General features: G+C 41.6%; 117 protein-coding genes, 1 tRNA gene, 1 pseudogene and 1 other annotated feature (1 of these 120 cut by a window edge). Of the genes and pseudogenes, 32 read left to right on the top strand and 87 right to left on the bottom strand.

Annotation, left to right across the window (positions count from 1 at the left end; genetic code table 11):
* Positions 1–127: 127 nt before the first annotated feature.
* Positions 128–1,702, bottom strand: coding sequence for a peptide chain release factor 3 (locus tag M3593_RS07395; RefSeq protein WP_186326635.1), 1,575 nt, complete (start codon positions 1,700–1,702; stop codon positions 128–130).
* A 150-nt stretch (positions 1,703–1,852) separates the two neighbouring features.
* Between M3593_RS07395 and M3593_RS07390 the strand changes: the two genes are divergently transcribed.
* Positions 1,853–2,728, top strand: coding sequence for a metal-dependent hydrolase (locus M3593_RS07390; RefSeq protein WP_251544030.1), 876 nt, complete (start codon positions 1,853–1,855; stop codon positions 2,726–2,728).
* Positions 2,729–2,755: 27 nt separating this feature from the next.
* Here M3593_RS07390 and M3593_RS07385 read toward each other — a convergent pair whose 3' ends face one another.
* From M3593_RS07385 to treP, 5 genes are all read right to left on the bottom strand, one after another.
* Positions 2,756–2,971, bottom strand: a complete 216-nt coding sequence (locus M3593_RS07385) for a hypothetical protein (protein ID WP_144474649.1) — start codon at positions 2,969–2,971, stop codon at positions 2,756–2,758.
* Between the two features lie 235 nt (positions 2,972–3,206).
* Positions 3,207–4,388: an alanyl-tRNA editing protein gene (locus M3593_RS07380; protein ID WP_251544032.1), complete on the bottom strand. Its 1,182-nt coding sequence runs from the start codon at positions 4,386–4,388 to the stop codon at positions 3,207–3,209.
* Positions 4,389–4,492: 104 nt separating this feature from the next.
* Complete coding sequence (locus M3593_RS07375; RefSeq protein WP_251544033.1) at positions 4,493–4,903, bottom strand: YugN family protein; 411 nt, start codon at positions 4,901–4,903, stop codon at positions 4,493–4,495.
* A gap of 323 nt (positions 4,904–5,226) precedes the next feature.
* Positions 5,227–6,912 (bottom strand): alpha,alpha-phosphotrehalase, encoded by a 1,686-nt coding sequence (gene treC, locus M3593_RS07370; RefSeq protein ID WP_251544036.1) that lies wholly within the window; start codon positions 6,910–6,912, stop codon positions 5,227–5,229.
* Between the two features lie 38 nt (positions 6,913–6,950).
* Positions 6,951–8,357 (bottom strand): PTS system trehalose-specific EIIBC component, encoded by a 1,407-nt coding sequence (gene treP, locus M3593_RS07365; RefSeq protein ID WP_251544037.1) that lies wholly within the window; start codon positions 8,355–8,357, stop codon positions 6,951–6,953.
* 284 nt (positions 8,358–8,641) lie between these two features.
* On the opposite strand from treP, the gene M3593_RS07360 reads away from it, so the two are divergent.
* A complete protein-coding gene (locus tag M3593_RS07360) occupies positions 8,642–9,094 on the top strand; it encodes a YkvA family protein (protein WP_144474644.1) in 453 nt (150 codons plus the stop codon).
* Positions 9,095–9,265: 171 nt separating this feature from the next.
* Positions 9,266–9,502, top strand: coding sequence for a hypothetical protein (locus M3593_RS07355; RefSeq protein ID WP_144474643.1), 237 nt, complete (start codon positions 9,266–9,268; stop codon positions 9,500–9,502).
* Positions 9,503–9,542: 40 nt separating this feature from the next.
* On the opposite strand, the gene M3593_RS07350 is transcribed toward M3593_RS07355, so the two are convergent.
* From M3593_RS07350 to M3593_RS07300, 11 genes are all read right to left on the bottom strand, one after another.
* The gene (locus tag M3593_RS07350; RefSeq protein WP_144474642.1) at positions 9,543–10,412 is read right to left on the bottom strand and encodes a carbohydrate ABC transporter permease; all 870 of its coding nucleotides are present in this window, start codon (positions 10,410–10,412) and stop codon (positions 9,543–9,545) included.
* Positions 10,409–11,401 carry a carbohydrate ABC transporter permease gene (locus tag M3593_RS07345; RefSeq protein ID WP_144474641.1) on the bottom strand — a complete coding sequence of 331 codons (993 nt, stop codon included), beginning with the start codon at positions 11,399–11,401 and terminating at the stop codon, positions 10,409–10,411. The genes M3593_RS07350 and M3593_RS07345 overlap by 4 nt, the downstream gene beginning before the upstream one ends.
* A gap of 136 nt (positions 11,402–11,537) precedes the next feature.
* On the bottom strand, positions 11,538–12,830 hold the full coding sequence (locus tag M3593_RS07340; protein ID WP_144474640.1) for an ABC transporter substrate-binding protein: 1,293 nt from the start codon (positions 12,828–12,830) through the stop codon (positions 11,538–11,540).
* A 135-nt stretch (positions 12,831–12,965) separates the two neighbouring features.
* Entirely contained in the window at positions 12,966–13,583 is a 618-nt protein-coding gene (locus tag M3593_RS07335) for a YhfM domain-containing protein (RefSeq protein WP_144474639.1), read from the bottom strand.
* A complete protein-coding gene (locus M3593_RS07330; RefSeq protein ID WP_144474638.1) occupies positions 13,567–14,094 on the bottom strand; it encodes an RNA polymerase sigma factor in 528 nt (175 codons plus the stop codon). The genes M3593_RS07335 and M3593_RS07330 overlap by 17 nt, the downstream gene beginning before the upstream one ends.
* Positions 14,095–14,343: 249 nt before the next feature.
* Positions 14,344–14,478, bottom strand: a complete 135-nt coding sequence (locus M3593_RS07325) for a YjcZ family sporulation protein (protein ID WP_144474637.1) — start codon at positions 14,476–14,478, stop codon at positions 14,344–14,346.
* 26 nt (positions 14,479–14,504) lie between these two features.
* A complete protein-coding gene (locus tag M3593_RS07320; RefSeq protein ID WP_079508178.1) occupies positions 14,505–14,603 on the bottom strand; it encodes a YjcZ family sporulation protein in 99 nt (32 codons plus the stop codon).
* 148 nt (positions 14,604–14,751) lie between these two features.
* Positions 14,752–15,117, bottom strand: a complete 366-nt coding sequence (locus M3593_RS07315; RefSeq protein ID WP_186326634.1) for a hypothetical protein — start codon at positions 15,115–15,117, stop codon at positions 14,752–14,754.
* A gap of 154 nt (positions 15,118–15,271) precedes the next feature.
* Positions 15,272–15,571: a metal-sulfur cluster assembly factor gene (locus tag M3593_RS07310; protein WP_186326633.1), complete on the bottom strand. Its 300-nt coding sequence runs from the start codon at positions 15,569–15,571 to the stop codon at positions 15,272–15,274.
* Between the two features lie 200 nt (positions 15,572–15,771).
* Positions 15,772–17,244 carry a UDP-N-acetylmuramoyl-L-alanyl-D-glutamate--2,6-diaminopimelate ligase gene (locus M3593_RS07305; protein ID WP_144474635.1) on the bottom strand — a complete coding sequence of 491 codons (1,473 nt, stop codon included), beginning with the start codon at positions 17,242–17,244 and terminating at the stop codon, positions 15,772–15,774.
* A 199-nt stretch (positions 17,245–17,443) separates the two neighbouring features.
* Entirely contained in the window at positions 17,444–18,175 is a 732-nt protein-coding gene (locus M3593_RS07300) for a protein-glutamine gamma-glutamyltransferase (protein WP_144474634.1), read from the bottom strand.
* 456 nt (positions 18,176–18,631) lie between these two features.
* On the opposite strand from M3593_RS07300, the gene M3593_RS07295 reads away from it, so the two are divergent.
* The 3 genes from M3593_RS07295 (at position 18,632) to M3593_RS07285 (ending at position 20,866) form a co-directional block, all read left to right on the top strand.
* The gene (locus tag M3593_RS07295; RefSeq protein ID WP_144474632.1) at positions 18,632–18,871 is read left to right on the top strand and encodes a hypothetical protein; all 240 of its coding nucleotides are present in this window, start codon (positions 18,632–18,634) and stop codon (positions 18,869–18,871) included.
* Between the two features lie 86 nt (positions 18,872–18,957).
* Positions 18,958–19,377: a pyridoxamine 5'-phosphate oxidase family protein gene (locus tag M3593_RS07290; RefSeq protein ID WP_144474631.1), complete on the top strand. Its 420-nt coding sequence runs from the start codon at positions 18,958–18,960 to the stop codon at positions 19,375–19,377.
* Between the two features lie 256 nt (positions 19,378–19,633).
* Positions 19,634–20,866 (top strand): NAD(P)/FAD-dependent oxidoreductase, encoded by a 1,233-nt coding sequence (locus M3593_RS07285; RefSeq protein ID WP_144474630.1) that lies wholly within the window; start codon positions 19,634–19,636, stop codon positions 20,864–20,866.
* 50 nt (positions 20,867–20,916) lie between these two features.
* Here M3593_RS07285 and M3593_RS07280 read toward each other — a convergent pair whose 3' ends face one another.
* The 5 genes from M3593_RS07280 to M3593_RS07260 form a co-directional block, all read right to left on the bottom strand.
* On the bottom strand, positions 20,917–21,483 hold the full coding sequence (locus M3593_RS07280; RefSeq protein ID WP_144474629.1) for a M15 family metallopeptidase: 567 nt from the start codon (positions 21,481–21,483) through the stop codon (positions 20,917–20,919).
* Between the two features lie 117 nt (positions 21,484–21,600).
* Positions 21,601–22,311, bottom strand: coding sequence for a GDSL-type esterase/lipase family protein (locus M3593_RS07275; RefSeq protein ID WP_144474628.1), 711 nt, complete (start codon positions 22,309–22,311; stop codon positions 21,601–21,603).
* A gap of 248 nt (positions 22,312–22,559) precedes the next feature.
* Entirely contained in the window at positions 22,560–23,507 is a 948-nt protein-coding gene (locus tag M3593_RS07270) for a YsnF/AvaK domain-containing protein (protein WP_251544040.1), read from the bottom strand.
* A gap of 247 nt (positions 23,508–23,754) precedes the next feature.
* On the bottom strand, positions 23,755–25,059 hold the full coding sequence (locus M3593_RS07265) for a hemolysin family protein (RefSeq protein ID WP_144474626.1): 1,305 nt from the start codon (positions 25,057–25,059) through the stop codon (positions 23,755–23,757).
* Positions 25,060–25,284: 225 nt separating this feature from the next.
* Positions 25,285–26,067 carry a TerC family protein gene (locus M3593_RS07260; protein ID WP_144474625.1) on the bottom strand — a complete coding sequence of 261 codons (783 nt, stop codon included), beginning with the start codon at positions 26,065–26,067 and terminating at the stop codon, positions 25,285–25,287.
* Positions 26,068–26,521: 454 nt separating this feature from the next.
* Here M3593_RS07260 and M3593_RS07255 point away from each other — a divergent pair, with 454 nt between their 5' ends.
* On the top strand, positions 26,522–28,315 hold the full coding sequence (locus tag M3593_RS07255; protein ID WP_144474624.1) for a methyl-accepting chemotaxis protein: 1,794 nt from the start codon (positions 26,522–26,524) through the stop codon (positions 28,313–28,315).
* A 60-nt stretch (positions 28,316–28,375) separates the two neighbouring features.
* Here the strand turns inward: M3593_RS07255 and M3593_RS07250 are convergent, their stop codons facing one another.
* Entirely contained in the window at positions 28,376–28,846 is a 471-nt protein-coding gene (locus M3593_RS07250) for a hypothetical protein (protein ID WP_251544042.1), read from the bottom strand.
* A gap of 145 nt (positions 28,847–28,991) precedes the next feature.
* Between M3593_RS07250 and M3593_RS07245 the strand changes: the two genes are divergently transcribed.
* Together M3593_RS07245 and M3593_RS07240 are read left to right on the top strand one after the other, a co-directional pair.
* A complete protein-coding gene (locus M3593_RS07245) occupies positions 28,992–29,546 on the top strand; it encodes a tyrosine-type recombinase/integrase (RefSeq protein WP_144474622.1) in 555 nt (184 codons plus the stop codon).
* Between the two features lie 12 nt (positions 29,547–29,558).
* A complete protein-coding gene (locus tag M3593_RS07240) occupies positions 29,559–31,049 on the top strand; it encodes a potassium/proton antiporter (RefSeq protein WP_144474621.1) in 1,491 nt (496 codons plus the stop codon).
* A 43-nt stretch (positions 31,050–31,092) separates the two neighbouring features.
* Here the strand turns inward: M3593_RS07240 and M3593_RS07235 are convergent, their stop codons facing one another.
* The 13 genes from M3593_RS07235 to fdhD all read right to left on the bottom strand — a co-directional run bounded on the left by M3593_RS07235 (position 31,093) and on the right by fdhD (position 45,458).
* On the bottom strand, positions 31,093–31,707 hold the full coding sequence (locus tag M3593_RS07235) for a TetR/AcrR family transcriptional regulator (protein ID WP_144474620.1): 615 nt from the start codon (positions 31,705–31,707) through the stop codon (positions 31,093–31,095).
* Positions 31,708–31,734: 27 nt separating this feature from the next.
* The gene (locus tag M3593_RS07230; RefSeq protein WP_251544043.1) at positions 31,735–33,267 is read right to left on the bottom strand and encodes a carboxypeptidase M32; all 1,533 of its coding nucleotides are present in this window, start codon (positions 33,265–33,267) and stop codon (positions 31,735–31,737) included.
* A 926-nt stretch (positions 33,268–34,193) separates the two neighbouring features.
* The gene (locus M3593_RS07225) at positions 34,194–35,102 is read right to left on the bottom strand and encodes a nuclease-related domain-containing protein (protein WP_251544045.1); all 909 of its coding nucleotides are present in this window, start codon (positions 35,100–35,102) and stop codon (positions 34,194–34,196) included.
* Between the two features lie 194 nt (positions 35,103–35,296).
* Positions 35,297–36,844 (bottom strand): flotillin lipid rafts scaffold protein FloT, encoded by a 1,548-nt coding sequence (locus M3593_RS07220; RefSeq protein WP_144474618.1) that lies wholly within the window; start codon positions 36,842–36,844, stop codon positions 35,297–35,299.
* 11 nt (positions 36,845–36,855) lie between these two features.
* Positions 36,856–37,392: an NfeD family protein gene (locus M3593_RS07215; RefSeq protein ID WP_251544047.1), complete on the bottom strand. Its 537-nt coding sequence runs from the start codon at positions 37,390–37,392 to the stop codon at positions 36,856–36,858.
* 188 nt (positions 37,393–37,580) lie between these two features.
* The gene (locus M3593_RS07210; RefSeq protein ID WP_251544049.1) at positions 37,581–38,195 is read right to left on the bottom strand and encodes a sterol desaturase family protein; all 615 of its coding nucleotides are present in this window, start codon (positions 38,193–38,195) and stop codon (positions 37,581–37,583) included.
* A 97-nt stretch (positions 38,196–38,292) separates the two neighbouring features.
* Entirely contained in the window at positions 38,293–38,823 is a 531-nt protein-coding gene (locus M3593_RS07205) for a DinB family protein (protein WP_251544215.1), read from the bottom strand.
* A gap of 287 nt (positions 38,824–39,110) precedes the next feature.
* Positions 39,111–39,800 carry a DUF975 family protein gene (locus tag M3593_RS07200; RefSeq protein WP_251544051.1) on the bottom strand — a complete coding sequence of 230 codons (690 nt, stop codon included), beginning with the start codon at positions 39,798–39,800 and terminating at the stop codon, positions 39,111–39,113.
* A 307-nt stretch (positions 39,801–40,107) separates the two neighbouring features.
* A complete protein-coding gene (locus M3593_RS07195) occupies positions 40,108–41,664 on the bottom strand; it encodes a BCCT family transporter (protein ID WP_251544053.1) in 1,557 nt (518 codons plus the stop codon).
* A 198-nt stretch (positions 41,665–41,862) separates the two neighbouring features.
* A complete protein-coding gene (locus M3593_RS07190) occupies positions 41,863–42,585 on the bottom strand; it encodes an amino acid ABC transporter ATP-binding protein (RefSeq protein WP_251544217.1) in 723 nt (240 codons plus the stop codon).
* 28 nt (positions 42,586–42,613) lie between these two features.
* Positions 42,614–43,273 carry an amino acid ABC transporter permease gene (locus M3593_RS07185; protein ID WP_144474613.1) on the bottom strand — a complete coding sequence of 220 codons (660 nt, stop codon included), beginning with the start codon at positions 43,271–43,273 and terminating at the stop codon, positions 42,614–42,616.
* 127 nt (positions 43,274–43,400) lie between these two features.
* Positions 43,401–44,189: a transporter substrate-binding domain-containing protein gene (locus tag M3593_RS07180; RefSeq protein ID WP_251544055.1), complete on the bottom strand. Its 789-nt coding sequence runs from the start codon at positions 44,187–44,189 to the stop codon at positions 43,401–43,403.
* A gap of 480 nt (positions 44,190–44,669) precedes the next feature.
* Entirely contained in the window at positions 44,670–45,458 is a 789-nt protein-coding gene (fdhD, locus tag M3593_RS07175) for a formate dehydrogenase accessory sulfurtransferase FdhD (protein WP_144474612.1), read from the bottom strand.
* A 477-nt stretch (positions 45,459–45,935) separates the two neighbouring features.
* On the opposite strand from fdhD, the gene M3593_RS07170 reads away from it, so the two are divergent.
* The 4 genes from M3593_RS07170 (at position 45,936) to M3593_RS07155 (ending at position 50,256) form a co-directional block, all read left to right on the top strand.
* A complete protein-coding gene (locus M3593_RS07170; RefSeq protein ID WP_144474611.1) occupies positions 45,936–47,198 on the top strand; it encodes an L-lactate MFS transporter in 1,263 nt (420 codons plus the stop codon).
* A 30-nt stretch (positions 47,199–47,228) separates the two neighbouring features.
* A complete protein-coding gene (locus M3593_RS07165) occupies positions 47,229–47,405 on the top strand; it encodes a hypothetical protein (RefSeq protein WP_186326632.1) in 177 nt (58 codons plus the stop codon).
* 12 nt (positions 47,406–47,417) lie between these two features.
* A complete protein-coding gene (locus tag M3593_RS07160) occupies positions 47,418–47,777 on the top strand; it encodes a Na-translocating system protein MpsC family protein (protein WP_144474610.1) in 360 nt (119 codons plus the stop codon).
* Positions 47,778–47,895: 118 nt separating this feature from the next.
* On the top strand, positions 47,896–50,256 hold the full coding sequence (locus tag M3593_RS07155) for an FdhF/YdeP family oxidoreductase (RefSeq protein ID WP_251544057.1): 2,361 nt from the start codon (positions 47,896–47,898) through the stop codon (positions 50,254–50,256).
* Positions 50,257–50,405: 149 nt separating this feature from the next.
* Here M3593_RS07155 and M3593_RS07150 read toward each other — a convergent pair whose 3' ends face one another.
* Positions 50,406–50,645, bottom strand: a complete 240-nt coding sequence (locus tag M3593_RS07150) for a hypothetical protein (RefSeq protein WP_144474608.1) — start codon at positions 50,643–50,645, stop codon at positions 50,406–50,408.
* Positions 50,646–50,854: 209 nt separating this feature from the next.
* Here M3593_RS07150 and M3593_RS07145 point away from each other — a divergent pair, with 209 nt between their 5' ends.
* Positions 50,855–51,334: a hypothetical protein gene (locus tag M3593_RS07145; protein ID WP_251544059.1), complete on the top strand. Its 480-nt coding sequence runs from the start codon at positions 50,855–50,857 to the stop codon at positions 51,332–51,334.
* A gap of 117 nt (positions 51,335–51,451) precedes the next feature.
* Here M3593_RS07145 and M3593_RS07140 read toward each other — a convergent pair whose 3' ends face one another.
* Positions 51,452–51,610 carry a YfhE family protein gene (locus tag M3593_RS07140; protein ID WP_144474606.1) on the bottom strand — a complete coding sequence of 53 codons (159 nt, stop codon included), beginning with the start codon at positions 51,608–51,610 and terminating at the stop codon, positions 51,452–51,454.
* 183 nt (positions 51,611–51,793) lie between these two features.
* Here M3593_RS07140 and M3593_RS07135 point away from each other — a divergent pair, with 183 nt between their 5' ends.
* Both M3593_RS07135 and M3593_RS07130 read left to right on the top strand, forming a co-directional pair.
* Positions 51,794–52,369: a hypothetical protein gene (locus tag M3593_RS07135; protein WP_251544061.1), complete on the top strand. Its 576-nt coding sequence runs from the start codon at positions 51,794–51,796 to the stop codon at positions 52,367–52,369.
* A 4-nt stretch (positions 52,370–52,373) separates the two neighbouring features.
* Positions 52,374–52,709 (top strand): annotated as a pseudogene (locus tag M3593_RS07130) (manganese catalase family protein); the annotation flags it as partial.
* 306 nt (positions 52,710–53,015) lie between these two features.
* On the opposite strand, the gene M3593_RS07125 reads toward M3593_RS07130, so the two are convergent.
* Positions 53,016–54,611, bottom strand: a complete 1,596-nt coding sequence (locus tag M3593_RS07125) for an acetolactate synthase large subunit (protein ID WP_251544063.1) — start codon at positions 54,609–54,611, stop codon at positions 53,016–53,018.
* A 396-nt stretch (positions 54,612–55,007) separates the two neighbouring features.
* Between M3593_RS07125 and M3593_RS07120 the strand changes: the two genes are divergently transcribed.
* Positions 55,008–56,411, top strand: a complete 1,404-nt coding sequence (locus M3593_RS07120; protein WP_251544065.1) for a PQQ-dependent sugar dehydrogenase — start codon at positions 55,008–55,010, stop codon at positions 56,409–56,411.
* A 66-nt stretch (positions 56,412–56,477) separates the two neighbouring features.
* Here M3593_RS07120 and M3593_RS07115 read toward each other — a convergent pair whose 3' ends face one another.
* The 4 genes from M3593_RS07115 to M3593_RS07100 all read right to left on the bottom strand — a co-directional run bounded on the left by M3593_RS07115 (position 56,478) and on the right by M3593_RS07100 (position 58,670).
* Complete coding sequence (locus M3593_RS07115; protein WP_251544067.1) at positions 56,478–57,038, bottom strand: YybS family protein; 561 nt, start codon at positions 57,036–57,038, stop codon at positions 56,478–56,480.
* A 177-nt stretch (positions 57,039–57,215) separates the two neighbouring features.
* Entirely contained in the window at positions 57,216–57,605 is a 390-nt protein-coding gene (locus tag M3593_RS07110) for a cupredoxin domain-containing protein (protein WP_144474601.1), read from the bottom strand.
* Positions 57,606–57,887: 282 nt separating this feature from the next.
* Positions 57,888–57,960, bottom strand: a tRNA-Val gene (locus tag M3593_RS07105).
* 92 nt (positions 57,961–58,052) lie between these two features.
* Positions 58,053–58,670: an NUDIX hydrolase gene (locus tag M3593_RS07100; RefSeq protein ID WP_251544069.1), complete on the bottom strand. Its 618-nt coding sequence runs from the start codon at positions 58,668–58,670 to the stop codon at positions 58,053–58,055.
* A 130-nt stretch (positions 58,671–58,800) separates the two neighbouring features.
* Here M3593_RS07100 and M3593_RS07095 point away from each other — a divergent pair, with 130 nt between their 5' ends.
* Complete coding sequence (locus tag M3593_RS07095) at positions 58,801–59,022, top strand: WYL domain-containing protein (protein ID WP_251544071.1); 222 nt, start codon at positions 58,801–58,803, stop codon at positions 59,020–59,022.
* A gap of 33 nt (positions 59,023–59,055) precedes the next feature.
* On the opposite strand, the gene M3593_RS07090 is transcribed toward M3593_RS07095, so the two are convergent.
* The 3 genes from M3593_RS07090 to M3593_RS07080 form a co-directional block, all read right to left on the bottom strand.
* Entirely contained in the window at positions 59,056–61,008 is a 1,953-nt protein-coding gene (locus M3593_RS07090) for a TRAP transporter permease (protein ID WP_251544219.1), read from the bottom strand.
* The gene (locus tag M3593_RS07085; RefSeq protein ID WP_251544073.1) at positions 60,998–61,534 is read right to left on the bottom strand and encodes a DUF1850 domain-containing protein; all 537 of its coding nucleotides are present in this window, start codon (positions 61,532–61,534) and stop codon (positions 60,998–61,000) included. The genes M3593_RS07090 and M3593_RS07085 overlap by 11 nt, the downstream gene beginning before the upstream one ends.
* A gap of 180 nt (positions 61,535–61,714) precedes the next feature.
* Complete coding sequence (locus tag M3593_RS07080; RefSeq protein WP_144474596.1) at positions 61,715–62,707, bottom strand: TAXI family TRAP transporter solute-binding subunit; 993 nt, start codon at positions 62,705–62,707, stop codon at positions 61,715–61,717.
* A 200-nt stretch (positions 62,708–62,907) separates the two neighbouring features.
* Between M3593_RS07080 and M3593_RS07075 the strand changes: the two genes are divergently transcribed.
* From M3593_RS07075 to M3593_RS07065, 3 genes are all read left to right on the top strand, one after another.
* Positions 62,908–63,633: an alpha/beta hydrolase gene (locus M3593_RS07075; RefSeq protein WP_251544075.1), complete on the top strand. Its 726-nt coding sequence runs from the start codon at positions 62,908–62,910 to the stop codon at positions 63,631–63,633.
* Positions 63,634–63,749: 116 nt separating this feature from the next.
* Positions 63,750–64,259, top strand: a complete 510-nt coding sequence (locus M3593_RS07070) for a YjcG family protein (protein ID WP_251544077.1) — start codon at positions 63,750–63,752, stop codon at positions 64,257–64,259.
* A 6-nt stretch (positions 64,260–64,265) separates the two neighbouring features.
* A complete protein-coding gene (locus tag M3593_RS07065) occupies positions 64,266–64,691 on the top strand; it encodes a GNAT family N-acetyltransferase (RefSeq protein ID WP_251544079.1) in 426 nt (141 codons plus the stop codon).
* A 171-nt stretch (positions 64,692–64,862) separates the two neighbouring features.
* On the opposite strand, the gene M3593_RS07060 is transcribed toward M3593_RS07065, so the two are convergent.
* Positions 64,863–65,195: a hypothetical protein gene (locus M3593_RS07060; RefSeq protein ID WP_144474592.1), complete on the bottom strand. Its 333-nt coding sequence runs from the start codon at positions 65,193–65,195 to the stop codon at positions 64,863–64,865.
* 231 nt (positions 65,196–65,426) lie between these two features.
* On the opposite strand from M3593_RS07060, the gene M3593_RS07055 reads away from it, so the two are divergent.
* Complete coding sequence (locus M3593_RS07055) at positions 65,427–67,712, top strand: ATP-dependent helicase (RefSeq protein WP_251544081.1); 2,286 nt, start codon at positions 65,427–65,429, stop codon at positions 67,710–67,712.
* A gap of 129 nt (positions 67,713–67,841) precedes the next feature.
* Here M3593_RS07055 and spoVIF read toward each other — a convergent pair whose 3' ends face one another.
* The 9 genes from spoVIF to M3593_RS07015 all read right to left on the bottom strand — a co-directional run bounded on the left by spoVIF (position 67,842) and on the right by M3593_RS07015 (position 72,320).
* Entirely contained in the window at positions 67,842–68,096 is a 255-nt protein-coding gene (gene spoVIF, locus M3593_RS07050) for a sporulation-specific transcription regulator SpoVIF (RefSeq protein ID WP_144474590.1), read from the bottom strand.
* Between the two features lie 143 nt (positions 68,097–68,239).
* Positions 68,240–68,377, bottom strand: a complete 138-nt coding sequence (locus tag M3593_RS07045; protein ID WP_144474589.1) for a YjcZ family sporulation protein — start codon at positions 68,375–68,377, stop codon at positions 68,240–68,242.
* Positions 68,378–68,472: 95 nt separating this feature from the next.
* The gene (locus M3593_RS07040; RefSeq protein WP_251544083.1) at positions 68,473–69,189 is read right to left on the bottom strand and encodes a DUF421 domain-containing protein; all 717 of its coding nucleotides are present in this window, start codon (positions 69,187–69,189) and stop codon (positions 68,473–68,475) included.
* A gap of 19 nt (positions 69,190–69,208) precedes the next feature.
* Entirely contained in the window at positions 69,209–69,565 is a 357-nt protein-coding gene (spoVAE, locus tag M3593_RS07035) for a stage V sporulation protein AE (RefSeq protein WP_144474587.1), read from the bottom strand.
* A 16-nt stretch (positions 69,566–69,581) separates the two neighbouring features.
* Positions 69,582–70,595: a stage V sporulation protein AD gene (spoVAD, locus tag M3593_RS07030; protein ID WP_251544084.1), complete on the bottom strand. Its 1,014-nt coding sequence runs from the start codon at positions 70,593–70,595 to the stop codon at positions 69,582–69,584.
* Positions 70,596–71,075 (bottom strand): stage V sporulation protein AC, encoded by a 480-nt coding sequence (gene spoVAC / locus M3593_RS07025; protein ID WP_144474585.1) that lies wholly within the window; start codon positions 71,073–71,075, stop codon positions 70,596–70,598.
* Positions 71,076–71,090: 15 nt separating this feature from the next.
* Positions 71,091–71,576, bottom strand: a complete 486-nt coding sequence (locus M3593_RS07020) for a YhcN/YlaJ family sporulation lipoprotein (RefSeq protein WP_186326630.1) — start codon at positions 71,574–71,576, stop codon at positions 71,091–71,093.
* Positions 71,577–71,758: 182 nt separating this feature from the next.
* Positions 71,759–71,887 (bottom strand): hypothetical protein, encoded by a 129-nt coding sequence (locus tag M3593_RS24000; RefSeq protein WP_260983502.1) that lies wholly within the window; start codon positions 71,885–71,887, stop codon positions 71,759–71,761.
* Between the two features lie 88 nt (positions 71,888–71,975).
* Entirely contained in the window at positions 71,976–72,320 is a 345-nt protein-coding gene (locus M3593_RS07015; protein WP_144474584.1) for a DUF1360 domain-containing protein, read from the bottom strand.
* A gap of 204 nt (positions 72,321–72,524) precedes the next feature.
* Here M3593_RS07015 and M3593_RS07010 point away from each other — a divergent pair, with 204 nt between their 5' ends.
* Positions 72,525–73,049 carry a CotY/CotZ family spore coat protein gene (locus M3593_RS07010; protein WP_144474583.1) on the top strand — a complete coding sequence of 175 codons (525 nt, stop codon included), beginning with the start codon at positions 72,525–72,527 and terminating at the stop codon, positions 73,047–73,049.
* Between the two features lie 42 nt (positions 73,050–73,091).
* Here M3593_RS07010 and M3593_RS07005 read toward each other — a convergent pair whose 3' ends face one another.
* The 4 genes from M3593_RS07005 to mgtE all read right to left on the bottom strand — a co-directional run bounded on the left by M3593_RS07005 (position 73,092) and on the right by mgtE (position 77,906).
* Positions 73,092–73,580: a CotO family spore coat protein gene (locus M3593_RS07005; protein ID WP_144474582.1), complete on the bottom strand. Its 489-nt coding sequence runs from the start codon at positions 73,578–73,580 to the stop codon at positions 73,092–73,094.
* A 142-nt stretch (positions 73,581–73,722) separates the two neighbouring features.
* On the bottom strand, positions 73,723–74,490 hold the full coding sequence (gene fabI / locus M3593_RS07000; protein ID WP_144474581.1) for an enoyl-ACP reductase FabI: 768 nt from the start codon (positions 74,488–74,490) through the stop codon (positions 73,723–73,725).
* A gap of 111 nt (positions 74,491–74,601) precedes the next feature.
* Complete coding sequence (locus tag M3593_RS06995; protein WP_251544085.1) at positions 74,602–76,461, bottom strand: monovalent cation:proton antiporter family protein; 1,860 nt, start codon at positions 76,459–76,461, stop codon at positions 74,602–74,604.
* A gap of 65 nt (positions 76,462–76,526) precedes the next feature.
* Positions 76,527–77,906, bottom strand: a complete 1,380-nt coding sequence (gene mgtE, locus M3593_RS06990; RefSeq protein WP_251544087.1) for a magnesium transporter — start codon at positions 77,904–77,906, stop codon at positions 76,527–76,529.
* A 220-nt stretch (positions 77,907–78,126) separates the two neighbouring features.
* Between mgtE and prpE the strand changes: the two genes are divergently transcribed.
* Positions 78,127–78,864: a bis(5'-nucleosyl)-tetraphosphatase PrpE gene (gene prpE, locus M3593_RS06985; protein ID WP_251544089.1), complete on the top strand. Its 738-nt coding sequence runs from the start codon at positions 78,127–78,129 to the stop codon at positions 78,862–78,864.
* Between the two features lie 57 nt (positions 78,865–78,921).
* Here the strand turns inward: prpE and M3593_RS24225 are convergent, their stop codons facing one another.
* From M3593_RS24225 to M3593_RS06960, 5 genes are all read right to left on the bottom strand, one after another.
* Positions 78,922–80,007: a CAP domain-containing protein gene (locus tag M3593_RS24225; protein ID WP_353056079.1), complete on the bottom strand. Its 1,086-nt coding sequence runs from the start codon at positions 80,005–80,007 to the stop codon at positions 78,922–78,924.
* A 109-nt stretch (positions 80,008–80,116) separates the two neighbouring features.
* Positions 80,117–81,022, bottom strand: coding sequence for an RluA family pseudouridine synthase (locus M3593_RS06975; protein WP_144474577.1), 906 nt, complete (start codon positions 81,020–81,022; stop codon positions 80,117–80,119).
* A gap of 400 nt (positions 81,023–81,422) precedes the next feature.
* Positions 81,423–82,223 (bottom strand): NAD kinase, encoded by an 801-nt coding sequence (locus M3593_RS06970; RefSeq protein WP_144474576.1) that lies wholly within the window; start codon positions 82,221–82,223, stop codon positions 81,423–81,425.
* 31 nt (positions 82,224–82,254) lie between these two features.
* Positions 82,255–82,893, bottom strand: coding sequence for a GTP diphosphokinase (gene yjbM, locus M3593_RS06965; RefSeq protein ID WP_251544091.1), 639 nt, complete (start codon positions 82,891–82,893; stop codon positions 82,255–82,257).
* Positions 82,894–82,927: 34 nt separating this feature from the next.
* Positions 82,928–83,308, bottom strand: coding sequence for a UPF0738 family protein (locus tag M3593_RS06960; RefSeq protein WP_251544093.1), 381 nt, complete (start codon positions 83,306–83,308; stop codon positions 82,928–82,930).
* A 118-nt stretch (positions 83,309–83,426) separates the two neighbouring features.
* Here M3593_RS06960 and M3593_RS06955 point away from each other — a divergent pair, with 118 nt between their 5' ends.
* From M3593_RS06955 to M3593_RS06940, 4 genes are all read left to right on the top strand, one after another.
* Positions 83,427–84,014, top strand: a complete 588-nt coding sequence (locus M3593_RS06955; RefSeq protein WP_251544095.1) for a CYTH domain-containing protein — start codon at positions 83,427–83,429, stop codon at positions 84,012–84,014.
* 19 nt (positions 84,015–84,033) lie between these two features.
* Positions 84,034–84,678, top strand: coding sequence for a lytic transglycosylase domain-containing protein (locus M3593_RS06950; protein ID WP_251544221.1), 645 nt, complete (start codon positions 84,034–84,036; stop codon positions 84,676–84,678).
* A gap of 220 nt (positions 84,679–84,898) precedes the next feature.
* Positions 84,899–85,300: a globin domain-containing protein gene (locus M3593_RS06945; protein ID WP_251544097.1), complete on the top strand. Its 402-nt coding sequence runs from the start codon at positions 84,899–84,901 to the stop codon at positions 85,298–85,300.
* A complete protein-coding gene (locus tag M3593_RS06940) occupies positions 85,297–86,178 on the top strand; it encodes a ClpXP adapter SpxH family protein (RefSeq protein WP_251544098.1) in 882 nt (293 codons plus the stop codon). Before M3593_RS06945 ends, M3593_RS06940 begins: the two co-directional genes overlap by 4 nt.
* A gap of 861 nt (positions 86,179–87,039) precedes the next feature.
* Here M3593_RS06940 and pepF read toward each other — a convergent pair.
* The 6 genes from pepF to M3593_RS06910 form a co-directional block, all read right to left on the bottom strand.
* Positions 87,040–88,857 (bottom strand): oligoendopeptidase F, encoded by a 1,818-nt coding sequence (gene pepF / locus M3593_RS06935; protein ID WP_251544100.1) that lies wholly within the window; start codon positions 88,855–88,857, stop codon positions 87,040–87,042.
* A 151-nt stretch (positions 88,858–89,008) separates the two neighbouring features.
* A complete protein-coding gene (locus tag M3593_RS06930) occupies positions 89,009–90,211 on the bottom strand; it encodes a competence protein CoiA (protein WP_251544102.1) in 1,203 nt (400 codons plus the stop codon).
* Positions 90,212–90,328: 117 nt separating this feature from the next.
* On the bottom strand, positions 90,329–91,840 hold the full coding sequence (gene cls, locus M3593_RS06925) for a cardiolipin synthase (protein WP_144474567.1): 1,512 nt from the start codon (positions 91,838–91,840) through the stop codon (positions 90,329–90,331).
* 245 nt (positions 91,841–92,085) lie between these two features.
* A complete protein-coding gene (mecA, locus tag M3593_RS06920; RefSeq protein WP_144474566.1) occupies positions 92,086–92,757 on the bottom strand; it encodes an adaptor protein MecA in 672 nt (223 codons plus the stop codon).
* 911 nt (positions 92,758–93,668) lie between these two features.
* A complete protein-coding gene (gene spxA / locus M3593_RS06915; RefSeq protein WP_079508109.1) occupies positions 93,669–94,064 on the bottom strand; it encodes a transcriptional regulator SpxA in 396 nt (131 codons plus the stop codon).
* A 435-nt stretch (positions 94,065–94,499) separates the two neighbouring features.
* Positions 94,500–95,069, bottom strand: a complete 570-nt coding sequence (locus M3593_RS06910) for a GNAT family N-acetyltransferase (RefSeq protein WP_144474565.1) — start codon at positions 95,067–95,069, stop codon at positions 94,500–94,502.
* 200 nt (positions 95,070–95,269) lie between these two features.
* Here M3593_RS06910 and M3593_RS06905 point away from each other — a divergent pair, with 200 nt between their 5' ends.
* Positions 95,270–95,455, top strand: a complete 186-nt coding sequence (locus M3593_RS06905) for a hypothetical protein (protein WP_144474564.1) — start codon at positions 95,270–95,272, stop codon at positions 95,453–95,455.
* 98 nt (positions 95,456–95,553) lie between these two features.
* Here M3593_RS06905 and M3593_RS06900 read toward each other — a convergent pair whose 3' ends face one another.
* The 6 genes from M3593_RS06900 to M3593_RS06875 form a co-directional block, all read right to left on the bottom strand.
* The gene (locus tag M3593_RS06900; protein ID WP_395883491.1) at positions 95,554–96,759 is read right to left on the bottom strand and encodes a putative glycoside hydrolase; all 1,206 of its coding nucleotides are present in this window, start codon (positions 96,757–96,759) and stop codon (positions 95,554–95,556) included.
* 170 nt (positions 96,760–96,929) lie between these two features.
* On the bottom strand, positions 96,930–97,871 hold the full coding sequence (locus tag M3593_RS06895) for an ABC transporter ATP-binding protein (protein ID WP_144474562.1): 942 nt from the start codon (positions 97,869–97,871) through the stop codon (positions 96,930–96,932).
* A 22-nt stretch (positions 97,872–97,893) separates the two neighbouring features.
* Positions 97,894–98,928 (bottom strand): ABC transporter ATP-binding protein, encoded by a 1,035-nt coding sequence (locus tag M3593_RS06890; RefSeq protein WP_144474561.1) that lies wholly within the window; start codon positions 98,926–98,928, stop codon positions 97,894–97,896.
* Between the two features lie 17 nt (positions 98,929–98,945).
* Positions 98,946–99,974 carry an oligopeptide ABC transporter permease gene (opp3C, locus tag M3593_RS06885; RefSeq protein WP_144474560.1) on the bottom strand — a complete coding sequence of 343 codons (1,029 nt, stop codon included), beginning with the start codon at positions 99,972–99,974 and terminating at the stop codon, positions 98,946–98,948.
* Complete coding sequence (gene opp3b, locus M3593_RS06880; RefSeq protein WP_144474559.1) at positions 99,974–100,903, bottom strand: oligopeptide ABC transporter permease; 930 nt, start codon at positions 100,901–100,903, stop codon at positions 99,974–99,976. The genes opp3C and opp3b overlap by 1 nt, the downstream gene beginning before the upstream one ends.
* A gap of 138 nt (positions 100,904–101,041) precedes the next feature.
* Positions 101,042–102,745, bottom strand: coding sequence for a peptide ABC transporter substrate-binding protein (locus tag M3593_RS06875; RefSeq protein ID WP_144474558.1), 1,704 nt, complete (start codon positions 102,743–102,745; stop codon positions 101,042–101,044).
* 273 nt (positions 102,746–103,018) lie between these two features.
* Here M3593_RS06875 and M3593_RS24220 point away from each other — a divergent pair, with 273 nt between their 5' ends.
* Both M3593_RS24220 and trpS read left to right on the top strand, forming a co-directional pair.
* Complete coding sequence (locus tag M3593_RS24220) at positions 103,019–103,384, top strand: DUF3899 domain-containing protein (protein WP_353056077.1); 366 nt, start codon at positions 103,019–103,021, stop codon at positions 103,382–103,384.
* Positions 103,385–103,445: 61 nt separating this feature from the next.
* Positions 103,446–103,681 (top strand) — a binding site (T-box leader).
* An 80-nt stretch (positions 103,682–103,761) separates the two neighbouring features.
* Entirely contained in the window at positions 103,762–104,751 is a 990-nt protein-coding gene (gene trpS / locus M3593_RS06870) for a tryptophan--tRNA ligase (RefSeq protein ID WP_251544106.1), read from the top strand.
* An 86-nt stretch (positions 104,752–104,837) separates the two neighbouring features.
* Here the strand turns inward: trpS and M3593_RS06865 are convergent, their stop codons facing one another.
* Positions 104,838–105,584 (bottom strand): YjbA family protein, encoded by a 747-nt coding sequence (locus tag M3593_RS06865; RefSeq protein ID WP_251544108.1) that lies wholly within the window; start codon positions 105,582–105,584, stop codon positions 104,838–104,840.
* 81 nt (positions 105,585–105,665) lie between these two features.
* Positions 105,666–105,881 carry a YuzI family membrane protein gene (locus M3593_RS24360; RefSeq protein ID WP_251544223.1) on the bottom strand — a complete coding sequence of 72 codons (216 nt, stop codon included), beginning with the start codon at positions 105,879–105,881 and terminating at the stop codon, positions 105,666–105,668.
* Between the two features lie 331 nt (positions 105,882–106,212).
* On the opposite strand from M3593_RS24360, the gene M3593_RS06855 reads away from it, so the two are divergent.
* The gene (locus M3593_RS06855) at positions 106,213–107,190 is read left to right on the top strand and encodes a nuclease-related domain-containing protein (RefSeq protein ID WP_251544110.1); all 978 of its coding nucleotides are present in this window, start codon (positions 106,213–106,215) and stop codon (positions 107,188–107,190) included.
* 36 nt (positions 107,191–107,226) lie between these two features.
* Here M3593_RS06855 and opp4C (M3593_RS06850) read toward each other — a convergent pair whose 3' ends face one another.
* The 8 genes from opp4C (M3593_RS06850) to M3593_RS06815 form a co-directional block, all read right to left on the bottom strand.
* A complete protein-coding gene (gene opp4C, locus M3593_RS06850) occupies positions 107,227–108,135 on the bottom strand; it encodes an oligopeptide ABC transporter permease (RefSeq protein WP_144474554.1) in 909 nt (302 codons plus the stop codon).
* A gap of 11 nt (positions 108,136–108,146) precedes the next feature.
* The gene (gene opp4B / locus M3593_RS06845) at positions 108,147–109,112 is read right to left on the bottom strand and encodes an oligopeptide ABC transporter permease (protein ID WP_144474553.1); all 966 of its coding nucleotides are present in this window, start codon (positions 109,110–109,112) and stop codon (positions 108,147–108,149) included.
* 37 nt (positions 109,113–109,149) lie between these two features.
* Positions 109,150–110,868 (bottom strand): oligopeptide ABC transporter substrate-binding protein, encoded by a 1,719-nt coding sequence (opp4A, locus tag M3593_RS06840; RefSeq protein WP_251544112.1) that lies wholly within the window; start codon positions 110,866–110,868, stop codon positions 109,150–109,152.
* Between the two features lie 44 nt (positions 110,869–110,912).
* Positions 110,913–111,899 (bottom strand): ABC transporter ATP-binding protein, encoded by a 987-nt coding sequence (locus tag M3593_RS06835; RefSeq protein ID WP_251544114.1) that lies wholly within the window; start codon positions 111,897–111,899, stop codon positions 110,913–110,915.
* Positions 111,899–112,921, bottom strand: coding sequence for an ABC transporter ATP-binding protein (locus M3593_RS06830; protein ID WP_251544115.1), 1,023 nt, complete (start codon positions 112,919–112,921; stop codon positions 111,899–111,901). The genes M3593_RS06835 and M3593_RS06830 overlap by 1 nt, the downstream gene beginning before the upstream one ends.
* A 178-nt stretch (positions 112,922–113,099) precedes the next feature.
* Positions 113,100–113,858, bottom strand: coding sequence for a DUF2268 domain-containing putative Zn-dependent protease (locus M3593_RS06825; protein ID WP_251544117.1), 759 nt, complete (start codon positions 113,856–113,858; stop codon positions 113,100–113,102).
* A gap of 193 nt (positions 113,859–114,051) precedes the next feature.
* Positions 114,052–114,921 (bottom strand): oligopeptide ABC transporter permease, encoded by an 870-nt coding sequence (gene opp4C / locus M3593_RS06820; protein WP_144474980.1) that lies wholly within the window; start codon positions 114,919–114,921, stop codon positions 114,052–114,054.
* A gap of 57 nt (positions 114,922–114,978) precedes the next feature.
* Positions 114,979–115,343, bottom strand: partial view of an ABC transporter permease gene (locus tag M3593_RS06815; RefSeq protein WP_144474548.1) — the final stretch only. Its footprint extends 586 nt past the window's final position; 365 of the gene's 951 nt are visible here — the last part of the coding sequence; its start codon lies off the right edge, out of view; it ends in the stop codon at positions 114,979–114,981.

Here is a 115,343-nt window from a genome sequence, read left to right as displayed (position 1 = left end):
TCCTCACATCCGCTGATCCCCATCGCATGGCTTTTTATCTTTTCTGGTCCAAAACAGACCCACAAAGAAGCCGGTTGATTGCCAATCCCACAAAAAAGAGCCGGCAAATTATGCCGACTCAAATTGTTTAGGATACATCCATAGGGTTATAAAGTTTTACTTCCGGATTTTTATCCTGGAACCATCGTAGGGCAAATTCATTTTCGAACAGGAATACTTTTTTGTCAAAGCGGTCCGCCACAAGCAGGCTTCGGGAGCTGGACAGATTCTCGTTCACATCGTCGCCTTCGATCCAGCGGGCAATTTTGGAGCCTTGTCTTTCCATGATGACTTCAACATTATATTCATTCCGCATCCTGGCTTCGAATACTTCGAATTGAAGCTGTCCGACAGCACCGAGAAGGTATTCTTCCGTCTTCAATGTCTTGAACAGCTGGATGGCTCCTTCCTGGACAAGCTGCTGGATTCCTTTATGGAAATGCTTTTGCTTCATGACATTCTTGGCCGAAACCCTAACGAAAAGCTCGGGTGTGAACTGCGGAAGTTTTTCATATAGGAACCCTTCCTTGCCAGATACGATGGTATCGCCAATCTGGTATGTGCCCGGGTCGTAAAGTCCGATGATATCACCGGCAACGGCTTCCTCAACGGTACTGCGGTCATCAGCCATGAACTGGGTGGACTGCGCCAGCTTCATTGTTTTTCCTGTCCGGCTAAGCTGGACGGTCATTCCCCGTTCGAACTTTCCTGAGCAAATGCGCAGAAAAGCAATTCTGTCACGATGGGCCGGGTTCATATTGGCCTGGATTTTGAAAATAAATCCTGAGAATTCCTCAGATTTAGGATCAATTTCTCCTGCCGTAGAGTTCCTTGGCTGTGGCGCAGGTGCGAATTGTAAATATGAATCAAGGAATGTCTGGACTCCGAAAGTCGTCAAGGCACTGCCAAAGAATACCGGCGTTAATGTACCATCGACAATCTTTTCCTTGGAAAATTCATTTCCCGCCTCATCCAAAAGCATGATTTCCTCTAATGTCTGTTCATACAGTGAAGACTCTTTTATAGAATGGTCTCCATCAATTTCGCCTTCCTCATTTAACGAAATAAACCTTTTGTCTTCATCAACCCGGAATTGCTCGATCCGGTTATTGAAACGGTCATAGATTCCGAGGAATTCTTTACCCATTCCGATTGGCCAGTTCATCGGATAAGATTCGATGCCAAGCACTTCTTCAAGTTCAGCTAATAATTCAAGAGGCGCTTTCCCCTGGCGATCCAGCTTATTGATAAAAGTGAAGATTGGAATCCCTCTCATGCGGCAAACCTTGAAGAGCTTGAGCGTCTGGTCCTCAATCCCTTTTGCTGAGTCGATGATCATCACAGCGCTGTCAACAGCTGTCAATGTTCTGTAGGTGTCTTCGGAGAAATCCTGGTGTCCAGGTGTGTCGAGAATGTTCACCTTGAAACCGTCATAATCGAATTGCATGACACTGGAGGTTACGGAAATTCCGCGCTGCTTTTCGATTTCCATCCAGTCACTGGTTGCAAACTTCCCTGTTTTCTTCGCTTTTACAGTACCCGCATCACGGATGGCGCCGCCGAATAACAACAATTTCTCCGTAAGCGTCGTTTTCCCGGCATCCGGGTGGGATATAATCGCAAACGTTCTGCGTGATAATACTTCATCTTGTAATTTTTTCATGATTTGATGTTTCCTTTCTGTTTAAAGGCAAAATTCCTCATAAAATTAATCTTATCTTTCTGGCGGAAAGTTTGCAATCCTGCAAATGCATATCAGAACTTTTAATTATTTTCCTGGAAGCATTATAATAATATTTCAGGAGGTGCGAAAGTGGATTCAGTTACCCATACATTATTCGGCTTAGCCTTATATGGAGCCGTTGATAAAAAACATATGGAGAAAACTCAAAAGCGTGCCTATTTGCTGACCGCGGTTGGCGCAAGCCAAATTCCTGACATAGACGTCATTTCTCAATTTTGGGATAATGATGGACTTTATCAGATGTGGCACAGAGGCATCACCCATTCTGTGTTTCTGACGCCAATTTGGGCATTGTTATTTGTATTGCTGTCTTTTCTCCTTTTTAAAGTGAAGGATCTCAAATTATTTTTCCTAGGCTGGCTGGCCGTCTTTATCCATAATACGAGTGATTTGTTCAATGCCTGGGGAACAGGCTATCTAGAACCGTATTCAAACATCAGGATCACCTTCGGCACAATACCGATAATTGATTTTGTATTCTGGGTCATTCTTGGGACAGCCTTTATTGCTTCCAGGAAAAATAAAGCGAAAAGCCCCTATTATTTTAAATTAGCATGGGTTTTCATTGCGCTGCACATTGTTGTCCAGAGTGTCCAGGGCTGGTTAATCTATAATCAGTACGAAAATGATTATAAGCAGATTGCTCTTTCAGCAGGCTTTATTCCTTGGACATATACAGTAATTGCGAAAAACGACAGCAATGTTAAAATCTTTCAGGACAATCTGTTCACTGACAGAAAGCTGCAATATGAGCTCGCTTCTTCTGAGGAAACAGACCTGAATGGGCTTTTTGCGCAGAAACCGGAAGCGAAGACACTGTACGAATGGTCGCCATTTGTGGTCATCGTCAATGATAGCAAGAAGCTCGGAGTCTATGATCCGCGCTTTTACCGAAATGGACAGTCGTTCCTCTTTGAATATATCGATAAAACCCAGACCAAATAAAAGAGCAGCCCACTGGCTGCTCTTCTGTTATTCCATTCTCGCTTCAATATCGTCCATAAGTTCATCTATTGTGACAGTGATATCATTCGTTTTCCTGGCTACTGCAATCGTGAATTCCAATAACTCTTTATATTTATCTACTGGAATCATTGAATTCGTCTTCTCGTATTCATTCACTTTAAGACCGAGATTTTGCAGGATCATGATTGCCTCTTCTACAGATCCTCTCTCAACTTCATACATTCTGATTCCCCCTATTTCTCTGGTTGAATTCCATTATGAGGGAGTCAAACCTATTTTTAAATGGTAAAACTTTCATCTATAACCAGTTCCACTGTAAAAAATAGGTTATTAGTTGGTGTTTTTGAGATTTTTTAAAAAATATCGGTTTGAAAACTATCTTTACTGCCAAAATCACTCCTTATGAACCGGGTCATTACTCCTGAATTCATGCTGGATTTTTCATTAGGCGTTCATATTATTGGATAATCCTAGTAATTTCTCTGATGAATTCCTCACCTGGCATCAACCTGCCTCCGCCCTGAACAAGCTGATCGCTGCCTCCGCCTTTGCCGTCAATTAATGATAGAGCATGTTTTGACCAATCTTTCAAATTTCCCCGGGCGTTCTTACCCCGGGCAAAAACAAATTGAAGTTTGTCTTCGTTTTCAGCCACTAACAGGAATACCTTGTCATCTGCCTGTATAGCGAGCAACCTGGAAAGCTTTTGAAGTTCCTGGATACCCCTGTTTTGATAAACACGGCTGATAATTTCTCCCGTATTGGCTTCTGCGAGATCAGCTGCTTCATATTTAAGTAATTGGTCTCTCATTTCCTCGATTGACTTTTCAGTTGTCTTTTTCTGGCCAAGCAGTCTATTAACTGCCGATACCATATCCTGTTCAGATGCATTCAGCAGGACCGACAGCTCTTTTAGGATTTCATGCTTTTGCCCGAGCTTCCTCAAAACTCTTTGCCCACATACAAACTCAACCCGGATGATTTTCTTTTGCCTTTCCCATCCAAGGATTTTCAAGTGGCCTACTTCCGCTGTACTGTTTGGATGTGTTCCTCCGCAGCCGTTATAATCAAATTCAGGTATGATGACGAGCCTGATGTTGTTCGATACTGACAGTGCTTTCCTGAGTTTGTATTGCTTTAATTCGTCAACATCGACCCATTTAGTAATGACTGGACGATTTTCAAGTATTACCTGGTTAGCCAGCTCCTCAACCATGTCAGCTTCCTCCGCTGACAGACTTTCTGTATCTAAATCAATTGTGAGCGTATCTTTCCCTAAATGGAAACTGACTGTTTTATAGCCAAACAGTTCCTCGAAAGCAGCCGAAAGAATATGCTGTCCTGCATGCTGCTGCATGTGGTCATGCCGGCGGCCCCAATCAATTTCCCCTTCTATCGGCATTCCTTCTTCCAGCAGCTCATTTATGTAATGGCGTATCTCTCCGTCAATTTCCTCGACATCCACAACTTCTACACCATTCAGAATGCCAGTATCGAATGGCTGTCCGCCGCCTGTCGGGTAAAAAGCTGTCTGAGTTAATACTGCATAATTCCTGCCTGACTCATCGGCTCCCTGCCTGATCAGTTCAGCTGTAAAGCTTTTTATGTAAGCATCTTGATAATATAACTTATTCTCCATGGTCAAACTCACGCTCCAGATTACAACTTATGCTTTCAAGTATATCATTTTTTCCTTATATCTATAGAAAAGACAGCTCCCTAATCGGAAGCTGTCTTCTTCGTTTATAAAGTCCCCAAAGCCTGTTCAGCTTTGTTGACCAATACTTTTCCACGTTCCACAAGTTCCTCCGGAAATGGAGCGTCCTTGTCAGCAGGTGATTTGAACTGGTCGAAAGAACCAGTCAGGGCACCAATATTCCCTTCATCATCGACATCTGTTTCAAATTGGTGATCCAGGAGGAACGGTGTCCCAATCTGGACGAATGTTCCTTCATTATCAAGCGGGCCGCCCGTAGACTTGAAAGGAATCCTGACATACTGCTGGTCACCATGATCATCATTCATTTTATAATCGATGAAGGCATGGTCATATTCCCAGTTGCCGTTCAGCGTGAAGCCAAGCGGCTCCAGGTTTTTCTTCAGATCACCCACTGTGATCTCTTTTCCATCTATATTTGATTGAATCGGTACCATTTTGCAAACCTCATTTCGTATTGGATTCGTATATTCACTTTTTCCACCGCGATTAGGTTATCAAACATGCAAGAGCACACTGGTAAAATATTTGGACGAGCCACTTTTGTTGATATCCATAAGCACCGTAAAAATGATCTTTTTTAAAACCAGTCCAATCTCTACGTTTTAGCCGCTAATCTCTACAGTTTTGCAGTTTATCTCTACGGTTACGTCCATATTCTCTACGAACTCCAGGATAATCTCTACGAAAATGACCTTATTCTCTACATTTTCCAATAAACAGAAAAAGTGGAGGCCCCATTCAGGCCTCCACAAATGATTTATTTCGTTAAATGATACACTACAGATTCGTACGGACGAAGCTTGACCCGTGACACATCTTTACTCGAATCGGCATAGTTAGAGAGCAGGATTTCTACCTTAAAGCCCTCAGCTTCCACTGTATCCGGCAATTCAAACACCGTATCTACACCATAAAAATTGTTCACAACAAGCAGCTTTTCATCCTGTCCGTTCCTGACATATGCAAAAAGTTCTGGATGTTCTTCAAGAATCAGCTGGTAATCACCATATGTGATGATGTCGTATTGCTTTCGTAGTTGAATCAGCTTTTTATAATGATAGAAAACTGAATTTTCATCTGCAAGCGCATTTTCAACATTTACACTCTGATAATTTTTCGCTGCATCAATCCATGGAATCCCTTTTGTGAAGCCGGCGTGCTCCTCGGCATTCCACTGAACTGGCGTCCGAGAATTATCACGTGACTTGCTCTGCAGGATTTTTAGGATTTTCTCTTCAGGCATGCCTTCTTCTTTTTTGATTTTATACATATTCAAGGATTCCACATCTCGATAATCCTCAATTTTTTCAAAATAAGGATTGGTCATGCCTATTTCTTCACCTTGATAAATATAAGGTGTACCTTGCATCATATGGATTGCAGTCCCAAGCATTTTAGCAGATTCCCGGTGGTATTCACCGTCATTTCCATAACGGGAAACAACACGCGGCTGGTCATGGTTGCACCAGAACAGAGCATTCCATCCCCCGCCCTTATGCATTTCTTCTTGCCATAATGATAATATCCGCTTAAGTGCGAGGAAGTCGAAATCAGCCAGTGTCCATTTATCGCCGTTTTCATAATCGACCTTTAAATGATGGAAATTGAATGTCATGCTCAATTCGTTCCGCTCTGGATTCGAGTATTTGATGCAGTTCTCAATCGTGGTCGAAGACATCTCGCCGACCGTCATGCTGTCATATTTAGAGAATACTTCTCGATTCATTTCCTGCAGATACTCATGGACTCGAGGGCCATCTGTGTAAAATTTACGGCCGTCTCCCGGAGGCACCGAGCCGTCATCGTCAGGGAAGTCCTGGTCCTTTGAGATCAGATTGATGACATCAAGCCTGAAGCCATCAACGCCTTTTTTGAACCAGAAATGCATCATTTCATAAACTTCATTACGAAGCTGTTCATTTTCCCAGTTCAAATCAGCCTGGGTCACATCGAATAAATGAAGATAGTATTGTCCTGTCGCCTCATCATACTCCCAGGCATTTCCTCCAAATTTGGACTCCCAATTGGTCGGGGCACTTCCATCCTCTTTTGGATCCTTCCAAATATAATAGTTACGGTATGGACTATCCTTGGATTTCCTTGCATCCTGGAACCACTCATGCTCAGTTGATGAGTGGTTCACAACGATATCCATGATCAGCTTGATGCCGCGTTTATGTGCTTCTTCAAGAAGACGATCGAACTCTTCCATCGTCCCGTATTCCTCATAGATCTTGAAGTAATCCTTAATATCGTAACCGTTATCCCGCTGAGGTGAATCATAGATTGGCGTAAGCCAGATGACATCCACACCCAGTTCTTTTAAATAATCAAGTTTGGCGATAATCCCCGGAAGGTCGCCTGTTCCATTGCCGGTCGTATCACAAAAACTCTTTGGATAGATTTGATAGACAACCGATTTTTTCCACCATGGTTCAGTCATGATAAAACTTCCACCTCCATCAGGATTAATCTAGCTGCTTATGCTTCTTTTTTCTTTCTCGTCTTTGCCATAATGAATGTCAGTACAAACGGTACAACGAGCGCAATGCCCATTCCGATAAAGAACACACCCCAGAATTCAGTGAAGATTGAAAGGAATGCCGGCAGGCCTCCCACACCGATTGATGGTGCCATAACACCACGAAGCGTGATGACGATTCCCGCGATTGCAGAACCGATGATTGCTGCAATGAATGGATATCTGTAGCGCAGATTCACACCGAACATGGCAGGCTCGGTAATTCCAAGCCATGCAGAAATGGCCGAAGTCATGGAAAGACCTTTTAATTTCTCATTATCTTTTTCAGCGAACATCATTGCAAAAGCAGCCGAGCCCTGAGCGATGTTTGAAAGTGCAACCATCGGCCAGAGGAATGTTCCGCCAATTGATCCGATCAGCTGCAAGTCAACCGCAAGGAAGGTATGGTGCATACCAGTGATAACGAGCGGTGCATAAAGTCCGCCGTAAATTAAACCGCCAAGTGCAGGTGCTGCATCAAAAATTCCGACAACACCGTCTGTAATCAGGTTCCCAATCGCAAAAGTAATCGGCCCTATCACGATGAATGACAGGAAACCAGTTACCAATAAAGCAATCGGAGCTACCGTCAACAACTGAAAAGCATCAGGGATACGCTTTCGTAAGAAAATTTCCATTTTCGCAAGTACATAAGAAGCTAACAATACTGGTAATACTTGTCCTTGATAGCCAACTTTCTCAACAGTCAGTCCAAATAAATTCCATGTAGGGATTTCTTTTGCTGCTCCGTATCCCCATGCATTCAGCAGGTCAGGGTGGACGAGCATAAGTCCCAATACAATACCAAGAAGCGGACTTCCGCCAAATTTATTTACCGCACTCCAGCCAATCAAACCAGGCAGGAACACGAACGCAGTATTGGCAATTAAATTGATGATGCTGGCAAAATCAGCCCAGCCAGTATACACATCAATTAACGCCTTACCTTCAAAGAAGATATCCTTTCCGGTCAGGATATTATTGATACCCATCAATAAACCAGCAGTCACGATCGCTGGCAGGATTGGAATGAAGATATCGGCAAGTGTCTTGATCGCCCTTTGCAGGGGATTCAAGTTTTGCGCTGCCGCATCTTTGATTTCTTGTTTTGAAGCTTCTCCTATTCCGGTAATCGCTACCATTTCAGCGTATACCTTATCGACAAGACCCTGGCCAATGACTACCTGGTATTGACCATTCGCAGAAAATGACCCTTTTACAAGGTCATTATTCTCTAGCTGATCCTTGTCTACTTTTCCTTCATCCTTTAAAGCAAAACGAAGCCTTGTCACACAATGAGTAGCCGCGGCGATATTCTCTTTGCCGCCCACAGCCTCAACAATTTGTTCAACTGCTTTGCGATCCATAGTTTCTCTCCTCCTGTTACCGTTTTCATTTAATATAAAAAAATTGCTTTGAACCAAAACACTTGTATATACATCATGTTTACGCTCTCATTGTACTTGTATATACAAGATAAGTCAATTATTTTAATCATCTTCTACATTCCCCAAAAACAGTAATAAAAACCGCCATCACAAGATGACAGCTGCTTGTGAAAAATATTACCAGATAACAGTTTTGTTTTGATTACCGTTATCTAAGGGTAAAAATATAAAATAATGAAACTGAGACGGAAGGGTGTTTTTTCATGTTAGGTACAAAAAAATTTGAAGAAGGCTATAAAAGATTTGAATCAAAAGCTAAAGAGTATATCAAGCGGCCAGAAAAAACGGATATTCTTTTAAAGGATGCAGGCAAAAAGGCTGATGAGAACAAAGGGGTCCTTGCTGAAAGTTGGGACAACCTCCAGCTTTTGTTCGAATTAGTCGGAGCCTGGCGGCGTGGAGAATACCGAAAAATACCGACTGGATCAATAGTGACCATCATTGCCGCAATCATTTACTTTGTATCTCCCATCGATTTTATACCAGACTTCCTGATTGGGCTTGGAATAGTCGATGATGCTGCCGTGATTGGATTTGTTCTGAAACAAATCACCAACGATTTGGAAAAATTCAGTCTCTGGAAGGAAAATCAGGGTACAAATCATCTCATCATAGAAGAGACCCCACATGAAAGCAACACGCCAACTCTGAACTAGCCCGAATTTTACGGGCTTTTTTTCTTGGGAAAATTCCTGGTACAAAAGATGGTTTTTGGCGAATAAACATTTTGTCCTATTCTAATCCAATCATCTATTCCGTACCTTAAAGTAATAGTAATTTTTTTACAAAGTTTACTATCTGCTATTGAAAAATAAGGGGGAAGAATCATGCAAAAGCTATTCATGTTGACCTTTGTTTTGTTGCTTGTTTTCTCTGGTTCTGTCATTGCCTCTTCTGCTCAAAATCCAAACAGGAATACCAGTCCAACAGAGGATTATAAAAGTAAGACCGATATAAATCCTGAGGGCTATACATGCTGGCAATGCACAAAATATGCCTACTATAATGGTTACAGAACCTGTGTCTCTGGCGTATGGCTAACCACCTGCCCGGTAACAAATTAACCTCAAAAAAGGATGCTGAATTTTTTCAGCATCCTTTTTTTCATCCCTTTGTTCCGGATGAGATATTCGAGCCTTCTATGAAGTACTTTTGGAAAAAGAAGAATAACAGAATAACTGGCAGCAATACCGTGACAGACATTGCCATCAAATAATGCCACTGCGTCTGGACAGTACCTTTGAAGGTTTGCAGACCAATCTGCAAGGTGTACATGCTTTCATCATTGATGTACAGCAGTGGTCCCAACAGGTCATTCCATGCACCATTGAAAGAGAAAATTGCTACAGTAATCAAAGCGGGCTTTGTCAGTGGCAGCATGATATGCCACCAGATCTGCAAATGGCCCGCTCCATCAAGTACGGCCGCCTCGATCAGTTCATTCGGAATCCCCATCATGAACTGGCGGAGCAGGAATATGAAAAAAGCACTGCCAAGAAATGCTGGAACGAGCAAAGGCAAGTATGTGTTCACCCAGCCAAGTTTTGAAAAAAGGATATATTGCGGCACCATCGTCACAAATCCGGGGATAAGCATGGTTGAGAGAACCAGTACAAATAAAGCATTCCTGCCCCTGAATTTAATTTTCGCAAAGCCATAAGCCACCAATGAGTTAACAACTACACTTCCGATGGTTCCGACGGTCGCAAGGAAAAGAGTATTCAAAGCCCAACGAGTGAAAGGCGCAGTCTGCCAGGCCTCGATATAATTGTTGAAATTGAACTCCTCAGGAAAAAACGTCGGGGGATATTGCGCAATCTCAGCAGGTGATTTCAATGATGTCGAGATCATCCACCATAATGGCAGTAAAATCAGCGTACTGCCGGCAATCAGCAACAGCGTCACAAATGTATGTCTTACCCTATCTTTGAACTTCTTAGTCTCATGAAATTTTGGGGCTGTCGTTGAACTCATTTGCCGTCACCCCCTTCATAATGCACCCATCTTTTCCCGAGCTTCATATTCACTGCCGTCAGGATCATTACAATGATGAACAACAGCCATGCCATTGCGGACGCATAACCCATGTTAAAAATCTCAAAGGCGTTGTTCCACATATGCAGATTATAGAATAATAGGGAATTTCCAGGGCCGCCACTTCCGTTTTCGGTCATTACATATGCTTCCTGGAAGATTTGGAAAGCACCAATGGTACTTGTGATGACATCAAAAAAGATGATCGGAGAAATCATTGGCAATGTGATATGATAAAACTTTTGCCATGGCGAAGCTCCCTCAATGTCTGCCGCCTCATACATTTGAGGCGATACCCCTTGCATGATGGCCAGGTATAATAGCATTCCTCCGCCAACACTCCACATTTTCATCAATAACAATGCAGGCTTGGTCCATTCAGGATCAAACAGCCAGGCCGGCCCATCAATGCCGAACCAGCCGAGCATTGTGTTCACAAGGCCAGTCGAAGGACTCAAAAGCTGCATCCAGAGAAAGTAGACTGCTACACCGGATAAGACCGCCGGAAGATAATAGATTGTCCGGAAAAACTTCATCCCCTTGATCTTCTGATTCAGCAGGACGGCCAGAATAATCGCTCCCGCAGTGGTCAATGGTACCGAGAAAACAACATAATAAATGGTATTAAAAAGAGAAGTGCGGAATAAATCGTCCATTGTAAACATGCGTTTATAGTTTTCCAAACCGATGAAATTCATTTTCGAGGTAATATTGTAATCTGTGAAACTTGCTGCCAGACTGAACAGCAATGGGCCCAGAGTCAGCCCGAGAAATCCTATGATCCATGGGGAAATGAATAAGTAACCAGCCAGATTATCTTTCGCTTTCTTGCTGAGGCCCTTACGTTGGGTTGCTGCGGCAGCTTTACGTTCACTTATTACTTTTGACCCAGCTTTTGTGTGCACTATTGTACTTTCCGATGACTTCATACTTTCCTAAACCCCCTTGTTGCATATAAATGAAAACGATAATTCAGAAAAAATAATTCAACCATCTTTTTAGTATTTTGACAAAAGAACCTTATCAAAAAGAGAAGGGCGGAATGCGCCTTCTCTTTTTCTTACATTACTTCTTCATTTTTTCAATATCTTCTTCCGCTTGCTTCAATGCTTTTTCAGGAGCTGTTTTTCCTAATAAGGCATTGTCGATGTGCGGGTTCAATCTGCTCTGATAATCTGGATACTCAACAGGTACCGGGAACATCTTTGTTTGTTCCAGATTTTTGACTGAAGCTTCATAAACCATTTTATCCGGCCCTTCGAGTTCTTCCAGAGCTGCTTCAGCTGCTTCAATATTCGCTACATTGTCATAGTTTTTGACAGCCCAATATTTCTGGGCCTCAACATCTGTCAAATATTTAATAAAGTCCATGGCTTCTTTTGGATGCTTGGAACCTTTTGGTACTTCAACGACGAAACCGCCGCCTTCTGCCCAATTCCCCGCTCCTGCTTCTTTGGCTGGAATTGGTGCAACGCCAAATTCAACATCCTGACCATAATCACGTAATTGTGTATAGAATGTGCCTACATCAACCCACATCGCAACTTTTCCTGCGATGAAAGGATTTGACTGTTCACTGCCGAATTCTGCCTGGAAAGCCTGTACTGTACTTTCACCAAGACGCTCTTTCCAATCAAGAATCCAATTTAGTGCTTCCACTTTTTTCGGAGTGTTGATTGCCAGCTCTCCATCCTCAATGAAGCCTTTGCCATCATCTGCGTTCGTCATCCAGCTGGAAGCGCCGACACTTCCCCACAGCGGATAGAATCCAACGCGATCATATTTATCGCCATTTTTCACATCTAATTTTTGAGCATATTCTTCAAGTTCAGCCCAGGTTGCTGGTGGCTTGTTTGGATCAAGTCCAGCTTCTTTGAAAGCTTTTTTGTTATAAAAAAGAAGACGCGTATCAGTATTGAATGGTACTGCGTATGTATTTCCTTCATGTTCGACTGTATCCCAAAGATGAGGATAAAACTGCTGCTTGAATGAATCATCAACATACTTGCTTAAATCCTCAACCTGCTTGTTTTCAGCACGCTGGGCAACAGTATTGATATCATTAACGATGACATCTGCTGGATTTCCTGCAGCAACGGATGCAAGGTTCTTTGTCCAAATATCACCCCATGGCAGGAATGTGTGCTTCACAAAAACTTTGTCCTGGGACTTGTTGTAATCATCAATGATTTTTTCGATGATCGGACGACGTGTTTCTGATCCCCAGAATGTCCAGAAATCAACAATGACTTTCCCGTCTTTCGTTTTTTCTGCTTCTCCGCTCTGCTCCCCTGAGCATCCAGCCAGCAAGCCGATAAGCATGGTTGCTGCAATAAGTAATGCTAGACCTCTCTTCATCTCTGATCCTCCTGTATATTCAAGTTGATTAATAAGTACAACCTCACTTTTACCACCTTTTTCGGGTCTCTAAACTTTTTTTCGATATTTTTTTAAATATAAGACAAAAGGATCATCAAAAAATAAAAAACAGGCTCAAAACTGAACCTGTTCTTCCATGTCTCTGATCATCGCAATGACTTTTTCCGACTTATCTTTTTCAATTTTGTATATACGTTGTTCTTTAATCTTTTTGATATAAACCTTATCACCGTCAATCCATAATTTGCATTTATCCGGCTTCCGGTTTTCATAAATCACCAATATATCATACGCTTGATCCAGGGATTTGACCTCCTTTACGCTGCTTTGCCCATTGAGAGTCCTATTCAGTGTCTCCATCCAGGAAGGATCATCAATAATGGTCACTCCTTTTCTAGTCAGGTTCGAGTGCAGATTAAAAAGGTCACCCGAATCCGATTTGGTGAGATACGTTATGACAGGAGCGCTTGTCGCCAAGACTTGTGCCGGATTAGAAGCAGTTTGGCCATCATATGCTGGAGTTTGGACTTCCGTAAAAAGGAATGCTGCACAGGCTAGGACCATCACAAATGTCAGGAAACTGCCTGTCCAGTGTTTTACTATGTAGTTCAGCTGTCTTCCTGGCTTTCCATTTTGGAGGATAGTATTATAGGTTTTCCTTTTTTGAATTTCCGACCTAGGTATCTGGTTTAGATTCCTGAAGCTATCTTCTAGTTCAAATGATTTCCTCAATTAGTTCCCCTCTTCTCTTCAACTCTTTTTTTAGGGCGGCCATTGCCCTGGAAGTGGTGATTTTCACTTTACTTTCGCTCCATCCAAGAATCAAGGCAGTTTCCCTAATTGAAAATTCCTTGATCTTCCTTAAAATCAACACTTCCTGGTAACTTAGCTTCAATGCTTTGATTGCTTTGTAAAGAAGCGATGTCTTTTCTCCTTTTACGATAATCTCTACCGGAGAAGGCTGACTTGATTGGATCGCATACTTGTCCAATGAAAAAAACCGCAGCCTTCTTCCCCTTCTTAAGTGGTCAATCGCCACATTCCGTGCTATTTTCACCAGCCATGTGAAAATTTGCGAGTCTCCATTAAATTGGTTAATGTTCTTGTACACTCTTAGAAAAGTTTCCTGGGTTAAATCTTCCGCGACTTCCTTCTTCCCTGTCAATAGCAACAGATAGCCGAATACCTTATCACTGTATTCCTCATATACCTTTTGGAAATGAATGTTGTAATAATCGCTCAAATTTCTCCCCCCTTTTACAAACAGTTAGACGAACAAGCACGAAAAAAGCAACACTATTTTCGGAATATTTTTAATTTATCTAAAAATAACAGGAATTTATATTTTTTTCATCGTGCTATATAACCAAAATTGTGTCCGATAATATGAAAAAGGTGCTTGAACCAATGGCTCAAACACCTTTTTATCACTAACATCGATCACTTATCGCTCAAGGCGCTTGTCGTAACTGACCAAGACGCTAGAGTATCATTAGTAGCGATAGCATGAGCAGCCGACGATAATCAAGAGGATAAACAGCACAACGATCAATACAAATCCGCTGCCGTATCCAACTCCTCCTACGCCATAGCCGCCATAACCACAGCATCCGCCATATCCGTACATTTTAAAACCTCCTATTGAAGTTCACTTTAGTAACCGAAACCCCAAGACGCTCCGATAATGATTAAAAGAATGAACAAAACAACAAGCAAAGCAAAACCTCCGCCGTAGCCGCATCCATCTGACATCGTAACAACCTCCTTTTTTTGTGTCCCTATATCCTATTCAACCCGGGACATTTGTGCAATTAAACACCAAAAAAAATACTAGCCCAATTCAATATTTAAAAAATGCCAATAAAAAAAAGAACCATGGAGGTTCTCTTTCTGCCTGTTGCTATCCAATTTTTTGCATTTGGACTTCCTCGTTCGCATACAAAAACTCATATGTAATCAACGGCTTCACCGGTATTTCCAGCCATCTTGATATTCCATTGTTCGTCAGTTTTTCCCTGTATACCGGCTTGCAGTCTTCAAGCAGGCAAATCCTCAATGTCTCAAACCCGCTTAATTCCAGCACTGCCCTTTCAATTTCCTGTCTCTCCTCCGGACTGGAAAGCACATTATCCTTTTTCGGCTCCAGCAGGACGACGATCAATTCTTTCCTCATCTGTTTCTCCAATTCCATCCTTGCAAACGCCAGTTTCTTTAATGTCCTGTTCAATTTCCACAAGTTGATTCCTGATATTTTTTTATAAATCATAATTAATGCCTCCATTTTTCCCCCAACTCACATTCTAAAAGACAATTCGTTTAAAAGTAAACTTATATTGGGGTATGGAAGAAATTCCAAGATAACTTTTGTAGAATGGAAACAAAAAAAGATCGCAATATAAGCTGCAATCTTCTCACTTATGTTAAAGATCCAGTAAAAATTTCGCATATCTCGTCATGCGATCCTTAGTCCATTTTGGGGCGGAAACCATTTTGATGTCGATATGCTCCAGGTTTTTTATCTGGTCTGTCAAATGTTCCCTAGCAGAGAGGGCGATATAGTCAGCAAGCATACAGTTCTCATTCCTGGTGGTCATCACGATTTCCACATCACGATCGTCCTTGACACTGACTTCATAGACAAGGCCAAGGTTCACAATATCGACTCCCAGCATTGGTTCTTTTACCTCTTCGAGCATTTTATAAATATCCACTTTATCCATATTGAGTACCTCCTCCCGCAAAGTCATGCCTTATAATACTTACTTATATGATAAAAGATGGTGGAAAAAATTTGGAGTTAATCACATCACATTTCATATTATTGTCATGATTAAAAGGCTAATTTGTGTCATTTCCTTACAAAAAGGTTTATTTTAAAAGAATAAATCCGCAGGCTGTAACTACTCAGCCTGCGGATTGTTCAACCGATTATTTTTTCTTTATCCTGCTGTTTTTGTAAGTATAACAGCGTCTCTTTATCGGAAGATGTGGGAAGTTCATATATGGTCTGATATTCCTCGGGTCCTTTGCCGGTGATGAGGACCCATTCACCCATCCCGGCACTTTCCCAAGCTTCCTGGATCGCAATCGTCCTGTCGGTGATTACCCTTCCCTTTTTCATCCCAAACCGTTCATTCAATTCCTTCAGCTCATTCTCCATTTCATCTTCTGAAACGCCGTTCAAGTCATCGAATGTCAAAATGAATTCATCACTCATGGCCGCAGACGTCTTTACCATATGCTCTCTCTTCGTCTTGTCCCGCTCTCCGCGAAACCCGAATATATGCTTTATCTTCACAGCATCATGTTCTTGTGCCGCATGCAGACAATATTCTATCGCGTCCTGCGTGTGGGCATAGTCAATAATGAATGTTGCACCTTCTGGATGTGAAATCATTTCGAACCTCCCCGGCACACCAGGGAACGTCTTTAATGCATCAGTGATCACATCAGGGTGAATGCCGATTTTTATTGCTGTCAAAAAGGCCATTGCAGCATTATAGACATTATGGAGACCAGGAGAAGGGAAACTTAAAGAATAGACAATCCCTCCCATCTTGACATCAAACCTTGTCGAACCATTCAGCCTGATATCCTCTATTTTCAAATCATCTGTTTCGTGATTCCCCATTGAATAGACAGGGATTTCCTTGGCACTTAATAGATCGGCCAGCTTTTCTCCCCACTCGGTCAACATGCTGACAACTGCTGAACCTTCTTGCTTCATGTAATTGTACATCAGTGTTTTTGCCTCGAAATAATCCTCAATCGTCGGATGATAATCCAGATGGTCATGGGAAAGGTTCGTGAACAATCCGTAATCCAGTTCCAATCCTTCAATACGATATTGCTTCAAGGCATGTGATGATATCTCAAGAACAACAAATTCATCATTGCTGGCTGCCATTAATTCCTGGATTTGCAAAGCATCCGGAGTAGTATTCGAAGGCTTGTACACTTCATTATTTATAATATAAGACACCGTTCCGAGCAAAGAACAGCTTTTGCCGGCATGCTCAAGAATATGCTTTAATATATAAGAAACCGTCGTTTTTCCATTTGTGCCTGTAATGCCAATCACTGTATGCTTCCTTGACGGATGTTGATAATAAGTACTTGCAGCTCTCCCTAGAGCCAGTCTGCTGTCAAATACCTGGATATACGGTACAGCAAGTTCAAGCTCATTTTCTCCAATAACGGCAGCAGCACCTTTTTCAATTGCTTCTTGAATAAACTGGTGACCATCAATTTGAAAACCAGAAATCGCAACAAACAAATCCCCAGGCTTCACCTTGCGTGAATCCATTTGTATACCTGTCAATTCAGGATCTGCATCGTTTATGTATTTTTTCAAACTGTTGCCGAGGGCTTCAAGTACTTTTGATAATCTCATTTCCAAAACTCCCTTTTTAACTGCCTATAAATTCCACATTCGGAACCTAGAAACGTATAGAATATGTCTCTTTTTATATTCCCCCAATTTCTAAAACTATGCCTCGTAAATTGTATAAGAAATCGCTTTAAAAAAAATGAGCAGAAAGGAGCAGCAAAAAAGACCGGCAATACAGCCAGCCTTTTACTGTTTTCTGGGATTATCTGTCGGAGAACTGGGACAAGTATTTCGAGTTCAGCCTGCTATGTTGCTGCAGCATAAAGGCAGATGTTGTCGAGCCTTCTTTCCGAAGGGTGTTAAGTGCCTCGATCATTTCCTTCGCCGTGCCAATTCCAATTCCATGCCCATAGTATAGCCCTTTTCCCAGAACAACCGCGTTTTCGCCTCGCCAGATGGGCATTTCGAAATCGGGATTCATGAAATAGACGACATCGCCGGGGATGAACTCACTCCCTTCCAAGGTGATGATGGCTAAATCAGGGTCATAATTCCAGTTCCATACAAGCAGCCCCCTGAATAAATAGTTAAAATCCGCCACTCTGATGGATTCAAGGACTGCTTTATAAAAAATGATCACCATTGCGGTAGAGCATTCAAACCCATACTCCTGCCCATTGTTAAAAATATCAGATATGGCATCAGACGGCCGTACATTTGGATTCAAAAGATAACCACTTGGTCCTTTTGTCCAATAAATCGGATTGAATTTAGAGTATTTGAATGAAGTGAAGGCCACCGAAGCATCTTTCAGTTTCAGTGCCGCTTCAATGATATTTTCCCTGAGCCTGATTTCAAATAGGAGCTGAAAGGTTGAATCAAACTCAAACAAAGTCAGGCTATGATCCAGATGGTCGTATATTTCCCTCTGTTTCCCAGACAGATTTTGCAGCTTTTGCTTGCCTGCAGCATCTGGAAACCGGATGATAATCATCACGCTCCCCCTCCATATCCAAATAATTAAACATACATTCTAACTATATGAAGTTTCCTGGCACAAAAGACATTGGACAGGGTGGTTAATTGGAATTCACGATTTAATTGTTTATGGTGAATACTGGTCAATTCCGTACCCCGCATTTATGAAAATCATTCGGTTGTACTTTGAGGTATTTAATGGGTGCTGCCTTTATCCATTTTGTATGAGGGCTTCCCTGCTCACAGTGGAGTTTGTTTTAAATTGGTATGAAAGGGTATTTTCAATTAAAAGGAGGTTTTATCATGCCAGAAAAAAACACAATGATGGTTCACCAGAACAGGAGAATAAGCAAGCGCACAAAAAGGATATCGAGCCTCAAAGGGATCCAGTAAAACCTCAGGAAGAGTCGAAAAATGATAAGTAGGCCTTAAGTGCGATACCCGTAAGAATTAATCAGTGAGGTGAGAAATTATGAAAAAAGATGATAAAAAGCCTATACCAGTAGATAATACTCAAAATATGGACAACCCGGAACAGTATGAAACCCGGACGAAAAGCCTCCATGATCGATACAAAAGTGAATTGACAGTAGACACGATTCCGATGGAAGACCTCAATCAGGAAAAGCAAGAAGAAAAGGACGGTCATCATACAAAGGATTCGTCCTCAAGTGAGAAGAAGTACAATGTTGATATTGATAATGAATTATAACAACAGCCCTGGGATTCCAGGGCTGTTTGGTTTATCCCTGCTAAAAAAGAGAATAGTAAGAAGGTGAACAAAAAGGAGGAAACTATATGAACCAACAACTTTTGAAGGAAAAAATCAAAGATGTTCTCGGTGAGTCAAAGGTAGGAACCCTTGCGACAGTAGTGGATAATAAGCCACACACACGCTATATGACTTTCTTCCATGAAGAATTGACAATTTACACCCCAACCAGCAAGGAAACATATAAAGCTGAAGAGATTGAAAAGAATGCCAATGTCCACATCCTGCTTGGCTACGAAGGCGAAGGAATGGGTGACGCCTATATCGAAGTGCAGGGCAAAGCTGCAATCCGGGAAGAACAAAGCTTAAAGGATAAATTTTGGAACGAAAGAATGAAGAAATGGATAGAAAGTCCAAATGATCCCGAGTTCATTATCTTAGAAATTAAGCCGGAAACAATCCGGCTGATGAATGACAATGGCGAGCCTGAAGTATTGAAATTATAAACTTCCGATGGAGAGTGGGAAAGTACCCTCTCTCTTTTTTATGTATATGTGCGGCAGAATCAAGAATTTTGTTCAAACTTTTGTTAAAAATAGCAGCATGAAAAGACTTGATATATAAATAGGATTATTGTATTCTATTGGTATAAACAATGTGAAATATTTCACAAAAGGGTATTAAAAACCAACTGCAAGTTTTATTTTTTTGCCCTTTCTTGTGAATTACTTCACAATAAACAGCCAGAAAGAAGGAAATACAGTGAAGACTCCCAAAATAGTCATATTAGGCGCTGGATATGGCGGACTGATTACAAGCCGCCAACTTGAGAAATCTCTAAGGAACGGCGAAGCTGAAGTAACATTGATCAATAAACATGATTACCATTATATTTCTACCCAACTTCATAAAACAGGTGCAGGTACTGCATCGGACGATAAAATTACATTGCATATCCCTGACCTCCTCAAGACAAATAAGGTCCAGTTCAAAAAAGGAACCGTACAAGATGTTGACTTTGATGAAAAGAAGGTCCGCCTGGATTCTGGAGATGAAATTGAATATGACTACTTGCTGATCTCCCTTGGTTTTGATGTTGCTACTTTTGGTATCCCTGGAGTAGAAGAAAATGCGTTTAAAATTAAAAGCTTCAGGAGCACTAAAGCCATCTACAACCATGTTCTCAGACAGATGGCTGCTTACAAAGAAGATTCTGATCCTTCAAGACTTACATTTGCGGTTGCCGGGGCAGGCTTTACCGGTATTGAAATGGTTGGCGAACTGATTGAAGCTTTGCCAAAGCTTTGTCGCACATATGATATTCCATTATCTGAAACAAGAATCATCAATATCGAAGCTTCTCCAACCGTTCTGCCAGGGTTTGATCAAGAAGCGATTGATTTTACAACGAATTATTTAAAGAAGAACAACGTTGAATTAATGACATCTACAAAAATACTAGAATGTTCTCCAACTTCCATTGAATTTGACAATGGAGAAGTACTTCCGTCCAGGACTTTGATCTGGTCTGGCGGTGTCCGTGGCAATACCCTCCTGGAAAAACTGGACCTGCCCATTTCAAGAGGACGCATTCCGGTCGATGAATATTTGCGGGTAAAAGGACTTGAAAATGTCTTTTGTATCGGGGATGCCGCCTTATTCATGAAGGATGAGAAAAACGCCCTGCCTCCGACTGCGCAGGTGGCCATACAGCAGGCAGAACTATGCGGCCCAAATATAATTGCCAGCCTGAGGGGTGAACCGCTCAAAACTTTCGTTTACCACCATAAAGGAACAGTAGCGTCCATTGGTAATAAGGCGGCCGTAGGAAAAGTCTTTGGTTTGAAAATCTCAGGTTCATTTGCTGCCTTAATGAAACAAGTCATCGAGGCGCGCTATCTCTTCGTGCTCGGTGGGCCTGGCCTCGTCATTAGGCAGTTCCTTAAGATTGGAAAGCCTTATTCAAAGGTTTCCACTGTCTCCAATCAAAAATAACAGACAAAAGCATCGGAGCAGTTCACTGTGAACGGTACCCGATGCTTTGTTTATTTTTGTGATGCTGTCAGTGATTTTTCCGGAGGGCGCTTTCCTCTTTTCAAATCATCAATCTTCAGTCCAAAGCGCATTTCCAAATGCGGATAATCTTTAAAATGTTTCCAATCTCCACCCCATTGAAATCCAAGGTCCTTGGCAATGGCAACTACCTCCATCCAATCAGATTTTCCGTTTCCATTCCCGTCGTAGGCAGTATCCCACAAGGCTTTACCTTGTTTATCCAATAAAGCAAAATCTATTGCGAGTCCAAAATTATGATAAGAATCCCCGCCTTTTGCATGGGTGACAATTTGGCCGTCTGCCGTCCTGCCCTTTTCATACAAAGAGTCCTGTTCCTGGAAACTCCTGAATCCATCTGTAACAATGACCCTGATTCCTAAATCAGACGCTCTTTGAATCAGAGCCTCCTTATTCTCCAAGATAACTGGATGGAGTTCCACTGGCAAGGGAACGTCTTCATTGATTTCCGGCCTGGTCAGGAACTGATAATATAGCAGGAGCACCACCAAAATCAGCAAGAAAGTAACGGATGCATTCCCAAACAGCTTTTTTTTCACGGCAAAAGTCCTTTCAGTAAGTCTTTCAGTCTATTATATTACGAATTCGAACGACATCAGGTTTCATTGATAGATAAATTGAAAAAACCTGGCAATTACTTTGCCAGGCAGCCAATTCTATTCGAACTGGTATTTCTCTAAAATACGATCAGAGACCAGCTTGTACCCTTTATCATTTAAATGGAGGGAATCACTGAAATATTGTTTTTTGTTTTTCCCTTTAAACAAATCATTGGTAGGAATGTAAACAATCCGTTTTTCGTCCTTTATCATTTTATTGATTCCATTATTCCAGTCATCAATCACAGTCTCTATTGCCTTGCTGTCAGGATATGGGTTATAAAGTCCAAGCAGCAGGATTGGCGCTTGCTCATTTTGTTCAGTCAGAATGCTGATGATGGCATTCAGGTTCTTCATATAGTCTTCCTTACCTATTGCAATTTCTTCGTGCTTAAGGTTTTTCAAGTTTCCGCCGTTGCTGTTGATCAAATCGTTCGTACCAATAAAAAGAATAAAATAGTCTGCTTCATCGAGTTCCCCTCTTATCCCGACATCAGACAGTTGGGTAAGGATCCCTGATGATTCCAGGCCATAAATTGCTTCGTTGTCAAAGTTGAATTCTTCTTTGTTCTGGTTATTTAATTTCACTTTTAATGTATCGATATAACCTGATCCTTTTTCATCTCCATACCCATACGTAAGTGAGTCGCCAAATGCAATTACCAGCTTTTCATCCTCGTCCTTTACTTGTGTGTTTCCATAAACGCTGACTGCTGCCAGCAGTGCAATTACAACAACTAGTGTTATTAGAATTCGATTGGTTTTCATGATGTTTCCCTTCTCTGTTTGTTTTCCCTTTTTCTTACCCCTTTGGTACTGTACCTGAAACCTAAAGTGTCTTCCCTGAAATTTCCTCTTGCTAACCTATGCTTTTAAATGATATATTAATCAAGCGATGAGCTGAATTGTGTAAGCCGACTGACACTCCATTATGGAAATGTACGATGTGGCGTACAGTCAGTCGCCTCAATACGCAGAAAAGACGCCCCTTGAGGCGTCTTTTCCTTTTTATCTTCTTATCGATTTTTGTAACCGTCACGATCCAAATCAGTATCATTTCTTAACTCATTGCGATTAAGATCAGTATCGTTTCTTAACTTATTGCGGTTCAGGTCAGCATCATCCACGATCCTGTCGTCATCAGCATCAAGATAAGCCTCCTCACGCTTGACACTTTCGACAACCTGTTCAGTATCAGTCACTTCCCGCTTGCCGATGACAAGTTCTTCAGAAACAACAGGTTTCTTCGTAACCTCTACTTTTTCTTCCATGATCGGTACACGGATTGTTTCATCATCTTCAATTGTAGCGTCAGTGCCAGAAGCGGCCTCATTCACATCCCGTCTTTCAATATATACTTCCTCACGGGAAACTGGAATGTTAACCTTTTGCTGGTCTTCAACTACTTCTTTGTGTACCTCTACTTCACCTGTCTGGACGCGATCCTTGGAAACATCCAGCTGTTCTTCCCTTAATTTCAATGTTTGTTCGTCCGCATCCTCATAATTTCCAGTGACTGATGTGCCCCTACCTTCATAATTTCCTGTTAATGATGTGTCCGTAGCATAGCCCTTGTCTTCAAGATCAAGGCCGGAAGCATTGGTTTCCGCTAATAGAATGATGCGGCCAGCTCGTACATCCGCTTCATATTCCCTTGCAGAGTCATCTGTCAATCCAAGCCCTACAAGACGGTCTGAAATAGATGGTTCATTGCCGCCGAGATTTCGGTCAGCATCGAATGCAGTCATCAGGCTCTGCCAGAATCCTCCTTCTTTATGATCATCATGATCTGTTCCGACAGTTTCTGCCGTTACACCTGTCCTGCTTTCTAGTGCAGTGGTAATGTCATTTGTGTCCCCAATGATGGAAAAATCCTGAACAGCATATCCATTGTTTTTATACTCTTCAATCGCTTCAATTAATTCTGTTTGATTATCGTAAACTCCAACTACTTTTTTAGCCATTTTAAATTCCTCCAATTCAATGTGAGTTACATCCGGCTGCACCGGTAGTGTATTCTTACCCTGCACGACCAACCCCTCAAACAATTTAGAACATACCAAAATTAGCCACCACCGAAAAAGCAGGGGAAGAAGAATCTTCTAAGAGATGACTGTTTGCAGGAACAAAAAGTGTCAAGCTCATCATACAGCCACGACAAGCGCTGAGCCACAACTAAATAAAAAGAAAAAAACCGGATTACACCGGTTTTCATTCCTCCTCTAACTTTGTCACCTCTAAATAGGCAATATGGTATTCATCAATTTCAATGATTTTGAAAAGATATCCCTCTTCCTCGATCTCATCTCCAATTATCGCGTCAATATTCTTGGTCATGAACCAGCCGCCAATGGTATCGACATCTTCCTCGGAAATATGGATGCCTAGTAGGTCATTCACCTCATCAATCAATACTCTTGAGCTGAAAAGATAATGGTCTTCTTTCACTTTTCTAATTTCCGCAATTTCGTCTACATCAAATTCGTCACGGATGTCACCAACGATTTCTTCCAGTATGTCTTCAACGGTCACGAGTCCTGATGTGCCGCCATATTCATCAATCAAGATAGCCATGTGGATGCGCTCTTTTTGCATCTTCACGAGCAAATCATGGATAGGTATTGTCTCGATCACTCTGATGACAGGTTTAATAAATGACGATAAAATCGATTCTTTTTGAAGCTCTTTTTGTGTCAGTTTGGCTGTGAGTATCTCCTTGATGTTGATCATACCTACTACATTATCCTTTTCACCATCGATTACGGGATAACGAGTATATTTTTCTTGCTGGATCACATTGATAATTTTTTCAATATCATCAGAAATGTCAAACGTAACAATCTCAGTTCTCGGAACCATGATTTCCTTGGCAATCCGTTCATCAAATTCAAATATATTGTTTACAAAGTTCAATTCATTCTGATTGATTTCTCCACTTTCATAGCTCTCAGATAAAAGAATCCGAAGCTCTTCCTCTGAAAGGGCTATTTCATGTTCTGAGGCTGACTTTAAACCAAATAATCCAACAAGAAGCCTGGCAGATCCATTCAGCGCCCAGATGAAGGGGTACATAATTTTATAAAACAAGATGATCGGCTTTGAAAATGCCATGGTTATTGATTCTGCTTTTTGGATGGCAACCGTTTTTGGGGCAAGCTCCCCAACTACTACATGCAAAAAGGTAATCGAAGCAAAGGCGATTGCGAACGATAAAAGACCAGATAATGACGCATTTAGATGAAAGCTTTCAAAAACGGGATGGAGCAGCGCTTCAACTGTCGGTTCCCCTAACCATCCAAGCCCAAGGGCTGTAATCGTAATCCCCAGCTGGCAGGCGGACAGATATTCATCGAGATGCGTGATCACATGTTTGGCAGACTGTGCACCTTTCCTTCCTTCAGCAATCAGTTGATCAATCCTTGAACTCCTGACTTTTACAATCGCAAATTCTGTCGCAACGAAAAAGCCGGTTAATGCAATCAAAAGGATAACTAACAGCAAGTTCGTAATAATCAATGGGCAAGCCTTACATTTAGTAAGGCATTCACCTCCTAACCAACATTTCCTCCAAAATTTCATTACCCAAATGAAATCATTTTTTAAATTATACCCGTATGTTAAGCAACTAACGCATTATATAGAAAGAACATGAATCAATACAATCCTAGTATTCGATATTGCACCGCAATATATCAGCAAATCTTGAACAATTCCCTAATTGCCGATGGATGTTATATTTGATTATGATGCCTTTTTAAAGGTCTTTTCAACCCTTCTATTGGATAGGAACCATCCAGCAGCAGCTATCCCGCCTAGAACAGCATAGAAAATCACCTTCCATAATGTCGAGTGAGGGAAATCCTGATTGATTACTCCCAGTGCCGGATGAGATAAGGTCAATACTGCCAGTTTCACCCCAACCCAGCCGACGATTGCAAATGCAGCAATTTCAAGACCTGGCCTTTTTTCAAGCAGATTGACGAACATATTCGCAGCGAATCTCATGATGATCACTCCAATCATGCCGCCCGCAAATATGACAAGAAATTGACCACCGTCCATTCCGCCGATATCGGGGATTGGAGTTTCTGGCAACACCACTGCCAATGCAACTGCTGCGAGAATCGAATCGATGGCAAAGGCAATGTCGGCTACTTCCACTTTCAGTACGGTCATCCAAAAGCCGCTTTTGTTTTCCCTTTTTTGGGTCCTGACTTCCTTCTTAATTTTTTCATGAGGGAACAGTTTTTTAATAATTTGGCTTAATGACATGAACAAAAGATACAATGCCCCAATAGCCTGAACTTGCCATATATCAACCATGAAAGAAAGAACAAATAATGATGTAAATCGAAATACGAATGCTCCTGCGAGGCCATAAAACAGGGCTTTTTTACGTTTATCTTCAGGAAGGTGCTTCACCATGATCGCCAGCACCAATGCATTATCCGCCGCTAAAAGCCCCTCCATAAATATAAGCACAAGCAGTACCCAGCCATACTCAAGCAACAAAGTAAATTCCATTTTCTACTCCTCCATTCCGAATCATCCGCGGCAAACGATAAAAACCCTTGCCTCAAATGGCAAAGGGCTGAATCAAATAGAAAAAGACCTTTACCGTTTCCAGTAAAGGTCTTGCTAACAACGTCATGTTGCCAATAAAGCCGGAGATTTCCATCTCGGCATGACGACTTTATTGTGACAGCTACTCCCCTTTAAAAAGGATGATCCTCTTAACTTAAATATATTGGAGCATCTGTTATTAGTCAATTTACAAGGCTTATATTAACAAACATGAATTTTTCAGGTGGGTCGAATAGGGTCTCGGTCCCTGAGAACATTTCCATATTCAGCAATCAATAGAAAACATGTAATAAACATTTCACAGAATAGTACTTTTTGCTTAACAAATTTTGAAATTTGCCGAAAATAACAATAACGATATTTTCGTCTATGTAGAAAAGAGGGAGTGGACAAATTGCGTTTTAAGAAAAGACAGAACTCTGTCAAAAAGACAGCAGTACAGAAAAAGCCAGGCAAAAAACTGCTTAACAGAAATATGAGTTTAAAGCTGAAAATTGTATCTTTAAGTATCATTTCAATACTTGTCCTTGCAATGGCTACAACTTTCTATGCCCAGCATACGATAAAGTCCAGCAATTTCGACTCAATGGAAGCCGAACTCACTACGCTTTCAAGCTTGTTGTCGGATCAGGTTTCAGTCGGTAAAGCACAGACCATCATCAGCAATCCATCTAAAAACAATCCTGGTGTCACCTCAATGCAAAAACAAATGGATCAAATTTTGAAGGAGAATCCTTTAATACATAATCTTTATTTAATCACCATGGATGGTGACAAATTCATAATTCCGACTATGAGTTCTGCAATGATGACGGATGAGCTCACATATGGTTCACAATATTCAGGCGGAAAAGCATTTGACCGGGCCGCAGTAGAGGCTTTTAAGGAAAACAAAAGAACGACAACTGAAATATATAAGTCGGATACTGGGGAAAAAATGACCGGATTTGCCCCAATCAATGACATGGGTGGAAAAACAATCGCATTATACGGGGTCGAGTTTGATGTTTCCCAAATAAATAAAAAGATCAATGGTGAAGTTGCAGGAATTTGGATCCTGTCCATCATAATCCTGCTTCTTTCAAGCGCAGCAATGTATTTCCTGGTTTCAAGACTGATTACGCCATTGGATAAAATAAAAAACCTGACATCAAATATTGCAAATGGCGATTTGTCACAGGATGACATAAAGGTCCGTTCAAAGGATGAAATCGGCGCACTGGCTGATAGCATCAATAAGATGACTGCTTCACTCCGTACTTTGGTTTCACAGGTTCAGGACAGTACAAAGGAAGTATCCACTGAAACTATGGGGTTATCCAAGGTAGCTTCAAGTTCTGTAGAAGCCATCAGGGAATTGACTGCAGCGAACCAACAGGCAGCTGCAAGCACACAGGAGCAGAATGCCAATATAGAGGAAATGCAGGCAACTTTGGAAGAAATCAATGCAGGAATCGAGGAAATCAACGCCTCGGCACAACAGGCAAGCTACATCGCCAAAAATTCAACTGCGACCTCCAGAGAAGGCACGAAGAGAATTGATGAAATGCTCGAGGGACTGGAAGCAGTTGATGAGAATACAAATCAGCTGGCTGATATCATAACAGAACTTGAAAAACAGTCCGACAAAATCACCCAGTTTGTTAAAATCATCAACACAATTTCTGACCAGACAAACCTGCTGGCTTTAAACGCAGCTATAGAAGCTGCAAGGGCCGGTGAACATGGAAAAGGCTTTGCAGTGGTCGCAAATGAAGTCAGGAAACTTGCTGAAGAGAGTGCGAAGTCAGCTTCAACAATTATTTCCATTGTTAATGAGAATGTTCAAAATACACGTAATGCAGTAGATTACATCATCAAGACGAAAGAAGCTGTTCAATTCAATAAAAACCTTTCGATTCACGCCAAAGATACACTGAAAGAAATATATGAAACAACATTGGAGATCGAAGATAACTCGAGCAATATTGCTTCCGCGATTGAACAGCAGGTCATTGCAATCGAACAAATCACAAACTCACTCGATACTGTCTCACAGGCATCCCAGCAAATTGCCGCAGGTACAAGCCAGACAGACCAATCAACACAGGACCAGTTGAGAATAGCTGAAAATGTGAATGAAACAACTAAAGTGCTCCAACAAACAGCATTAGAGTTAGAAAAGTTGACTGGCAGATTTAAATTATAAGCTTCTGTTAATTCTTATTGGAATGATAAAAAGTAAAAAGGATGCCTGCGGGCATCCTTTTTATCTTTTCCTGAATCCTTCTTCTTCTAAATATTGTTTCGCTTCATTGTAAGAAAGAAAGGTACCGTCCAGATTCAGTCCGGCATACACATTCCACATATCATCTTCATGGACAAGAATCAGTGTGTGGTTTTCTGTATTCACCCAGCGTTCTTCCTCATTGTCCTCTATGATGGCTGATTCAATGGTACTGTTAGGTGAAAGGGACTCAATTGAAAGTTCAATGATCGATTTAAGCTTCTCCGCAGTAAATTCGCGAATATTCACCATGCCCTTAGGATCAAGGTCATATCCCTCTAAAAATTCTCCATAGACAAACCCATTCCCATTTGGATGTAAGTGGTATACAACATTTTTCTTGTCATAGATGCTATCTTCATAATGGAAGTTAACACGGCCCAAAGATACATTTTTCCGTTCCAGTTCCGGAAAAGATTCAATAATTGAAAGTTTTTGTTCAAAAGTCAGCATAATTGCCTCCAGATTAAGGACAAATTTTTGATTCTGTTCATTATACCATTTAGGAAAAGCTAAATAAAAAAAACTCTTTTTAAGCATTTTATATGTTACACAACCTGAAATAGGGTATAATTAAGTTACATAAGGAGGTGGAACAATGCATGCAGTAAGCCCCATAAAATCAAAAAATCAGATTGAACAAATGAAGAGATATCTAGAAGCACATTCAACCAGGGATTACAGTCTTTTTTTGCTGGGGATAAATACCGGCATCAAGCTTCAGGAACTTTTGAGCCTTCGTGTTCATGATGTCTGCAACGAAGAAGGAAAAATAGCAGAATTTCTTTCAATTCCTCATTACACCAATCCTCCTATCTATTTAAATGCATTAATTAGGAAGGTTCTTAAAAGATACTTAAATGAAAATTCCCTAATTAGTACGGATTATCTTTTTAAATCAAGAAAAACTTCAGAACCTATAACAAGACAGCAAGCATATCGAATCATCAATGCAGCTGCAAAAGAGGCTGGGATCATGGAACCTGTTGGAATGACCACTCTCAGAAAGACCTTTGGTTACCATGCCTATTCCCAGGGTGTTGCCATTTCTCTTATCCAGAAAAGACTTCAGCATTCATCTTCATCTGAAACGATGCATTTCATCGGATTGGACCAGCAGCCAGTTACAGTCACAATAAATATTAATTTATAAGGGGGTCTTTCATTGAATGAAAGTGTTCTAAGTACCGATTCGTTTATTTTACTTTTGGCTTTCTTATTTATTGTCGGAGTATTAACGACCAGATTTTCAACCAGATTGGGTGTTCCCTCACTTATCTTCTTTATCATGGTAGGAATGATCATGGGCAGCGATGTCCTTGGCATTGTTTATTTTGATAATGCAGCAATGACTCAAATGATCGGTGTCATTGCTCTCGTCATCATTCTATTTGAAGGCGGACTGCAAACAAATTGGAAAGACGTCAGGCCGGTGATCGTACCTTCTTTATCACTTGCAACGCTTGGAGTGTTGATCACCTCGGGTATCGTAGCTATTGCTGCAAAATGGATTTTGGGACTTGATTGGCTAGAAGCGATATTATTTGGTGCGATCGTTGGATCCACTGATGCTGCAGCTGTTTTTGCTGTCCTGAAGGGTCACAATGTCTCTCCAAAACTAGGTTCAACACTCGAAGCCGAATCAGGTTCTAATGATCCGATGGCTGTGTTCTTAACAGTAGCAATGATTGAACTAATTACCTTACCTGATGCAAGTATCCTAAAATTGATTGGGGACTTTTTCTTGCAGATGGGACTGGGCCTGATTCTTGGAATAATCTTTGGAAGAATCGCTGTTAAAGCCCTGAACTCCATCAACCTTGATTCCAGCGGTCTGTATCCAGTTTTCGCAACAGCTTTTGCTCTGCTGACTTATGGACTAACAGCGTTTTTGAATGGAAGTGGTCTGCTTGCTGTCTACGTTGCCGCCATCATAATCGGAAATGCTGAGATTGCTTACCGCCATTCCATTTTCCGTTTTTCAGAAGGGTTCGCCTGGATGATGCAAATCCTTATGTTTGTCATCCTTGGACTCCTTGTATTTCCAACAGAACTATTCAGTCTGGATATTTTAATTCAGGGTCTTCTAATTTCTGTGATTCTAATGCTTGTGGCTAGACCTGTAGCCGTTTTTATCTCAACAATAAAAATGAATTACTCCCAAAAAGAACGGATTTTCCTTTCATGGGCAGGACTTAAAGGTGCAGTTCCGATCATTCTGGCCACCTTCCCGTTACTTGCCGGGATTGAAAACAGCCATAAGATGTTCAATGTTGTTTTCTTCGTCGTACTGACAAGCGCCCTGATTCAAGGTGCCACGATTCCAAAGTTAGCGGATAAACTTGGACTAAACGGACCCAAGAAAACGACACCAATGCAGTCACTTGAACTAGTTTCCCTTGGAAAAGCCGATGCTGAAATGATAGAATATGAGATGGAAAGTGATAGTGCGATCATAGGAAAAACTTTGATGGATATCCCCTTTCCGGAAGGGACACTGGTAAATGCCATTATCCGTGATGGTAAACTGACAGCTCCTACTGGAAATACAGCCATATTGGCAGGGGATTTTCTTTACATCTTGTCTGCCAGGAAAAATAAACCCCAGTTAAAAAAACTTTTAAAGGAAAAATCAATCAGTCCAGAAAACTCTTGAGTTAATTGAAAAACCAGTGGGATTTTGCCCCACTGGTTTTTCATTATGCCCTCAGTTTTTCGACGAACATCGCTTGCATTTCTTTTAACGTGTTTTTATATCTATACCCATCAAGAATTGTCGCCTGTAATGTGACTCCATTTACCATCGCCCAAAAAATATCCGCATAAGTGGCTGGATCAAGATGAATATCAAATTCTCCCGATCCCTGCCCTTCCTCAATAATGCCTGCTAACAAAGTAACAAAGAAATTTTTATATCTCTCCGTCAATGTTTTCTTTAATTCAGGATTTCGTGTTGAATAAAGCCTGAACTCGAAATGAACAAGTGCCTCGTCCTTGTTCTCAGCATCGTTCGGGTCATTACCCAGATAGGCATCAACCAGAAAATCAAGCTTCTCCAAAGCAGTCGATCGTTCTGCTATTGCCTTCGCGAATTTTGTGCCTGACTCTCTAGTCTGGCCATCCATCAGGGCAAGGTAGATTTCATCCTTACTTTTGAAATAATTGTAGATCGCCCCTTTGCTCAGGCCAGATTGTGCGACAATGTCATCCACAGTTGATGCTTCAAACCCTTTCTTGGCAAAACAGGCATGGGCACTCTGCAAAATCTCCTGCCGCTTCCTTTCCTTGTACTCCTCTGAAACAATTGGCGCCATTTCCGTTACCTCTATTTCCAGCTAATATTATAGTTTGTATACTTTGCGGTATTTGTCTTCCAGATATTGAACCAGATAATCCGCATTCAGTTCTTCACCGGTAGCTTTTACGATTAAATCGTTTGGTGTATAAAGCATACCATATTGATGTATGTTCTCCTTCAACCATTTTTGGATCACGGCAAAGTCACCTTTTTCAATGCTTCCGTAAAAATCAGGCACATCCGTTTTAATTTTGTTTAGTATCTGGGCTGCATACAAATTCCCCAAAGAATACGATGGGAAATATCCAAATCCGCCAAACGACCAGTGAATGTCCTGAAGTACTCCCTCGCTATCACTGGAAGGTGTTACTCCCAAATATTCATTCATCTTCGAGTTCCATATTGCAGGAAGATCCTTCGCTTCTACTTCCCCGGCAATCAATGCCTTTTCAATTTCGTAACGGACCATGATATGCAGATTATATGTCAGTTCATCGGCTTCGACCCTGATGAATGATGGCTGAACTGCATTGACTGCACGGTAGAAATCATCCAGCTCGACATCCCCAAGCTGTTCAGGGAAATGTTCTTGCAGCTTCGGATAAAAGTATTTCCAGAATTCTTCGCTTCGCCCCACCATATTTTCAAGGAAGCGTGACTGGGACTCATGGATTCCGAAAGAAGCCCCTTCCTGGAGGACAGTATCCTCGAACTGCTGATCAATGTTTTGCTCATAAATACCATGACCGGCCTCATGGATCGTACCGAAAATGGCCGAACGAACATTATTTTCTAAATATCTGGTGGTAATCCGCACATCTCCAGTATTAACCGTCTGCGCGAATGGATGAACTGTCTCATCCAATCTGCCGGCATTCATATCAAAGCCAATCAGCGGCAAAATATATCGGTTGAACTCTTTTTGTTTCGCCACCGAATAAGCCTGATCAAAAATTTCTGCTCGCGGCTTATAGGGCGCATGTTGAATCCTCTTTAGCAAATCAGTGCTTGATTTTCTTAATTTATCAAATAAAGGATCCAGCCTTTCAACAGTCAAGCCAGGTTCATACTCATCAAGCAGCGCATCGTATGGATGATTTTCATAGCCATAAATCTCAACGGCCTTTCTTTTAAAATCAACGATTTTTTCAAGGTATGGCAGATATTTCTCAAAGTCGTTATTCTCCCTTGCCTCTTCCCAGGCATCATTCGCCTGTGATGTCAGCACGGAAAAATCCTTGATCATTTCTGCCGGAATACTTTTTGAACGGTTATAGAAATTCAGCCTTTCACGAACCTTCGCTTTTGCTGCGTCATCAAGATAAGCATCTGCTTCTGGAGAAGAGAGTGCGCTTAAAAGTTCTCCCATTTCCTCTGAAACGGTCAGCTTGAACGCTTCTGTTCTTAAGGTACTGCTGGCTTTCGCGAAAATAGATCGGCCCTTCTTTGGAGCGATCACTTTCTGGTCCCAGCTAAGCAATCCTGAAATACTATTAAAATGTGATATTTTTTCATCCAGCTCCGTGAATTTTTCCAGTGCTGAGATGATTGGTTGATTCATCACCTTTTGTTCCATGATATCTCCCCCTAATTTTTTGAAATAAACTGTCCAGTCGGTTTATTATAATCTATATTACTTTGTTTTTTCAATTATCACAAAATTAATAATAATTGTTTCTTAACTCATGCAACCTTTCATAATCCTACTACGTCAAATAAAAATCTGGGCGCCTCTGGTTTGTCCGAACCTGCCTCTAATTCAGACAAATTAACTGCTGGGTGCCTCTGGTTTGTCCGAACCTGCCTCTAATTCAGACAAATTAACTGCTGGGTGCCTCTGGTTTGTCCGAACCTGCCTCTAATTCAGACAAATTAACTGCTGGGTGCCTCTGTTTTGTCCGAAGCTGCATCTACTTCAGACAAATTAACTGCTGCCCGCCTCCGTTTTGTCCGAATCTGCATCTACTTCAGACAAATTAACTGCTGCCCGCCTCTGTTTTGTCTGAACCTGCATCCACTTCAGACAAATTAACTGCTGCCCGCCTCCGTTTTGTCCGAACCTGCATCCACTTCAGACAAATTAACTGCTGCCCGCCTCCGGTTTGTCCGAACCTACACCTTCTTCAGACAAATTAACTGCTGCCCGCCTCCGGTTTGTCCGAACCTGCATCTACTTCAGACAAATTAATTGCTGCCCGCCTCTGTTTTGTCCGAAGCTGCATCTACTTCAGACAAATTAACTGCTGCCCGCCTCCGGTTTGTCCGAACCTACACCTTCTTCAGACAAATTAACTGCTGCCAGCCTCTGTTTTGTCCGAACCTACACCTTCTTCAGACAAATTAACTGCTGCCAGCCTCTGTTTTGTCCGAACCTGCATCTACTTCAGACAAAGTTACAGGCAATGCCTCCCAGGTTAGCCGAACTTCCATCTGCTCTTGACAATTTTCATGCAAACATCGAATGATGCCTTATTCTCAAAGTCCCTTTATCTCCTTCATTTTTTATTCGTAATAAGTATCTGACGTGGTTCCTTTAGCTGAATAGTTCTTCTTTAATACTCTTGTTATTCTTCTTTTATTCAAATCTATGTTGCACCATTCATAGATGCTTTGTGTCGTTATCTTTCTTTCTGGAAAGAGCAGCTTGAATTCTTCTATTTGCTGGACGATTGATTGTTCCACATTTTCAAAGCTTCCACACTTGCCACAGACTAAATTACGTATTTTTATAGAAGTATTAAATGAACCACAAGTCCTGCAGTGCATCCCCTTTTCCATCTGATCATAATCATATTCAGGCAGAGTGGTAAATGGATTTTTATCATGGTGCAAGGAGAGCAGTTTTTGGGCTAGTATTTTATGGTTCTCGTCTAACTTAGAAGGTGTATTGGTAAGTTCTTTTAAAAAGCGATTGATCTGGGTTGGTAAGATGATTGGTTGGTCCATTGGGGCTTGGTAAAGTGTGAATTCGGGGTTGTTGAACACGACAGAAGCCTGGATGAGGTAATTTAATTTGAGGTTCTGAAGGAGTTGGCGAAAGAGTGTCTCGCTTCGCTTTAATTGTATGACTGGATTTTTGTATTCTTTGCCACTTTTCAATGAGTAAAATTTATCTGATTCCAGGTAAAAATCACCTTCATGATATTTCACATCCAATAGATGGATCAATCCCCCAGAGATTATAACCTTATCAATTTGAAAATAAGAATTATTTACCTGGAGTAGAAGGTCATCCATGATATACCTTTCCTCAGGGAGGTTTTCAGTCATCCGGTCAAATTCAACCTCTCCTTTATACCCCTTTTCCAGATTCACAAGATGGAATTTTTCATTTGCGGCCAACTCCATCCTTGTGTTCAGATACCTCAATGCAACTAATTCATTCGATTCAGTTCTTTTTTTAAGTAACATATTCCACTTCCTTTCTTTAAGCTTATTTTAATCTAAACCGCCTTCCGTATTTGTGAATATTCCGTTAACTTTTCCCACCGTAGTTTCCCTGACTAAATGAGCCTGCATACAATTTTGTTCAAGCCCTCTGATTGATTGCTTTTAGTTTTAAATAAAAACCCGCCTGGAATCATCGCTCCAGGCGGGTTTTCAAATTAATCTTCCTGCTTAATTACTGCTTCAATTCTATTTTCGGGCTTGTTTTCACGGATTTCGCCTGCCAATGCATCGATACTGTGTCTGACATTGGCTTTTCCTGAGAAGTTCTCAATCAGTTCTTTTACATCAATACCTGACGAGGCTTTTAGTGATTCCTGGAGTGTCGACATTAGATTCGTTGCATAGCCTGTTACCTTGTTTGCCCCGCCATTGGCGTCACTGCCGCCAGTATCGACAACGGTGATCTTGTCAATGTTTCCAAGTGGGGCTGCCACTTGCTTCGCGTATTCAGGAAGCATTTTCACGATCATATCGAGGATGGCTGCCTGGCCAAACTGTTCGAATGCTTCGGCAATCTTTTCTTTTGCCTCTGCTTCCGCAATCCCTTTCAGGCGGATGATTTCAGCTTCAGTTTCACCCTGTGCACGCTCGGCTTCGGCTTTTGCAAGTCCATCCATGCGGATTCGCTCTGCTTCGGCACGTGCCATTGCTTCAATGCGGTATTTATTTGCATCAGCTTCCGCGATTTGTCTGGCTTTGTCAGCGGCTGCGGATTGCTCAACAGAGTAGCGGTCTGCGTCGGCTTTTTTCTTGACCTCGGAATCATATTGGCGTTCACGGCGCAGGATTTCTTTTTCCTCGAGCTCGATTTGCTTTTGGCGCTCGATGATCTTGACCTGCATTTCCTGCTCTGTTACCTCTTGCTGGGCACGGGCATTTTCGAGGTCATATGCCTGGTCGGCACGAGCCTTGGCAATGTCCTGCTCACGGCGGAATTCAGCCATTTTTAATCCATTGATTTTTTCGGCTTCGGCGATTTCTGTCGCACGTTCGAATTCGGCTTTCTTGGCCTCTTTATCGGCTTCCGCTTTCTTGATGCGTGTCTCTTTTTCCGCATCAGCAGTTGCGATATCTGCGTCACGTTTGACCTGGGCAATTCTAGGTTTACCAAGAGAATCAAGGTATCCATTTTTATCCCGGACATCTTTAATTGTAAACGAAACGATCACTAACCCCATTTTTGCAAGGTCCTGGGATGCCACACGCTGTACTTCCTGGGAGAATTTATCACGGTTCTTATAGATTTCTTCTACTGTCATCGACCCCAAAATCGACCGAAGATGCCCTTCTAAAACTTCCTTCGCTTCATTTTCCCTGTCTTCTTTTGTCTTGCCAAGGAACTGTTCAGCTGCTGTGGCGATTTCACTGATGGATCCGCCGATTTTGATAATCGCAGTACCATCTGCCATAACCGGTACACCCTGCTCTGTGTAAACTTCAGGAGTCGTCACTTCAAGCTTGCTGGACAACAGGCTAAGCGGACGTGATTGCTGGAATACCGGGAAAATGAATGTACCTCCGCCCCTGATGATCTTTATTTTGTTACTCGATTCATCTGTGTGGACATTTCGGCTTCCAAGAAAGCTACCAGTCACAATAAGAGCTTCATCAGGTCCGGCTGTTTTATACTTCGTAATGAAAACGGCGACCAATGCGATGATTAAAAAGACAACAAAACCAATAACAATTAACATTAGATCCATACCTTCTCCTCCTAAATATAAGTCTCTAATTCTTCATATAATTTCACTTGCAAAACCCCGTTTTCGATGTCGATCACGAGTACTTTTTTTCCATAAGGAATGTTAGTGTTTGTGAAGCTGACTGCCGGTTTGGAGATGCGGCCGCTAATATTCTCAATCAAGACTTCACCATATCCATCAGTCGGAATCCCGGTGATGACGGTTCCGATTCTTCCCCGCAAGTCACTATCCTTGTAGACAAGTGACTCCTCGGCATTCGATAAGGGAATCAATACAAACACATTCAATAAAGTGACAAGAATAAGAGCAATAATCGCTGAACCCCCAGCAATCAATAAGCTGGACAGACGTGTGAAGATATCTCCTAAATATCCTCCTGCAGAAAAAATCGTCACGAATGAAAATATCAAGGTCGGATTCACAAAAGGAATCGCTTCTGCCAGTCCTTCAAGGGCGTCACCGAAAAATAGATAAAGAATCGTGACAACACCCGAAATCACCAATCCATATAAATAAATCGTTTCTAATGGCATGCCAAACATCTCCATAATTATCACCCCTTGCTAAAATCGAAATCCGCACCCTCCCTTCTTCCATTTATTTCTTGATATGTAATACGATTGTACTGGAAATAAGTTTCAAAACTTTTAAAAATTTGTAGAAAAATAGCTAAAGCCTCCCGGGGAACCAAAACTAATGAAAAGCCTGTTTCCTATTAGAGGAAACAGGCCTACTTTTATAAGGCTCGTTTTTCCAAATCCTTCGCTGTTTTGCTTGTTTCAACTTCCTTTTCGTTCCCGAATGTCCCAAATAAGTAATCGGCAAACGGGGTGCTAACACCGTACCAAAAGTTCTCATTCTTAAAGTGATGGAGAAGATGAACCTTTTTCACCCAACGTCCGAATTTGGTCTTTGGCTTAATCGGCCGGTGGGCAACATAATGCTTCCACTCATAGACAAGCAGCATGGTCATCAGCCCCGTGCCAAACCCAATAGTCTGAGTCACATTCTGAGAAACTAGATAAAAAAGAAACGACAGGATCAAAAAGCCTGGTAAACTGTACCACAATGGCAGGAATAACAACTTCAGGTTATTCGGTTCAGTGTGATGGTCGTAGTGGATTCTTTTCATGAATCTTAGGAATAATGGATTCTTCGGTGCTTTAATATGGAAGAAGAAGCGGTGGGTAAAATATTCACTGAAAGCGAATGTAATCATACCTGCAATGAAAAATAAAACCATGGACCATGTCATGCCTCTCAAGATGGACATCCCGATGCCAGCAAATATTAAAAATATCAAGATACTAATATCCGGAAAAAACAAAAAGTCCTTATATAGCTTTTTCACTTCTCAACCCCCCTTTTTAATCCATTAATTTATTTCCTGACTGTTCACCCAATAGCAAATTAGAAACCTTCTAATCTCCCAACGGCCATCTGGTATATTATTTTACAAGTTCTTTACTGTACATTTTCTTGATCATCCTGATCTGGCCGCGGTGGTTGATTTCATCTTCATACACGTGGAACCATTTAAAGTAATTGTTCCCAGGCTGGTTCCACCACCAATTGGTCTGTTCAAACAGCCAATCATCTGAAAGAGTCTGGAATTTTTCATAGGTTTCATTTCGGACTGTCTGGAGTTCTTCAAGATAATGATCTAGCGGCAATCCTTTAAAAGCTGCCTTCCCCTTCTCGCCTAGTTCTAGTCCGGCAGCTAAAGTATGCTCTTCTTCTTCAGTAGGGTCACGCTTTTCAAAGGTAACAATTTGATAGATGCGTTCCACGGCAGCCATATGGCCAAGCAGCATGCCGATGGAATTTGCTTCATCATGAATAAGGTAATCCAACTCCTCGATCGATAGCCCCTCCACTGCCTCCAGAGTGGTTTTCCGCGTGTAGTTCATCATCGACACCAAATGGCCGAGTGTTGGAGTGAATCCTTCTTTTTGATCCACCAGAAAAATCGTAGACATATCAAACACAAGTTTTTCCTCCATTTCTGAAACGTACTGAGATTAATACTATTCGACTTTTTCCATGATTATCCTTTATTTTATGGAATCCAGATGAACAATCCCGAATGCGGGAGGAAAGCTTCCCAGAAACTGAAGAGTGATAATAAGTTTGAATAAAAAGGCCCAAGCTGCTCGGTCAGCCCGGACAAGTGCTGGATGGGCTACCGATGAAGTCGTTCCTTTGACTTCGCTGAGCCGGCCGAACAAAACAAAAAGCCCAGCTAAAATATAGCCGGGCTGAAAAATTAGATAGCCAAGTCGGATGACTCTGCATCTTCATGACCTTTGGGAGCGATTAGTTCATTATAAAAAGTAGCATTCGCGGTACTAATGTACGGAGCCAGCCACAAGAAACCAATTCCGAAAGTAAAGATTGCAATGAATGCCCATCCAATAAAGCTAAGATTCAGCAGGAAATACTTCCATTTGTACCCCTTCATCCTGATTTTACTTTCTGTAATCGCCTCAAGAGCGGAGAGCTGCGGATTATCTCTAAGCAAGAAAAATACTTGAGAATAGGAAATTCCTTTGATAATGCCCGGGATAATTAATAATAAAGACCATAGAATCGTAAAGATTCCGACTAGGATAGATGTTCCGATGAGCTTCAGCGATAGCTCCCATTTTTTATAAACAGCAAAGATATCGGAGATTTTTGGATCATTCCACCTGGCAATGACCAGAAAGAACCAGTAGCTGGCAACTGTCAGCGGGATAAACAAAAACGAGATTAAAAGATTCACCATATCTGCTATTAGTGGGGTTTCATCCTGATTAGCCCACTCTGAAAAACCGCCGCTCAATACAACTTCAATAATTCCCGGCACAATCGTCGTAATCAAAAAGATAAGGAACGTCAGGGCGACTCCAATACCCCACTTTCCTTTCAATGATGCCAGTGCCTTCTTTTTAATTTGTGAAATCGATAAGTTCATTCTTTCTCCTCCTATAGTTGTTTGTACTGACAATACGAAGATACCCCAAGTATATTTTTAAAATCGTTAACAAATACATCGAATATTTTATGAAACAGCCGTAGGAAGATATTAGATTCCATAAAATCATCCCTGGTAAACATTCTTTGTTAGGTTTTCATATTGGTTACATGGTTATTATATCGGAAATTCTTCCTTTCTTTTAAATACCTTTTTAATGGGAATTTTCCGAAAAAAAAAAGACTGCAGAGAGTCTCGAGGAAAAATCGAGTCTCTCTGCAATCTGAATCTGCTTTATGGGCATGGATCATTTTTTCTCCTGTTCCTTTCCTGCTGCTTTCTCAAGTCTTTTGAATCTCCTTAAATCTGCTGGCCTGATTGGCAAAGGTTCTTTTTTCAGGAGCTTAAGGATCGCGAACATCAACAGCAGGAGCAAGACGGTGAATGGAAGTGCAGCAATCAAGGAAGCAGTCTGTAATGCTTCAAGTCCACCAGCATAAAGGAGGACTGCAGAAATAGCTGCCATTAGTGAACCCCAGACGATTTTTGCAAATATTGGCGGGTTCAGACTTCCCGAGGTCGTCATGCTTGCAAGTATATAGGTTGCAGAGTCCGCGGATGTTACCAGGAATGTGAAAATCAAGATAATCGATAGAACCGACAGAATCGTTGACATAGGCAAAACTTCAAATGTCTTGAATAAAGCAGAGGTTAAATCTGCATCTACTGCCGCAGCAATACCTGTGTTGTTATTGAGATCATTCCATAAAGCCGTACCGCCGAATGCGGCAATCCAGAGGCAGGCAATCACAGGGGGAATCACCATTACTCCAAAGATGTATTCACGTATTGTTCTCCCCTTTGAAACCCGGGCAACGAATGCCCCGACAAACGGCGACCAGGCAATGGCCCAAGCCCAGTAGAAGATTGTCCAATCCCTTGTCCAGGTTCCTTCCTGGTATGGCTGAAGCCTGAGGCTGTACTGGATGAAGTTCGCAAAATAATCCCCAATCGCGAGCGTGAAGCTTTCCATAATGAATACAGTTGGCCCGGCAATCAGGACGAATAATAAGAGGACAAGAGCGATTCCAAGATTAAGGTTGCTCAACATCGCAATACCTTTATCAAGACCGGTGGAAGAAGAAATCATATAGGCAATGAAAATGACTAAAATAATGACCATTTGGATTCCGATAGAGTTCTCTGTATCAAATACAGCGTTCAATCCGCCATTCATTTGCAGAACACCAAGTCCCACAGAAGTGGCAATCCCCATGACAGTTGCGACAACTGCGAGTGTATCAATAGTGTTTTTCACTGCTGGCTTTGTGCCTGTAATTGGCTCAAGAGCCGTAGAAACTAAGCCGTCTTTTTGTTTCCTGAATTGCAAGAAACCAATCACCAGCCCAACAATCGCAAAGACGGACCACTGGCTGAGTCCCCAGTGGAAAAAGGAATAGCCCATCGCAATTCTTGCCGCACTGCGGGATTCCCCTTCTATGCTCGCAAACGGAGTATTTAAGAAATGGCTCATAGGTTCTGCGATTCCCCAGAACACTAGTCCTGCCCCGAATCCTGCTGAAAAAAGCATGCCAATCCAGGTAAAAAAGGAGAATTCAGGACGCTCTCCTTCACCGCCAAGCCGGATTGCTCCATACTTACTGACAGCCAGTCCGATCAAGAATAAAACAATTATGAACACGGCCAGTAAATAGAACCAGCCGAAATTAACGGTTGTAAAACTAAACAACTCACCAGCTACCGCACCAAACTTTTCTGGCATGGCGGCCCCAACTACGACGAACAATAAGATCACCGCAGCTGATATAGAAAAAACAAAGTTAGATAAAATATTTTTGAGCATGTCAGCCTCCAATAATATGAATTTTCCAGATATTTAGTAGATGGAAGATACAAAGGATTATGTAAGCACGTAATTATTCTGCAAATTTCCGCCCTGAAATATCCATTATGAAACCAGAAAAATCCATGTCTAATCAGTTGCTTCAGCAGATATCTCAAAGAAAAATGGACGCTTAGATAGTGCTAAGCGTCCATTTTGTTAAAATGTCTTGCTTAAGAATTCACGTGTGCGTTCTTCTGTTGGATTATCAAAAATTTCATCAGGATGTCCAACCTCTACAATTCTTCCTCCATGCATGTAAACGACCCAATCTGCAACCTCACGAGCAAATCCCATTTCATGCGTGACGACTACCATGGTCATGCCTTCTTCTGCAAGCTCCTTCATGGTTGCCAATACTTCTCCCACCAGCTCCGGATCAAGTGCTGAAGTTGGCTCATCGAACAGCATGATATCAGGCTTCATGGCCAGCGCTCTCGCAATAGCCACCCTCTGCTTCTGTCCGCCGGATAGTTTGGATGGATACACTTTTTCTTTGTCTGCAAGCCCAACCTTGCCGAGGAGTTCCCTTGCCTCCTTGATCGCCTGTGCTTTGCTGACACCTTTAACATGGACTGGTGCTTCGATAATATTCTCAATTACGGTTTTGTGAGGAAACAAGTTAAAGTGCTGAAATACCATTCCGATCTTCTGGCGAACCTCGTTCAAGTCGTGGCTATCAGAATTTATTTCTTCACCTTCAATAATAATTTGCCCATTATCTTTTAGTTCCAGGAAATTCAGGCAGCGGAGCAGGGTGCTTTTGCCAGAGCCGCTGGCGCCAATCAAGCAGACAACGTCGCTTTCCTTAACATTTATATCGACATCCTTCAATACATGAAGGTCGCCAAATGATTTATTCAGTTTCTTAACATTGATCATGTCTCTTCCGTCCAAAATAGTCTCCCCCTTAATCACTTACGGATAGTTTTTTCTCAAGCAATCCAACTAGAGCAGATATCAAATAAACAAGGAATAGGTAGTATACGGCAACAATGAGCAGATACGTCATATTGTCAAAATCGTTTGCTCCTTTTGTCGTTGCTACATTGAATAATTCATACATCCCTATGAAGGCTGCTAATGATGAATCCTTGAGGCCAATGATGAATTGATTCCCAAGTGGGGGCAAGGCACGACGGAAAGCCTGTGGAAGGATAATTCGTCTCATAGTAAGGGATTTGCTCATCCCAAGTGAACGGCCTGCTTCCATCTGGCCTTTGTCAATGGATTGGATGGTTCCCCTGAAGATTTCGGCAATATAGGCACCGTTATGGAAAGCAAGTCCAAGCGCTACCGACCAAAACGCGGATATATTAAAACTCGTCATTCCAAAATAGAAGATGAAAATCTGTACAATCAACGGAGTTCCTCTGACCAGGTAAATATAGACATCAGCAATCCATTCCAGTACTTTGATTCCTGAAATTTTTAAAAAGGCGAAAAACAATCCTATGAAAATAGCGATTAGAATCGAAATTGCTGTAACTTGCAATGTGAGCAGCATGCCTTTAAGGAAAATATCATACGTGTCAAAAAAGACTTCTATAACATGCGATAGACTTGGCAAAATTCATTCAACTCCCTGTGGGCTCATTTATCGTTGGTTCTTAATTATTGTTTGCTATTGTGCAAACATCATTTTTAAGCAGAAACGAATGTGCGGTTTTACCGCACATTCGCTCCTGATTGACAACTTATTCCTCCGGTTTAACTGTGATGTCTTCACCGAAATATTTTTCACTGATTTTCTTCAACGTTCCATTTTCTCTCAAAGTATCCAATGCCTCGTTGACTTTTTTCAGTAATTCGTCGTTGTCTTTGGCTACCGCAATTGCCTGCTCGCTTCGGCCAAGAAGCTCTCTGCCTTCGATTTTAAGACCGGCACCAATCGCTTCTTTTCCTGTAACAAAGTCCGTTATGACAGCGTCGTGCCTTTTATTGGCTAACGCTTCCAAAGCTGTTACGTCACTATCATAAAGCACAATGTTATCTGTTACCTCTTCTGCTGATTTTGCATAGGTAGAACCTTTCGAAACTGCGATTTCCTTTCCTTTTAGATCTGAAAGTTTTTGAACATCGCTGTCAGGCCTGACAAAGATTTGCGGTCCAGAATAGTAGTACGGAGTGGAAAAATCAACATGCTTTAAGCGGTCTTCATTTATGGTATGGCTGGCAACAGCCGCATCGAAACGTCCTGACTTGACTCCTTCTACAATACTGGCAAACTTGAACTTCTTCTGGTTTGGCTCAAGGCCCAGTTCCTTTGCCACTGCTTCGGCTACATCAATGTCAAAGCCTGACATCTTACCGCCGCCACTTGTTACACTGAATGGCTTGAATTCACCAGAAGACGCAAAAGTGAATTTGCCCTCCTCAGCAAGATCCATCCCGCCATCGCCTGATGCCTTTTCATCACTGCCACATGCAGCGAGGAGACCTGTAAGGGTCACCATCAAAATGATTAATGATAAAAATTTCTTCACTGTTTAAAACTCCCCCTCATAATGATTAATTTCTGTACATATTTATTCTGTTAATCGGTCTTCAACAACTATGTATGAAAAACCGCAACATTCACCCTGAAAATCATTTACCCGCTTGCCCCATAAAGTAAACTATTATTTTAAAAAACAGTTCTTTCGTACTTTTGGCTGTGGAAAATCTTGAACTCCAAAAACATTTTTATGAATATAATTGTAACAATCGTGTAATATGCTTTCAAAATTCAAATTGTCTGATAATTCTTGAAATCACAGGAAAATACACCTTCTCATGCACTCAGCTTGGCGAGCCTCCCTTTTCCCTGCATATACTCTTTTATGCTCCCGATTCTTCCTTGTCCGACAAGGTGCGCGGAAATATTACATTATACTGGAAAAAGCCAGAACCCTTGAAATAGGGCCTGGCTTCATTCTAATTATTTAATAAAGTTATTAGCTGACACGACAAAAGAACTAAAGTTATTAATCTATAATTCTTTCTGGACAAGAATAGACATTGAATGATTTTCCTCTTATAAAACCAACTGCGGTGATGTTTAAATCCTTAGCCAGTTTGATTGCCAAATCAGTAGGTGCGGATTTTGATAGCACAATCCCCACGCCGATTTTCGCTGCCTTCAACAAAACTTCCGATGATATACGGCCGCTGAAAACAATGATTTTATTCCTTACTGGCACTCTATTCAAAATACTATATCCATATAACTTATCTAGCGCATTATGGCGCCCAATATCCGTCCTGACTGCAATCATTTCCTCAGGGGAACAGAGAGCTGCATTATGTACGCCGCCGGTTTCAAGGAAAACCTGTGAATTATTCTGCATCTGGTTCATAAGTTCAATGCTCTGGGCCGCAGTGATTGTCGTTTTGGACATGGAAGTCTTTGCTGTCCTAGCATCATTGTGAAAATAAAATTGCCTGCTTTTTCCGCAGCATGATCCAATAAAACGCTTTGAAAAATATTCCTGGTTTGTCGTCATATTTACTTTTAGCATGACGTAAGCATATCCCCTGCTCTCGTCAATACTGAGGGAATGGATGTCATTATAGGAGCGGATCACCCCTTCGGATGCCAGGAAGCCGACAACCATTTCTTCAAAATGAGTCGGAGTGCAGACCATTGTTGCGAACTCCATATCGTTCACATAAATCGTCAACGGGAATTCATTGACAACGACATCCTCTACGTCCTGGAATCGTCCATCATGATATTTTGTAATCGTATATTTATCGCTCATATTTTCCAACATAGGCTTCACCTGAATCTTGAGAATTTGAGAATACTTAAAATCTAAACACAGTATTTTCTTTTTCTCAAGAAAAATTTACAACACGAGTGTAGTGTAAAATTGATTTAGCAAGGCTAAAAGTTGTTGCATCTGCATTTGTAAAGTGATAAAATTTTTTCGAAGTTCACAAATCTGTAACATTTTGATTCGAGATAGCGATCCTGTCATCGGTTAAGGTGTCACAGAGATGTAAGCGATTAACTGTTGGCCATTGAGTAGCGATACCTGCTTGATTCTAACCGTCAATCTTTCTCACGACGTCCTGTGTATTTAGCATAGGGCTGGAAAGATTGGCGGTTTTCTGTTAGCAAAGAAATTAGCGCACTTATGGACAACCCATGTACATAAAGACCGGGAATCATAGTTTGGGAGATTCCAAGACTTTCACTTTCAGCCATGGCGCAGAATGAAAAATTAACAAAGCAAAGGGGTAAAAACATGAAGAAAACAAAGAATCGGTGGCTGATTGCAGCATCTGCAGTAGGCATCCATATTTCCATTGGCTCAGTATATGCCTGGAGTAACTTTACTAACCCATTGATCGAGGAGTTCGGCTGGACTTCAAAGCAAGTGCAATTCACCTTCAGTCTGGCAATCCTGTTCTTAGGATTATCTGCCGCATTCCTGGGGCATTTCGTGGAGAAACATGGTCCAAGAAAAGCCGGACTGCTGGCTGCTGGATTTTTTGGAGCAGGAATTTTAGGTTCGGGATTTGCCGTTAATCTTGGATCATTGCCTTTATTGTATATTACATATGGGGTATTAGGCGGGATTGGACTTGGGGTTGGCTATATTGCTCCTGTCTCTACTTTAGTTAAATGGTTCCCGGACAGACGCGGGCTTGCTACCGGACTTGCGATCATGGGTTTTGGATTTGCGGCCGCCATCAGCAGCCCGATCATGGATTCATTGATTAAGTCTGTTGGAACTGCCAATACTTTTTACATTTTAGGCGCAGCCTATTTTATTATCATGACATTATCATCCTTGTATCTTGAAAAGCCTCCGGTTGATTGGCTTCCTGAAGGGTTCCAGGAAAAGGCTAAAGCAGGAAAAGTTAAGGTTAAAAAGGATCTTTCACAGCTGACAGCTAATGAAGCAATCAAGACTTCACGCTTTTATTATCTATGGATCATGCTATTCATCAATGTTACTTGCGGGATTGCCATCCTTTCTGCTGCAAAACCTCTGGCACAAGAAAGTATTGGCCTGACGACAGCTGAGGCTGCAGCACTCGTTGGCATAATGGGACTTTTCAATGGCTTCGGCCGTATTGCCTGGGCTTCGATTTCCGACTATATCGGACGGCCGAATACGTACACCATTTTCTTTGCGACTCAAATTGTATTGTTCATGCTGCTGCCGCATACTAAAGAAGCTTTTCTTTTCCAAGTTATGCTCGCAGTGGTCTATACGATGTACGGCGGAGGGTTTTCAGCAATCCCAGCCTTCATCGGCGACATCTTTGGAACCAAACAGCTCGGTGCGATTCATGGATATATACTGACAGCATGGGCAGCGGCCGGCCTTGCAGGCCCAATGTTTGCAGCATGGATGAAGGACACTACTGGAAGCTATGCAACAAGCCTGACTTTCTTTAGCGGACTGTTTGTTGTTGCCCTTGCGGTATCCATCTTGATTCGCCGTGATATCCAAAAGCTTCGCAAGCAAAATGAAGCAAATGAAAGAATGGCTGGTTAATTCTTTTATTACAATCAGGAGCTTCGAGAAATGTCTGACTTGAGCCCCTGCCCTCTTCCAGTCGCTGCTGTCCGCCAAAAGAAGTCAAAGGAACGCCTTCTCTGGACGGACTTCCAGCCCCTGTCGAGACTGAGCAAGGCGCTTGCGCTTTTCCAATTGCCTCACAGTATGGTAAAATACCAATCATCTTATAACCTGTATGGATGACAGGAGGATAACATGAATAAATACGAGGCAGAGTTCAGCAATTTGGTCCGTTCCTTCCGTAAGAAGCATATGGGCAAAGGCCCCAGCAAAATAACCACTACCTTTTGCAAAAAGTGGGCGATATGCGAAATGGAAGGGAATCTATCGCCAGTTGAGAAGTTCATTGCTTCTGCCAATGAAGGCAAGCAGGCACTGCGGGCAGCCAGGACGGAAATGGTGAAGGAAATGTACCGGAAAAACCCTCCACTTGAAATGGAAGAATTCCTAGGCTGCAAGCTTGTCGAACTTTTTGTAGACATAGATATCGACCGTGATTTCGGAATGTCCATCTTTGTTTTTGACGAAGATATTCAAGCGAAATTCAATAACTGATCAGGTATGGCACTTGGCAGCGACCCTGCTAAAGACTAACCACCGTTTATATCCGAAGCATTGTTTTCGGGTAACGGTGGTTTTTTTTCGACTAGATTTAAAATGGGAGTGTTTCAAATTGGGAAAAACTAAACATCCAGGACCACAGAAAAAAGCGGCTATGCCTGCACCAAAGCATTGGGTAAGCCCTATACCTTTTGGGCTTGGAAAGGTGAAGCCTAAACATATTAGAGATACGATGAAAACCCTTTGGGACAATAGGGATAACTTCGGATATGCCACCAACATCCTGACTAAAGGTGTATGTGATGGCTGTGCACTTGGTGTGTCCGGCCTTCATGACCAGACATTGACTGGTCCGCATATTTGTACGACAAGATTGAATGTCCTAAGGCTGAATACCTCTGGTGCCATCAAGCCAGAAATCCTCCACGCCGACATTGACGAACTCAGAAAATATGACAGCACTCAGCTGCGCAAACTGGGACGCATCCCATATCCAATGATCCGCAGAAATGGAGAGCGTAAGTTTTCACGCATCAGTTGGGATGATGCCATGGACATGATCGCAGAGAAAATGCAAAAACTTGACCCGAAACAGTATGCTTTTTACCTGACAAGCCGGGGAATCACAAATGAATCCTACTATGTTGCGGGAAAAGTTTCCCGTTTTCTTGGAACGAATAATATCGACAATGCCAGCAGGATTTGCCACTCCCCTTCAAAAACAGCATTGAAACGCTCAATAGGCGTGGGGGCTTCGACTTCAAATTACCAGGACTGGATTGGAACCGATGTTTTATTATTCTGGGGCAGTGTCGCATCGAACAGCTCCCCTGTTTCTTCGAAGTACATGCTCGAAGCAAAGAAAAAGGGAACGAAAATCATCGTCGTCAACCCATATAAAGAACCTGCCATGGACAAGTATTGGATTCCTTCTAATCCTGAATCTGCGCTATTTGGCACAAAAATTGCCGATGATTTCTACCAGGTAAATATCGGCGGAGACATCGCCTTCATGCATGGAATCATGAAGCACTGGTTTGAGATGGAATCAAATAAGTATGGCTCAGCGATCAATCATGAATTTGTGAATGCACATGTAAATGGCTATGAGGAATTAAAAGCAAAGGTTCAGGAACAAGAATGGGAAGATATTGTTGCTTCCTCCGGAATTACACAAAAACGCATTATCGAGTTGGCGGAACTGCTCGCAAGCAGCAAGAATGCCGTATATGCATGGGCACTTGGTTTGACTATGCATTCATTCGCAACCGATAATATCTCACAAGTGGCAAATCTGGCGCTGCTCCGCGGTCACCTTGGCCGTAAGCATGCAGGGCTGATGCCTTTCCGCGGACACTCCTCAGTCCAGGGAAGCGGTGAAATGGGTGCGGATCCTTTTGTACTGCCAGGCGGGGATTTCTACGGAAACAACATTAAGCGCATCGAAAAGCTATGGGGATTTGACCTTCCTGAATGGCAAGGTGACATCGTCGGTGTTACACTTGAAAACATCATGCTCCCTGAGGATCATGAACGAAAAATCAAGATGTACTACTTATCGGGCGGCAATTTCCTTGAAACGATGCCAGACCCGAATTTTGTGGAAAAAGCATTATCCGAATTGGACATCCGTGTCCACCAGGATATCATCTTAAATACTTCTACTCTTGTAGATGCTAAAGAAGCCGTCCTTATCCTCCCTGCCAAAACACGTTATGAGCAGGAAGGCGGAGGAACGTCCACTTCCACTGAAAGAATGGTTTACTTCAGTCCCGAAATTGAGGGCAACAAAAACCAGGTTGAAGAAGCTCGTGCAGAATGGAAAATCTATATTGATTTAGCGAAACGCGTTAAGCCTGAGACAGCCCACATGGTGGACTTCAAAGATGCTCAGGAGATCCGGAATGAAATAGCCGTGGCGAATCCCAATTATGACGGAATCCAACACCTGAAAAAAGCGGGAGACGTTTTCCAATGGGGCGGCGCCTGGTTGTGTGAGGATGGTATCTGCCCTACCCCGGATGGCAAAGGAAACCTGATCACAGTTGATATCCCAGAATTAGGCAAAAAGGAAGGCCAATTCATCGTTACCTCCCGCCGGGGAAAACAATTTAATTCGATGGTTTATAATGAAGTCGATCCACTTAACGGCGCAGGGCGTTATGATGTCCTGATGAATGCAGAAGATGCCCAGGATCTTAGCATCGCTGAAGGAGAAGGAATTGTTCTCTATAATGGCTTTGGTGTTTTCCAGGGAAGGGCTAAATTCGTAGACATTTCCCGTGGCAACGTCCAGGTTCACTTCCCGGAAGGAAACTTCCTGCTGCCAAGAGGACGCTATGAAAAGTATGCAGGCATACCAGATTACAATATCACGGTCACCCTTGAAAAAGCTGACCGCTTCAACGCCCGCAAAGATGTCGAACACTATGAAAAGCGGATTGAAGAAGATGAACTTGATGCACCAGCATAAAACAGCATAAAAAAGAAAACAGCCTGCAGCGATCACAGCCTGCAGGCTGTTATATATAGAGGGGATATATTTTACATCTTTTTATCGGCTAACTCTTCGGACACACAAAATGGCAGGATTATGCTTAAAGAAAGACCAAATAAAACTTCTTAAAACCACCTAAAACCTCTGCGCCTTTCTTCATTTCCCTCATCAGAACTGCTTTCATCTTTCCGATGATGTTCTTCATCCATTTCCTGTTCTCGCCTTCTTCTAGGACCAAAAAAATCCAAGGGGTGTCTTCTTTCTTCATCGTGTTCTCTTGACCGTTCGCGGATGATCTTTACATCATTCGCATGGATAGTTAGATGATCAACGTGGATCTCCTTGCCTGCTTTTTTTCCGGACATAATTTTCGCCTCCTGTTTTTTTATTCAGTATTATCCTATTCTTTCTCGGGCGAAGGGGTATAGGCGGAATTGTTTTATATTGCCATTCACTGACAATAATAAGGTTGATATGCCATATTTTTCAGTTCCCAGGTTCGTTTATGATCGTATCGCCCGGGTATAACTTGTACATTGGCGATTCAAAGCACTAAGAAGGAGGTTCTGACTTCATGTTCGGCTTTTCGGATTTTTTAGGTTTTCTACTTGCCCTTTTATTTATTTATCCTGTCGTTTCACTCGTCCATGAATTAGGCCATTCCTTCTTTGCATGGCTGTTTGGCGGCAAATTCAGTTTTTCACTTGGAAGAGGAAGACAAATTTTTAAAAAAGGCCCGTTCATCTTAAATAGCATGTATTTTTTAGATGCCTTTTGTGAATATGGACATTTGAAATGGAATAACCGGCTCACTCACTTTCTTGTTCATGCCGGAGGAGTCATTTTTAATCTCGGATCTGTCCTTGTGTTAAACCTGCTCATTTCACATAACATAATTGAACCTCACACGATTTTTGTCCGCTATTCCTATTTCTCTGTCTGGCTTGCGACCTTTTCTTTGGTGCCAGTCGATTATGGAAACGAAAATTACAGTGATGGACTGTCCATTTATCAGGTCATTCGTCATAATAAATGGCCAAAATTAACCGGATAAACAAGAAAAAGCACCTACTCGGGAAGCAGGTGCTTTTCAGAGGCTAATTCACTATATAATAAGAGGCATTCCAATAAAATGGAATGCCTCCTGCTCACAACCGGACTTAGTGACCGATTATTTATATTTTTCCTTATTTGTGTTTTCTTCTCTGTACTTATTTTCCGCTTTAACGGCTTTTGTAAAATCCTTTGCGTATAGGACTTCCTGAGTGTCAGATAACCCATTGTTCTGTTCAGTATTCAACCCTTTGTTAGGAGCTTTATTTTTATCCATGTACATTCCCTCCTGTAATCGAATTGTTTTTTGTCCCTATTTTGTTTCTACCCTTCATACAAGGGCATAAACTTGGGTCTCCCCCCTATCGACATTCGAAGATCATTATATCCATTCTTATCCCCCCACCAATAGATGCATGGGCTGTCCAGCCTTTTCATATGATGTTGAAGAGGAGGACTGATGATGATCATATTCACTGCTTATATATTTTTATCTCTTACTGTTCTTTTATTGGTTTCCATCCTATTGCTGCTTCACCACAGGGGCATTATGTCTGGAATGAATGGGATGATGTTTGCAATGTATTTTGGAATGAATACAGGGTTAACTTCCGGAATTCTGCTTGGTGCGATCTATCGCGGTGATCTTTTTAGTTCAACCCTCCTATCCATATTGATAGGAGGCGTCAGTGGCTGCATTTTGGGAGCGTCTTACAATACGCTCACATCAATTGAAGGGCTTATGTCCGGTATAATGGGGGGGATGATGGGGGCTATGCTTGGTGAAATGCTTCCGCCTGAAAAATCATTCGTCTTCATAAATATTTTTTTAGCGTTTTCACTATCATCGCTATTCCTTTTTAAGGTTCACATGAACCATTCTTCAGTAATCAAATCATTAAAGGATCTTATTAAACCAGCAATCGTTTTTATTTTACTTACTCTTTACCTTTTATCTGGAAATCTCTTAGAAGAACAATGGATTCACGATCTTCAGCATTCACCAGAGCAACAGCATGAGATGCATCTTCCTTGAGACAAATCTGAACGCTGAGTCACAATGGAGGCTGCATGCTGCCCGGTTATATAAAGTAACAACCGATCCTGTGGTCAGGGATTTGCTTTCCTGCTGCTGGCAAGGGACACCATCCATCAAAATCAGAGGATTGCAGCCATTAAGGAACTGGATGGAAGCAAAGAAAACGTGGCAGTGCCGAGCACTTTCCCGAAACATCTTGAAAAATAGATAGTATCTTATGTATTATTCAACCTTTCAGAAGGGGACGAAAGTGCTGCAGGAAGATGGGCAAGCGGACCAAGCATGGATGGATGGATTTGGAACATTCCAATACTTCCAGAATCCGGCTCCATTCTGACTAAAGCCAAAGCTGAAACTTTCTCCTCCTTATACCCATGATCCCTCCCTGCGGTAATGAACGATTGGCACTTGTAGCCTAATATGCATATTAGGCAGAGTCAAAAGCCTGTAAAATACTACTGTTACAGGCTTTTTGATTATGGTTCCCCGTGGGTTCGAACCGGAGCCTCTACCCTTTCAAAAAGTTATTAAATCATTTTCAAAAAGTTAAACAAATAAAGTAAATGTGCTATTGTCTTCAATCAGGTATACTTAATAGCTTTTGGATTAAGCCCATACTGTATTCTTAAAAAGCCTGAATGCTTCACTCACTGATTGGGACATCGATCAATACAATTCCTTCCTGTGATGAGATTTCATGTGCAAGAAGGTTGTCAAGCTCAATAAGGTTATTCACCCTAACACCCTTGATCCCAAAGCTCCCTGCAAGTTGAACAAAATCCGGATTGCTGAAATTTACACCATAACTGTGGCCAAACTGCTTTTCCATCATCTGTTTTTCAATCTTAAGCATCGAATCATTCAGACAAATGATCACAAAAGCTAGCCCTAATCTTTTTGCTGTTTCGATTTCCGCAACGTTCATCAGGAGTCCTCCGTCTCCTGTTATACATATTACATTTTTATTTGGCGCAGCCAATTTTGCCCCTATAGATCCTGGCAACGCAATTCCCATGGATGCAAGTCCATTTGAAATGATTAATTGTCCTGGCTTATCAGGTTGGAAGTGACGTGCTATTTTCATTTTGTGTTCACCCACATCAGATAATACGATGGTGTTTTCGTCAGTGTGCTTTTCGATTATATGGAGAATATTCCTGGTCGTTAGTGGCTGTTTACTGATCGTTTCTTCATTCCAGGAGACTTGACTTTCTTGCAAAATCCTCTCTTTAAGACTGTTGGCGGGGACCCATTGTTTAGAAACTATTTCCCTATTTTTTAATAGCTTAAAAATTGGATTCAAATCACCGATTAATTGACTGCGAACTGGATAATATTCATCATACTCTGCTTCTTGAGAATGAATATGCACAACTGGAACTTTGTTTTTATTCCAGTTTTTCGGTAAGCTTTCAATCAGATCGAAACCAATCACAATCAGTAAGTCTGCCTCGGCTATTCCCTCTGGTACTAAATCATGGTCTTTGAATCCAAAGGTAAAGTAGTTAAGAGGATGATTTTTTGGTAAGACCCCTTTGGACATAAAACTGTTTGCCACTGGTGCCCTAAGCAGTTCAGCAAAGGTTTGGAATGCTTCGCCAGCCCCTTGCCTAATTACGCCGTTCCCAATCAGGATAAAGGGTTTTTGACACTGTTTAAAAATTACTTCTGTTTCATCAATTTCCTCCATCGAAGGGACGACACTTGGCGCAGCTCTTTTAGGCATTGCTTTTCTGGAAATCGCCTCTGAAGCCAGGTTCTCTGGTAACTCTACCAGCACTGCTCCAGGCTTTTCACTTGCTGCTCTCCGAAAAGCGTTATGGATAATTTCTGGAACCGTTTCTGACTGTTTAATTTGAACGGACCATTTCGTTGCTGGTTCAAAGATTTTCACTACATCAATAAATTGATGAGACTGTTTATGCTGTCTTTCCATGCCGGCTTGTCCAGTTATCGCTACAACAGGTGAGCCATCCAATGTGGCACTTGCAACTCCTGTTAATAAATTTGTGGCACCAGGGCCCAGGGTAGCCAGGCAAACTCCAGGTTTCCCCGCTACCCTCCCATATACATCCGCCATAAATGCTGCCCCTTGCTCGTGGCGAACAGGAACATATTGGATCGAAGTTGATCTGGACAACGAGTCTGCTAGATCTAATACTTCCTTGCCGAATATCCCAAAAACGTACTTCACTCCTTCCGTTTCCAAACATTGAACAAGCAAATCAGAAGTTTTCATCGTTTCCCTCCAAAAAAATGTACTAATTTAATGGTTTCCTTTGATTACTGATTCATTCAGGGGAAATGATAAATTTTTAAAAACTAAAAAGCAGTATAAGTCATTCATCACAGCTTTGCGGAGAAAATCGAAAATGCTGATGAATTGTTTCTAATTTCTCGTTTATAATGGTTCACACTCAATTCACTCACAGGAAAGCTTATATAGGCCACCTGCATTTATAAATAATGAAATGGAATGTGGAAAAGCTTTTCTCATATGTGCTAACTTACCTGGTTCTGCTGCTTTATAGCTGAGAAAAGGCTTCACCTGATCCATGACCCTAATCAGGTACTGTTAGAGGATTCCTGACCATATTCTTATAAAAGAAAACAATAAGCCGAGGTGAATATTTAATTGGAAAAAGTTAAGGTAAGTTTACGCCCTGTAGTAAGCAAGATCAATTTACCCACCATTATGAAAACAGCCATTTTACCGGGAGACTCAATTGAAAGATTATTTATTGCAACCCAAATAGGAGAAATTTTTTATATAGGTAACGGAGACATTAAAACTTTTTTAGATATTCGACCGCAAGTCCTTAAACTTGGTGATCAAGGTGGCGGATATGATGAGCGGGGATTATTAGGGCTTGCGTTTCACCCTCAGTTTTATTACAACGGTCTATTCTATCTTCATTATTCAGTAGCTGGAACACAAGGTCCAGGTGCACTTCCTGAAACTTCTATGCCTGACCCCTGTGACCCAAACACCCTAAATCGAAAATGGGTTAATAGAGAAGTTCAATTTGATCATATTGATACAGTAGAAGAATGGATTCTCCAAACGAATGGACAGCCTCAAAAAAGACGAACATTGCTGAACTTAAGAAGGCCCTTTTTTAATCATAATGGTGTCAATAGCTTAAACTTTTCACCTGAAACAGGAAAACTGGTTTTAACAACAGGAGATGGCGGTTTAGGCTATGATCCATTTAATTTGAGTCAGGATGATATGGAAATCGCCGGTAAAGTAATTGAAATTGATGTAGTTAAAAATACATCTTTCAATAATCCACATGTTGTCAGTCGTTTTAATGAACTGCCTGCACAAGTTCAGCAAATACTTACGGTAATTGCCAAAGGAGTTCGCAATATACCAGGGATTTCATTTCAAAGGAATTATAATCATTATATTAAATATGTGGGGAATGTCGGACAGGATTTGACAGAATCGATTTTTTCATTCATTCAATATAGACCGATACCGGTCCCTGAACTTGTCATGAACTCCGGGACCACTCAGGAAATGTATATTAACTTTGGCTGGCGTGGCTGGGAAGGTGCTTTTCCTACTTCAATTATGAATGTCTGCTCTGCTAATTCGAATTCGGATAAGAAAACTATTGTTTATTACGATGAAGCAATTGAAACATCAGTCAGGCGGATTCAGCCATTAACTAGTTATTATCATAAAGATCCACGACCAGATAAGTTTGGCGGCACTTCCCTTACAGGAGTCCATCCATATATGGGGAAAGGGATACCAGCTTTAACGGGAAGCGTTTTGTTTACCGATTTAGCCCGCAAGGATGAATCGGCAACTTCAGTTAAAGGAGTATTAGCTTACACTAGGGTAAGGCCAGACTGTAAACTAAATGATTATAGTATTATTGAAACTGACTACAATTTTGGTTCTGAATCTGCTTATTATGTTAGTTTGGGAGCGAATCTGGACCAAACCAGATTATATTTGGGGGTTTATGGGTCGATGAAAGTGACTGACTTTAACAAGGGTACAATTTTTGAAATCATTCCTTGAATCTTGAACCCTATCTAATTTCTGAGGGCTTTATCTGCCAGGCAATAGTGAGAGATTTGGCAGACACTAAATTATTAACCTTTTTAATCTTTTAAAAATGTTCAATGCAATTTCAACCCATAACCAGCTATAAAGGAAAGCAAATAAAAGGATCCCTGCGGTTGTAAGAAATGAAAAGGAATCTGAAACGACTGGTCCTAAAACGGGAAAGTCGAAGATAAGTAGCAAAATGATAATTCCCGGCATTAAAAAAATAGTCCCTGCCGCAATAATGCTTAATCTCTTCCTAAAAAACCAAAATGCTGCTCCTATGCCCAGTCCCAACAGTCCTGTTGTAAAGGCGAATACAATTAATTCACTTGGCTGCAGAATGAATAACAATATAATGGTCAGAAAGTAGGACATTACACCAAGTGGAATGGAAAACATTGAACATAACAAAATAGGTGCAGTGGCGAGCGGACTAAAAAATAATCCTATACCTGGCAAAAAGCCTCCAGCTGCCTGTAGCATAACTGATATACAGGCAAAAAAAGACCCCAAAATGAGCTTCATCGTTTTATTGCGTTTTTTGAATATCAGTTTAGATAAACGCACTTCATTAGAAATAGGCTTAAAAAAATACAACTTTCCACCTCATCTTAAATGATATATGGCTCACCGTACCGTACATTATATTTATCATTATTAGAAGTGGAACTACTCTTATTGTTTCGAAAATAAAAAGGAGCATTGATGAGACACCCAAAAAGTTAGATTTCACTCTAACTTTTTGGGTACTCAATACATTATTTGCACTGCTTTTTAATTAACATTTACCTTCCCAACCATACCTTCCTGGAAGTGATACCGGCATATCAATTCATAAGTACCCTTCTGTTCTGGTTTCACGGAAATGTTTTTTTCTTTTCCTGGCTGGAGCTCGATGTCAATCCCAAGCTTTTCCACTGTAAATGTATGCTCTTTCTTCCCTTTGTTTCTCAATTTCAAGGTTGTAGTGATTCCGTTTGGAATGCTGATAACTTTTGGATTAAAGTAATTATCATTCAACTCTACCTCAATCATATTAACATTCTCCATTGGTTTAGTTGCAACACCAGTTTCGGCAAAACTACTATGTAAGCCTATTGTTGTCACAACCGTGAACAATGCTACAAACAAAATCAATCCTGTAACCAACTTTTTCACAGGCATTTGCTATCCCTCCTTTCCTAATCCTTATTTTTTTCTAAGTTAAATGAAATTATCACTCTAAATTAACGGGAAGCAGGAAGAAGGTATATTATCAGCAGCTAATAATAAAAAAGCTCAGTTAGGCATTGAGCTTAACTGAACATTTTGAAGGGAAAACGGCAATAAGTTTTGAAAAAGTAGTGGCTGATTGATTCCGCCTGCTTGTCTGGTAAAAGAAGTGTTGGCAAAACAAAAAAGCCTCCATCCCTTGTTATATAAGAGATGGGGGCTTTTTCAAAAGTATGATTCCTACTGGGTTCGAACCAGCGACCTCTACCCTGTCAAGGTAGCGCTCTCCCAGCTGAGCTAAGGAATCGTTCTAAGTTGTCCTATTTAATGAGGACATTAATTAATATATACTGGATTCAGTATAAAGTCAATAATTTTTCCCCATAAAAATTATCTGGATTATGAATTTCTTATACTTTGGATGACCCTTTTAATATACTCATCTTCATGAGGCACAAAATCCTTTTTGGAGGCCAGCATCTCTTTTGGTTTCTTTTCGCCTTCCTCACTTACCTTGAAACCTTTGAGCCTTATTTCACTGGATTTAGCAAACCATAGATCTTCAAAATCGGTCATGCTTGCCACCATGATCCCTGAGACCTCATCCTTTTGCAGCTGGAATGTTTCTAAAGGCTGATGTTTCTTGTACAAGAATACATGGCAAAACTCTCTATCAATGAATTCTGGACTGATCAGTGAATCTTTGATGGCACCTAACGTGTGTAAATCTTCAACAGTCACGTCGATTCCGAGTTCTTCCTTTACTTCCCTCAAGCCATCAAGAGGGCTTTCATTAGCCAGAATATGCCCCGCTGCGGTGATATCCAGCAATCCTGAATAATCTTTCTTAGCGGAACTGCGAACTTGAAAATAAAGAAAGTCCTCCCCGTTTATCCGCTCTGTAAACCAGCAATGGAATGTCTCATGCCAGTGGCCAGCTTTATGGACATCGGACCTCGGTGCTTTTCCCAGGCAAGTCCCCTGTTGATCAAAAATCCTAAGCATTTCACTCTCCATCCATCACACCTCCATTCCAGATTATACCACTCCACACTTACAAAAACAACGAACAGGTGTTCTAAAATAATTGAATAAAGAACGAATGTTCGGGTATAATGTAATTATAAAAGATAAGGAGTGAATACACATGAATTTCCTTTTGGAAAAATCACTAAAAGAAAACCAGCCTGTAGAAATGATTTATTTTGCAGTCGATAACCAGATCACACAGCGAAGGATCATTGTAAAAGAGATCAGGGGGAATTACTTTAAAGCATTTTGTTTCCTTAGAAACGAGGAACGCTTATTCAAGGTTGAAAACATCCTATCCATCATGCCCGAAAAACGGCACTTCCTTAAAACCAGTTAAAAAAGAAGCCCCCGGAATGAGGACTTCTTAAAATTAACTAACTGTACTTGGTTCAGGTGTATTGTTTCTCTTGATCAGTATTTGCAATGCAATGAGTAGAACAAAGGAACCAAGTCCGATTATATCCGTAATTTTTTCAGGATAAATCAGCATTAAGCCGCTTACAACTCCAATTATTCTCTCGTACCAGAACAATTTCCTCAGCCAGAAACCAATAATACCTGCACCAATCAGCATCATGCCGGCAAGTGCCGTAAACACCACCCAGATAAGGTAATACCATGTTGTATCAATCATTAACAATTCTGGAGACAATACGAACATATAAGGAATGATGAACGCTGCTATTGCCAGCTTTGCTGAGTTAACCCCTGTTTTTATTGGTTCACCGCCTGACACACCAGCTGCCGCAAATGCCGCCAGCGCTACTGGAGGTGTAATATCAGCGATGATCCCGAAATAGAATACAAATAAATGTGCAGATAAATCAGGTACTCCCAGCAAAATGATGGCCGGTGCTGCAATGGTTGACGTAATGACATAGTTTGCTGTTGTCGGTGACCCCATTCCTAATACCAGGGATGCAACCATTGTAAACGCCAGGGTGAGGAGTAAATGTCCTCCGGCAAGATCCAACAATCCATTGGCTAGCTTCAGGCCAAGGCCGGTTTTGGTTACAACCCCTACGATAATACCAGCAGCAGCAGTTGCAGCCGCAACACCTAACGCCGTGCGTGCCCCATCGACAAGCGCATCAATTACATCTCTGAAACCAATCCGAGTTTCTTTCTTTATCGCACTAACCACCACAGTAATAACAATACTCCATAGAGCGGCTCTCATAACACTCATTCCGCTTACCATCAGGACAATTACAGCCAATATTGGCAATAGCAAATAGATTTTAGCCAGAACTTCTTTGCGGTCAGGCATTTCTTCATCCTTCAATCCGCGCAGGCCGACCCGTTTTGCTTCAAAATGTGTCATGATCCAAATCCCGGTAAAATAAAGCAGCGCTGGAATGGCTGCAGCCTTAGCGATATCCCAGTAAGTGATGCCGCCGCCAATGAATTCCACCATCAAGAAAGCAGCTGCACCCATGATAGGCGGCATAAGCTGGCCACCGGTAGAAGCAGCTGCTTCTACTGCTCCAGCAAATTCTTTACGATATCCGAGCTTTTTCATCATAGGAATCGTAAATGAGCCTGACGTGACTACGTTAGCCACGGAACTGCCGCTGATTGTTCCTTGCAATGCACTAGAAAAAATCGCTACCTTTGCCGGACCACCAACTCTTTTTCCAGCGATAGAAACAGCAAGATCGTTAAAATATTGGCCAACGCCTGTTTTCACTAGAAACGCGCCAAATAACAAGAATAAGAAGATAAACGTAGAAGAAACCCCTAATGGTGTTCCTAAGATACCTTCAGTTGTGAAGAACATTGTCTGGATCAAGCTGTCAAGTTCAAGTCCTCTGTGTGCGAGGAAACCCGGCATATATGGACCATACAATGCATAACCCAAAAACAGAACCGCAATAACCGTAATCGGCAGTCCTACCGTTCTCCTGGTCGCTTCGAGGACGAGTAAAACAGCAGCAAGACCAATGTAAAAATCAACCGGAGTAAGACGCCCAACCCTGTTTACCAGTTCATCAATCATTAATGGCCAATAGGCACCTACAGCTATTGCGATAATCGCCAGTAAAATATCGTACCATGCGACTTTATTATGTACACGGTCTTTTTTGCGTGCAGGAAATAAAATAAAAATCAGTGCAAGCGCAAACCCCAAATGGATGGACCTCTGCAGCTGTGCCGTCAAAACCCCAAAGATGGATGTGTACAACTGGAATAGTGAGAATGACAGCAGCATAATGAATGCAATCATGCCCATAATTCCATTTAATTTCCTTGAGGCAGCTTCAGGATCATATTTTTCCAGCAGCTCCTGCTGTTCCTGTTCAGATAAAGTTTCATTCTTCATGCTCAAGGATATTCACTCCTTTCATTTGCTGAATAACATTAATATTCATTACTTGTATCCTTACTCTCGTTCCTGGTTCAATTGCCTTGGAAAGTGGAAAGGAGACTTTACCTTGCATAAACGTGTGATTAGCCCTCACCTTGCCGACTCGCAGGTCGAAATGCTTAAACCTTCTTTCCATATTCTTTATACGGTACTTGCCATCCTGCATTTCAAAATGTTCCCCTTCTGCAATTTCTGATGGCATACCAATGGCAAAATCTTCATACTCCAATTCGTATTGCTGAATCTCATTTTGTTCGGTAATTTTATAGCTTTCAATTACATCGGACAAATGGATGGAATGTGTATACTTTATCTTAAACTTGTCCCCTTGTGCAATAGGTACATAGCATAGTATATCTTCTTCTTCAGGTTGAAGAAAAACAAGAGCTTGTTTATATGGAATATTGATTGAGATAATTAAAATTAACATAATGAGGAGCAACAGAACGAAGATCTTTTTATTGAATTTTATTGATTTCATTATCCATTCCTCGCCTGTCTGATATCGCTCAAAGAGGTTTGATAAATATTCAGTAAAAAAAGACCGGAATAGAGTTCGGTCTGTTCTTTAGTGGAACCTCCGGAGTACAAATGCAGTCCAGAAATATTTATTGACCGGGCAAAATCCACAAAAGGATTTTGTCCGGTCGGGTTTTGAATATTACTCAGCAGCTTTGATTCCTTTTTCATCAAAATACTTCTGTGCTCCTGGGTGTACGTCAATACCTACACCATTCAAAGCATTTTCAAGCTTAATTTGCTTAGCTTTTGCATGTTGTACCTGGTCAAGGTTTTCAAAAATTGATTTAGTGATATCGTAAACAACTTCATCTGAAAGATCAGACTTTACTACCAGCATTGCCAGAACAGCAACAGTTGGCACATCGGAACCCAACTTATAAGTTCCTGAAGGTACTACTTCTTTTGCGTAGTATGGATACTTTTCAATTAGTTTATCAGCCTTATCAGCCTCAATAGGAACGATTACAACTTTTTCTGTCGCAGAAAGCTCTTCAACAGCTGCAGTCGGATGTCCCGCCGTAACGAATGCAGCATCGATATTTCCGTCTTTAATGCCATTTACTGATTCATCAAAGCTTAAATCCTGCTTCTTGATATCATCAACTGACATTCCATAAGCCTCAAGGATTTGTTCTGCATTCGCTGCAGTTCCAGACCCTGGTGCACCTATCGATACCTTTTTACCTTTCAGGTCTCCAACGGATTTGATGCCTGATTTTTCAGTTGTAACGATTTGGATTGTTTCAGGATAAAGAGTACCGATCGCTTTAATATTATCGATTTTGTTTCCATCAAACATCAGCTTTCCTTCAGTTGCATAAGAAGCGATATCTGTTTGAGTGAAGGCGATTTCACCTTTTCCATCCTTAATGCTCTGCATGTTTTCAGCAGATGCTCCTGTTGTTTCCGCATTTGTATCGATACCCGTTGCATCAGACACAATCTTGGCGAAAGCTCCGCCAAGCGGGAAGTATGTACCACCCGTACCGCCAGTAAGGATGCTCATGAATTTAGGTTTTTCTTGTGATTTTCCTTCTCCACCCTTTTCGTCAGAGCCGCCGCCACAAGCTGATAGCACCATCGAAAGCACTAGCACAAGAGCAGTGAATAAAAGAAACTTTCTTTTTTTCATCAGATTTCCCCCTTTGATATATAAATGTTCACCATAATTCTACCATAAGACTTCACACAATTGTCAAACATCTTACTTGCTTACTAATTTCATGCCGGCTTATAATACATTACCTGAAAAGCTTTTTAAAAATACATATGCTAAAATCGTTTTGACGGTAAAAAGTAAAATAGCAAATCGAAGGATTTGGAGGTAAATATATGGATTATCCTATGGGCAAAATTGAAGAAATCACACTCCAAAGCAAGGAGCTGGGTGAAGATATCACAATGCTGGTCTACCTGCCTGCCAATTATTCCCCGCTGTATAAATACTCCTTGCTGATCGCACAGGATGGCCGCGATTATTTCCAATTAGGGAGGATAGGCAGGATTGCGGATGAATTCCTTGCCAAAAAAGAAATTGAAAACGTCATCATCGTTGGAATCCCATATGATTCCGTCGAAGACCGGCGCCGAAAATACCATCCAAAAGGAGAGCAGCACCAGGCCTATATCCGCTTTCTTGCTCATGAGCTTGTCCCTTACCTGGATGAACGTTATCCAACATACCAAATGGGCATGGGACGCGCTTTGGTCGGGGATTCGCTTGCAGCAACAGTTTCGTTGCTTGCCGCTATCCAGTATCCTCATACTTTTGGAAAAGTTCTGCTTCAATCACCATATGTGAATAAGGAAGTATTTTCCGCGGTTAAGAACTTCAGTCAGCCTGAATTGCTGAATATATACCACACGGTCGGCGAACAGGAGACAACCGTTAAGACGACCTCATCCAAAAACAAAGATTTCCTGACGCCAAACAGGGATCTTTCAAAGATTTTTAAAGAAAAAGGCTTTGGCTATTTTTACGAAGAATTCAGCGGAGACCATACGTGGACCTATTGGCAGCCTGACCTTAAACGGGCAATGAAGAGAATGTTTTCCTGAAGTATGCTTCTTTATATTATATATAACAAAAATTTGTTATAATGAATGGTAAATCATAATTTTCAGTTTTCTTAACTGAACGAGATGCAACACTATAATGAAACGGGGGTATTTAGATGAAATTCGGTATTGTCATTTTTCCATCAAAGAAGATCCAGGATTATGCTAATTCGTTGAGAAGGCGCTATGATCCACATTATGCATTAATCCCGCCACACATCACCTTAAAGTCTCCATTTGAAGCGACAGAAGAAGAAATCAAGGAAATCGCCAATAAGATTGATTCGATTGCCAGGAATTTCAAACCAGTCAAACTGAACATCAAGAAGATTAGTTCATTTAAACCCGTAAATAATGTCATATACCTGAAGGTTGAATCACCTGAAGAGTTAGACTCTCTTCATAATGAACTCAATTCAACATTCGAAGGCAATCAGGAATATAACTTTGTACCGCATATCACCATCGGTCAAAAAATGTCCGACGATGAGCACTCGGATGTCTATGGTTCATTAGGGATGACAAAGGTCCAATTTGATGATACTGCCGATCGGATTCATTTGCTGTACCAGCTGGACAACGGTTCATGGACTGTATATGAAACATTCAGGCTTGGAAAGGAATAAAGAATCGTGGAAGTAAAAATCGTAAATAGCGATCAAGAATTAGCAGACGCATTCGAAGTGCGCAAGACCGTTTTCATTCATGAACAAAACGTTCCGGAAGAAGAAGAAATTGATCAATACGAGTCAGACTCTGTTCACTTCGTATTATATGATGATCACAAAAAAGCAGCAGGGGCCGGCAGGTTCCGTATCCTGGATGGAATCGGAAAGGTTGAGCGGATTTGTGTACTAAAAGAAAACCGCAAAACCGGAGCTGGTGTCGCCGTCATGAATAAAATAGAGGAATATGCAAAGTCTCAGGGTATTTCAACTTTGAAATTGAATGCACAGACACACGCCATCCCCTTCTACAGCAGGCTCGGGTATGAAACAGTTTCAGAAGAATTCATGGATGCCGGTATCCCACATAAGACAATGAAAAAATCCATATGAGACTCAAAACCCCCATTCTAAGTTGAATGGGGGTTTTGTATGTAAGGCTCTTTCCGTAAACTTTGATGGTTTCACATCCTATTGCCCTCAAATTTTATTCAGAAAGATATTGAAAGAGCATTGAAACCAGTATTTGCGAAAAACAGCAAAGAAAAAAGCACTGCAGCTAGTTTAAATGGACTCGCTGTAGTGCCTTCCCTTACCGGTAATTTCAGCATACGCCTGGTTGACAACCAATGGATTTACCTTTTTCTTATAAACCCGGTCCATCCGAGGAAAACTTGAATCGGATGCTGCGAGCTGCATGCGTGACACAGGCTGCTGCTCCTTCTGCTTCTGCAGGGGCGCTGTTGCCTGCTCATATTGTTCCTGTCCCTTCAATACCGGATCTTCTTTTCGAATCCTATTAACGCTATTAATCATAAACGGGTCATAATCCAATCCAATTTCCCGCTCAGCATATTGTATATATTGATAATTTGTCACTGGAAGAATGTATCCCATTTTTGATATCCCCCAATTTTCGATAATTAAATTTCTCACTATAATCTTCTATTCTTTTTCCCAGTTTATGACCGTAGTAAACTGCTATTTTTTAAATATTTTATCCGATGCCTGAAACCATGAACGAAACTGTATCGGCTGCCTCACCTCAGCCGAAAACATCTTTTGTTAAAAATTCTATTCTGGTATGATAAAGATTGTGCTATTTTTTGGCCGGAGATGAGGGAAAACATGAAAACAGCTAAGTATAACCAGCAGATAATAAGCCTTGACCAATATGATCGCAGTGACTATCAAAAGCTTTATGACGACGGGAAGAAAGGAATGCTTGCCTGTACAGTATGCGGAGGTCCTGTCCGTCTTTACCTTGGAATTCAGGAACAGCCGCATTTCTATCATCATCTTTCCGGTAAAGAAGATTGTCAGGAAGAGAGTTTGCCAACTCCTTCGTCTCCGCATTTTGAAGAAACGGAGTATATTGAGCGAAATGGTTTCAGAATACCAAAATCGCGTTCAATCACAGCTGAGGCAGAAAAAGAAGATAAATTCATATTTTCACGGGAAGTTAAAGTAACCTCCCCCTTTACCTCGCATCCGCCGGTTAACCCAGGAATGAAGTTGGATTACATAAAACAGCTCAAACAGGCCGGAATCCATTTTGACGGAAACCAGGAAAAAGCGGTTGTGTCGACAGACGGTCCATTATTGATTTTGGCAGGGGCAGGAAGTGGAAAGACGAGGGTTCTTACCGCGAGGACCGCCTTCATGCTTGAAGAACAGAAAATAGATCCAGGTTCGATCATGCTTGTTACCTTTACGGCAAAGGCTGCCGCTGAGATGAAAAAGCGGATTGCCCATTATCCAAACATGTCAGCATCTAAAGTCAACAGGCTGATTTCCGGTACGTTCCACAGCATTTTCTACCGGATTCTTTGTTTTCATGAACGCGAAAAATGGTCATCAGACAAGCTAATGAAAAAAGAATGGCAACGGGAACAGATCCTGAAGGAAGCCGGGAGAAAGCTTCAGCTGGATGAAAAAGAATTTGCCTATGACCTCGCTCTCCAGCAGATCGGCCTATGGAAGAATACATTGATCTTGCCCCATGAAGTTAAGCCGGAATCACCATGGGAAGAGAAGGTTGCACTGCTTTATAAAGACTATGAATCTGCTAAGGACAGGCAGAGGTTATTTGATTTTGATGATATGCTGATTGGATGTTATAAGCTATTCATAGATCAGCCTTCTATACTCGAAATCTATCAGAAACGTTTTCAATATCTATTGATCGATGAGTTCCAGGATATTAATAAAGTGCAGTATGAGCTCGTGAAGATGCTTTCGAGTAAACATGGAAATGTTTGCGCGGTTGGAGATGATGATCAGTCAATCTACTCTTTCCGCGGAAGCGACCCTGCCTACCTGTTCAACTTCAAGGCGGATTTTAAAAATACAAAAGTAATCATTCTTAACCAAAATTATCGTTCACCACACGAGATTGTTGAAACGGCTAACACCCTGATTTCAGCTAATCTGATCCGCCATGAAAAAGAAATGCGCGCCCAATATTCAGGTGAGTGCCCGCCGGTCATCTTCCACCCTTATGACGAAGAAGAGGAAGCGACGATGATCCTGACAGACATTAAAGAGCGGATTGAACAAGGAGAACGTCCTGGTGATTTTGCGATTTTGTTCAGGACCAATGCGGCAAGCCGTGCGGTATTCGAGAGGCTCGCGAATTCAAGCCTTCCATTCCGGCTTGACCAGGACATTGAATCCTTCTATGAGCGATTCATGGTAAAAGGAATGCTCTCTTTTTTGCGGCTCAGTTTGAATCCCGATGATTCAGATGCGATCAAGAATATCCTTCCATCGCTATTTTTGAAACAGTCGGCATTCAGGGATTTACAAGCGAATAGCATCCTGAATGATTGTTCTATGCTTGAAGCCCTTACCTACGTTAAAACAGGCTTCGCCTTCCAGGAACAAAAATTGAAGAGACTGATCCCAGTAGTCAGGTCCCTGTCATCCTTGTCCCCTGTCGCTGCCATTGACATTGTGGAAAAGGACCTGGGGTATCAAGATTTCATTAAAAAGCGCGGCAATGAAGGCAATCAGCTGGAAAAAGGCTCTGATGATGTCCGTGACCTGAAAGTGGCAGCCCGAAACTTTACATCCATTGCAGAGTTCATTGAGCATGCTGACCATATGATTGCTATGAATGCAGAAATCAAACGGACCAGCAAAACAATATCTGACGCCATAACACTAAGTACCATCCACCGATCCAAGGGTCTGGAATTTGGGAATGTCTATATAATTGGTACAGTGGACGGAAGCATTCCCCATGACTATGCTTTGGATGCCTTCCGGAACGGAGACCGCCAGCCCCTTGAAGAAGAACGTCGCCTGCTTTATGTAGCGGTAACAAGGGCAGAAAAAAGGCTGTTCATTTCCGTCCCGCAACGGAGACGTGGCCGGAAAGCCAACCCTTCCCGTTTCCTGGGAAGAATTTGAACCTGGACTTTATGAATCAAGGCAACTGGAACATAAGATTAACAACTTTGTTAACATAATTAAATAAAAATGCCAAATCAGGACCCGGGTAACGAAACTCAGGTCCTGATTTGGCATTCAAGAATGTGACTATTTCTTGTTGATCATTTTGGAAATCTGGCTGAAATCAAGCTGCTTTCCATCCTTTACGATGGATTCAACAATTTTGTCTTCCATTTCTTTGTTAACTGGCTTGTTGGCCAATTGGGAAACACGGCGGATTACCCCTCTTACAGTTTTCTCATCTTTAAAGTTCGCATTTTGTAATGAATTAGCCAGCTCAAATACATCTTTCATATTGACGCCAGTCTTTTTTTCTATATTCTTGAAAAAATTATTATCCATATAAATCACGCCTCCTTCTTTAACTACTCTATAGTATGAAGCTAGGCGAAAATGGTGAAAGACAATGCCTGGATGATTTATTATTCCTTCATGATGCAGCAAAAGCTGCTCCGACGCGGAACAGCTTTCGCCAGTGTTTTCAATTAGTTGTAGAAACTTGCTCCTACAATAATCAACAAAATGAACAATACGACGATTAAAACGAATGTAGAACCATAGTATCCACCGCCATAGCCATAGCCGTAGCCACCGCCGCAAAAGCCGCCAAAACCGTAGCCCATTCTTCTTCACCTCACTTTTGATTACTCAATAACACTATATGAGAGGTGATTGGGATATGTATGGGCGAGCCCCTACCCAATTTTAAAGAACTGGATTAAATTTGGTCAAAGTCCGGAAAGTGGGATCTTAAATACTCATCATAAAGATCGATATTAATATCTCCGTTTGTGTCGATTTCTGCATAAAATACATTGTCTTGTTCATAGCCTTTATCTTTAATAAGTTTTACAGCCTGTTTTTTATCCAATTTTGCCTTTTCAAGATTTTCCTTGATTATTTCCCCATCCATGATCAAGGTGACCGGAACATTGTCATCCTCTGTCATGTGACTGATGTCCTCATACTTCAAAGGCTGTTTTTCCTTTTTCAAAAGAACACTCAGTTCTCCGTTTGAATCAAGCGATGCAAATTCAACATCCGCCACCTTGAAAACACTTTTTTTGCGGAGCTGCTCAAGGAGTTCATCAAGACTGTATTTTTCGTTACGCATATTTTTTTCAATGATGTTGCCATGTTCAATAAATGTTGTTGACTTTCCCTCGACGATTCTGCGAAACGCCCTGCTTCTTAAGGAAATCAATGAAATGGCGAACGGGACGAATGACCAGATAATCAGGCTGGCAATTCCGTCCCTAAGACTCAAATCTGGATCCATTGACAATGTTCCAGCAATATCACCAACAGTAATTCCAACGATATATTCAAAAAATGACAGGCTTGATAACTGCTTTTTGCCAAGAAGCTTTGTAATTACGAATAAACCAATGATCAACAATATGGAACGTATGATTGTACCAAAGATATCCGGCATTAGATCATCCCTTATAGAATCAGCCTTTAGGTTTAAAAATCAGTGCCCCGATGAAACCGAAAATGACAGCAGCTGATATACCAGAACTTGTAATTTCGAACATCCCGGTCAAAACACCTACCAGCCCATGCTGCTCGGCCTCCTGTAACGCACCGTGGACCAGCGAGTTTCCAAAGCTGGTGATTGGAATTGTTGCACCGGCGCCTGCAAAGTCGATTAGAGGCTCATAAAGACCAAAGCCATCAAGTATCGCTCCAATCACTACAAGCAAACTCATCGTATGGCCCGGTGTCAATTTTGCTATATCGAACAGCAGCTGGCCAAATACACAAATCAAACCTCCAACAACAAAAGCCCAGAAAAACATTGGCAGCATTTACGATTCCTCCTTTCTATTTCATTTCAATCGCAACAGCGTGTGCAATACAAGGTATGGTTTCCTTCTGTTGGAATGAAAGCGGCGAAAGCAATGCACCTGTCGCTACAACAAGTATCTTCCTATAGATGCCATTTTTCATCTGATTCAATAAGTGGCCATACAAGACCGAAGCCGAACAACCAGCACCGCTGCCGCCAGACTGAACTGGCTGATCCTCTTTATAGATCAACAGTCCGCAATCCTGAAACTGCTCTCTCGTAATTTCAAGGCCGGCCTGCTGCAATAGGTCATATGTAGTAGCCTGGCCAATCCTTCCGAGATCTCCTGTTACGATTAAATCATAATAGGACGGCTGACGATTCAAATCCTTGAAATGGGCGATGATCGTATCTGCAGCTGCTGGCGCCATCGCTCCCCCCATATTAAACGGATCGGATATCCCCATATCGACCACCTTCCCAATGGTGGCTGACGTTGTGACGATTTTCCCCCGCTTATCTGAGTTATCTGTCAGCACTGCCGCTCCTGCTCCTGTGACTGTCCACTGTGCGGTAGGAGGCTTTTGCCCGCCATATTCTGTTGGGTATCTGAATTGCTTTTCCGCCGCGGAGTTGTGGCTGGACGCGCCAGTTACCACCTTTTTTGCTCCCTGATAGTTGATGATAAAGGATGCAAGCGCAAGACCCTCCATTGAGGTAGAGCATGCGCCAAAAAGTCCGAAATATGGGATTGCCATCGTCCTTGCAGCAAAGCTGGTAGGCGTGATTTGGTTAATCAAATCACCAGCCAGCATGAATTGCATATCTTCTTTTTGGAATTCCCCTTTTTGCAATGCCGCATCGATGGCCTCTTCAAGCAAGACTCGATGAGCTTTCTCATAGGATTCTTCCCCCATCCATAGATCGTCATGAAGGACATCGAAATCCGCTGCAAGCTTCCCTTCCGACTCAAAGGGACCTCCAGATGACCCCCATGATTCAATGACCGGGCTATTGTTGAATTGCCATGACTGCGTTCCAATCAACATTTAAAGCACCCCCATCATTGTCAATAAAGTCTTGATCAGTGCAACGACAAATGCTGCAAATACGCCAAACAATATGACGCTTCCTGCCAGCTTGAACATATTTCCCCCAACACCAAGGACAAAGCCCTCTGTTCGGTGTTCAATCGCTGCCGATATCACCGAGTTCCCAAATCCAGTCACCGGAACAGCACTGCCTGCCCCGGCAAATTGGCCGATATGGTCATAAACCCCAAACCCGGTCAACAGCATCGAAAGGAATATCATCGTGGCTACCGTCGGGTTCCCGGCTGTCTGTTCGGTAAAATCAAAGAAATATATATAAAAATAAGTGATCGCTTGTCCAATAGTGCAGATCAGACCGCCAACCAAAAAAGCCTTTATGCAATTCTTCAATACTGGCCGCTTGAGCTCGTGCTTTTGTTCAAGCTGCTGATATTGCTGCTGTTCTGGAGTCATCTTTTGCTTCTTTTTGTCCCCCATCTCACCCATCCTTTCTTAAGTCATTTCTTTTTTCAATGAAATTATCCGCTGCAATTCTTTTTCTGCTTTCTTATCAGGATAGGCAGGATCTTTCATTCTTTCACGAAGCTCGACCGCCTCAATAAAGATCTTGAAATCACTTGAAACAATGAAATTTTCACCAGGATAATTTTTTTCCAGCTTCTTATTGATTTCTTTTTCAATCGCTTTCATGTTGAAACGCTTCATGTGCTTTACTTTGTAAGCAACCAGTGTATCTTTTTTCCCGGCAATCACAGCGACGTCAAAAATCGCATCAAGTCCAGCTATATCTTTTTTTACCTTCTCAGCAAGCTCGAGATCCTTTTCCTCAAGATCATTAGTCGCACCCGGATCAGGATTGACCGATTGGATCATGGAAGCCCTGCTCTCTGGGGATGTCTTCCCAAAAGAACATCCAGCAATACCGACTACAAGCATCGTCAGTACTGCGATTGTTTTTATTGTCTGTTTTATATTCATCCTTAATCCCCTTCTATGATTCATCTGATTGGTTAAAATTATTTTCCACGTCCAAAACCTAATTTATGAATTTTTTATTTCGGGTTTTATTTCCATATCATTGTAAGAACAACTTTAATATCCCCCAGCTTTCACTCCCTGAATACAAAAATCGCCTGCCAGTTGTTTGGCAGACGATGAATTTATGCTTTCTTTCTCTTTTTCCCGCAGCCACAGCCGCGTTTTCTGCGTACGCGTCTGGTTGAGGCTGTTTTACTATTTTGGCTTTCTTCGCTTGGATTGCTGCTATCCTTCTTTTGTTTTTCCTCCATGATGACAACCCCTTCATTTAGAGTCCATATGGTAGCTTATGAACAAGTCTACTTAGGGGTTCTGGACGATTTCATTAAATCCAGCTGGTTAATCCTTAATGAGGACATGCTGGATTAAGGAGGCAATACCCGCAATTGCCAGTATGGTGATGGCCGGAATCGCCAGCGGAGGATACAACACATATCCAAAATACAAAAATGCCGCTGACCAAATGCCAGTGCACCAATGGCAGCTTAACAACTCACCGATCCAATATTTCAAACCAGTACCTTTAATTTCTATATAGGTTTCCGTGCTCCCATCCTCAAGGGTCTCCACCACTGTCTCATGAAATGGCTGACGGAGAAATTCAGTAATCACATCATATACAATCAGTCTCGTCAAGCGGAAGCTCGCCATCCCCAGAAGAAATAAATCCAGCCAACTTACCATAATCTCACCCACTTTTGTTTTTGTTGGATTCAATACAGCTTATGCTGGGCAATCTCCTATGGATAGGCACGAGCCTGTCCACTTTTGTCATTAATTTTTGTTGAAACATATTGAAAATTAGACAAACACCCACACCATTAGGATGGCGATTCATATTCTATTAAGGACAATAGGTCATATCAACAAAAAGGAGATGAACTTATTATGGGTTGCAAAAATAAGAACCATGGTGAGGATAACTGTGTGTGCGAAGTCCTCAGAGCGATAGCAGATGCACAGGATGAAGTGGATGTAGACAATGATTGTGATGTCAGCTGCAATAAATCCATCCAGGAATTGCTTGCAGGTGCACAAACTCCTACTACTGAGTTGGATACAATCCCGGTAATTCTATATTGCGGTGACTGCCAGCCGTTCGAAGGGTTTGGAACTCGCATCCGCACAAATGGCGGCGGACCACAAATGCTTGACTGCTTCAACTCTTTCTTCTTCCGCGTAACTTCTGTGGATGATAACTGTTGCGCTAAACTCGAGCTTCTTGCTACTCGCGGTGACCAAGGAGAAAGCTTCGACACTCCTTGCGAGCAAATCACGACTGGCGGATCAAGAAATGAATTCTTCAGGACTGGTATCTGCTTAACTGTAGACCTGGATTGCTTCTGTGCAGTCACATGCCTTGACCCAGTTGCAGCTTCACCACTTTCAAGCCTTCCTGGCAATACAAGATAACCAAGGCTGGAAAATCAGGCTTACCTAAATGGTAAGCCTTTTTTATAATCCAACCCTCTTGATGTCGATTAAATCCTCCTTCGGAATACTTACGCTTTTCTTCCTGGGAGTTACAGATTGGATGAACAATACTTCTCCCTTCATTTCGATAAAAAATCCCTTATATGATCTTCCCACCGTAATGAATTCGTATTTCACCTTAGCTACAGATGCGGGAACAAACTTTAAGTGTTTGATTTTTTCCTCCAATGTATAATCATTGAAACTTCTCTTCCCTCGGACATCGGACTGGTCAGATTGAATGTTTTCTTTCTCTTCAACTTGGTGGTTTACTTTCACTTCAGATGACTCCTTATCCTCAAAAATCATTTCTTTAGTTACAAGGACATCACCCTGTTCTTGCAGAATCTCAGATGTATCGGGTTCACTTTTAATCGTATAATTTTTTTGCATATCAGCTTGGGGCAGATCAATAACAGGCTGATTGATGTAAAACAAAGGAGATTGCTTACGACTTCGCTTTCTTCCCATTTATGGCACCTCCAAAACTTCGCTCACCCTATATGTATGCGGCCGCCCAGGATAGGTGCCGGAATCATGAATGAATTTGCTTGAAAGGAGTCATAAATGCTGAAAATAAATAAGGCCCGCTCAGGCGGCGGGCCATGTGTTTCTATAAGATATGGAATCCTGAATCAACGTGGATGTTTTCGCCAGTGATCCCGCGTGACATGTCGCTGAAAAGGAATACTGCCGTATCGCCGACTTCTTCCGGAGTAGTATTTCGTTGAAGCGGAGCTTTCTCTTCAATCTCCTTCAAAATCGAGTTAAAATCACTTACCCCTTTAGCAGATAGTGTGCGGATTGGACCGGCTGAAATCGAGTTTACACGAATATTGTGCTTTCCTAAATCCGCAGCAAGATAGCGGACACTTGCATCAAGTGATGCTTTTGCCACTCCCATGACATTGTAATTCGGGATCGCACGCTCGCCGCCAAGATAAGTCAAAGTCACGATGCTTCCACCTTCCGCCATCAGTTCTTTTGCTTCCTTGGCAACAGCTGTCAGGGAGTAGGCGCTGATATTATGGGCCAGCAGGAAACCATCGCGTGTAACATTCATATAGTCTCCCTGCAGCTCTTCCTTGTTAGCGAATGCGATACAGTGGGCAACACCGGAAATCGAACCTGCTGCTTCCTTGATTTCTTTGAAGCATTTAGCGACATCTTCGTCACTTGTAACGTCGCAAGGTAAAACTAAATAATTTTGATCGAGTGATTCCGCAAGTTCCCTGACACTATTCTCCAGACGCTCACCGGCATAAGTGAAAATCAAATTCGCCCCGGAATTGTGGAGAGATTGAGCAATACCCCAGGCGATGCTCCTTTTATTGGCTACACCCATTACTACGTATGTTTTTCCGTTCAATGAAAGAGTCATTTTAAAATATCCCCCTGTTAATACAAGTTATTAGTACCTAGTGCTAATTCTACACCATATTTTTTCATTTGAAAAGAAAAACCCGTCGGGAAGACGGGTTTACGTTCCAAATCAGCACCAAAAACAGAATTCGAGTTCTCTTTTCAGCTCATCGACATATTCTTTTGATCCTGTGACAATCAAACGGTCATTCAGTCTCAGCTCGGTATCTCCATGAGGCACGATTGATTCATTTTCACGCAGGATCCTGACAAAGATGACATCTCCTGTGAATGGGAAACGTCTGAGAGTCATACCGTCAAAATGATCATTGAGCATTCTGATTTCATGCAGGGAATTTTCCTGATGTGTCAAGATGGTCATGACACCTGGTGATTCAATCATCGCACGCAGCAGCGACTCAGTTGAACGAAGAACAGAGAATACTTCAATTCCCTCTTCCTGGGCTTGCTCAGCAAGGTCTGGACTTTCAATCCTCGCGATGACCCTTTCAACTCCACGTTCCTTTGCGCTGACCGCGATGGTCGCATTTAGGTCGGGATCCCCTGTAGATATAACAATGATATTCGCATCATACACTTCAACCTTATCGAGTGTATCAATATCATAATTGTCAATTTCAATGATTTCAAAAACAGTGTCCGCCAGTTTTTCCGCCTTATCCTGTTTTGTATGAAAAATGACTGGTTCGTAAAGAGAAGATTGAAGCGCTCTTGATACCGGAAGTGTCATCTGGTTGGCGCCAATAAACGCCACCTTTACTTTAACTTCCTCTGCTTTTTCTTCAGGGAACAATTTTTTAAATAAAATTGGTGTCAAAACACTGGAGATGACTGCCACCAGAATCAGTGTTCCACTCATCTGCGGTGAAATCATTTCCATTCTTTCACCAATCGTTGCTGCAGCGATGACGAGTGACAATGTGGAGGTCAACAGGAAGCCAGCAGCGAGAACCGTCTTTGTGTCGTACCATTTTTTCAAAAGATATACCGGGACCATTTTTGACAAAAACAAAGCCAAAAGTAATAGCGGTATCAATAATAAGAGCTTTTTTTCACTGAACAGTGACCATAAATCGAGTTCGACCCCCACCATCACGAAAAAGATGGGAATCAGGAAGCCATAGCCAAATGAATCAAGTTTATGGACCATTTCCTGGTCAGGTGCCAGCAGGGAAACAAGGACACCTGCAAGGAATGCCCCCAGGATATTTTCCGCGCCGACTGTTTCTGAGATGGCAACCAATAAAATAATCAAGGCAAAAACCGCACGGGTGCCAATTTGTGTGGTACCAGTGGACAATGCATTGATGAACGTCCTATTTTTGAAGGATCTGCCGATGAAATAAAGTGCTACACCAGCAGCAAAAAGCACGAGCAGCAGCCATGTGTTGCCACCGCCAGTATCATAAAGGGATACAAAGACAGCAAGCAGGATCATGGTGGCAAGGTCTGCAATGACAGCTACCAATAAAATGATCTGCCCAATATTTGTTTTCATTAAATGTGCGTCCTTAAGAGTAGGAACTACCACTCCAAGAGAGATTGTCGAGATGATCAAGGTCATCAAAAATACATTCTCAATAAACCCTGCAAGCACGAATAAATACGACAATCCAAGAGAGGCAATGAATATCCCGACAAATATGACAGAAGCCACGACAAACGTATTTGGTTCTTTTTTGCTGTTGGGTTTTGCCCTGCCTTTATTTTTCCCGCCAGAGAATGCAGTGAAGTCAATCTCCAACCCACTCAAGAACATCAGGAATAAAAATCCCAAGGTGGACAATGTGCTGAGCCATGCATCCTCATGGACAATGTTGAAGCCACTTTTACCGATAATCAAACCCATGATGATTTCAGCAACAACTACAGGTATGAAACTCAATTTTAAGCGGTGTAATATAATAGGTGTTAAAAATGCAACAATAATGACGATCACAAGTGATGTAATCGAAGCATGCTGTTCCATCCGCTCCCTCCTTTTATATAAGAATTAACAGTAATTAATGCTGTTTTGCCTTGCAAAAGATATTATTAGATAAGATAACTCATAAAAGCAGTAGCAATCCCAAAATAAATCAAAATACTGATAATATCATTGATCGTTGTGATAAATGGACCTGATGCTACCGCAGGGTCAATTTTCAATCTGTGCATAAGCAGCGGAACAAGCGACCCGGCCATTGTGGCGATGATTAATGTTATAAAGATCGATATACCGACTAAAATCCCAAGAAAAAATTCACCTTTCCAAAAGTAAACAACAAATGCAACCAGGATCCCGCATACCGCTCCGGTAATCAATCCTGTACCAGCTTCCCTCAGAATAATGCTCCATTTACTTTCTTTTTCAAGATCTCCAGTGGCAATTCCCCTGACAGCCACAGCAAGGGCCTGGGTACCAGTGTTGCCAGCCATTCCGGCAATCAAAGGAATGAATACAGCCAAAATTGCAACCTTATCCAATGTAGCCTCAAATCTTCCAATCAGGCTTGCTGTGAACATCCCTAAAAAGAGTAAAATGATCAGCCATGGCAGGCGTTTCTTGGCGGCTGTAAATGGATTTCGGTCGACTGTGTCGAGGTCTGCAATACCTGCCAGCTTGGAGTAGTCATCCGATGCCTCTTCTTCCATTACATCAATGATGTCATCGACCGTTATGATTCCAAGGAGATGGTTTTGGAAATCCACGACAGGAAGAGCGAGGAAGTTATAATCCCGCATCATCCGCGCTACTTCTTCCTGGTCCTCTCCTACCGAAACCGAGACCACCCGTTCATTCATCACTTCACCGATCATCGTCTCGTCATCCGCCACGATCAAGTCTCTCAAGGAAATGACTCCAGCAAGTCTCTTCTCCTCATCGACAACAAAAATATAGTAAATCGTTTCAGCCCTGGGTGCTTCTTTTTTCAGGATATACATGGCCGACCTGACCGTCTGGTTGGCAGAAATCGCAATGAATTCTGTCGTCATGATACTTCCTGCTGTGTATTCTTCGTAATGCAGCAAATCCTTGATTTCCTGCGCAGCTTCCTCATCCATGATTGTCAAATAACTGGCAACCTGATCTTTGTCAAGCTCATTCAGGACATCCACCGCGTCATCGGCATACATATTTGACAGCATGTCGGCCGCGTAGTTAGGATTCATCTGCGCCAAGACATCCTTGAAATCCTCTTCATCCGCTTCCAGGTTCTCGAACAGATCAGCCATCTCTTCAGGTGAGAGGAAATTATAAACTTTAGCTCGATCTTCGTCATCTAGTTCACTGAAAAATTCAGCCTGGTCGTACGGATGCAAATCTAAAAATTCCGCACGGAAATCATCAATTTTCTCAGAGTAAAGTGCTTCCAACAGCAGTTCAGAATTGATTTGCTGCCTGGATGCTGATTCTTGACGTTCTTCAGACATACACCTTACCCCCTTTCCTTTATGTACATTTCATTATACTAGCATTTAATGAAATCTTTGTCTTTTATCTTCTCTTTTTCCCATGAAATTAGATGGTAATATAAGTTTTGTAACCGTAAGTTTTCAAGGCTCGCCTTTTCAATAATATTCCCTTTTTTAATTTAAACTTTTCTTTTTTTCACGAGCGGGAATGATAATCGATAAAAAGGAGGATGGCTCCATGAAACTAGATATTATTGGCGATATCCACGGCTGTTTTGCCGAATTTGAAGAGATCACCAAAATTCTTGGATATGACTGGGATTCTGGCATTCCGATCCACCCGGAGCACCGGAAGCTTGCTTTTGTCGGAGATCTGACAGACCGGGGACCAGAGTCACTGAAAACTGCAGAGCTAGTTTGGGAACTTGCCGTGAAAAAAAAGGCTGCTTATTATGTTCCTGGAAACCACTGCAATAAGCTGTATCGATATCTATTGGGCAATAAAGTACAGACAGCCCATGGGCTTGAGACAACTGTTGCAGAATTTCTGTCACTGGATGCGAAACAGAAAAATTCTTTCCGTGAGAAATTCCTTAAATTATATGATTCAGCGCCTTTGTACCATGTACTCGATGAGGGGCGTCTTGTCATAGCCCATGCAGGAATCCGTGAAGAGTACATAGGAAAAAGCAATTCAAAAGTTAAAACCTTTGTTCTTTATGGTGATATCACCGGCAAAAACAATCCAGACGGGACTCCCGTGCGCCGTGATTGGGCGAAGAATTATCAAGGAAGTGCGGTCATCGTTTATGGCCATACACCGGTGAAGGAACCAAGAATCCTGAATAATACCTATAATATAGATACGGGAGCTGTTTTTGGCGGTAAACTGTCAGCTCTTCGTTATCCTGAAATGGAATTAATATCTGTTCCCTCAACCATGCCTTTTGTTCCCGAAAAGTTCAGGGAGATATAATAAATACCCATACAATGAACAAGCTAACCACTTGAATTAGTGGTTAGCTTTGTCCGTTTATTTGCCAATAAACATTTGTGTCCAATAGTTTCCTTGTGATGTATGGCCAACACCAATATGTGTGAAATTCGGACTTAAAATATTTTTTCGATGGCCTTCGCTGTTCATCCATGCATTGACGACTTCTTCAGGACTCGGCTGTCCCATCGCAATGTTCTCCCCAGCTGAATTATATGAAACCCCGAAGTCCCTCATCATATCGAAAGGTGAACCATAAGTAGGGCTTGTATGCGAAAAATAATTCTTCGCCTGCATATCATTTGATTTTTCCTGTGCAACATTACTTAAGGCTGTATCAGGCTGCAGGTTTGACAGGCCATTTTTACGGCGCTGTTCATTTGTCAGGTCAATGACTTTTGATTCAAAATCACTGATCTCCGTTCCACTTGGCGCTGCTTTTTGCTCTGGAGCTGGTGCAGCTTCCTGTTCCGGTGCCTGTCTTTCTTGTGGAGCTGGAGCTGGCGCTGCTCCTTGCTCAGGAACAGGTGCTTGTCTTTCTTGAGGTGCAGGTGCAGCTTCTTGTTCAGTTGCCTGTCTTTCTTGTGGAGCTGGAGCTACCTGATCAGGTGCGGGTGCTTCTTGCTGTGGAGCAGGAGCAGCCCCCTCTGTTGGTGCAGGAATCCCTCCCCTTTGGAAATCAGGAAGTTCAACGTCAATGCCTCGCTGCAAATCTTCACGCATATTATTAAGATCTGCTTGTTGGCCTTCTGTTAATGTCAATCCGCCTTCCGTCATTTCGGTATGAGGATATTTTGAACTTGGAATCTCAGTACTGTAAGAGTTAGGGTCAACTGTAATATACCCATCAGGCATTTGCATGATTTCACTTGTTGCATTCATGCCATTCTGATTAATCTTAGGGCCAGTCTTATTTCCTTTAGCAGCATTTATTTCAGCTCTTCGTCTTTGCTGCTTTATTCTGTTGGCATCATTATCCCAATAACCAGCCTGGTCTTTCCCCAGGGTGGTCACCCTGTTATCACGCAAATCCATCGCTTCATCATTGTTGGTATTGCATGCTGCAAGACCTAATAACATGACAGCAGAAACTGCTATTACTTTTCCGTTTTTATAGATGTTCAAGTGCTGCTTCCTCCTTCATATTTCATTTATTACTTCTTTATCGTTTGATTTTTCGAGTGGATTTATCTGATGAAATATTTGAGAGAAATGTAAAAAAGGCAAATCGCTTTTATAACGATTTGCCTTCTTTCAGCACTTCCTGCATATCCTTTGGGAGACTTGCGGTAAAATGCATTTCCTTATGTAAAAAAGGGTGGGTGAAAAGAAGTTCCCGGCAATGCAATGCCTGTCTTGCTATTTTATTTTTATTGCCCCCATATAAAGTATCACCAAGCAGCGGATGGCCAATAAAGCTCATGTGTACCCGGATTTGATGGGTCCTGCCGGTCTTCAGCCTGAGGTGTATATGAGTGAAGACACCATACCGTTGAGCAACCTTAAACAGAGTACATGCGTATTGTCCATTTGAATGGACTTCCCGCTCGATGATGCTGTCAGGTTTCCTCGCAATCGGAGCTTCAATGGTTCCCTCATCCTGCTCGATGATTCCTTCAGCTAATGCCTCATAGCTCCGGCTTACACCGCCAGAACGCTGCTGCTTACTGAGCAAATGATGAACATGACTATGTTTCGCAATCAGCACCAGCCCTGACGTATCCCTGTCAAGCCTGGTAACGATATGGGTAGTAGCAGATATTCCGTTTTCTTCATAATATCCGATCAGCCCGCTGGCAAGACTGCCATACGGATGCTCCCTGGAAGGTATCGTGTTCATGCCTGAAGGCTTATTCACCACCAGTAAGTAATCATCCTCATAAATAATGGAAAGAGGGAACTTTTCTCCCTTCATTCCCTCAGAAGGAATTTCAGGAGGGAATTCAATTCTGACTCGATCATCAGGCTTTAAGATGTACCTGACATTCACTTCCTGACCATTCACGGAAATAAATCCGCCCTTGAACTTAATATCAGTAAGAGCCGATTTAGAGATTTCCATCTGTTTGAGAAATTCCCTCAGCATCTTTCCCTCGTCAGAAATCCCGGCAGTAAATTCCATTGTGAAGTTTTTCGCCATATCAGCGGCTCCTGTCTTCGTTGTTTCGATTATTACGTGTCCATTGTCCATTAATTCGGTTTCTTAGACATTTGGGACTTCCATATGCATTGAAATGTCCATTAAAACCAGTTTCTTAGACATTTTGGACTTCCACGTGCTCTGAAATCTCCATTCAAACCAGTTTCTTAGACATTTTGGACTTATACAGACATTGAAATGTCCATTAAAGCTGGTTTCTTAGACATTTTGAACTTCTATATGCATGGAAATGTCCATTAAAACCGATTTATTAGACATTTTGGACTTTCACGTGCTCTGAAATGTCCATTAAAGCCGGTTTCCTAGATATTTTGGACTTCCATGATCGTTGAAGTGCCCCATTAAAAGGCTCTTCCTTTTCGGGAAGCCGAAATCACCCTTAATCACTATCAGAGATAAAGGAATCATGCACCCTTTTCCAGAATGGGAAGGGACGGAATCGCGCGAAACGGATTTTTTCATCCGCAACCCGGAATTGGATCGATTTCACATCTTTATGCAATAAGGTCAAATGGTCCACTGTCACTTGGAAATCAGGCCTGTTGACAGGTTTCAAAGTACAAGTATGGTGGTCAGGCAGGATCAGCGGAGATCCCACTGTCCTGAACACCCGGTTATTGATGGATGCCATTTCTGCTACCTGGATCGCTCTCAGGGATGGATGAAGGATTGCCCCGCCCAGTGCTTTATTATAAGCTGTGCTTCCGGATGGCGTGGATACGCATAAACCATCTCCGCGGAAGCGTTCAAAATGCTGGCCCCTGATTTCAACATCCATGACCAGTGTACCTTCAACTGATTTTACGGTGGATTCATTCAGGGCAAGATACCTGGTTTCCCTGCCTCCGTGCTGGTACCTGATAATGACTTCAAGCAGCGGATACTCAATCACCTGGTACGGTGTTTTTGCCACGGCAATGACAAGTTTTTCGATTTCTTCAGGAACCCAGTCTGCATAAAAGCCTAGGTGTCCTGTATGTACTCCAATGAATGCTGTTTTATCCAGCCTGCTGCTGTAACGATGGAAGGCATACAAAAGCGTGCCATCCCCTCCGACAGAGATACAGATGTCCGGCTGGTCTTCATCATATTCTAGATCAAAGTCCAAAAGATACGTCCTCATTTTATGCATCAATGTATTGGACCGGGAGTCTCCCTTTGAAGTAATCGCGAATTTCATGTATCAAACACCCCTGCATATCGGATTTATACTATTTCTTCCCATCCTGCTGCATTTCTTTTTTCCGTGTAAAAAATGCTTGTGCATCCTGGATTTCTCCCCTGATTGTCGACATCTCTTCATCCAAGCGAAACGCAGCCTCTGCAGCCCGCTTCAGCCTGATTTTAATATCTTCAGGGAAAAGCCCCTTGTACTTATAGTTCAATGAATGCTCCACCGTTGCCCAGAAATTCATTGCCAGCGTCCTGATTTGGATTTCAGCAAGAATCTTTCTTTCTCCCCTGATCGTCTGGACGGGATAACGGATGACCACATGGTAAGAGCGGTAACCGCTTGCTTTTTTATGCGAGATATAATCCCTTTCCTCGATAATTTCAAAATCATTCCGGCTCCTTAACAGTTCAACGACTGTCTTGATGTCATCCACGAACTGGCACATGATTCTCAAGCCTGCGATATCCTGCATTTCGGAATCGAGTTTATCCAGTGAAATCCCTTTTTGATGGGCTTTGTCCAGTATGCTTGCAATTGGCTTTACCCTTCCCGTGACAAATTCAATCGGGGAATGGTCGGAATGAAGCTCATATTGGCTCCTGATTCCTTTAAGCTTTACCTTCAATTCTTCCACAGCGTGTTTATAAGGTTCTAAAAATTGATCCCAGTGTTTCACATCAGTCACCTCATCCGGTTCTTTTCACGAAAGCTTAAGCGGAGGGTGCGGCAAAAACCTGTTCCACTTTCGTGACCATTTCCTCTCCATAATTGCTGTTCCCTGTTATATTTTCAATCAAATATTCCATTTCACCACGGAAGCTTTCCAATTTAAGCTTGCCGCCGGCATTTGCAAGAAACACTTCCAGCCCGCCCTGGAGACCTTGCTGAATGGCATTCCAGGCAGCTTCAGGAATGGTGACATATTGATATCCATCTTCATTATCAACAATATAAATAAAGGATAATTGATCAGAATCCACAAGCATTTGCCCAGTAGCTGCAAGGCTTGTTATTTTTGTCTCCCTGTCTGTCAAGAGCAGGAGCTCATCATTTTCTACTTTTGCATTTGTAACGATAATCTTTTTGCTCATTTTTTCAACCTCCATAATCTTTTTTATTTTATCATATCGAACCATTTTCTACTAAAGATTGAAGCAAACAGGATTTCGCGAGATAATAAGGACAGCTTATTGGAAAGGACGGACGGACTTGAGCCAAAATATCGAGATCGAATTCAAGAACATGCTGACAGAGAAAGAATTCCACTATCTGTCAAATTACTTCAAACTGGAGCCTGATCAATTCAAAAAACAAATCAATCATTATTTTGATACACCTTCTTTTACCTTGAAAGATAAAGGATCAGCACTACGGATCAGGGAAAAAGGCAATGAGTTTGAACTGACTTTAAAACAGCCTGCAAAACAGGGATTGCTTGAAACGAATCAGATTCTGACTGAAGGACAGGCAAATGAAGCCTTAAAAACAGGAAAATCGCCTGATGGTGAAGTGAAGGACGCTGTATCCGATTTAATTTCCAATATGAATGAACTGCAATACTTTGGCTCGCTGACAACGGTACGCGCCGAGGTTGAGTATAAAGAAGGAATACTAGTTCTGGACCATAGTTACTATTTAAATACAGAAGATTTTGAGCTAGAATATGAAGTGACAGATGAGTCGGAAGGATTTCGAATTTTTTCCAATTTACTCGCTGAACTAAAAATACCTGTTCGACAAACCGATAATAAGATCAAACGCTTTTACGCTAAAAAATATAATCTTTTAAGAGAATAGACCAGGCAGGAGAATCATGATGAATGTTGATCAGTTAAAAGCCATGCTTGAATTGCAGGCGCTTCAAAATTTCAATCGGGCCCCGGGCCAATCAGGAAACGGCCTTTTTCAGGACATGCTTTCCGGCATTTTGAATGACCAGAGCAATGCCCTTGGCGCCACGGCAACAAAGCTGGAAGAGCTGTTCGAAAATGCTCAAGCTGCTGTGGGCTCATATGATATATCCAAGCAAAACATTGCCCAAATGCTCCCTCCTATTCAACTGACAAAGGTAGCGGCCAAGAATAATACGGATTTTGAGGGTATGATCGATCAGGCTGCTGCTATGTTCAATATACCGGCCAAGCTGATTAAATCAGTCATTCAAAAGGAATCCAATTTCAATCCTAACGCCGTAAGCCATGCCGGTGCATCCGGATTGATGCAACTGATGCCTACAACAGCAAAGGGCCTCGGAGTTAAAAATGTCTTTGATCCCGCAGATAATATTCTTGGAGGCGCTAAATACCTCCGGCAAATGCTTGATAGATATGACAATAATATTGAACTTGCACTTGCAGCATATAATGCAGGACCTGGGAATGTTGATAAATACGGCGGGATTCCCCCATTCAAGGAAACACAGAACTATGTACGGAAAGTGACCGATGTTTATTACAGTTAAAAGGATAATAATTCCTCTATTTTCGCCCGCCTGTCAGTGGTAACAGGCGGCCTTTTTGTGTAAATTAGTAAAGCAAACCGAAATTAATGAAATCAAAAGACAGTTTTCGCAGAACACAAGCCGATTTGTTTGAGATATAAATTTAGCATTGCTACAATAAATAGCATAACTATCAAAGCAGAATGAAATTTCTAAAATCTATTTTAAAGGAGTTATCAATATGGTTGAGAATAAGACCTTACCATTCGAAGCCATTGGCGAAGGGACACTTCACCGGCTGGTCGATGCTTTTTACCACCGCGTTGGAATGCATCCTGATCTTGCTCCTATATTCCCGGACGACTTAACAGAAACTGCCCGTAAACAAAAGCAGTTCCTGACTCAATATTTAGGCGGGCCGCCTTTATATACCAACGAACATGGCCATCCAATGCTTCGTGCCAGACATCTGCCTTTCGAAATTACGCCAGTCAGGGCGAAAGCCTGGCTCGCATGCATGGCAGAGGCCATGGATGAAGTGGGTCTCGATGGTTCTGTCAGGGAGGATTTTTACGCAAGGCTCTACCTTACCGCTCAGCATATGATCAATACACCAGATGATGAAACCGGTGAGAACTCATGAGACTCAGCCGCGAAAATCTTTTAAGCTATGACCCGTCAGAAAACTGCCAGAGTTTGGACAAGAAGCCTATAGAAATTTATATGTTCGTTGATCCGCTTTGTCCTGAATGCTGGGCATTAGAGCCAATCATAAAAAAGCTGCAGGTCGAATATGGCAAGTATTTTTCAATCAAACATGTATTGAGCGGCCGTCTTGCCACCCTGAACATGAACAGAAAAAAACGCTACGAAACGATTGCTGAGCTATGGGAAAAGACAGCAAGCAGAACAGGTATGTCCTGTGACGGCTCGCTTTGGTTCGAAAACCCTGTTTCGTCTCCTTATTTAGCTTCGATTGCTATTAAATCGGCAGAACTTCAGGGAAAAAAGAAAGGCATCCGCTTTCTGCGAAGACTTCAAGAAGTATTGTTTCTTGAAAAACAGAATGTCTCGAATTTTGAGGTGCTAAAAAATTGCGCCAGAAGTGTGGGGCTGGACGTTGAAGAATTCGTGACAGATATCCATTCAGAAACAGCTGCAAAGGCGTTCCAGTGTGATTTGAAAATCACCAATGAAATGGACGTCCAGGAAATTCCGACACTTGTCTTTTTCAATGCCAATGTCGAAGAAGAAGGCATCAAGATTACCGGACTTTATCCATATGAGGTATACGTCCAGATTCTTGAAGAAATGCTACAGCAAAAACCAGATGCAGCCCAGCCGCCAAGCCTGGAACAATTTTTGATGCAGTACAAAATGGTTGCTTCCAAGGAAGTGGCTGTAGTTTACGACATCACAGTGCCTCAGGCTGAGAAGGAATTAAAAAAACTGATGTTAAAGCAAATGGTTGAACAAATCCCTGCAAAATACGGGATGTTCTGGCGATATCTAGAAGGATGACCGTGCAGATGCCCGGTCATTTTTTTTTGCAGTTCGGTGCATGTTTTTTGGCATTGTTGTTGAAGTGGTCGAATTAATTCAAAATGTGGTCGAATAATTTTAAAATGTGGTCGAATTAGTTCAAAATGTGGTCGAATTAGTTCAAAATGTGGTCGAATAATTTTAAAATGTGGTCGAATTAGTTCAAAATGTGGTCGAATAATCTTAAAAGTGGTTGAATTAATCAAAAATGTTGGCAAATTGATTCAAAATGCGCAGAAATCAGATCAAAGTGGAGTCGCACCATTATAATAAACGCCAATACTACTTCACGCATTACTGAAATTGAAAGGATCTCGCCGGATTTAGCCTTCAATCAGCGTGAAACTGGCTATTTATATCATTGCATGCAGAAAAAGGCCTTGCAGCTCTCCAACTACAAGGCCTTTTTTCTATTTTATACGAACAAAGGGGATGGGAGAAATTTTTCACGGTCAAACAAAGGGGTAAATGTTTGTTTGTGATCAACTTCACGTCATAAATATACCATAGGCTTTAGCAGTATAACAATACACTTGTGTGTTATTTCACAATATTGTCAAATACCAATCATTAATATATGGACAGAAGCATATATATCATGTATAAAGCGATCCGGAGTGATGTACGTGGACAAAATAGGTCTCTTTCTTATAGCACTATTCATCCTTTTTTCATTTGTTCTCCATATCGGAGGGTTGATGCATCTTCTACCTTTATACCTGACCTCCCCCATTCTGTTCTTCTCCCTTTTTATTTTACTGATATATTTAAATAACCGAAAAAAGTTCAAAGGATTCTAATTGAAAAAACCGGCTGCAATGATGCAGCCGGTTTTTTGTACTAAGAAAGCAATGCTTCCATTTCGTTCAGCTTTTCTTCGAATACCTTCAAAGCTTCCTCAATTGGCTTCGAGCTTGTCATATCCACTCCTGCCTTTTTCAGGACTTCGATTGGATAGTCAGAGCTTCCTGATTTCAGGAATTCAATATATCGTTCGACAGCAGGCTGTCCTTCCTCAAGGATCTGTTTGCTCAGTGCTGTCGCTGCACTGAAGCCTGTCGCATACTGGTATACATAGTAATTGTAATAGAAATGCGGAATCCTAGACCACTCCAGTCCGATTTCCTCATCAATAATGATGTCTTCTTCACCGAAGTATTTTTTATTGAGCTCATAATAATCCTTTGTGAGAGAATCAGCTGTCAAAGCTTCGTTATTCTGTGCTTTCTGGTGAATCATATGTTCAAATTCAGCGAACATAGTCTGTCTGAACACAGTTCCCCTGAAGCCCTCGAGATAGTGATTCAGTAAATACAAGCGCTTCTGCTCATCATCAATCGTTTTCAGCATATAGTCATTCAAAAGCGCTTCATTGCATGTGGAAGCTACCTCTGCAACAAAAATTGAGTAGTTTCCATATGGATATGGCTGAGTTTTCCTAGTGTAGTAGCTGTGGACCGAATGTCCGAACTCATGTGCAAGCGTAAATAAATTATTCACATTATCCTGCCAGTTCATCAGGATGTATGGATTTGTGCCATATGCACCCGAAGAATAGGCACCGCTGCGCTTCCCTTTGTTCTCATACACATCTACCCAGCGATTTTCAAAACCCTCCTGAAGGACCTGATTATATTCCTGTCCAAGTGGCTCTAGGCCTTTAAGGACATAATCTTTAGCTTCTCCATAAGGGATTTCCATTTTCACGTTCTTCACCAATGGTGTGTAAAGGTCATACATATGAAGCTTATCGAGGCCCAGTACCTTCCTTCGAAGCTTTACGTATCTATGAAGCAGGTGCAGGTTATCATTCACTGTATTCACAAGGTTTTCATAGACACTTTCAGGGATATTATTCGCAGCAAGTGCAGCATGCCTCGCAGAATCATATTTACGGATTCTTGCATTGAAGTTATCCTTCTTGACATTGCCGCTCAATGTGCTTGAAAATGTATTTTTGAAGCTGCCATATGTTTTGTAAACCGCTTTGAAGGCATCCTCGCGTACCCTGCGATCTTCACTTTCAAGGAAACGGATGTAACGGCCATGGGTGATTTCCACATCTTCACCGTTCTCGTCCTTAATCGATGGGAATTCCAAATCCGCATTGTTCAGCATGCCAAAAGTATTTGACGGTGAACTCATTACCTCCCCTGCCTGTGCAAGCAGCGCTTCCTCTTCGGCTGAAAGGACATGCGGTCTCTGAAGATTGATTTCCTCCAAAGCATGCTCATAAAGCTTCAGCTCTTTCTTCTCCTGCAAAAAGTCTTTAATCTTTTCTTCTTCGACAGCCAGGATTTCCGGCACAATATAAGCCAGTGCACTTCCCGCCTGGGAATACAGATTCTTGATGCGGTCATCCAGTCCCTGATAAAAAGAATTTGTTGTATCCTGGTCATAGCGCATATGTGCATATGTATATAGTCTGCCAAGGCGCTCTAATAGCTTATCCTGCAATTGCAGTGCATCGTAAAGCTGATCCGCACTATCCCCAAGTTTCCCCTGATATTCCTGGACAGAAGGAAGTAAGCTCTTCACTTCATTGAATTCTTTTTCCCAGGCATCATCACTCGCGAAAATATCTTCAAGTCTCCACGTATTCTCGGTGGCAGCCTCATCTCTTGATGGCAATTTTTTTACTGCAGTTTCATCAGACATATGGATCCTCCTAACAAAATTTCGGAATTCGAAAAACTTTTCTACTATACATATTATTCGATAATCGGTTCTTATTTCCTTCAAAAAAAAGAAAGAGATGAAAAGTTTTTCGTTAACTTCCTTATTTTACTCTTTAATTTCTTTTTTCATGTTATTGGAAGACCGATTGCACTATTTTATTTTCAAACTCAGCATAAAATTTGGTTTCCGCCTTCAATTGACAGTCGACTGAAGATGGAAACTCAATCTCTTTTTGTACCTTCACTGTCCCCGAATCAATCTTTTCCAGGTACCCGATCTTTGTTAAAAGGAAAACGTATTCTGCTAAAGCATACCAGGCATCTCTATGCCCGGCAGCCGGCAGGGTCCTGAGTTTGATATCCCCTTTTTTGACTCTTTTAGCAAATGCAGCCCTTATTCGTGCATATCGGATGTATTCCCCTGATTTATGATGCCGAAAGATATCAAGATAGATGTATGTTTGCCACATCAATGACGGTGTTTCAATATAGGGGCTCGAGTGGACAGGCAGTCCGAGGACAGCGGGAAGAGTTAGAAGGCTGAGGCGATTACGGTATAATTCTTTTAGGAAACGATTTTGCCACGCTCCATGATTCATCAGATTACGGGATTTCAGCTTTTGATTTTCTGTTTGCCAAATTTTTAAAAAAGGATACTGTCTTGCTTTAGGACTGAGGAGATCCTCGATTGAAGATTGACTCAGACTCTTTACTTCTAGTATCGTGATTGCCTTTCTTGAGGAAATAGGAATAACACAATGAAGGTTGATGAGCTGGCCTGAGACTGGGCAAAAAGCAGGCAAATTCCAGGCATGTTTGGTTCTTCGCAGAAAGAGATAGAGGAAATGATTCATGGATACAACCATATGGGAAATGCGTTTGATCAGGTTCTCGGCTGCAATCCATAGAGGGATCACATCATGCTCCAGGTAGGTTCTTGTCCTTTTTTCGAAAATATCAGCATGAATGACTGAACATTGAAACTCAATTGCATATTTCTGACCTTTCCAATCAAATGCGATATCCGGTTTTTGTCTCATCTGCTGATCGAACTTTTCCAGCTCAGCATGAATTCCCTGTTTCTTCAGCCAATTATATAGTTTAAGCTTGCCAGAAAGGTGATACTCAGATTCTCGATCATACTCATATTGGCAGCTTCCGCTTGCAGTATGGGAGAAATGCCAGATTTTCTTATTGCCGAGCTTCATGATTACCTCTTCGCCACAATCAGGACAGTAAAACTTTTCCCGGGACCTGACCTTCTCCAATTCTTTCTTGGTCTCACCGTTCGCGAGTGAAAATACTTCCCCATTAAACTTATTTGCCACTAGCATTATTGAACCTCCTTTCTCCTAGTTCTATTCGGGAGTATAGGAGTGATCACCTCTTATAATTGAAACAATTAACAAAATGTTCACAGAAAAAAAACAGCCCGTAACAAATACGGACTGCTAAAGCATGGGCGACAGAAGTCTTGATGTTGACTCGAGAAGCCTGTAACCGATATTGCGTTTATTGAAATCATTCATATCAATTTCCTTTGATTGCTGGATATCACTTTGGAACTCCTCCACCAGTTTCAATGTGCTGCTTGTTTTATAGAGGAAAGCATTGACCTCGAAGTTCAGGTGGAAGCTTCTCATGTCCATATTGGACGTGCCAATTGAAGCAAGCTGGCCATCAACAATGACTATTTTGCTGTGCATGAACCCTTTTTCGTATTCATAAATTTTTACCCCTGCTTCAAGAAGCTCTGGAAAATACGATCTTGAAGCGAAGAAGACGATTCTTTTATCTGGCCTTTTTGGGACAAGCAGCCTGACATCAAGGCCGCTTAGGGCAGCCACTTTGATCGCACTGAAAATATCTTCGTCCGGAATAAAATATGGAGACGCAATCCAGACTGACTTATCCGCTGACGAAATCATCGAGAAAAAGATGTTCTTGATCACACTCCACTCATTGTCTGGGCCTCCTGCAATCATTTGAACCCCACCGTGAGTGTTAACCTCCAGTGCAGGCGATAAGTACTCTGCCGTCAAAAAGCTATTATTCGTCATATAATACCAATCCTGCAGGAAGATCAGCTGCAGGCTCCTTACTGCTTCTCCTTTTGCCATTAAGTGAGTGTCACGCCAAAATCCAAAATCCTTATTCCTTCCGAGGTACTCATCACCGATATTCAATCCTCCGACAAAGCCAACTGTACCATCAATCACAATGATTTTCCGGTGATTACGGAAATTGAATTTGCTGTTCAGGAACGGAAGGCGGACAGGACCAAATTCAACCACTTCGACACCTGCTTCAGTCAAATCGCCGATAAATTTTTTTGAAAGCTTCCAAGATCCAACCGAATCATACAGGAACCGGACCTTTACTCCTTTTTTGGCTTTTTCAATCAGAACATCCTTGATTTCATGGCCGATTGCATCATCGCGCACAATATAATATTCCATGTGGATATGGTGGGTTGCCTTTTTCAATTCTTCGAGAATATGGCTAAAAGTTTCATCACCATTTGTCAGCACTTTTGTTGATGTTGCAAAGGAAATGGGGCTATTCCCGAGCTTCTGGGCAAGATTGAACAAGCGCCGGTGATCTTCTTCCATTTCAAGCATCCGTGCTCTGTTCGCCCTTTCGCTGTCCCCTTCAATTCGTGTAAAAGTTTGCTTATCAAGAAAGTATTTACGGCGGAACATTTTTTCCTTCCGATGGTTCCGGCCGAATAATAAATAAAATATGAAACCCACAACCGGGAAACCACCGAGAACGATAATCCAGGTTAAAGTCTGGGCTGGATGACGATTCTCAAGGAAGATTACAAAGCTGATAAAGATCACGGTTAATGTCATGAAAATACTTATGTATCCTAAATAAACAGCATCAAGTTTTTCATAAAAGAAATAATAAATGCCTGCCAAAATGAATATAAACGTTAAAATTCGAACTGTATTTTTCATGGTAACCACCTGTTTTCCCGCTTCTGATTTCCAAACCACTGTATATATACGTTTCTATTTAGTAATGGGATTCATACAAATTATATCAAAAAAACTACAAACTCTCAGTTTTGAACCAGACAAGCGCTGCAGAACCGGTTGGGGATGCCGATATTTTACTTCATTGTTAAAATCGAAGCGACGCCAAGGGGAAAGAAGGGAGCTCGATTAAAAAAGCCGATTTCATTTCTGAAATCGGCCCTGTATCAGGAAAAATGCTTCCTTATGACATTGAATACATCATTGTCGATAATCTTGTTGCCATATTCATCAAGACGATGAATCGTCATGCTTGATTCCTGCCCATATTCGAGAAGGACACTTAGAATATTATCAATTTCCTCTTCATCCTCGAAATCTTGCTCAGGAAATTCAATATATAAATAATACTTGTCAGAATAACTATACAAGCTTGTTTTGATATTATCGATTCCCGGCCGTTTTGATAGCGAGATGACATCCTCGAAATCCTTAAAAAGTAATAAGAATTCAAGATCATCCTCGAACGAACTCTCTTCATCATCAAATCCTTTTGGATTAAATTGATGGTCAAGCAGCTCTTCGATTCGCTCATCAACTGGCATATCTTTCATTTTATCATTTGGAAGCGGCAGTTCAAATTTCGGCCCATCCTTTGACAATTGAGCCTTTGTAACCAATACCTCCAGACCTTTTTCCAGGGCCTGGACCTGGATCCATAATGGACCTTCAACAGTAAACTCTTCTTCTGCATGGACTTCATCCATCATCTCCCAGAACAGTTCCTCACTGCGATCACGGTTATACCAGATTTCTTCCCGGTCAAACCCGCGTTCCTCTATGTCCATATATGAAATGTAGAACTTTACCGTATTCTCATTAATGCGCTCGATTTCCATTCGCTTTCTCTCCCTTCCAGGCAAAGATTTGAAGGGACTAAATACCCCCAAAAAGCAGTTGGTCCATATCTTTTACCCTTAATAAATGAGTCTGAATCACCAAGTTTTTATTAAAGGAAGGTAAATAGAATAATCTTGTACTTTCATTTTATGTTATAATCAGCCATTTGGGAAATAAAATATGCACCCATTTTTATAAAAGGCTTTTTTCTTATTGTTTCAAGTCTTGTGCGCAATTCACTGGTTTGATACCATTGAAATTTCACAAAACAAAGGCAACTATAAAATTAAAGTATTCTTTACATTTTAGCAGAAACTTGGCTTGATTTCAATTTGTCTGACTGTCTTTGATGATAGGAGTGGAGGTTCGATCTTCAATTGGCGTTCTTTGTTGGGTTATCGATCGTTTACTACTGTCCTGCTGTCTGAAGTGAGCTTGGGTTCGGACAGCTTTGGTGGAAAACCAAGAAAAGCTGTCTGAAGTGAGCCCAGAGTTCGGACGGCTTTCGTGGCAAACCCAAAAAAGCTGTCCGAAGTAAGCCTAGGTTCGGACAGCTTTAGTGGCAATCGTAGAAAAGCTGTCTAAAGTAAATCCAAGTTCGGACAGCTTTGGTGGAAAACCAAGAAAAGCTGTCCCAAGTAAGTCTCGGTTCGGACAACTTTACTGGCAAACAATTAAAAGCTGTCCGAAGTTAGCCAAAGTTCGGTCAGCTTTAGTAGCAATCCAAGAAAGCTGTCCAAAGTAAGCCTGGGTTCGGACAGCTTTACTAGCAATCGAAGAAAAGCTGTCCGAAGTAAGCCAGAGTTCAGACAGCTTTAGTGGAATACAAAGAAAAGCTGTCTAAAGTAAGAGTAGAAATAGACAAAATCCCAAAACAAAAAAAGCTCCCAAAATTGGGAGCTTAATAAATTTAATTGACTAAGCGCTGTGCTTCGCGCAATTGGAAAGTGCGGACTTTCCGCGGAAGGAAGCGTCTGATTTCATCTTCATTATAACCAACCTGCAGGCGCTTTTCGTCGATTATGATCGGGCGGCGAAGTAAGCCTGGGTTTTCTTTGATTACTTCGAACAATTCCTGTAAAGGCATTGTCTCCAGGTTAACATCTAACTTTTGGAATGTCTTCGAACGAGTTGAAATGATTTCATCCGTTCCATCCTCGGTCATTCGAAGTATTTCCTTTATTTCATCAATCGATAAAGGCTCAGAAAATATGTTTCTTTCAGTGTATGGAATTTCATGTTCTTCAAGCCATGATTTTGCTTTTCTGCATGAAGTACAACTTGGTGAAGTGTATAAAGTGACCATTGGTAATTCACACTCCTTAAGATTTACTTATATATTATTTGCTTCAAATGAGCTGTCATTTATTAAATAATAATAAGTTTAATTTTATAATTCATATTGTTTATTATACACCATGAAGAGGATAAAAGGTATCCTTTTCAAAAAAATTCACGCGGGTGACTATGTAAGAATTTTTGTCCTTCTTTATATATAACGAATGAAATAGAAAAAAGTTTCATTAAAAATGAATAATTTTCATCTCCCTCTGATTTCAATCTATATAAATATTCGTAAAATTCCAGGCGGTTCTGTCCGTCAGCGCACAAATTCATAATTTAATTATATTTACCCGCTTTTGATATGCTTAAACATTTTATTATTTATTTTTTTGATTCTCAATTATGGTCTTCAAAATGAAAACGCAACCAGGGCGATTGCACCTGATTGCGTTTATGGTCAAAGGTCTTCAAGTAAGTCATCCCGTTTATCTTCAACCGTCAATACTTCCTCTACTGGCTGGTAGGACTCCCCGTAGAACGTCTTATCTTTATAAGTATGGATCATATTATAGGTTTTTTTCATTGCTTCATACACTATATCTTCTGATGATTCATTTGGCGACCAGTATAGAATTTCCATTTCATTGATTTCTTTTGTTGCCAGCGACCTGCGTCTGTATCCAACCGTTCGTGCATGTTCAAATCCTTCCCTTTTGTAAAACCGAAGTCTTTTTTCGGTATCTGTATCTTCATAATTAACCGGCTCTACTTCGAGGATGATAGGCTTCCCTTTTTCCTTGAGCTTTTCTATCAGCTTATGTCCAAGCCCCTGGCCTCGAGTATCTTTTGAGACAAAGAGATAATCGATGAATACGAAATCATCGGTTTCAACATACATAAGTACGTGACCTGGCCCTTCATCCTTATGATAAATTTCAGGCCTTTCCTTTAATAATGTTTCCATGTGTTCCTTTGATTTCATTTCCTCAATCGGGAAATACTGATTTAATTTTTCATACCAATGCATTGCTTATCTCCTTTTCAATTTTATTCCATCCCGATAAGCACCCAGCTTTTCTTATATACTCATGATCAAAATGCTCGTATTATTTTTTCTAAATAAAGTCCTTTTAATACGCTTACAATTCTTTTAAAATAAAGATGTAGGGATCATGCATTTATATTTACCACAATCATGAAATTGTGAAAAAAAGGTGGAGGTTTATCATGGGCGGTTACATAATGGATTTAACTATCGTTGCTTTGCTGATCGTGGGTATTACCGCAACAATTGGTGTCATCACTAATGGAGTTGGTACCAGATTCTTTAGTGGGAACAAAAGAAATGAATTCGTCAACCAATCAACCAGAGTGCAAGACGGCTGGAAAAATGTTGGCGGCAGCAAGAAGTAATTCACATTACATCTAATATTATAACTTTTATAATGGCGATTATCTAACAATATGAAAAGCCTGAAAGGATGAATTATCCCTTCAGGCTTTTTGTTTGTTTATGGTGTGTAATCAACATTAGGGGAATACCTGTTGCTGGCATTCCATAATAAGTATTCATTGATGCCCTGATCCTTGAGTGCCCTGATTTGGTCCTCGACTTCCTTTTTACCATACACGATGTAATTCCCGCTGCCAAGCCACGATGCTGTGAAATCCTGGAGCCATGGTCGTGATATGGGCGGAGTCTTTAATTCAGCCAGCTTCTTTTTTTCCAGCTTGGCATATTCCTCGACAAGCCTATATGGCTGGGTATCAGGCTTTGTAATACCGAAATATGAAGTCCAATGGCTAGGATAGATCATCGAAGAGATGACATCGACATTTTCAGAGATTTTCGAGAAATTCTGTCCTATACCTGGAGCTTCTGGAAGTGTTGCTGTATAACCGAATATATCAACAGATACTTTTACATCATAAGGCTTCAATTCTTCGCGTGCATATGCGACGAAATCAGTCACAGCTTTTACTCTTTTTTGGATATTATCCATCTCGATATTCTGATAATCTCCCATTGAGTATTTAAGGGTGCTGTCTCTCCGTTCAAATCCTTCAGGGAAACGGACATAGTCAAACTGGATTTCCTTGAAACCCATTTTGGCGGCTTCTTTCGCAATTTGGACATTGTATTCCCAAACATCTTTGACAAAAGGATTGACGAATGATTCTCCCCTTCCGTTCTTCCAAACTTCATTCCCATCCTTATATGACCATTCAGGCTTCTTATTTGCCAGTGCAGTATCTTTAAAAACAACTACCCTCGCTATAGGATAAATTTGCTTTTCTTCCATAGTCTTAAGCATTTTTTTGGGGTCCTTGATATATGGCTTTCCAATCTCTTTAAATGGAGAGTCATCACTGGGCTTGTATGTAAGAAATCCATGATCGTCTTTTATATCGATCACCATCGCATTTAAATCCGTTTTATCGACTAGATTCACCAGACTGGAAAACTTCTCCCCTCCTGCTGAATTTCCGGTAACATAGATTCCCCTGACTGCATCGGGGTACTCAAATTGATAGCCAGAGTCAAATTTGAACCTGGGCAGCTGTTTTGGAATTTCCCTCACCAATGACTGGTGTTCCCTGACTGGAAGTTTCTCCGTTTCATATGGTTTCGATTCAGCAAAAACTGTTCCGCTTGCTTGCGAAATAGAGGCAGCCAATAGTGCTGCTGCTGCGATTTTTTTAAATTGCACAAACACCTCTCCTTTCAAACCGTACATCAATTATTCATTATATATCTATTGTTAATTCTATTTTACCCACTTTCGACAGGTTTAGATATTATAGATTAATATTTTCATATGGAATTTATTCCCTCCGCCAAAGTCATGCAAAAAAAAGGCGATCTCAAATTAAGAGATCGCTTTGATTATTTTACATATTGTTGCTGATACTGTTTAAGTTCTTTCTCAGAGCAATAAACAAAATGCCCTGGTACTACTTCACGCATTTTCACTTCTTCTCCATCCGCATACTGATGTACATTCGGATCATATGTTTTGCGGCGGCGTGTACGCTCAGATTCAGGATCTGGAAGCGGAATCGCCGATAGCAATGATTGAGTATAAGGATGCAGTGGATTTTTGTACAATTCTTCAGCAGTCGTTAACTCAACCAGCTTACCGAAGTACATTACACCAATTCTATCACTGATATATTTTACCATTGAAAGGTCGTGTGCGATAAACAAGTATGTCAACCCTTTTTCACGCTGCAGTTTCTTCATCAGGTTAACAACCTGTGCCTGAATGGAAACGTCTAGAGCGGAAATTGGTTCGTCTGCAATAATAAATTCCGGCTGCACGGCAAGTGCACGGGCAATCCCGATACGCTGCCTTTGACCGCCTGAAAATTCATGTGGGTATCGATTGGCGTGTTCTCTGTTTAAGCCAACAGTTTCGAGTAGTTCATATACCCTTTCCATTCTTTCCTTATTGCTCTTGGCCAGGCCGTGAATATCGATGCCTTCAGCAATAACATCGGATACTTTCATCCTTGGATTCAGGGATGCATAAGGATCCTGGAAAATCATTTGCATACTTCTATTGAATTTCTTCAAATCTTTTTTACTTTTCTTGCCGTGTACATTTTCACCTTTATAAAGGACCTCTCCATCTGTTGCATCGTAAAGCCTGATGATTGTGCGCCCGGTTGTGGACTTACCACAGCCTGATTCTCCAACCAGTCCAAGAGTCTCTCCTTTAAAGATATCAAAAGTAATTCCGTCAATCGCTTTTACTTCATTTGGTTGTCCAATATTGAAGTATTGCTTCAGATTCTTTATTTCAAGAAGTTTTTCTCTATTTTCCATCAGCCAGTCCTCCTCCTACAGTTTATTTCATGTCCATGAATTTGCGCATTCTGCTCTTCACAGCTTCCGGCGGTTCTACCTTTGGAGCGTCCGGATGCAACAGCCATGTAGCAGCATAATGTGTATCGGACACTTTAAACATTGGAGGCTGTTCTTCAAGATCAATTTGCATTGCATATTCATTTCGTGGCGCAAAGGCATCTCCCTTTGGCGGATGCAATAAGTTTGGCGGTGTACCAGGAATTGCATATAGCTCTTCTTCCTTAGCATCAAGACTTGGCATCGAACTAATCAATCCCCATGTATAAGGATGCTGCGGATTGTAAAACACTTCATCAACTGTTCCAATTTCAACAATCTTACCACCGTACATTACGGCAACCCTGTCTGCTACGTTCGCAACAACACCGAGGTCATGGGTAATGAAGATAATAGATGTATCAATCTTTTTCTGCAGATCCTTCATCAATTCCAGAATCTGTGCCTGGATGGTTACATCCAAAGCCGTTGTTGGCTCATCAGCAATCAGGACCTTTGGGTTACATGCTAATGCAATCGCAATAACAACCCTTTGTCTCATACCACCGGAAAATTGGTGCGGATATTGCTTGACCCTTAATTCCGGCTTAGGAATACCTACTAGTTTCAACAGCTGGACAGCCCGTTCCATTGCCGTAGATTTACTCATGTTTTGATGCTTGATCAGCGGTTCCATGATTTGCTTGCCAACAGTCATTGTTGGGTTTAAGGATGTCATCGGATCCTGGAAAATCATCGAAATGTCTTTTCCACGAATTTTTTGCATTTGTCTGTCAGTCAGCTTTGTTAAATCCTTGCCGTCAAATAGAATCTGTCCATTTTTAATTTCCGAGTTTCCAGGAGGCAATAATCTCATGATTGCTTTAGTTGTTACTGATTTTCCAGAACCCGACTCGCCTACGATCGCCAGGGTCTCTCCTTTTTTCAGATCGAAATTAACACCGCGGATTGCCTGAACCTCTCCCGCAAATGTATGGAAGGAGATATTTAAATCTTTAACCTCTAAAATATTTTCCATTATATTCACCTGCCCTTTTAATCGCGCATTTTCGGATCAAGCGCATCACGCAATCCGTCTGCCAGCATATTGAATGTAATCATGATAAGACTGATGATGATAGCTGGGATGATCATCTCATGTGGATGCAATCTTAATACTTTAAATCCTTCATCGATTAAAGTACCCAATGAAGCTAATGGGTCCTGCAGACCAAGTCCAATAAAGCTTAGGAATGCTTCAAAGAAAATCGCATTTGGAATAGTAAACATTGTGTTAATAATAATGACACCAGCAAGGTTAGGGAGTAAATGTTTGGAAATAATCTTCCCGTCAGAATTCCCTAATGTCTTAGATGCAAGAACAAACTCTTGTTCCTTAAGCTTTAAAACCTGTGCACGGACGACACGCGCCATTCCAACCCAACCCGTTATTGTCAGAGCAACAGTAATTGAGATGATACCTGGCTGAAGCACAAGAATCATTAATATTACAACAATCATTGTAGGAATACCAACAAGGACTTCTGTGATCCTTTGCATAACATTGTCCAGTCTGCCGCCATAATACCCTGATACCGCCCCATAGGCAACACCAATAATCATATCAATCAGCGCTGCAAGCAAAGCAATATACAAAGAGATTTGGGTTCCCTTCCAAGTACGTGTGAAAAGGTCACGTCCTAACGCGTCAGTACCAAACCAATAATACTCGTCTACTTTTTTAACTTCATACATATTAATTTCTTTGCCGGCTTTATTTACCTTAACTCCATCAAAAGGGAGCCAACTGATATTTTCAAGCCCCTGAATTCTTGGCGGCAAATTATTATGGCTGACTTTTTGTGTGTCAAAATCTTTTCCACTAATTAAAGGACCAATGAAGGCCATTAAAACAAGCAGAACCATAACAATTAAACTTGCCAGGGCACCTTTGTTCTTACGCACACGCATCCAAGCATCCTGCCAAAAGGTTAAGCTCGGCTTGTTAATTTCTTCGCTTTTAGCTGAATCAATGATTGCAGGCTGAAAGCGATCTTTTGAAATTTTCGTTTCAAGATTAGCCATTACTTTTTACCTCCTGACAGTCTGATTCGTGGATCAATGATTCCATATAAAATATCCACTACAAGGATGATAAACACAAATAAAGCAGCAAATAAAATAGTTGTTCCCATGATAACAGGGTAATCATTAACAGTAATAGATTTTACAAACTGCTCTCCTAATCCAGGAATAGCAAATATCTTTTCTACTACTAGTGAACCTGTCATCAAAGAGATCGCCAAAGGCCCTAGTACAGTTACCAAAGGAATAAGTGCATTCCTCAAAGCATGTTTTACTGCGATTTCATAGTAACTTGCACCTTTTGCTTTAGCTAGAAGGATGTAATCCGACCCTAAAACTTCAATCATTTCTGTTCTCATGAATCGGGCTGAAATTGCTATTGGGAAAATAGATAATGCAATGGTTGGCAGGATTGTATATTCAAATCCTTTCCAGAATAGCACTGGGAACCAGCCTAATTTTACAGCTACAAAATATTGAAGAAGACCAGCAAAAACAAAGTTTGGCACAGCCTTACCCAAAACTGCAATAAATGTTGCACTATAATCCACCCATGTATTTTGTCTAAGAGCGGCAAATATACCGAGCATGATGCCTAATATGGTTCCAACAATCATAGCCTGGGCTCCTAATTGCATAGATGGACCAAGACGCTTGATCATCAGGTCGGTTACCGGTGTGTTATTAAATTGAAATGAGATACCCAGATCTCCTTGCAGCAGGTTGCCAATATATTTAGCATATTGTACAGGCACAGGCTGGTCCAATCCATACTTAGCTTTCATTATTTGCAATTGCGCAGGCGGCAATTTAGCTGCACTCGCAAATGGCGTACCAGGTATGATTTTCATTAAGAAAAACGTTATGGACGCAATAATGAAAAGAGTCAAAATCATAAAGAGAATCCTTTTAGCCAGGTATTTTCCCATAGTGTGCACCTCCTATATTATTTTAATTTTCCCTATTATTCGACAAATGCCTCACAGGGAAAAAGAGAGTATATCTAGATATACTCTCTTTCTATCATCAGAATTATTACCTTCTGAAATAAGAAACTGCTTTAGTTATTATTCTGCTTCAGTAATCTTAACCCATTGGAAGTTATAGTCAGGACCATAGTTGTAGATCGCAAGACCTTTAACTCCTGGGTTCAATAGGATGTTAGCTGCACGCTGGTAAACCGGCGCTAGACCAAAATCTTCTCCAAGCATGATCTTTTCAGCTTCCTGCTGAGCTTCCCATTGTGCTTTTTCATCAGTTGCAAGCTTGCCTTGAGCGTCCTTGATCAACTGATCGTATTTAGGATTAGTGTATCCCATTCTGTTGCTTCCGCCATCAGTGATCCAAAGGTCAGTGAACGACAATGCGTTACCGTAGTCAGGGCCCCATCCTGCGAATTGAAGATCATAATCCATAGCGTTGTCACGCTCTAGACGTACTGCGAAAGGAACACTTTCAAGTTTGACAGTCAAACCTGGAAGGTTAGTTTCCAATTGGTTCTTGATGTAAGCGTCAGTCTTCTTAGCTGCTTCAGTGTCTCCACCAAGGTAGCGAATCTCAAGCTTATCTACGCCAAGTTCCTTAAGTCCAGTTTCCCAAGCCTTTTTAGCTTCTTCAGCATTGAAAGTAACAATGTCGCCGTACTTTTCACGGAAATCTTCACCGTCAAGAGTTACGAAATCTTTTGGTACGAAATAGTTAGCAGCTACTGAACCATTGTTCAGGATGCTTGCAGCAAGGTCTTCTTTGTTGAAGCCCATTGCGATTGCTTTACGGATGTTTACGTTTTTAAGAGCTTCGTTCTTCTGGTTCATCTTGATCCAGAATACAGTTGGCTCCATCCAGCTAAGCATACGCTCATCGCCTTCGTATGATGGAACGATATCAGAAGAAAGCAATCCAGTCATGTCTGTTTCGCCAGCTTCAAATGCGTTTACAGCAGAGTTTGAATCTTTTACTACGTTTACAGTGATTTTCTCAAGAGTTACATCTTTAGCATTCCAGTAATCTTCGTTCTTTTCAAGTACCCACTCAGTGGCGTCAGTACCTTCCCACTTAGTCATCTTGAAAGGTCCGTTGTAAAGTAAGTTTTCAGCATTGCTTGCGAAAGCTTCGCCTTTCTCTTCAACAAACTTCTGGTTTTGAGGATAGAATGTTGGGAAAGCGAAAAGGTCAGCCCAGTATACTACTGGCTTTTCAAGAGTTACTTCCAAAGTTTTTTCGTCAATTGCCTTTACACCAAGAGTGTTAAGGTCGTAGTCTTTCTTATTTGCTCCAGCTTCAGTGATTTCTGCAGCACCCTTGATTTTGCCGCCCATCATGTAAGGACCATATGGAGAAGCAGTTGCAGGGTCGATTGCGCGCTGCCAAGCAAATACGAAGTCTTGTGCAGTTACAGGCTCGCCGTTAGACCATTTAGAATCGCGAAGTTTGAAAGTGTAAACAGTCTTATCTTCGCTGATTTCTGGTTCGCCATCAGCAAGTGCAGGAACCGGCTTGTGGTCCTGGTCAAGGCGGTAAAGACCTTCACCTACGTTGTTTATGTAAGTGAAACTTGTAGAACCTTCAGCTAGGACAGTGTCCATAGTTGGGATCTCGGAAGAATCCAACATTCTTAATTCCTGTGGTACGTTAGCAGTTTCTTCGCCTTTTGTGCCTTCATCAGCAGGCTTGTCTTTTCCAGTATCCTTATCTCCGCTGCTGCAAGCAGTCAGAAATAGAGAGAATACTAGAGTCAAAACTAATAGCAATGAAAATTTAGACTTTTTCAAAAGTTTTGCCCCCTCTTTTTTGTTGTTTTCTGAAAACTTTTTACATTCCCTATTATACATAGATTAAATTAAATGTTCAATATTTTTGCGAGAAAAATTTACAACTTTGAAACAATAGTAATAAATTTCCTAGTTGATTTATGTTATAATGGTGACTTATAAGCCTTTGTTCAATGAAATCAATGTGTTACCTATTGTAATATTTAAGTTTTTTACAGAGTTTTTTTAAAATATTACTTTAATGAAATAGCAATTTAAGGGAGAATCCGTAAAATGCGCAATAAAGTTGGGAAAATTTTTTTCGGTTTTTTTTCATCGCAGTTGATAGTTCTCTTCCTCTCTTTCCTCGTTCATAGAGGTTTTACCTTACTGAGTTATATCAATATTTCTTTTTATATTGCTAGTGCACTATTATTCATCTCCTTACTTGTCTATACTGTCAATTCAGGTTTCTTTGACACAATGTCCTATTCTTTCCGTACTGTTTTTACCAAGAAGGAAGAAGGAGAGAAGAAGAAGTCGTTTGAGGAAATGACTCCTCTGTCCGAGTTGGTCACCTTCAATGCGAACCCCCTTCTTATTATTAGCCTCCTGGATTTAGCTTTCATGCTGGCAGCCCTTTACGTTTATTATTTGTAAAATAATCCTGTTCCACTTGCTTATGATGGTAAATTTGATTATAATCATTTTTAATAAATCTTTAAAAGCAATGAAGAAGAATAGTACATTTGTTCAAGGCTTCTCAGAGAGTTTGTGGTCGGTGGAAACAAACAGCCTGGCATTTGGAATGGACTTCCGAGCTTCTGGTTCGAAACTAAGCAGTAAGTAGATCCAGGCGTAAATCCTGCGTTAAAGGAAGCCATGCAGCATAAAGCATGGGCAGAGTGACTCATTCGTGAGTAATTAGGGTGGCAACACGGACCATTCGTCCCTACAAGTAGGGGACGAATGGTCCTTTTTTGCGTTCTTCTTCTTGTTCTCAGGAAGAAGAACCATAATAGAAGGAGGAATTTTTTATGCAAACCATTTTTTCCGGCATCCAGCCGAGCGGAACGATCACACTTGGCAATTATATCGGGGCAATGAAGCAATTCACGGAATTGCAGGATGAGTATAATTGCTATTTCTGCATCGTTGACCAGCATGCGATAACTGTACCCCAGGAACGGATGCAGCTCCGTAAAAATATCAAAAGCCTGGCAGCCTTGTACATCGCATCCGGAATTGATCCTGAAAAGGTTACACTTTTCATTCAATCAGAGGTTCCGGCACATGCTCAGGCTGGATGGATGATGCAATGTGTTGCTTATATCGGAGAACTTGAAAGAATGACCCAGTTCAAGGATAAGTCTTCTGGTAAAGAAGCAGTTTCAGCAGGCCTATTGACATACCCGCCTCTAATGGCAGCTGACATCCTTCTATATGGAACAGACCTGGTTCCTGTCGGAGAAGACCAAAAACAGCATCTTGAACTGACAAGAGACCTGGCTGAACGATTCAACAAAAAATATAATGACATCTTCACCATCCCTGAAGTCCGGATAGCAAAAGTTGGTGCAAGGGTAATGTCGCTCCAGGATCCATTGAAAAAAATGAGTAAGTCTGATCCGAACAATAAAGCTTTTATTTCAATGCTGGATGATCCAAAACAAATTGAAAAGAAAATCAAAAGTGCTGTTACTGATTCAGAAGGAATCGTGAAATACGACAAAGAAAACAAACCCGGCATTTCCAATCTTCTTTCTATTTACTCCATTCTGACCGGCAAATCTGTTGCTGATCTTGAGAAGGAATATGAAGGAAAAGGTTACGGAGATTTCAAAGCAGACCTGGCAAAGGTTGTCGTGGATGTAATCGAACCCATTCAGAAAAAGTACTATGAATTGATCGATTCTCCTGAACTGGATGAAATTCTTGATAATGGCGCTGATAAAGCTAACCGGGTCGCAAACAAGATGGTCAAAAAAATGGAGAACGCAATGGGGCTTGGCCGCAAGAGAAAATAATCAGAAAAGGAGCTGGCATTTACCAGCTCCTTTTCAATTCAACCGTCTTATATGTAAAAAACAAAAAGAGCTGAGTACATCAGCTCCTAATTCACTTTCGGACCGTGCTCCATCTCCCATAATTTTTCGAAGAATGCCTGGCCTTTTATGATATTTTCACAGAACTTCTCATGCTTTCCTGACCAGCCGAATTTTGTCTCATCATATAGTCTTTCCCAAACATCTTCAAAGGAAAGCTGTTGAATCACTTCATATTGTTCAGGTTTCCATTCAGTGAACCAGTAGCGCACTTCAGCTACATTTTTTGAAGAGTTCAACTGGTCCATCGCCATGAACAACAACTGCTTCAATTGTCTTTCCTTCCGGGTCAATCCCCTCATTAAATCTGGTGATGGCGATAAGATATGGAAATCCTTCAGAGCAGTTTGGTCATTGAACCCATACTGAATCGTATCCTGATTTTCAATCATTTCATAAACTAGCTGTTCCTGTCTCGGAATCAGGCGGCTTTTGCGAATCGGGATATTGTAACCGATGGTGTCCACAGCAAGAATTCCTGTTCCATCAGAAACAACGAAACAATAATCAAGCTGCGTACGTTCATGGTTCTTCCTCAAGTATGCCTTGCGGAAAATGTCATCCAGAAGCTGTTGAGGCAACTCTGATAAATCGTTCTCAATGTAATTAAATAACAGATGGTCAATTTTCAGCAGCGGCACCTGGTCAAGGAGCTCTACTCCATCGTCCTTGCGCCACTCATGAAAGTGGCAGACATTATAGCCGTTCTCTTCCCCTTCGAACCAGTTTACCCAGACATCATGAAGATACAACATGATTTATAACCCCTCACTTCAAGAAACTGTTTGTCCATCAGTATGGGCAGCACTAAGTAAAATTATTCCTTAAAAGGAAGATCAATTTTCCTCATGATTATGCGGCCAGTATATACTTAACCAAATGATGCTAATTCCTGCAGGAAGAAAGTAACACTCCACCCTCCGCGATATAAAGGCTAAATATTCATCTACTCCGTGCCCAGCAGTAATCAAATTCAAATATGCGATTGTGCTGATCCCCCCCGAAACAGCCAAACCAAAACCAATCGTCAAAACAAACAACCTAAAAATCATCAAATTGGCTCTTTTCACAATTGACATTCAGATCATGCAACCTACTCACCCCTGCCTGTCCATTTTTATCATATATATGAAGGAAGTTGGTTACGAAGTACTTTATGTTACTTCATATTTGGGATTTAGGAATATATTAAGGTTTTAAGGAATATCTGACTAATTCTAAGGAATAAAATCAGATTCTAAGGAATATCCGGGTCAAACTCAGGAATATATCAAGATTTTCAGGATTATCCCTTCTTTGTCAAAAAATCATCACAATAAACAATAGGAGTTAACAGCATTTTGGAGAATTATCTCCTATAAAATAAGAAAAGGAGTGATGAATTTGTTTTATAAAGACAGAGACATACCTTATAAATTGAAAGCTGAGGAGGCTTTAATGCGCCGGCTCAATGTAAATCACTCTAAGCTGCCCGTAATTGAAGAGGAATACAGAAAGAAACTGGCGGGAATAAGAGGTGAAAAAGAACTTGATTACCATTTATCGTGTCTTACTAATAACTACCTAATCATCAATGACCTCAGGTTACAGCAAGGAGCCCACTTCTTTCAAATCGACTCCCTCCTGATTTCCCCCAAAGTCTCCTTTATAATTGATTCCAAGAATATTGCCGGAACAATTATTTTTGACCATGAATTCAATCAGTGCATACGGATCTTTAACGAAAAAGAAGAAGGAATCCGTGATCCCTTCACCCAGGTACAAAGACATATCAGATTATTATCACAGTGGCTTGATGAACATAAACTGCCAGCATTAAACCTCGAATATCTTGTTGCCATTTCAAGGCCTTCAACCATTATAAAATCCAAAGGAACTAACTCCTACAGTAACTTTCGAGTTGTGCATGCTGCCCACCTAATATCGAGGATTAGCGATTTAGAAAAAAGTTACCCAAAGGATCTTACCTCTATAAAAGAGATCAAAAAAATAGCAAAACAACTGGTGAAATATCATGTTCCCCATAAACCAAATATATTAGATACATATTCAATCCACCCCAATGATGTGAAAAATGGGGTCCAATGCCCCCAATGCCATGCCATTCCTATGGATAAAGTCTATGGCAGCTGGTATTGCCCTCTTTGCCAAACTTCTTCTAAAACAGCCCACATTCCTGCATTAAGTGATTATTACTTCCTCTATGGCAGCACCATTACACTCAGCCAATTTTCTGATTTTTTATTGTTGCCAAAATCAAAAAGTAAATCTGCCTCGTCTTTTTTGATTTCACTCAACCTGCCCTGCTCAGGCTCTAAAAAGGGGAGGGTTTATGACCTCACCTCTCTGATCGAAAAATAGCCAAAATAAAAAATCTACCTGTGTATGGTAGATTTTTTAACGGCGTGATCTTGGATTCAATGCGTCCTTCAGGCCTTCACCTACGAAGTTGATGGACAAAATCGTCAGTGTGATGGCAAGGGCTGGCGGGATCCAAATCCACGGCTTTCCTTGTAATACGTCTGGTTCATTTGCGAATGCAAGCATGTTGCCCCAGCTTGGGATTTCAGATGGAACACCAAATCCGAGGAAGCTTAGTCCTGTTTCTGCGACAATCATGGAAGCAAACAAGATTGTTGCTTGCACGATGATAGTAGAAAGGACGTTTGGAAGCAGATGCTTTGTTATGACTTTAAATGGTGAACATCCGATGGAAATCGCAGCAAGAATGTATTCATTCTCTTTTTCAGCCAAAATCTTGCTTCGGACAATACGTGCTACCCCGCCCCAGCTCAGCAAGCTGATAACCATGATCAGGATAACAAGACCATTGATTTTACCATAGAAAATTGTAGCCAATACGATAACGAATACCAGGAACGGGAAGTTCAGGACAAAGTCTGTAAAACGCATCAGCATGCTGTCCACGATTCCGCCGAAGTATCCAGCGATTGAACCTACAATTGTTCCAAAGATGATAACGAATAGTGTACAGCTAATTCCGACTAAAAGTGATACCCTTCCGCCATACAATAATCTCGTGAAAACGTCCCGGCCATTTTTATCCGTTCCCAGCCAGTGCTCTGCGGATGGCTTAAGGGACATTTGACTGATATTGATTTTAGTGATATCGATCGTAGTGATGTATGGAGCCAGGAAAGAGACAACGGTAACGATGATCAAAAAGATCAGACTTGTCATCGCAAGCTTGTTCTTAATGAACTTCTTGCGAGCAATGGCCCAAGGAGACAAGCCTTTTTCCGGCTTCAGGTTTATCTGTGTATTTTTTGCTGTAGAAACTTCCATAGCCATCCTCCTTAATCCAGCCTGATCCTTGGATCAACAATTCCATATAGTATGTCTGCAACCAGGTTTCCAAACAAAGTCAAGAATGAGAACATCATGGTCAAGGTCATGAGGACTGGATAGTCTCTTTGACTGACAGAGTTCAAGAATAATTGACCTATTCCAGGATAAGTGAAGATCGTCTCGGTGATGATTGCACCGCCAACGAGTGCTACGATATCAAATCCAAGGAAGGTAATCAGCGGGATGATTGAGTTACGTAAGATGTGCTGATTGTAGATTTTCTTTTCAGGTGTTCCTTTGGCTCTTGCCGTTCTTACAAAGTCCTTACGGCTGTTTTCTATAATGTCATTACGCAGGAATTGCGTATAGCTTGCAGTACTCAATAGACCTAAAACTAGTGCTGGTAAAAATACATGGTGTAGTCTGCTTAACCAATATGCAGCTGTTCCTTCTGTCGTGGATATATCAACCGATCCATTCGAAGGGAACCAGCCTAAGTTGAATGAAAAGAAATAGATTGCGAACACACCCGCAACGAATGAAGGCAGTGCCAACCCTATATAGTTTGCGGTGCCTATGACGTTGTCGCCGATTGTATACGGCTTTCTGCCGGCATAAATACCCATGATAAACGCTAGAATATAAGTGATTAGAATACTGGAGAAACCTAGAAAAATAGTGTTAGGCAAACGTTCACCAATGATTTCACTCGCCGGGATTTTATAGCGGGTCGATTTCCCGAAATCACCCTGCATGAAGTTTGAAATCCATGTGAAATACTGAATGTGGATTGGGTCATTGTAACCCAGCTTCTCGCGCATCTCTTCTATGTATGCCGGATCCGTGTTGTTCGGATCGATCTCCCCACTGAGTGAGTCCCCTGGCATAAGTTTCGCCAGGGAAAACACTACGATGGAGATAAGGAAAAGCATAGGAATCATTCCGAGTATGCGTCGTAAACTGTACTTAAGCATATGCATTCTCCTTAACTGAATAGGTGGTGCTCAATATTTATTGCTTGATCCACCATTCATGAGGTGAGTTAGAACCAGAAACGTCGAACTTAACGCCTTGAACACGCTTAGAAACAGCCATAACTTCTTCTAGTTCAAGGATTGGAAGTGCTGGTACTTCTTCGTTGAAAATCTTCTGCCAGTCAGCATATAGCTGCTTACGCTTTTCAGTGTCAGTTCCTACAACTTCTAGGTCAACAGCATCTTCAAGAAGCTTTTGAGCGTCGTCATTTACCCAGCGAGGATAGTTCCATACAGATTCAATGCCCCAAAGTGGCAGTGGATCCGGATCAGCGCCAGTTCCCCATCCGCCGTAGAATACTTCTAGAGCTGGGTCATCTTTTTCAAGTTGATCGTAGTAAAGGTTAACATCTGTCATTTGAAGCTCAGATTTCAAGCCAACTTCTTCCCAGTACTGAGTCATAGCTTTAGCACGTGCTTCGAAAGTTGGGTTGCCAGTTGCGTAGTGAGAGAACTTAACAGTGAACTTCTCGCCCTTTGGATCTTCACGGAAGCCGTCTCCGTCCTTATCAACATAACCAGCTTTATCAAGGATTTCTTTCGCTTTTTCTGGATCATATTCGTATTGGATCGGCATATCTTCGTTAGGTGCTGCAATCCAGTGAGAAGATGGGATTGGACGGTTAAGCGGCTTGCCTAATCCGCTGAAGAATGCATCTGTCCACGCTTGGCGGTCAATTGCAAACAGCATAGCCTGACGCAATTCTTTGCTTGCGTACTTATCCTTGTCCATTACGTTTTTCTTGCCATCATATTTACCAAGTTTGAAACCAATATAGTAGTAAGATAAGCCAGGATATTTTACTACTTCAACATTGTCAAGCGCTTCAATTTCTGGAAGAACTGTTGGGTGGAATGGAGTCATGTCAAGTGTTCCATTCTTGAGTTCACCAGTTGTAAGTGAAGTATCGATAACTTTAACAATGATTTTTTCGATATGCGGCTTGCCTTTCCAGTAGTCTTCATTACGAGTAAGCTCTACTGATTCACCAGGGATAACCTTTGTCACTTTGTAAGCACCTGTTCCGACAGGCTTAGTGCGGACCTGCTCAGAAGCAGCCATGTCCTTAGGATCGATTCCTTCGAATTCCTTGCGAGAAAGCGGGTAAGCCCAAACATTTTCAAGGTTGTTTACGCGAGCCTTGTCAAAAGTGATTTTCAAAGTATAGTCATCAACTACTTCAAGACCTGAGATTTTGTCAGCCTTGCCTTCGTTGTAATCCTTAGCACCTTCGATTGTGTTAACGTTAGACCAGCGCTGGTGTTCTCCACCAAGTTTAGCGATCGTTTCAAGAGCGAATACCCAGTCATTAACTGTTAGTTCTTCGCCATTGTGCCATTTTACGCCTTTTTCAAATGTGAATGTGAAAACTTTATTGTCATCAGTTTTCCAGCTGGCAATGTTTGGCTCAGCCTTAAGGTTTTCATCATAGTCGATCAATGGATCATCGAAGAATGCGATGATGTCATCGTCTCCGTCAGCATCATAGAAGTTCCAGTTCAAAAGGCCTTTGAACTCAGAGCTTAGAGCGTAAGTCAATGTACCGCCATCCTGTGGCTTTCCTTCTTCAGCAGTGCCTTTTTCTCCGTCTTTCGGATCAGCAGTCGTCTTTTCTTTTTCTCCTCCGCTGCACGCAGCAAGGAATGTTGATAAAACCAGTACTAGCATAGCTAGCCAAAGCAATGGTTTCTTCATGGTTTTCCCCCCGTTTTTCTTTTATTTTTTGTAAAAATTATGCCCTAGTAAAGGTGGCAAGCAACTCGGTGTCCTGGCTTCACCTCCTTTAAAGCTGGCTTCACTTGGGAACACTCTGCCATCGCAGCCGGGCAGCGCGGATGGAATGGGCATCCTGTCGGCGGGTTCAGTGGACTTGGCACATCCCCCTCAAGGACGATCCTTTCTTTTTTCCTGCGCGGGTCTGGCATTGGAATGGCTGAGATCAAAGCCTGTGTATATGGGTGGAGCGGCTCAGCATACATGCTGTTGCGGTCAGCAATTTCAACCATATTGCCGAGATACATTACGCCGATCCGGTCACTCATATGTTTAACGACACTAAGGTCATGAGCGATAAATAAGAAAGTAAGATCAAATTCCTTCTGAAGTTCTTTCAAAAGATTGAGAACCTGGGATTGTACAGAAACGTCCAGGGCTGATACCGGCTCATCCGCAATGATGAGTTTCGGTCTTAACGCAAGCGCTCTGGCAATGCCGATCCTTTGTCTTTGTCCGCCGGAAAATTCGTGGGCGTATTTATAATAAGCATCTTCAGGAAGACCTACTTTGTTCAATAAATCCATTACCTCATCCTTCAAGTCCTTCATGCTGACATTCTTGAAGTTCCTGATTGGTTCGGAAACGATGTCGCCCACCATTTGCATCGGATTCAGCGAAGCATATGGATCTTGGAACACCATTTGGATGTCCTGGCGGATTGCCTGGAGAGTTTTGCCTCTCAGTTTGGTGATATCCTTTCCTTCAAAAAGGATTTCTCCTTCTGTAGCATTCAACAGGCGGATGATTGTCCTTCCTGTTGTTGATTTGCCGCAGCCTGATTCTCCAACGAGTCCAAGTGTTTCACCCTTCTTGATTTCGAATGATACATTATCGACTGCCTTGACGTTGCCGATTGTACGTCTGAAGAAACCGCCTTTTACAGGATAGTAGGTTTTAAGATTCTTAATTTCCAGCAAATTCTCTTTTTCTACTATAGTTGTATTGCTCATTATGCCTTGACTCCTTCTTTTGGCATACTTGCTTCATATAGAATGCACGCCACTTCATGACCTTGTTCAACCTCTCCAAGCTGTGGAGTGATGCTTGTACACTCTGGCATTGCTTTTGGGCAGCGGTTTGCAAAACGGCAACCGGTTGCAGGCATATTCTTAAGTGATGGGACAATTCCCTTGATTGAGCTTAATTCTTCTTTATCCTCATCCATTTTTGGAATAGCGCCCATCATCAGTTCAGTGTATGGATGCTTAGGGTTATAGAACAGTGTGTCAACATCTGCACGTTCAACGATCCTGCCCGCATACATAACGATAACCTCATCACACATTTCTGCGACGACGCCAAGATCGTGTGTGATCATAATGACGGACATATCATTTACTTCCTGGATGCTTTTGAGCAAGTCAAGAATCTGCGCCTGGACAGTTACATCCAATGCCGTAGTAGGCTCGTCCGCAATCAAAAGCTTAGGCTGGTTGGCAATCGCCATGGCGATCATGACCCTTTGTCTCATACCGCCGGACAATTGATGCGGATACTCATCAACAATCTTTTCCGGGCGTGAAATGCCGACGCTCTTCAATAATGCTACACTCTTCTGCCTTGCTTCTGCTTTCGAAATTTTTGTATGGTTGAACAGGACTTCCTGCAGCTGGAATCCTATCGTGAAAACTGGATTCATCGAAGTCATTGGTTCCTGGAAGATCATCGAAATATCACGGCCGCGGATTTTATTCATTTCTTTTTCTGACATCTTTTCAAGATGAACGCCTTCAAACACAATTTCGCCGCCGCGGATTTTGCCAACTCCTTTTGGAAGAAGCTGCATGACCGAAAGACTCATTACCGATTTCCCGCACCCTGATTCGCCAACAACCCCGACAATCTGTCTTGGTTTGACAGCAAAACTTACCTTATCTACAGCGTTATAATACTCACCATCAATATTAAATGCTGTTTCAAGGTTCTTGACCTCTAGCAAAGGTGCTTCGTTATGTATTGAATAGTTGCTCATTAGGACACCTTCTCACATTTAAATAATAAAATATTCTGCATATTCGATATATTTTAATAAAATGTTATTACAGTTTTATTACATTTGCAATACTTATTTTTCAATTGGGAAATTTATTACTTTTCAAAATTAATAAAAAACCCTAAAGTAGCAGGGTTTTTTATAGTTAAATTAAATGTTAAAATTTTAGCAACTTTGTAAATTCATTTGCAGGAGAATAGAAGGATGCTTTTTCAGTAAAATTTCCCAGCTGCTTATATTGTTTTACAATTTCATAGCCCATGGCATAACCGAGGAGCCTTGGTTTGCTCCCCAACCCGAATAAAATTTGATCATGTTCACGGTCATTTCGGGTAAGTGACAGTTTTTTTTTAATCTCTTCGTCCCAAAATCCCGCTAATGTTTTTGTCGAATATCGCCTGCTCCAATCGCCTGTATATTCCTCACCGCAATAAGTGGCGACCGCATGCTCTGCCAGCCCTTCCAAAATGATTGAATCAAGCAGGGTATAATCAGCAGGACTTTTCTTTTGTGCCCGCATCCTGCATACATGATGATATTCATGAACAAATAATGCTTCAAGTTCTTTTTCGTCTTCCAACGGAGTCAGGAAAATAAACATTTTATCAATAAAAGACAAGCCAGACTTCCCTTTGCCTTCTTTCATCAGCCTTGAATTGGAGACATCCATGGGAAAAATGAAAATCGGAATATCTGGACCTTTCCATTTCCGTTGGTATTTACGAAAAATCTTTTCAGTTGCTGACCAGAATTTTTCTGATTTTAGTTCCTCAAAAATCTTTTTGCTCCTTCGCTCCGGCTTGTACATGCCAAAGTTCTTTAAATAACTGTATACTTTTTTCGCATCAGCATCACCTTCAAAAAAAGCAAGCAGTTGTTCACATATAACCTGAGGCCTGTTGAAATCTGTTTCCAACCATTCATCCGTCCTGACTACCCCATCTTACTCCCTCCGAAGAAATCAACTTTACAGCTATACTATGAAGACCACAGCCAGCTGTTCTAGAATTCGTCTATTTCGGTGTGAAAATTTTCCCAACAAAAAAACCAGGGTAATCCTGGCTCTGCTAACACTTGCAAATAATTGTAGTTGTACTTATTTTCTTAAACTATTCATTAATCTTCGGATCTAACGCATCTCTCAGTCCATCCCCGACAAAGTTGAAGCAAATGACAGTGAGAAGAATCATTAATCCCGGTGCAAGCGGGTACCACCATGATTTTAAGAGGATTGTGAAGTTCTGTGCGTCCTGGAGCATATTCCCCCAGCTTGCATGCGGCGGCTGAATGCCCAGGCCCAAATAGCTCAATCCCGATTCGGCCAGGATAACATAACCTACTGACAATGTGGCCGAGACGATGATTGGTCCCATGGCATTCGGCAGGATATGGGAGAAAATGATTGAAGGCGTTTTTGTTCCAATCGTTTTGGATGCAAGTACAAACTCTCTCGACCTTAACGAAAGGAATTCACCTCTTACCAATCGGGCGGTAGTTGTCCACCCTAATAGCGCGAAGATCAGAATCAGCTTATCTACTCCCGGCTTGAAGATCGTGACCAATGTAATCAATAAGAATATGGATGGAATCGAAAGGATGATATCGACGAATCTCATGATCATCGCATCAACAATCCCCCCTACATAGCCTGCTACTGCTCCAAGGAAGGTTCCGATTGTAATCGATCCAAGCACTGAGGCGAAACCGACCAATAAAGAGATCCTGGCTCCAAATAATAGTCTTGAAAAAACATCCCTGCCAAACCTGTCTGTCCCAAGCCAGTGCTCACTGTTCGGCGCCTGCAGTTTTAGCAGCAGGTTTTGTTTGGAAGGTGAAAACGGGGCGATCACTGGCGCTAAGAGTGCAGCAGTTATGATGGCGATCAGGAAAATGCCGCCAAAAATGGCTAGCTTGTTTTTCATGAACTTCCTGACAATGATCCCAAGCATTGTATCATGCGAGGTGTTGACACCGTGCATTTCCAGACTGCCAGATTTATTTCCAGCTAGATTTGTATTTGCCATGTTTACCTCCCCTTAATACTCGATCCTTGGATCAAAAATTGCGTACAGGATATCGGCGATCAAATTCCCAATGACGACAAACACTGCCGAGATGACGGTGAGCCCCATAATCACCGGGTAATCCCGCTGGAATGCAGAATCCACGAATAACAAGCCAATCCCTGGCCAGGTAAAGATTTTTTCAACAATGACAGCTCCCCCAATGAAGGAAGGAATCATCAGGCCAAAAATGGTGATGACTGGGATCAGGCCATTTCGAAGCCCGTGTTTGTAGATGACTTTGTTTTCCTTGAAGCCCTTTGCTCTCGCAGTCCTCATATAATCCTGCTTGATCACTTCCATCATGCTAGACCTGGTATAACGTGTCAGCCCTGCCA

Source organism: Mesobacillus sp. MER 48, from assembly GCF_023714225.1.
GTDB classification, from domain to species: Bacteria; Bacillota; Bacilli; order Bacillales; family Cytobacillaceae; genus Mesobacillus; species Mesobacillus oceanisediminis_A.
This window is presented reverse-complemented; position numbering and strand designations above follow the sequence as displayed.

Bases quoted from the DNA above. Each gene is read 5' to 3' on its own strand.
- M3593_RS07395 (WP_186326635.1), bottom strand. From the start codon at position 1,702: ATGAAAAAATTACAAGATGAAGTATTATCACGCAGAACGTTTGCGATT.
- M3593_RS07385 (WP_144474649.1), bottom strand. From the start codon at position 2,971: ATGTATGAAGTTGAGAGAGGATCTGTAGAAGAGGCAATCATGATCCTG.
- M3593_RS07380 (WP_251544032.1), bottom strand. From the start codon at position 4,388: ATGGAGAATAAGTTATATTATCAAGATGCTTACATAAAAAGCTTTACA.
- M3593_RS07375 (WP_251544033.1), bottom strand. From the start codon at position 4,903: ATGGTACCGATTCAATCAAATATAGATGGAAAAGAGATCACAGTGGGT.
- treC (WP_251544036.1), bottom strand. From the start codon at position 6,912: ATGACTGAACCATGGTGGAAAAAATCGGTTGTCTATCAAATCTATCCA.
- treP (WP_251544037.1), bottom strand. From the start codon at position 8,357: ATGGATCGCAAAGCAGTTGAACAAATTGTTGAGGCTGTGGGCGGCAAA.
- M3593_RS07360 (WP_144474644.1), top strand. From the start codon at position 8,642: ATGTTAGGTACAAAAAAATTTGAAGAAGGCTATAAAAGATTTGAATCA.
- M3593_RS07355 (WP_144474643.1), top strand. From the start codon at position 9,266: ATGCAAAAGCTATTCATGTTGACCTTTGTTTTGTTGCTTGTTTTCTCT.
- M3593_RS07350 (WP_144474642.1), bottom strand. From the start codon at position 10,412: ATGAGTTCAACGACAGCCCCAAAATTTCATGAGACTAAGAAGTTCAAA.
- M3593_RS07345 (WP_144474641.1), bottom strand. From the start codon at position 11,401: ATGAAGTCATCGGAAAGTACAATAGTGCACACAAAAGCTGGGTCAAAA.
- M3593_RS07340 (WP_144474640.1), bottom strand. From the start codon at position 12,830: ATGAAGAGAGGTCTAGCATTACTTATTGCAGCAACCATGCTTATCGGC.
- M3593_RS07325 (WP_144474637.1), bottom strand. From the start codon at position 14,478: ATGTACGGATATGGCGGATGCTGTGGTTATGGCGGCTATGGCGTAGGA.
- M3593_RS07320 (WP_079508178.1), bottom strand. From the start codon at position 14,603: ATGTCAGATGGATGCGGCTACGGCGGAGGTTTTGCTTTGCTTGTTGTT.
- M3593_RS07315 (WP_186326634.1), bottom strand. From the start codon at position 15,117: ATGATTTATAAAAAAATATCAGGAATCAACTTGTGGAAATTGAACAGG.
- M3593_RS07310 (WP_186326633.1), bottom strand. From the start codon at position 15,571: ATGGATAAAGTGGATATTTATAAAATGCTCGAAGAGGTAAAAGAACCA.
- M3593_RS07305 (WP_144474635.1), bottom strand. From the start codon at position 17,244: ATGAGATTATCAAAAGTACTTGAAGCCCTCGGCAACAGTTTGAAAAAA.
- M3593_RS07300 (WP_144474634.1), bottom strand. From the start codon at position 18,175: ATGATTATCATCCGGTTTCCAGATGCTGCAGGCAAGCAAAAGCTGCAA.
- M3593_RS07295 (WP_144474632.1), top strand. From the start codon at position 18,632: ATGAAAAAAGATGATAAAAAGCCTATACCAGTAGATAATACTCAAAAT.
- M3593_RS07290 (WP_144474631.1), top strand. From the start codon at position 18,958: ATGAACCAACAACTTTTGAAGGAAAAAATCAAAGATGTTCTCGGTGAG.
- M3593_RS07275 (WP_144474628.1), bottom strand. From the start codon at position 22,311: ATGAAAACCAATCGAATTCTAATAACACTAGTTGTTGTAATTGCACTG.
- M3593_RS07270 (WP_251544040.1), bottom strand. From the start codon at position 23,507: ATGGCTAAAAAAGTAGTTGGAGTTTACGATAATCAAACAGAATTAATT.
- M3593_RS07260 (WP_144474625.1), bottom strand. From the start codon at position 26,067: ATGGAATTTACTTTGTTGCTTGAGTATGGCTGGGTACTGCTTGTGCTT.
- M3593_RS07250 (WP_251544042.1), bottom strand. From the start codon at position 28,846: ATGCTGACTTTTGAACAAAAACTTTCAATTATTGAATCTTTTCCGGAA.
- M3593_RS07245 (WP_144474622.1), top strand. From the start codon at position 28,992: ATGCATGCAGTAAGCCCCATAAAATCAAAAAATCAGATTGAACAAATG.
- M3593_RS07235 (WP_144474620.1), bottom strand. From the start codon at position 31,707: ATGGCGCCAATTGTTTCAGAGGAGTACAAGGAAAGGAAGCGGCAGGAG.
- M3593_RS07230 (WP_251544043.1), bottom strand. From the start codon at position 33,267: ATGGAACAAAAGGTGATGAATCAACCAATCATCTCAGCACTGGAAAAA.
- M3593_RS07225 (WP_251544045.1), bottom strand. From the start codon at position 35,102: ATGTTACTTAAAAAAAGAACTGAATCGAATGAATTAGTTGCATTGAGG.
- M3593_RS07220 (WP_144474618.1), bottom strand. From the start codon at position 36,844: ATGGATCTAATGTTAATTGTTATTGGTTTTGTTGTCTTTTTAATCATC.
- M3593_RS07215 (WP_251544047.1), bottom strand. From the start codon at position 37,392: ATGGAGATGTTTGGCATGCCATTAGAAACGATTTATTTATATGGATTG.
- M3593_RS07205 (WP_251544215.1), bottom strand. From the start codon at position 38,823: ATGTCTACGATTTTTCTGGTGGATCAAAAAGAAGGATTCACTCCAACA.
- M3593_RS07200 (WP_251544051.1), bottom strand. From the start codon at position 39,800: ATGAACTTATCGATTTCACAAATTAAAAAGAAGGCACTGGCATCATTG.
- M3593_RS07195 (WP_251544053.1), bottom strand. From the start codon at position 41,664: ATGCTCAAAAATATTTTATCTAACTTTGTTTTTTCTATATCAGCTGCG.
- M3593_RS07190 (WP_251544217.1), bottom strand. From the start codon at position 42,585: ATGATCAATGTTAAGAAACTGAATAAATCATTTGGCGACCTTCATGTA.
- fdhD (WP_144474612.1), bottom strand. From the start codon at position 45,458: ATGTTGGAAAATATGAGCGATAAATATACGATTACAAAATATCATGAT.
- M3593_RS07170 (WP_144474611.1), top strand. From the start codon at position 45,936: ATGAAGAAAACAAAGAATCGGTGGCTGATTGCAGCATCTGCAGTAGGC.
- M3593_RS07165 (WP_186326632.1), top strand. From the start codon at position 47,229: ATGTCTGACTTGAGCCCCTGCCCTCTTCCAGTCGCTGCTGTCCGCCAA.
- M3593_RS07160 (WP_144474610.1), top strand. From the start codon at position 47,418: ATGAATAAATACGAGGCAGAGTTCAGCAATTTGGTCCGTTCCTTCCGT.
- M3593_RS07150 (WP_144474608.1), bottom strand. From the start codon at position 50,645: ATGTCCGGAAAAAAAGCAGGCAAGGAGATCCACGTTGATCATCTAACT.
- M3593_RS07145 (WP_251544059.1), top strand. From the start codon at position 50,855: ATGTTCGGCTTTTCGGATTTTTTAGGTTTTCTACTTGCCCTTTTATTT.
- M3593_RS07140 (WP_144474606.1), bottom strand. From the start codon at position 51,610: ATGGATAAAAATAAAGCTCCTAACAAAGGGTTGAATACTGAACAGAAC.
- M3593_RS07135 (WP_251544061.1), top strand. From the start codon at position 51,794: ATGATGATCATATTCACTGCTTATATATTTTTATCTCTTACTGTTCTT.
- M3593_RS07125 (WP_251544063.1), bottom strand. From the start codon at position 54,611: ATGAAAACTTCTGATTTGCTTGTTCAATGTTTGGAAACGGAAGGAGTG.
- M3593_RS07110 (WP_144474601.1), bottom strand. From the start codon at position 57,605: ATGCCTGTGAAAAAGTTGGTTACAGGATTGATTTTGTTTGTAGCATTG.
- M3593_RS07100 (WP_251544069.1), bottom strand. From the start codon at position 58,670: ATGGAGAGTGAAATGCTTAGGATTTTTGATCAACAGGGGACTTGCCTG.
- M3593_RS07095 (WP_251544071.1), top strand. From the start codon at position 58,801: ATGAATTTCCTTTTGGAAAAATCACTAAAAGAAAACCAGCCTGTAGAA.
- M3593_RS07090 (WP_251544219.1), bottom strand. From the start codon at position 61,008: ATGAAGAATGAAACTTTATCTGAACAGGAACAGCAGGAGCTGCTGGAA.
- M3593_RS07085 (WP_251544073.1), bottom strand. From the start codon at position 61,534: ATGAAATCAATAAAATTCAATAAAAAGATCTTCGTTCTGTTGCTCCTC.
- M3593_RS07080 (WP_144474596.1), bottom strand. From the start codon at position 62,707: ATGAAAAAAAGAAAGTTTCTTTTATTCACTGCTCTTGTGCTAGTGCTT.
- M3593_RS07075 (WP_251544075.1), top strand. From the start codon at position 62,908: ATGGATTATCCTATGGGCAAAATTGAAGAAATCACACTCCAAAGCAAG.
- M3593_RS07070 (WP_251544077.1), top strand. From the start codon at position 63,750: ATGAAATTCGGTATTGTCATTTTTCCATCAAAGAAGATCCAGGATTAT.
- M3593_RS07060 (WP_144474592.1), bottom strand. From the start codon at position 65,195: ATGGGATACATTCTTCCAGTGACAAATTATCAATATATACAATATGCT.
- M3593_RS07055 (WP_251544081.1), top strand. From the start codon at position 65,427: ATGAAAACAGCTAAGTATAACCAGCAGATAATAAGCCTTGACCAATAT.
- spoVIF (WP_144474590.1), bottom strand. From the start codon at position 68,096: ATGGATAATAATTTTTTCAAGAATATAGAAAAAAAGACTGGCGTCAAT.
- M3593_RS07045 (WP_144474589.1), bottom strand. From the start codon at position 68,377: ATGGGCTACGGTTTTGGCGGCTTTTGCGGCGGTGGCTACGGCTATGGC.
- M3593_RS07040 (WP_251544083.1), bottom strand. From the start codon at position 69,189: ATGCCGGATATCTTTGGTACAATCATACGTTCCATATTGTTGATCATT.
- spoVAE (WP_144474587.1), bottom strand. From the start codon at position 69,565: ATGCTGCCAATGTTTTTCTGGGCTTTTGTTGTTGGAGGTTTGATTTGT.
- spoVAD (WP_251544084.1), bottom strand. From the start codon at position 70,595: ATGTTGATTGGAACGCAGTCATGGCAATTCAACAATAGCCCGGTCATT.
- spoVAC (WP_144474585.1), bottom strand. From the start codon at position 71,075: ATGGGGGACAAAAAGAAGCAAAAGATGACTCCAGAACAGCAGCAATAT.
- M3593_RS07020 (WP_186326630.1), bottom strand. From the start codon at position 71,576: ATGAATATAAAACAGACAATAAAAACAATCGCAGTACTGACGATGCTT.
- M3593_RS24000 (WP_260983502.1), bottom strand. From the start codon at position 71,887: ATGGAGGAAAAACAAAAGAAGGATAGCAGCAATCCAAGCGAAGAAAGC.
- M3593_RS07015 (WP_144474584.1), bottom strand. From the start codon at position 72,320: ATGGTAAGTTGGCTGGATTTATTTCTTCTGGGGATGGCGAGCTTCCGC.
- M3593_RS07010 (WP_144474583.1), top strand. From the start codon at position 72,525: ATGGGTTGCAAAAATAAGAACCATGGTGAGGATAACTGTGTGTGCGAA.
- M3593_RS07005 (WP_144474582.1), bottom strand. From the start codon at position 73,580: ATGGGAAGAAAGCGAAGTCGTAAGCAATCTCCTTTGTTTTACATCAAT.
- fabI (WP_144474581.1), bottom strand. From the start codon at position 74,490: ATGACTCTTTCATTGAACGGAAAAACATACGTAGTAATGGGTGTAGCC.
- M3593_RS06995 (WP_251544085.1), bottom strand. From the start codon at position 76,461: ATGGAACAGCATGCTTCGATTACATCACTTGTGATCGTCATTATTGTT.
- mgtE (WP_251544087.1), bottom strand. From the start codon at position 77,906: ATGTCTGAAGAACGTCAAGAATCAGCATCCAGGCAGCAAATCAATTCT.
- prpE (WP_251544089.1), top strand. From the start codon at position 78,127: ATGAAACTAGATATTATTGGCGATATCCACGGCTGTTTTGCCGAATTT.
- M3593_RS06975 (WP_144474577.1), bottom strand. From the start codon at position 81,022: ATGGCGAAAAACTTCACAATGGAATTTACTGCCGGGATTTCTGACGAG.
- M3593_RS06970 (WP_144474576.1), bottom strand. From the start codon at position 82,223: ATGAAATTCGCGATTACTTCAAAGGGAGACTCCCGGTCCAATACATTG.
- M3593_RS06960 (WP_251544093.1), bottom strand. From the start codon at position 83,308: ATGAGCAAAAAGATTATCGTTACAAATGCAAAAGTAGAAAATGATGAG.
- M3593_RS06950 (WP_251544221.1), top strand. From the start codon at position 84,034: ATGAATGTTGATCAGTTAAAAGCCATGCTTGAATTGCAGGCGCTTCAA.
- M3593_RS06945 (WP_251544097.1), top strand. From the start codon at position 84,899: ATGGTTGAGAATAAGACCTTACCATTCGAAGCCATTGGCGAAGGGACA.
- M3593_RS06940 (WP_251544098.1), top strand. From the start codon at position 85,297: ATGAGACTCAGCCGCGAAAATCTTTTAAGCTATGACCCGTCAGAAAAC.
- pepF (WP_251544100.1), bottom strand. From the start codon at position 88,857: ATGTCTGATGAAACTGCAGTAAAAAAATTGCCATCAAGAGATGAGGCT.
- M3593_RS06930 (WP_251544102.1), bottom strand. From the start codon at position 90,211: ATGCTAGTGGCAAATAAGTTTAATGGGGAAGTATTTTCACTCGCGAAC.
- cls (WP_144474567.1), bottom strand. From the start codon at position 91,840: ATGAAAAATACAGTTCGAATTTTAACGTTTATATTCATTTTGGCAGGC.
- mecA (WP_144474566.1), bottom strand. From the start codon at position 92,757: ATGGAAATCGAGCGCATTAATGAGAATACGGTAAAGTTCTACATTTCA.
- spxA (WP_079508109.1), bottom strand. From the start codon at position 94,064: ATGGTCACTTTATACACTTCACCAAGTTGTACTTCATGCAGAAAAGCA.
- M3593_RS06910 (WP_144474565.1), bottom strand. From the start codon at position 95,069: ATGCATTGGTATGAAAAATTAAATCAGTATTTCCCGATTGAGGAAATG.
- M3593_RS06905 (WP_144474564.1), top strand. From the start codon at position 95,270: ATGGGCGGTTACATAATGGATTTAACTATCGTTGCTTTGCTGATCGTG.
- M3593_RS06895 (WP_144474562.1), bottom strand. From the start codon at position 97,871: ATGGAAAATAGAGAAAAACTTCTTGAAATAAAGAATCTGAAGCAATAC.
- M3593_RS06890 (WP_144474561.1), bottom strand. From the start codon at position 98,928: ATGGAAAATATTTTAGAGGTTAAAGATTTAAATATCTCCTTCCATACA.
- opp3C (WP_144474560.1), bottom strand. From the start codon at position 99,974: ATGGCTAATCTTGAAACGAAAATTTCAAAAGATCGCTTTCAGCCTGCA.
- opp3b (WP_144474559.1), bottom strand. From the start codon at position 100,903: ATGGGAAAATACCTGGCTAAAAGGATTCTCTTTATGATTTTGACTCTT.
- M3593_RS24220 (WP_353056077.1), top strand. From the start codon at position 103,019: ATGCGCAATAAAGTTGGGAAAATTTTTTTCGGTTTTTTTTCATCGCAG.
- trpS (WP_251544106.1), top strand. From the start codon at position 103,762: ATGCAAACCATTTTTTCCGGCATCCAGCCGAGCGGAACGATCACACTT.
- M3593_RS06865 (WP_251544108.1), bottom strand. From the start codon at position 105,584: ATGTTGTATCTTCATGATGTCTGGGTAAACTGGTTCGAAGGGGAAGAG.
- M3593_RS24360 (WP_251544223.1), bottom strand. From the start codon at position 105,881: ATGATTTTTAGGTTGTTTGTTTTGACGATTGGTTTTGGTTTGGCTGTT.
- opp4C (WP_144474554.1), bottom strand. From the start codon at position 108,135: ATGGAAGTTTCTACAGCAAAAAATACACAGATAAACCTGAAGCCGGAA.
- opp4B (WP_144474553.1), bottom strand. From the start codon at position 109,112: ATGCTTAAGTACAGTTTACGACGCATACTCGGAATGATTCCTATGCTT.
- opp4A (WP_251544112.1), bottom strand. From the start codon at position 110,868: ATGAAGAAACCATTGCTTTGGCTAGCTATGCTAGTACTGGTTTTATCA.
- M3593_RS06835 (WP_251544114.1), bottom strand. From the start codon at position 111,899: ATGAGCAATACAACTATAGTAGAAAAAGAGAATTTGCTGGAAATTAAG.
- M3593_RS06830 (WP_251544115.1), bottom strand. From the start codon at position 112,921: ATGAGCAACTATTCAATACATAACGAAGCACCTTTGCTAGAGGTCAAG.
- opp4C (WP_144474980.1), bottom strand. From the start codon at position 114,921: ATGCACGGTGTCAACACCTCGCATGATACAATGCTTGGGATCATTGTC.